The sequence below is a fragment of the Mycoplasmopsis opalescens ATCC 27921 genome (assembly GCF_000712185.1).
Lineage (GTDB): Bacteria > Bacillota_I > Bacilli_A > Mycoplasmatales > Metamycoplasmataceae > Mycoplasmopsis > Mycoplasmopsis opalescens.
This window is the reverse complement of the sequence record NZ_KL544019.1, coordinates 128,298-243,640: the sequence shown is the minus strand read 5'-3', so window position 1 is coordinate 243,640 and position 115,343 is coordinate 128,298. Positions and strand designations below refer to the sequence as shown.

78 protein-coding genes and 10 tRNA genes (2 of these 88 cut by a window edge) are annotated in these 115,343 nt (G+C 29.4%); 47 read left to right on the top strand and 41 right to left on the bottom strand.

The window, feature by feature from the left end; all coding sequences use genetic code 4:
- A protein-coding gene (locus T385_RS0102835; RefSeq protein WP_029906342.1) for a hypothetical protein crosses the window boundary here: on the top strand, window positions 1-823 show its 3' portion. The gene continues 20 nt to the left of window position 1, outside the view; the window shows 823 of its 843 coding nt (coding positions 21-843); its start codon lies beyond the left edge, outside the window; its stop codon occupies window positions 821-823.
- 90 nt (window positions 824-913) lie between these two features.
- Here the strand turns inward: T385_RS0102835 and T385_RS0102830 are convergent, their stop codons facing one another.
- The 4 genes from T385_RS0102830 to rpsP all read right to left on the bottom strand — a co-directional run bounded on the left by T385_RS0102830 (window position 914) and on the right by rpsP (window position 3,697).
- A complete protein-coding gene (locus tag T385_RS0102830; RefSeq protein WP_029906341.1) occupies window positions 914-2,173 on the bottom strand; it encodes an ATP-binding protein in 1,260 nt (419 codons plus the stop codon).
- A gap of 200 nt (window positions 2,174-2,373) precedes the next feature.
- Window positions 2,374-2,730 carry a 50S ribosomal protein L19 gene (rplS, locus tag T385_RS0102825; protein ID WP_029906339.1) on the bottom strand — a complete coding sequence of 119 codons (357 nt, stop codon included), beginning with the start codon at window positions 2,728-2,730 and terminating at the stop codon, window positions 2,374-2,376.
- Window positions 2,723-3,424: a tRNA (guanosine(37)-N1)-methyltransferase TrmD gene (gene trmD / locus T385_RS0102820; RefSeq protein WP_029906337.1), complete on the bottom strand. Its 702-nt coding sequence runs from the start codon at window positions 3,422-3,424 to the stop codon at window positions 2,723-2,725. Before trmD ends, rplS begins: the two co-directional genes overlap by 8 nt.
- Window positions 3,425-3,430: 6 nt before the next feature.
- Window positions 3,431-3,697, bottom strand: a complete 267-nt coding sequence (gene rpsP, locus T385_RS0102815) for a 30S ribosomal protein S16 (RefSeq protein WP_029906335.1) — start codon at window positions 3,695-3,697, stop codon at window positions 3,431-3,433.
- A 301-nt stretch (window positions 3,698-3,998) separates the two neighbouring features.
- On the opposite strand from rpsP, the gene T385_RS0102810 reads away from it, so the two are divergent.
- Entirely contained in the window at window positions 3,999-9,671 is a 5,673-nt protein-coding gene (locus T385_RS0102810) for a lipoprotein 17-related variable surface protein (RefSeq protein ID WP_029906333.1), read from the top strand.
- A 303-nt stretch (window positions 9,672-9,974) separates the two neighbouring features.
- Window positions 9,975-11,300 (top strand): 23S rRNA (uracil(1939)-C(5))-methyltransferase RlmD, encoded by a 1,326-nt coding sequence (rlmD, locus tag T385_RS0102805; RefSeq protein ID WP_029906330.1) that lies wholly within the window; start codon window positions 9,975-9,977, stop codon window positions 11,298-11,300.
- 125 nt (window positions 11,301-11,425) lie between these two features.
- On the opposite strand, the gene T385_RS0102800 is transcribed toward rlmD, so the two are convergent.
- The gene (locus T385_RS0102800; RefSeq protein ID WP_029906325.1) at window positions 11,426-12,319 is read right to left on the bottom strand and encodes a Fic family protein; all 894 of its coding nucleotides are present in this window, start codon (window positions 12,317-12,319) and stop codon (window positions 11,426-11,428) included.
- A gap of 457 nt (window positions 12,320-12,776) precedes the next feature.
- Between T385_RS0102800 and T385_RS0102795 the strand changes: the two genes are divergently transcribed.
- Window positions 12,777-14,807 carry an HsdM family class I SAM-dependent methyltransferase gene (locus T385_RS0102795; RefSeq protein ID WP_029906324.1) on the top strand — a complete coding sequence of 677 codons (2,031 nt, stop codon included), beginning with the start codon at window positions 12,777-12,779 and terminating at the stop codon, window positions 14,805-14,807.
- Window positions 14,808-14,833: 26 nt separating this feature from the next.
- Complete coding sequence (locus T385_RS0102790) at window positions 14,834-15,928, top strand: restriction endonuclease subunit S (RefSeq protein WP_029906323.1); 1,095 nt, start codon at window positions 14,834-14,836, stop codon at window positions 15,926-15,928.
- Between the two features lie 46 nt (window positions 15,929-15,974).
- Here T385_RS0102790 and T385_RS0102785 read toward each other — a convergent pair whose 3' ends face one another.
- The 7 genes from T385_RS0102785 to T385_RS0102755 form a co-directional block, all read right to left on the bottom strand.
- Window positions 15,975-16,250 carry an HU family DNA-binding protein gene (locus T385_RS0102785; protein WP_029906322.1) on the bottom strand — a complete coding sequence of 92 codons (276 nt, stop codon included), beginning with the start codon at window positions 16,248-16,250 and terminating at the stop codon, window positions 15,975-15,977.
- A gap of 104 nt (window positions 16,251-16,354) precedes the next feature.
- On the bottom strand, window positions 16,355-17,662 hold the full coding sequence (der, locus tag T385_RS0102780; RefSeq protein WP_029906321.1) for a ribosome biogenesis GTPase Der: 1,308 nt from the start codon (window positions 17,660-17,662) through the stop codon (window positions 16,355-16,357).
- The gene (gene cmk / locus T385_RS0102775; RefSeq protein ID WP_029906320.1) at window positions 17,655-18,335 is read right to left on the bottom strand and encodes a (d)CMP kinase; all 681 of its coding nucleotides are present in this window, start codon (window positions 18,333-18,335) and stop codon (window positions 17,655-17,657) included. The genes der and cmk overlap by 8 nt, the downstream gene beginning before the upstream one ends.
- A 74-nt stretch (window positions 18,336-18,409) precedes the next feature.
- Window positions 18,410-18,865, bottom strand: a complete 456-nt coding sequence (locus T385_RS0102770; protein WP_029906319.1) for a hypothetical protein — start codon at window positions 18,863-18,865, stop codon at window positions 18,410-18,412.
- 8 nt (window positions 18,866-18,873) lie between these two features.
- Entirely contained in the window at window positions 18,874-19,962 is a 1,089-nt protein-coding gene (locus T385_RS0102765) for a DnaJ C-terminal domain-containing protein (RefSeq protein ID WP_036450785.1), read from the bottom strand.
- Between the two features lie 144 nt (window positions 19,963-20,106).
- On the bottom strand, window positions 20,107-21,120 hold the full coding sequence (locus T385_RS0102760) for an ABC transporter ATP-binding protein (RefSeq protein ID WP_084276671.1): 1,014 nt from the start codon (window positions 21,118-21,120) through the stop codon (window positions 20,107-20,109).
- A gap of 1 nt (window position 21,121) precedes the next feature.
- Window positions 21,122-29,098: an ABC transporter permease gene (locus tag T385_RS0102755; RefSeq protein WP_029906316.1), complete on the bottom strand. Its 7,977-nt coding sequence runs from the start codon at window positions 29,096-29,098 to the stop codon at window positions 21,122-21,124.
- A gap of 89 nt (window positions 29,099-29,187) precedes the next feature.
- Between T385_RS0102755 and T385_RS0102750 the strand changes: the two genes are divergently transcribed.
- Window positions 29,188-29,943 carry a nitroreductase family protein gene (locus T385_RS0102750; RefSeq protein WP_318023886.1) on the top strand — a complete coding sequence of 252 codons (756 nt, stop codon included), beginning with the start codon at window positions 29,188-29,190 and terminating at the stop codon, window positions 29,941-29,943.
- Between the two features lie 35 nt (window positions 29,944-29,978).
- On the opposite strand, the gene T385_RS0102745 is transcribed toward T385_RS0102750, so the two are convergent.
- From T385_RS0102745 to gmk, 6 genes are all read right to left on the bottom strand, one after another.
- Window positions 29,979-30,527 carry a hypothetical protein gene (locus T385_RS0102745; RefSeq protein WP_029906314.1) on the bottom strand — a complete coding sequence of 183 codons (549 nt, stop codon included), beginning with the start codon at window positions 30,525-30,527 and terminating at the stop codon, window positions 29,979-29,981.
- 98 nt (window positions 30,528-30,625) lie between these two features.
- Window positions 30,626-31,285, bottom strand: coding sequence for a ribulose-phosphate 3-epimerase (locus T385_RS0102740; RefSeq protein ID WP_029906313.1), 660 nt, complete (start codon window positions 31,283-31,285; stop codon window positions 30,626-30,628).
- Entirely contained in the window at window positions 31,275-32,114 is an 840-nt protein-coding gene (rsgA, locus tag T385_RS0102735; RefSeq protein ID WP_029906312.1) for a ribosome small subunit-dependent GTPase A, read from the bottom strand. Before rsgA ends, T385_RS0102740 begins: the two co-directional genes overlap by 11 nt.
- A gap of 12 nt (window positions 32,115-32,126) precedes the next feature.
- On the bottom strand, window positions 32,127-33,143 hold the full coding sequence (locus tag T385_RS0102730) for a serine/threonine protein kinase (protein WP_029906311.1): 1,017 nt from the start codon (window positions 33,141-33,143) through the stop codon (window positions 32,127-32,129).
- Window position 33,144: 1 nt separating this feature from the next.
- Window positions 33,145-33,894 (bottom strand): PP2C family protein-serine/threonine phosphatase, encoded by a 750-nt coding sequence (locus T385_RS0102725; protein WP_029906310.1) that lies wholly within the window; start codon window positions 33,892-33,894, stop codon window positions 33,145-33,147.
- 1 nt (window position 33,895) lies between these two features.
- Window positions 33,896-34,477 carry a guanylate kinase gene (gene gmk / locus T385_RS0102720; protein WP_029906309.1) on the bottom strand — a complete coding sequence of 194 codons (582 nt, stop codon included), beginning with the start codon at window positions 34,475-34,477 and terminating at the stop codon, window positions 33,896-33,898.
- A gap of 55 nt (window positions 34,478-34,532) precedes the next feature.
- Between gmk and T385_RS0102715 the strand changes: the two genes are divergently transcribed.
- The 16 genes from T385_RS0102715 to rpoC all read left to right on the top strand — a co-directional run bounded on the left by T385_RS0102715 (window position 34,533) and on the right by rpoC (window position 54,424).
- The gene (locus tag T385_RS0102715) at window positions 34,533-36,377 is read left to right on the top strand and encodes a S41 family peptidase (protein ID WP_029906308.1); all 1,845 of its coding nucleotides are present in this window, start codon (window positions 34,533-34,535) and stop codon (window positions 36,375-36,377) included.
- Window positions 36,378-36,506: 129 nt separating this feature from the next.
- On the top strand, window positions 36,507-36,743 hold the full coding sequence (gene secG, locus T385_RS0102710) for a preprotein translocase subunit SecG (protein ID WP_029906307.1): 237 nt from the start codon (window positions 36,507-36,509) through the stop codon (window positions 36,741-36,743).
- Between the two features lie 6 nt (window positions 36,744-36,749).
- Window positions 36,750-38,933: a ribonuclease R gene (gene rnr / locus T385_RS0102705; protein WP_029906306.1), complete on the top strand. Its 2,184-nt coding sequence runs from the start codon at window positions 36,750-36,752 to the stop codon at window positions 38,931-38,933.
- Window positions 38,917-39,702 (top strand): tRNA1(Val) (adenine(37)-N6)-methyltransferase, encoded by a 786-nt coding sequence (locus T385_RS0102700; RefSeq protein ID WP_029906305.1) that lies wholly within the window; start codon window positions 38,917-38,919, stop codon window positions 39,700-39,702. The genes rnr and T385_RS0102700 overlap by 17 nt, the downstream gene beginning before the upstream one ends.
- A 9-nt stretch (window positions 39,703-39,711) precedes the next feature.
- On the top strand, window positions 39,712-41,250 hold the full coding sequence (metG, locus tag T385_RS0102695; protein WP_029906304.1) for a methionine--tRNA ligase: 1,539 nt from the start codon (window positions 39,712-39,714) through the stop codon (window positions 41,248-41,250).
- 13 nt (window positions 41,251-41,263) lie between these two features.
- Window positions 41,264-41,566: a putative quinol monooxygenase gene (locus T385_RS0102690; RefSeq protein ID WP_029906303.1), complete on the top strand. Its 303-nt coding sequence runs from the start codon at window positions 41,264-41,266 to the stop codon at window positions 41,564-41,566.
- Window positions 41,567-41,623: 57 nt separating this feature from the next.
- Window positions 41,624-42,082, top strand: a complete 459-nt coding sequence (locus T385_RS0102685; RefSeq protein ID WP_029906302.1) for a Sua5/YciO/YrdC/YwlC family protein — start codon at window positions 41,624-41,626, stop codon at window positions 42,080-42,082.
- A 63-nt stretch (window positions 42,083-42,145) separates the two neighbouring features.
- Window positions 42,146-42,221: transfer RNA gene (locus T385_RS0102680), tRNA-Thr, on the top strand.
- A gap of 55 nt (window positions 42,222-42,276) precedes the next feature.
- Window positions 42,277-42,360: transfer RNA gene (locus tag T385_RS0102675), tRNA-Leu, on the top strand.
- Window positions 42,361-42,496: 136 nt separating this feature from the next.
- Complete coding sequence (gene ruvA, locus T385_RS0102670; protein WP_029906301.1) at window positions 42,497-43,105, top strand: Holliday junction branch migration protein RuvA; 609 nt, start codon at window positions 42,497-42,499, stop codon at window positions 43,103-43,105.
- A complete protein-coding gene (gene ruvB, locus T385_RS0102665) occupies window positions 43,077-44,039 on the top strand; it encodes a Holliday junction branch migration DNA helicase RuvB (RefSeq protein ID WP_029906300.1) in 963 nt (320 codons plus the stop codon). The genes ruvA and ruvB overlap by 29 nt, the downstream gene beginning before the upstream one ends.
- A 284-nt stretch (window positions 44,040-44,323) precedes the next feature.
- On the top strand, window positions 44,324-44,830 hold the full coding sequence (gene rplJ, locus T385_RS0102660; protein WP_029906299.1) for a 50S ribosomal protein L10: 507 nt from the start codon (window positions 44,324-44,326) through the stop codon (window positions 44,828-44,830).
- Between the two features lie 29 nt (window positions 44,831-44,859).
- Window positions 44,860-45,234: a 50S ribosomal protein L7/L12 gene (gene rplL, locus T385_RS0102655; protein ID WP_029906298.1), complete on the top strand. Its 375-nt coding sequence runs from the start codon at window positions 44,860-44,862 to the stop codon at window positions 45,232-45,234.
- A 113-nt stretch (window positions 45,235-45,347) separates the two neighbouring features.
- Window positions 45,348-46,142 (top strand): MAG0920 family protein, encoded by a 795-nt coding sequence (locus T385_RS0102650; RefSeq protein WP_029906295.1) that lies wholly within the window; start codon window positions 45,348-45,350, stop codon window positions 46,140-46,142.
- Window positions 46,143-46,341: 199 nt separating this feature from the next.
- Window positions 46,342-49,980 (top strand): DNA-directed RNA polymerase subunit beta, encoded by a 3,639-nt coding sequence (gene rpoB / locus T385_RS0102645; RefSeq protein WP_029906293.1) that lies wholly within the window; start codon window positions 46,342-46,344, stop codon window positions 49,978-49,980.
- The gene (rpoC, locus tag T385_RS0102640) at window positions 49,973-54,424 is read left to right on the top strand and encodes a DNA-directed RNA polymerase subunit beta' (protein ID WP_029906291.1); all 4,452 of its coding nucleotides are present in this window, start codon (window positions 49,973-49,975) and stop codon (window positions 54,422-54,424) included. The genes rpoB and rpoC overlap by 8 nt, the downstream gene beginning before the upstream one ends.
- Before the next feature lie 105 nt (window positions 54,425-54,529).
- Here the strand turns inward: rpoC and T385_RS0102635 are convergent, their stop codons facing one another.
- The 6 genes from T385_RS0102635 to T385_RS03585 form a co-directional block, all read right to left on the bottom strand.
- Window positions 54,530-55,021, bottom strand: coding sequence for a dUTP diphosphatase (locus tag T385_RS0102635; protein ID WP_029906289.1), 492 nt, complete (start codon window positions 55,019-55,021; stop codon window positions 54,530-54,532).
- Window positions 55,022-55,029: 8 nt separating this feature from the next.
- Window positions 55,030-55,821: a Nif3-like dinuclear metal center hexameric protein gene (locus T385_RS0102630; RefSeq protein ID WP_029906287.1), complete on the bottom strand. Its 792-nt coding sequence runs from the start codon at window positions 55,819-55,821 to the stop codon at window positions 55,030-55,032.
- Window positions 55,821-57,380, bottom strand: coding sequence for an RNA polymerase sigma factor (locus T385_RS0102625; protein ID WP_029906285.1), 1,560 nt, complete (start codon window positions 57,378-57,380; stop codon window positions 55,821-55,823). Before T385_RS0102625 ends, T385_RS0102630 begins: the two co-directional genes overlap by 1 nt.
- The gene (gene dnaG / locus T385_RS03590; protein WP_051677975.1) at window positions 57,370-59,322 is read right to left on the bottom strand and encodes a DNA primase; all 1,953 of its coding nucleotides are present in this window, start codon (window positions 59,320-59,322) and stop codon (window positions 57,370-57,372) included. The genes T385_RS0102625 and dnaG overlap by 11 nt, the downstream gene beginning before the upstream one ends.
- Before the next feature lie 18 nt (window positions 59,323-59,340).
- Window positions 59,341-60,681, bottom strand: a complete 1,341-nt coding sequence (locus tag T385_RS0102615; protein ID WP_084276674.1) for a glycine--tRNA ligase — start codon at window positions 60,679-60,681, stop codon at window positions 59,341-59,343.
- A gap of 180 nt (window positions 60,682-60,861) precedes the next feature.
- The gene (locus tag T385_RS03585; protein WP_029906279.1) at window positions 60,862-62,034 is read right to left on the bottom strand and encodes an MAG3090 family protein; all 1,173 of its coding nucleotides are present in this window, start codon (window positions 62,032-62,034) and stop codon (window positions 60,862-60,864) included.
- A 299-nt stretch (window positions 62,035-62,333) separates the two neighbouring features.
- On the opposite strand from T385_RS03585, the gene T385_RS0102605 reads away from it, so the two are divergent.
- The 4 genes from T385_RS0102605 (at window position 62,334) to argS (ending at window position 67,004) form a co-directional block, all read left to right on the top strand.
- Window positions 62,334-62,663 (top strand): S1 RNA-binding domain-containing protein, encoded by a 330-nt coding sequence (locus T385_RS0102605; RefSeq protein WP_029906278.1) that lies wholly within the window; start codon window positions 62,334-62,336, stop codon window positions 62,661-62,663.
- Window positions 62,664-62,671: 8 nt separating this feature from the next.
- Window positions 62,672-63,913 carry a hypothetical protein gene (locus T385_RS0102600; protein ID WP_029906275.1) on the top strand — a complete coding sequence of 414 codons (1,242 nt, stop codon included), beginning with the start codon at window positions 62,672-62,674 and terminating at the stop codon, window positions 63,911-63,913.
- A 12-nt stretch (window positions 63,914-63,925) separates the two neighbouring features.
- The gene (locus T385_RS0102595; protein WP_029906273.1) at window positions 63,926-65,209 is read left to right on the top strand and encodes a glucose-6-phosphate isomerase; all 1,284 of its coding nucleotides are present in this window, start codon (window positions 63,926-63,928) and stop codon (window positions 65,207-65,209) included.
- Between the two features lie 172 nt (window positions 65,210-65,381).
- A complete protein-coding gene (gene argS / locus T385_RS0102590; protein ID WP_029906271.1) occupies window positions 65,382-67,004 on the top strand; it encodes an arginine--tRNA ligase in 1,623 nt (540 codons plus the stop codon).
- Between the two features lie 84 nt (window positions 67,005-67,088).
- Here argS and T385_RS0102585 read toward each other — a convergent pair whose 3' ends face one another.
- The 4 genes from T385_RS0102585 to T385_RS0102570 are packed head-to-tail and all read right to left on the bottom strand — an operon-like array spanning window position 67,089 to window position 71,420.
- Window positions 67,089-67,850 (bottom strand): hypothetical protein, encoded by a 762-nt coding sequence (locus tag T385_RS0102585; protein ID WP_029906269.1) that lies wholly within the window; start codon window positions 67,848-67,850, stop codon window positions 67,089-67,091.
- Entirely contained in the window at window positions 67,851-69,593 is a 1,743-nt protein-coding gene (locus T385_RS0102580) for a GIY-YIG nuclease family protein (protein ID WP_051677974.1), read from the bottom strand.
- On the bottom strand, window positions 69,562-69,900 hold the full coding sequence (locus T385_RS0102575; protein WP_029906265.1) for a hypothetical protein: 339 nt from the start codon (window positions 69,898-69,900) through the stop codon (window positions 69,562-69,564). The genes T385_RS0102580 and T385_RS0102575 overlap by 32 nt, the downstream gene beginning before the upstream one ends.
- Before the next feature lie 5 nt (window positions 69,901-69,905).
- Window positions 69,906-71,420: a hypothetical protein gene (locus tag T385_RS0102570; RefSeq protein WP_051677973.1), complete on the bottom strand. Its 1,515-nt coding sequence runs from the start codon at window positions 71,418-71,420 to the stop codon at window positions 69,906-69,908.
- A 319-nt stretch (window positions 71,421-71,739) separates the two neighbouring features.
- Between T385_RS0102570 and T385_RS0102565 the strand changes: the two genes are divergently transcribed.
- From T385_RS0102565 to T385_RS0102545, 5 genes are all read left to right on the top strand, one after another.
- Complete coding sequence (locus tag T385_RS0102565; RefSeq protein ID WP_029906261.1) at window positions 71,740-72,945, top strand: arginine deiminase; 1,206 nt, start codon at window positions 71,740-71,742, stop codon at window positions 72,943-72,945.
- A 61-nt stretch (window positions 72,946-73,006) separates the two neighbouring features.
- Window positions 73,007-74,050 (top strand): ornithine carbamoyltransferase, encoded by a 1,044-nt coding sequence (gene argF, locus T385_RS0102560; protein WP_029906259.1) that lies wholly within the window; start codon window positions 73,007-73,009, stop codon window positions 74,048-74,050.
- Between the two features lies 1 nt (window position 74,051).
- The gene (arcC, locus tag T385_RS0102555) at window positions 74,052-74,984 is read left to right on the top strand and encodes a carbamate kinase (protein ID WP_029906257.1); all 933 of its coding nucleotides are present in this window, start codon (window positions 74,052-74,054) and stop codon (window positions 74,982-74,984) included.
- A gap of 52 nt (window positions 74,985-75,036) precedes the next feature.
- Window positions 75,037-76,869, top strand: coding sequence for an APC family permease (locus T385_RS0102550; RefSeq protein WP_036450781.1), 1,833 nt, complete (start codon window positions 75,037-75,039; stop codon window positions 76,867-76,869).
- A gap of 12 nt (window positions 76,870-76,881) precedes the next feature.
- Window positions 76,882-77,586 (top strand): hypothetical protein, encoded by a 705-nt coding sequence (locus T385_RS0102545; protein WP_029906253.1) that lies wholly within the window; start codon window positions 76,882-76,884, stop codon window positions 77,584-77,586.
- A gap of 53 nt (window positions 77,587-77,639) precedes the next feature.
- Here T385_RS0102545 and T385_RS0102540 read toward each other — a convergent pair whose 3' ends face one another.
- The 5 genes from T385_RS0102540 to rpsF all read right to left on the bottom strand — a co-directional run bounded on the left by T385_RS0102540 (window position 77,640) and on the right by rpsF (window position 80,656).
- A complete protein-coding gene (locus T385_RS0102540; protein WP_029906251.1) occupies window positions 77,640-78,470 on the bottom strand; it encodes a deoxyribonuclease IV in 831 nt (276 codons plus the stop codon).
- Window positions 78,463-79,359 (bottom strand): Cof-type HAD-IIB family hydrolase, encoded by an 897-nt coding sequence (locus T385_RS0102535; protein ID WP_051677972.1) that lies wholly within the window; start codon window positions 79,357-79,359, stop codon window positions 78,463-78,465. The genes T385_RS0102540 and T385_RS0102535 overlap by 8 nt, the downstream gene beginning before the upstream one ends.
- 78 nt (window positions 79,360-79,437) lie before the next feature.
- The gene (rpsR, locus tag T385_RS0102530) at window positions 79,438-79,719 is read right to left on the bottom strand and encodes a 30S ribosomal protein S18 (protein WP_029906247.1); all 282 of its coding nucleotides are present in this window, start codon (window positions 79,717-79,719) and stop codon (window positions 79,438-79,440) included.
- Window positions 79,720-79,727: 8 nt separating this feature from the next.
- Window positions 79,728-80,228: a single-stranded DNA-binding protein gene (locus T385_RS0102525; protein ID WP_051677971.1), complete on the bottom strand. Its 501-nt coding sequence runs from the start codon at window positions 80,226-80,228 to the stop codon at window positions 79,728-79,730.
- A gap of 17 nt (window positions 80,229-80,245) precedes the next feature.
- Complete coding sequence (gene rpsF / locus T385_RS0102520; RefSeq protein WP_029906243.1) at window positions 80,246-80,656, bottom strand: 30S ribosomal protein S6; 411 nt, start codon at window positions 80,654-80,656, stop codon at window positions 80,246-80,248.
- A 171-nt stretch (window positions 80,657-80,827) separates the two neighbouring features.
- Here rpsF and topA point away from each other — a divergent pair, with 171 nt between their 5' ends.
- On the top strand, window positions 80,828-82,684 hold the full coding sequence (gene topA / locus T385_RS0102510; RefSeq protein ID WP_029906241.1) for a type I DNA topoisomerase: 1,857 nt from the start codon (window positions 80,828-80,830) through the stop codon (window positions 82,682-82,684).
- Between the two features lie 58 nt (window positions 82,685-82,742).
- Window positions 82,743-84,107, top strand: coding sequence for an aldehyde dehydrogenase family protein (locus T385_RS0102505; RefSeq protein WP_029906239.1), 1,365 nt, complete (start codon window positions 82,743-82,745; stop codon window positions 84,105-84,107).
- A 35-nt stretch (window positions 84,108-84,142) separates the two neighbouring features.
- Here T385_RS0102505 and T385_RS0102500 read toward each other — a convergent pair whose 3' ends face one another.
- The 3 genes from T385_RS0102500 to dnaK all read right to left on the bottom strand — a co-directional run bounded on the left by T385_RS0102500 (window position 84,143) and on the right by dnaK (window position 88,508).
- Window positions 84,143-85,705 carry a hypothetical protein gene (locus T385_RS0102500; protein ID WP_029906237.1) on the bottom strand — a complete coding sequence of 521 codons (1,563 nt, stop codon included), beginning with the start codon at window positions 85,703-85,705 and terminating at the stop codon, window positions 84,143-84,145.
- Between the two features lie 408 nt (window positions 85,706-86,113).
- Window positions 86,114-86,389, bottom strand: coding sequence for a hypothetical protein (locus T385_RS0102495; protein ID WP_029906235.1), 276 nt, complete (start codon window positions 86,387-86,389; stop codon window positions 86,114-86,116).
- 307 nt (window positions 86,390-86,696) lie between these two features.
- Window positions 86,697-88,508: a molecular chaperone DnaK gene (gene dnaK, locus T385_RS0102490; RefSeq protein WP_029906233.1), complete on the bottom strand. Its 1,812-nt coding sequence runs from the start codon at window positions 88,506-88,508 to the stop codon at window positions 86,697-86,699.
- Window positions 88,509-88,734: 226 nt separating this feature from the next.
- On the opposite strand from dnaK, the gene T385_RS0102485 reads away from it, so the two are divergent.
- The 12 genes from T385_RS0102485 to T385_RS0102430 all read left to right on the top strand — a co-directional run bounded on the left by T385_RS0102485 (window position 88,735) and on the right by T385_RS0102430 (window position 95,684).
- Window positions 88,735-88,811 (top strand) — tRNA-Pro (locus tag T385_RS0102485).
- Between the two features lie 3 nt (window positions 88,812-88,814).
- Window positions 88,815-88,891, top strand: a tRNA-Ala gene (locus T385_RS0102480).
- A 5-nt stretch (window positions 88,892-88,896) separates the two neighbouring features.
- A tRNA-Met gene (locus T385_RS0102475) sits at window positions 88,897-88,973 on the top strand.
- 26 nt (window positions 88,974-88,999) lie between these two features.
- Window positions 89,000-89,075 (top strand) — tRNA-Ile (locus tag T385_RS0102470).
- 1 nt (window position 89,076) lies between these two features.
- Window positions 89,077-89,169: transfer RNA gene (locus tag T385_RS0102465), tRNA-Ser, on the top strand.
- 30 nt (window positions 89,170-89,199) lie between these two features.
- A tRNA-Met gene (locus tag T385_RS0102460) sits at window positions 89,200-89,275 on the top strand.
- Between the two features lies 1 nt (window position 89,276).
- A tRNA-Asp gene (locus tag T385_RS0102455) sits at window positions 89,277-89,353 on the top strand.
- Between the two features lie 3 nt (window positions 89,354-89,356).
- Window positions 89,357-89,432, top strand: a tRNA-Phe gene (locus T385_RS0102450).
- Window positions 89,433-89,585: 153 nt separating this feature from the next.
- Window positions 89,586-90,911, top strand: coding sequence for a BMP family ABC transporter substrate-binding protein (locus tag T385_RS0102445; RefSeq protein WP_029906231.1), 1,326 nt, complete (start codon window positions 89,586-89,588; stop codon window positions 90,909-90,911).
- On the top strand, window positions 90,911-92,755 hold the full coding sequence (locus T385_RS0102440) for an ABC transporter ATP-binding protein (RefSeq protein ID WP_029906229.1): 1,845 nt from the start codon (window positions 90,911-90,913) through the stop codon (window positions 92,753-92,755). Before T385_RS0102445 ends, T385_RS0102440 begins: the two co-directional genes overlap by 1 nt.
- The gene (locus T385_RS0102435) at window positions 92,755-94,728 is read left to right on the top strand and encodes an ABC transporter permease (RefSeq protein ID WP_051677970.1); all 1,974 of its coding nucleotides are present in this window, start codon (window positions 92,755-92,757) and stop codon (window positions 94,726-94,728) included. Before T385_RS0102440 ends, T385_RS0102435 begins: the two co-directional genes overlap by 1 nt.
- A complete protein-coding gene (locus T385_RS0102430) occupies window positions 94,728-95,684 on the top strand; it encodes an ABC transporter permease (protein ID WP_245601771.1) in 957 nt (318 codons plus the stop codon). Before T385_RS0102435 ends, T385_RS0102430 begins: the two co-directional genes overlap by 1 nt.
- Before the next feature lie 130 nt (window positions 95,685-95,814).
- Here T385_RS0102430 and T385_RS0102425 read toward each other — a convergent pair whose 3' ends face one another.
- The 5 genes from T385_RS0102425 to T385_RS0102405 all read right to left on the bottom strand — a co-directional run bounded on the left by T385_RS0102425 (window position 95,815) and on the right by T385_RS0102405 (window position 103,368).
- On the bottom strand, window positions 95,815-98,124 hold the full coding sequence (locus T385_RS0102425) for a hypothetical protein (protein WP_029906223.1): 2,310 nt from the start codon (window positions 98,122-98,124) through the stop codon (window positions 95,815-95,817).
- Window positions 98,125-98,668: 544 nt separating this feature from the next.
- Window positions 98,669-100,126 (bottom strand): hypothetical protein, encoded by a 1,458-nt coding sequence (locus T385_RS0102420; protein WP_029906221.1) that lies wholly within the window; start codon window positions 100,124-100,126, stop codon window positions 98,669-98,671.
- Window positions 100,127-100,620: 494 nt separating this feature from the next.
- Window positions 100,621-101,619, bottom strand: a complete 999-nt coding sequence (locus T385_RS03505) for a class I SAM-dependent methyltransferase (RefSeq protein WP_051677969.1) — start codon at window positions 101,617-101,619, stop codon at window positions 100,621-100,623.
- Window position 101,620: 1 nt separating this feature from the next.
- Complete coding sequence (locus T385_RS0102410) at window positions 101,621-102,628, bottom strand: hypothetical protein (protein WP_156953955.1); 1,008 nt, start codon at window positions 102,626-102,628, stop codon at window positions 101,621-101,623.
- A gap of 308 nt (window positions 102,629-102,936) precedes the next feature.
- A complete protein-coding gene (locus tag T385_RS0102405; protein WP_029906215.1) occupies window positions 102,937-103,368 on the bottom strand; it encodes a hypothetical protein in 432 nt (143 codons plus the stop codon).
- Window positions 103,369-103,696: 328 nt separating this feature from the next.
- Between T385_RS0102405 and T385_RS0102400 the strand changes: the two genes are divergently transcribed.
- Both T385_RS0102400 and T385_RS0102395 read left to right on the top strand, forming a co-directional pair.
- Window positions 103,697-104,764 (top strand): Fic family protein, encoded by a 1,068-nt coding sequence (locus T385_RS0102400; protein WP_029906213.1) that lies wholly within the window; start codon window positions 103,697-103,699, stop codon window positions 104,762-104,764.
- Window positions 104,765-105,146: 382 nt separating this feature from the next.
- Window positions 105,147-115,343, top strand: partial view of a rhoptry family protein gene (locus T385_RS0102395; protein ID WP_029906211.1) — the 5' portion only. It continues 399 nt past the right edge of the window; only the first 10,197 of its 10,596 coding nucleotides appear in the window; it begins with the start codon at window positions 105,147-105,149; its stop codon lies beyond the right edge, outside the window.

The following is a 115,343-nucleotide window of genomic DNA, read 5'->3' as shown; positions in this document are numbered from 1 at the left end:
TATTATGTATATTGTTTTTTCCCTTACTAGCACAATAGGAATTTTAGCCGGGGGATACTTTATTAAAAAGGATAAATGAAGAAATTGATTTTTATTATTTTTTGGGCTTGGTTCATTATTAATACATTTATCGCAAATGTATTATGACCTTTTCACTAATTATATTGATAAAGAAGGAATAATTGGTTATTATACGCAAATTGTGCCTTATTGGCCTTGTAACTTTTTTAGCTTATTTATAGCTATTTTAGCTTTAATTAAAAATAAAAATACCTTCTTTTGAAGGCATTTTGCAATCTTTACTGCTTGAGGGGGAATATTTGGGACATTAGTCGCAACATTTTACCCAACATTTTATATTTTGGCTTCTGAAGCAAAAAAAGAATCTTATGACACTTACAAATCAATGTTTTCGCATACATTTTTATTAATTGGATGCTTGTATTTATATGTTGGAAAATTTGTAAAATTAAGAGTTTCAAATGTTTTGTCATGGTTAGCCGGATCAGCTTGCTTAATGATTATTGGTTTGATGCTAATAGGATTATTTAAAATTTCTGAATATAAATATAAATTGGTATTTACCACATCAGTTTTATTTATTCTTGAATCACCAGTAGAAGAAGTTCCTTGATTAATTGGACCTATGATGTCCTTATTGGTAGCACCAATAATTTTCTTAGCCGGGTTAATTGCAGAATTATTTTTACCCAAAGAACAAAGATTTTATAAAACTGCACCCATTGTATGAAATTCTTTTAAAACTAAATTAGCTAATAGCAAAGTAAAGAAAGATAAAAAAGAAACAAAAGAAATAAAATAATTCTTTTTAATTAATCATTAATATTTATTTAAAATGCAAATCAAGAACGACTTTTATATTTTCTTGATTTGCATTTTAAAATTGAAATAATTATAAGACTTCTAAAATATTTTCATTAACTAAAAAGCTCTTTAAACCAACTATAATTATGCCATTTTCATCTCTTTTGAGCTCAATATTATCTCTAACAATGATGACTTTTTTAAATGAATCATTGACTTTGTTCAATGGCCTTTTTTCTTGGCTGATTTTTTCTGGATCTCATAAAGAAAAAGCTGATTGGATATAGATCTTATTATTGCCCCTATTAGCCACAAAATCTATTTCTATATTTTTTTTGCTATAGGTGTTATTTTGGTTTTTTTCATTTATTTCTACAACTCCGACATCGATTTGATAACCTCGAACCTTGAGCTCATTATAAATTATGTTTTCCATAATGTGAGTGGGTTCAATTTGTCTAAAATTAATTCTTTCATTTCTTAATCCCATATCACAAAAATAATATTTATAAGGTGAAGCAATATATTTTTTGCCTTTAATATCATATCTAGTACTTTTATATATTAAAAAAGAATCTTCTAAAGCTAATAAATAATTTTCAACTGTGTTTCTAGATATGTCTTCAATACGATTTGATTTAAAATAATTAGCCAACTTTAAAGGACTTGTTAAAGATCCAATATTTGAAGAAATATAATTTAAAATTTCTGTTAAAGCATTTTTATTTTTAATCTGATATCTGGATTCTATGTCTTTCAAATAAACCTCTTTAGAGAGATTTTTTAAATAATCTATTTTACTTTCTGTATCTTCAATTTTAGTTATAAATGGCAAACTACCATAAGTAATAAATCTATCAAATGCAATATCAAAATCCACCCCTTCAAAAGCACTATAAAATTCACTAAAACTAAGCGGGTACAGGTGAATTTGATCACCGCGACCTCTAAATTCCGTTGCGATATCATTTGATAACATTTTTGAATTAGAGCCAGTTACATATAGATCAATATTTTTATATTGCATTAAGCTGTTTAATGTTTTAAAAAAATCCTTAACTTCTTGTATTTCATCTATAAAAATATAATATTGATTTTCATCTTTAATTTGGTTAAGTATATGATGATAAAGAGCTTTTGCATCCAATAAATCCTCATTTTCAAATTTATCCATTGAAAGTTGAATAATATGACTTTTGTCTATTCCTATGGAGATTAGATAGCTGTAAAATATGTTATTTAATAAAAATGATTTTCCACATCTTCTGATACCAGTTATGATTTTAACTAATCCGTTATTCATTTTGCTTATTATTTTTTTTAAATACACATCTCTTTTAATAATCATTTTATCCTCCCGTTGAAAATTATTGCTAGTTTTGGACTTAATTTTCAATTATATTATACTAAAATATTAATTTTATGCAATCCCATTGAAAATTATTGCTAGTTTTGGACTTATTTTTCAATGGTTTTTTATTTTGATTTTATGGCTTAAAAAAATAAAAATAGCCTTGTGTAGGCTATTATTAAGTTAAATAACAAGGATTATTTTGTTCTTTTGATTTCTTTTAAACGAGCTGATTTACCACTTCTTTCACGAATGTAGTTTAATTTTGCACGTCTAACTTTGTTTGAACGAACAACTTCGATTGAAGCAATAACTGGTGAGTGAAGTGGGAAAACACGTTCAACACCAACACCGAATGAAATTTTACGAACTGTAAAAGTTTCACGGGTTCCACTTTCTTTTTTAGAAATAACTAAACCTTCAAAAATCTGAATTCTTTCTTTTCCACCTTCACGAATTCTAACATGCACTTTAACGTTGTCACCAACACGGAATGATGGGTGGTCTTTACGTAATTGGTTATTTTCAACTGCTTGAATTAATTTATTAATCATTTTTAGGCATCCTTTCAAGTAAATCTGGTCGATTTTTCTTTGTTTTTGCTATTTGTGCTTCTTTTTTTCACTTTTCAATCGCTTTATGGTCTCCATTAAATAAGACGTCTGGAACAACCATACCTTTATAATTTCTTGGTCTAGTATATTGAGGATAATCTAATAAACCATTACCTTGAAAACTATCGAGCTCATGACTTAATTGATTTATTACACCTGGAACTAACCGAATTACGCTATCAGCCATTACCATTGATGGTAATTCGCCCCCGGTTAAAACAAAATCACCGATTGATACTTCACAATCTACTAATTCGACAACACGTTCATCGAATCCTTCGTAGCGACCTGAAATAAAAGTAATTTCCTGGTAATTTTTTGCTCATTCATTAGCCATTTGTTGATTAAATACTTTTCCTTGTGGCGAAACTAAAACTTTTAGTTTTGTAGCTTCTTTATTGCTTCTTTTTTCTAAATCAATTAGCGCTAAATCAATTGGTTCAACTTGCAATAATAAGCCATGACCACCACCAAAAATTTCATCATCAACTTTATGGTGCTTATTTAATGAAAAGTTTCGAAAATCGATAACTTCAATTTCGACAAGTTTTTTTTCGATTGCTCTTTTAATAATAGATTCATTACTAAAAGGCTCGTAGTACCGTGGAAAAAGTGTTAAAAAGTTTATTTTCATAGCTAATTATTTTTTAGCTTGTTTGTTTGCTAAAAATTTTGCATTAAGTGAATGTTTTCTAAATAAGTCACTAACAACTTGTGTTAATTGTGCACCGTTTTCGATTCATTTTTGTGTTTTAGCTTCGTCTAAAACGAATGATTTAGTGTGTGGGTTGTATTGTCCTAATGCTTCAATGAAACGGCCGTCACGTGGAGCTCTTGAATCAGCTGCTACAATTTTGTAGCAAGCATTAAATTTACTTCCTTGACGTTTTAATCTAATTTTTACCATTTAAACCTCCTAATTATTTAACTTGCCTGTCAAGTAAAAGTGCTTGACAGCAACTGAATAATTATATAATTCTTTTTATTATAGAAAAATAAATATTTTTTAATTTTCAAGAAATAAAAAGCTAATAATAATTATGAAAAATTAAGTTAAAAAATATTAAAAGTGCTATACACTTTGCCTAATAATTTTTATTAATATTTTACCAAAATAATTGTTTTATATGTATTTTGGTAAATTATTCGCCAAAAATAATTATTAAATTATTAATATTATAAAATTGCTTTATAAAAAAGGAGACAATATGAAAAAAAGTAAATTATTGTTTTTAACTCCGCTTGCAGGTATAGTAGTATTACCTGCTGTGGGATGTTCTAAAACAGATGAAGGACAAATAAAAAATGAAATTGCAGAATATCTTAATGCTGCAAGTGTAACTTTTAACGGAGACAAATCTCAAATTAGTCCTGATCAAGTATCATTAAGCAATATTAAAGTTAGTTTTGGTGCTAATGAACAATCAATTAAAGATAAAAAGTATGAATTGGTGAAAGAATTAATTGACGTAACAAAACCCAATGAACGCAAGGTTAGATACACACTAAAAAAAGATAGTGTTCAAGGCGAATGAAAAGAATTTACTATTAGCGAATTAAAAATTTCTAAAGCATATTTTGATACAGAATTAGCAAAAGTCAAAGGAGCCAAAAAAGACCAAAACGGCTCTATTACAATAGAAAAAGGTAATTTAGCAAGTAATGAATTTGTTGAAGTAACTGAAGATAAAACTATTCAATCGGTTATTAAGGATGGATTTTTAACTGAATATGTAAAAGTTATTGTTACGGACAAAAACTACAAAACAAATAAAGCTGAAAAATTAGTTGAAGTTGCAGATTCTAAAGTTAGTTTAGATACAGTTTTTGATCGTGCTTCACAGCAAATTATGCTTAGCTACAGCGAAATTGAAAATTTAAATTCCTTAAGTGCAACTGATTTAACACCTGAACATCTTAAAAAAGTAACTATTGAATTTCAACCAAATACAGTTAGTGATAAAGTTGAAATTGTAAGTAATTCACTTGAATTCGCTAATCCTGAACCAACTGAAGAAGAATGCATTAAAGGTGAAAGAATCTTAAAATACACCTTAAAATTAGATAATTCTACCAAAACTTATACGAATGTAAAAATAGAAGGACTTAAGAAGACTTCAAAAGATTTTAATGTTTTAGTTGAAAATCTAAAAAAAGCTGCTGCAACAAATGAAGATGACAAAAATGTTAAAAGAGCTATTAACTCCTTGAGTACAGGCGATTATGTCGAATTTGAACCTTCAAAAGGTGAATTTATTGCTGAATTTGCTGGAGCTAAACAAGTTATTGCTAAAATTGATCCTATTAGTGATAAATTTGTTGTTTTAAGCGACGATGCAACTGATTTAACAGATGCAACTAAAGTTAATAAAGCTAAATTCACTTTAGAAAATGATAAAGCCAAATTCAAATTAGAATTTAAAGTTGCATTAAAAGATCCTGTCTTAATCAGTGAAGTTATTGCTTTGGAAGTTAAAGTTCCAACAATTCAAACTAATGAAGAATTAGACAAAGCTTCTAAATTGGTTAAACTTAATACTAGCTTAGTGCCTGATATTACAAGTAAAAAAGCTAGCGACATAACAGAAGAAATTGTAAGCAAAATTAAAGCTGAAATTGATAACCAAAGTGGCGCCGCTACAGGTATTTTGGTAACAGAAAACTCTTTAAAATTAGTTAATAAAGAAGCAACTGAAGAAGAAAATTTAACAGGTACTAGATTATTGCAATATGAGTTAAGCAAAGACGGGGAAAAAGAAATTTATACTATTCGCTTAACAGGCCTAAGCAAATATTCTCCAATTTTAGAGCAAGCTTTAACTTCTTTAAAAGATAAAAATCCAGCTGTTCAAAAAACCGCAGAAGTTAAAAAAGCAATTAAAAAATCAGAAGCAACTGATGTTGTTTATGATAAAAAAACAGGCGAAATTAAATTAACATACAAAGAAGGCGACGAAAACAAAGAAGCAGTAATTGCCAAATATGAAATTATTGATGAAAAACTTGATTTTGTAGCTTCATCACAAGTTGAAAGTGACAAAACTAAATTAAATAAATTAGCATACAGTTTTGATAAATCAAGTAAGCAATTCACATTAGTAGGGTACCTACAACACACAGAAGCAAAAATTATTTCAACAACAGAATTTAAATGAACTTTAGATATGCCTAATGTTGAATCTGAATTTGAAATGGATGATGCATCTAAGTTGGTTAAACCTTTAGTTAATACACTTGAAGGCAAAAATTCTGGTGATTTTAGCGAAGATGACCTTAAAGATTTAACAATTGAGTTTACAGAGCCTGACAAAGTAGATGCAGATGTTGAAATTGTTAAAGATTCATTGAAAATTAAAAATACAGACACCACAGAAGCTGAATTTACTAATGGTGAAAAAGTTTTAGTTTATAAATTAAAAAACAAAGCAACACAAAAAGAAAAAGAATATGAAATCACAGTAACTGGCTTTGCTAAATATTCAAAAACTTTATATGATGCCAAAGTTGAAGCCGATACTCTAGAAGCTACCAATGAAAAAACAATTGAAGTTAAAGAAACTATTCGTTCATTAGCTTCTGGCTCAAGTGTTGCTTACAATTATGAAAGTCAAGAAGTTTTTGTTAACGAAGGCGATAAAAAAGTTGTTATAGCTAAATTCAATAAAAAACTTAATGACAAAATAGTATTTTTATCTCCAGAAGTGAACGATTTAACAAAACCTGAAGTATTTAATTTTGTCCAATTTACCTATACAGAAGGTGAAAAAGTATTTTACTTAAAATTTAATTTAGCAGATATTGATAAATCTATCATTGATAAAGAAGAATTCGTTGTTGAAGTAGCGGTACCTGATTTAGCTACACGTTATGACGACTTATCATCAGAAGAAAAAGCTAAAGTTGATCAAGATAAACAAAATATTGAAATTGACCCAGCGACCAAAGATAATGCATTAAAAGTTAATGGTGAATTAATTTCTGCTGATGATTTAACTGCTGAAAACTTAGCTAATGTGAAGGTAAAAGTCAAAGAAAATCAAAGTTTAAGTGAAAAGGTTCAATTGGTTGATGGTTCATTAAAATTTGCTAGTGAAAAAGCTACAAAAGAAGAAATCGAAGGCGGTTTTAGAAAAGTTATTTATCAATTATCTTATAAAGTTGATGAAGCTAATTCATTTGTAATGGATGTTGAAACAAAAATTGAAGGCTTTGAACCTAGTGATGTTGAAAAAATCATAAATAGACGTGAAACTTTTAAAACACAGTTTGCTAAAGGTTATAACAGTAAAGAAGCTAAAGATTTTTTAGCTAAATTAGCTGATAACTCAAACACCACACTATCATACGAACCAAATACTGGACAACTTTCATATGTTCAACCAGTTTCAACACAAGCTAGCCAAGATGCCGCTCCTATAGTAATTTTAGCAAAATTAGATGCACCAATAAGCGACACTATTTTGGTAGAACCAACAACAACTAAAGCTGATTTATCTAATAGCAATAAACATAACCAAGTTACCTTACAAAAGGCGGCTGGAAAATTAACTCTTAAATTTAAATTAGCAACTAGCGATAAAATTGACACTAAAATTCAAGAAGTTGAACTCCCAATGCCAACAGTGATAAGTCAAGACGAATTAAACGCAAAAGCCAGTGCAATCGAAGAAGCTAAAATAAGCTATGACGGGGATAAATCAAAAACTTCATTTATTGATATTGATAAAGCTAAATTTACTTTAGAAGGACTAGAAGAAAATATTAAATTAGTTGTAGATAAAGTTGAATTAGACGAAAGTGACATGGAACACACCACAACTAAAATAACCATTAAACTTCAAGTTACACAAAGAGAATCTGGTGCTACAAGCGATGAAACTTTAACTAGCACAACTAAAGAAATAATAATTAAAGGTTGAGCTAAACCTGGTCAAGCTTACTTAGATGAATTATCGAATGCAGAATGAACGGTAACAATTAAAAAAGATAGTCAAAGTGAAGCAATTGACTTAGAAAAAATAACTGCAGAAATGCTTACTGCTGAATTAGTTAAAAATGCAACTTGAAGTGTTGAAAACGGCTTAAAACAAGGCTATTCAATTGAAGGTGAAACAACTCTAGTTAATGATCAAGCAACAACAGAAGAAATTAAAAAAGGCCAAAGAACATTAAAATTTGTTGTGAAATTTAAGCATGAAAATAAAGAATACAACCGTAAAGAAATGAATGTTGTTGTTCAAGTTGCTGAATCAGATGAAAATGTAATTGTTAAACAAAGAGAATTATTTAAAAAATATAAATTAATTCAAAATGACGCAGCCGAACAAGCTATTAATAAATTAAAATGAGAATCGGATGTGGCTGATGTAAGATTCAATTTTAAAGATGGTTTTATTTATAACTTTATCAGTAAGAAGAATGTTGGAACTAAATTATTTACTTTAAGCGAAAATGGTGAAGAAGTTACTATAGCAAAAAACACCAATACTTCTGCTAAAAATAAAGAAGGTAAGCCAATACAAAACGCCGTCAAACTCCACAGAAAACAAGAAGCCAATAAAACTGTATACTGATTAGAATTTTCATTAAAAGTACATAACGGAGTAGTTGACCCAATAGTACTAACTAGCGAAAAACAAGAGTTCACCTTTATAAATCAAGCAAGATTAAATGCTCTAATTGACTCAAAATGAGAAAGCGAATACAAAAATAAAGTAGATTATGATAATAAAGCTACCACAACAATTCAAGAAGCGGAAAAAGATAAAATAAAAGTTGATAAAATCACCAATTTACCAGAAAATGTAACTGTAAAAGTGAAAAGCTTTACTAAAAATGAAGTTGAAAGTGCTTTAGAAGTTAAATTAGTATTTGTGTACAAAAAAGATGATTTAGAAGTAATTTCGAAAGAATATGAAGATAAAATCACAGGGTTTAAATCCTCAGATATTCGTGCTGAATTAGACAAAGTTACCTCTGCAGATTACGAAGGCAAAGACGCAATCGAAGCTAAAGATGCAACCGATATAGCTAAAGTTAAATTAACTCCAGAAGTAATTAAAGATAATGGTTTTACTCATAAAATTGAAATTTTAACAGATAAAACCAATAATACTAAAGGTGAGATTACAATTTTATTAACTTTAACTAAAGACAACAAAAGTGAAAGCAAAGAATTTGTAATCACCGGCTTTAAAACAGTTAATGTTGATGTAAATGAAATTGGTAAAAACGTTACTATAGATTTAAAAGAAAATCTTAAAGATCTCAAAACTAAAGTAAGCAGCAAGGCCTTTAGCGAAGAAACGATTAAAGATGCTGTAGAAATTAAAAACTCAGATGATGCAAAACTAGAATATGAATTTAAAAAGCTTGAGCAAAATGACAACAAATCATTAAGAGTAACTTATTTAATTAAGCTTAAAGAAGATCCTTCAAAATCAATAGAAAAAACTTTTGATATTGATGGCTTTAAAGATGAAGAAGTAACAAACGAAAAAATTTATGTTTTAGCTAAAATGGAAAAATTAGTTGTTATTGATAAAGATCTGGCTGCTAAAGATATTGCGAAATTTAAAGAAAACTCTGTTACACCAGATAAATTAGGCGAAAAAATAGTTAAAGAGAAAACCTACAAAATGAAAGATGGAAAAGTTGAACACGAAAGTCACAATCCAGTTCAAGGTGTAACACCTCACAAGGATTTAGTTTCTAAAGGAACTAAGGGCGTAAATGTTATGACTAATAAAAACAAAGGACAAAAACCAAAAGGTTTAGGTGTTGTTTATGATGCTGACTCAAAAGAGCTTTACTTTACTTTCTATGTAGTGGGCTTTAAAGATGAAATGTTTAAAGTAATTATTGCAAACAATGTTAACTAAATCCCTTATTTAGAAAAAAACCGCAAAAAATGCGGTTTTTTCTTTGCTTGGCTAAAAATCTATGTTAATATATATCTGATGCATTCCCAAGGTGAATGATTATGAGATAGAAAGTCTCATTTCTTGAGTATATAGCTCCCTTCTTGTATTAATTAAATAAAGCTATGCGTGGTCTTTATTTACTTTTGTATATTTGCTAATCAATCATAATAAAACTAGACAAAATCTCTCCTAGAAATGAAAAGTCTAGTTTTTATTTATTAATTTGCTAACCAAAAAAAATACAAAAAGTATAATATTTATATGAACTTTGATGAAGGAATGATAATTAATAATCAAAAAGCCATAGATTTATCATATGAAGGGCTAGGCGTAGTTCAAAAAGATAACTACAAGATTTTTGTAGTTAATTTATTACCTGAAGAAGAAGCGGATATTCAAATAATCAAAGCTAATAGTCAATTTGCTCTAGCAAAAGTAATTAAGTATCATAATTATGTTCAAAATAGAGTCAAAGAGAATGACGTTTTATTAAATAATGGTCAGGCTCCGCTAGCTAATTTATCTTATGCTGACCAACTAGCTTTTAAGCAAAAAATAGTTGAAGAATTATTTGCCAGGAACTTATCATATAATACCATTAACCCTATAATTGGCTCAGAAAAGCAAAAATACTACCGTAACAAAGTACAATTATTTTTCACTGTTTCTAACGAATTAATTAAGCTTGGTGTAGTTAGCTTAAATAGCCATGATGTCAAAGAAATTGACGATTATTATTTAGCGCACCCTAATATCAACAATTTATTGAAATTTTTACAAACTAATATCAACAATTATGAATCTTTTGTTTCTAATAAGCATAATTTAATTTCAGTTACAATTAGGCATTCAGATGTAAACAATAACTTATTTTTACATTTTGAAATTAAAAAAATGTTTAAGGTCGAGCAAGATTTTATCGAAGCAATCGAACAAGCTTTTCCGGATTTAGTGATGCTAAAAGTCTCGGTTAAAGGCCAAAAAAATGCATTATATGATCATAACTTTATCTTAAAAAAGTCTTTTTTATGTAGCAAATATCGTAATTTATACTTTAACTATGGGCTCGAATCATTTAATCAAATTAACCACCAACAAGCTAATAAAATTTTAAATTTTATTAATGATAATATTGAATGTGCTACCACAAAAACCTTAGTAGATGCCTATTGTGGTATGGGAGTAATTGGGTTAACATTATCGTCTAAATTTAAAAAAGTCTATGGCATTGAGTTAAGCCAAGAAGCAATTATGTATGCCAAAGAAAATGCAAAAATTAGTTGCTTGCGCAATGCAACTTTTTATGTTGGTGATGTTGACAGAGTTATATTAAAGCATGATATAGATTTTGATTATATCGTGCTTGATCCACCGAGAGCGGGGCTAAGTGATAGATTTTTAAAGTTTGTTTTGAGTAAAAAACCTGAAAAAATCATTTATTTAAGTTGCAATGTCCGTACTTTAGTGAGAGATTTACAAAAGATAACCGAAAATAATTATCGAATCGATTTTGTTCAACCTTTTGATATGTTTCCACAAACTCATCATGTGGAGACTTTGGTTGTATTAAGCAAAATAAAAGAGTAAAAATTACCAGTTAAGATGTTATTATTAAAATAATAAAAGCGATAGTTTTTTTAGTTTAATTAGTTTAATTAAATAAAATAAGTAAAAATGGCATAAAAAAGGGTTTTTTCTTTTTTATGCCATTTTTACTTATCCAAAATAGACAAATACAAATCTAATTTTTGATTCAAATATTTAGCAAACATATTGGACATTGCAGATATATTATGGTTTAAATGATATTCATCAAAAGCTTCGTAATATTTCAATCGATCAGTAAACTTTATATCTATTGGTGGGTAGCCAGCCTTCATTAGTTCCAAGTTAACAAGCAATCTACCAGTTCTCCCGTTTCCATCTATGAATGGATGTATTTTTTCAAATTCAATATGAAAACGAGCAAGCTTTGTTATGATATCCTCCTTGCTCTTTTTATATTCTTCCAGAAGCTCTTCCATTTTGGAAATAATCAAATATGGCTGTACAGGTTCATATGCTGCTCCCATTATTTTAACAGGGACTCTTCTATATATGCCTCTATCCTCTTTCTTATCGGCAAGGACTAAAAAGTGAATATCCTTTATTACTTTTTCAGAGATTTCAGAATTTTCATTTACAAGCTTTTTTACATAATCAAAGGCTTCTTTGTGTCCGATAACCTCCAAATGCTCTTTTAATGTTTTTTGGTTGATAGTAAGGCCTTTTAATACTAAGTCTGTCTCTCGTAATGTTAAGGTATTGCCTTCTATTGCATTTGAGTTATAGGTATATTCTGTCAAAAAATCATTAGTTAATCTTTCTAGTTCGCCTTGTGTTAAAGGTCTTCTACTCTTGAAAATTGCTAATTTATTCTCTATAATCGGGATGAGTGATTCACTAGTTTTGTATCTTCTATCTGTGGGTTTTGTTGCATCGCAAGGTATTTTTCAAGCTTTTCCTTCTTGAAAAGCACCAGGAATTTTGCCTTCTGAACATAATATTCTCACCCTTCTATCAGATATACCCCATTTTTCAGCTGCTTTTTTCACTGTAATATACATAAATTATTTTTTCCTTCTTTCTTATTCTATCATTTTATAGGAATAATATTAATGTAAAGGGAATAATATTTCGTGTTTAGCGGAATAATGATAGGTTAGTACATGATGCTTCATTCGAGTAATAATATAGTTTGGTACTCTGATTGAGAAATTTACTTTAATAGAATTTATCTAATTTTTCAGAAACTTACAAAAAATGGATGAGACAAACAAGTGTGAATTGTTTTTCATCCATTTTAATAAATTTACCAAAATTTTTCTCCATTTATTAATGCTAGAGCAAATAGCTAATCTCTTTTAATCTGCTAAATGATATAAGCAAAAACTCCATTTCATATTAAAAATAAAGAATATTGTCATCAATATTTTATAGACATTTATGTATAATGAATATATTATAGATATAGTATGTGTTCAATAATGATATAATTTTAAATAAGCAAAATTAGGAGTAAAAATGAATAAAAAGTGGACGCTAGAAGATGATGTAAATGACTATGTTAAAGATAGATTAATTCAATTAGGCTTAAGAAAAAATGATGATTTTAATGTGGAATCAGCTATGTCTGACCATATGAAAGAAGCTTTGAAAGGTTCGTCAAAAACAAAAAGTAAAAAGAATTTCGGGAGACCTGATCTTCATATTGAAAAATATAAAATTCCAGTAGTATTTGAAAATAAATTAGGCTTAAAAAAATTAATTGCTAAAAATAATGAATCTATAAAAGAGGATGAAAAATCGATCAGTAATTATGCGTCAAATGGTGCAATATATTATGCAATTCAGTTAATTGCAAGTGGAAAATATAAAGAGGCTGTGGCTATTGGCGTTGCTGGGGATAATAAAGAAAACGCGGCTTTTGATGTTTATTATGTTTTTGGCTCATCATTTCAATCGATAAAAAAAATGGAAAGCTACACAAATGTAAACTTTTTAGAGAATGAAAAAACTTTCGACCATTTTTATAGTGATTGTGTTTTAAACGAAGAAGAAAAACATAATATATTAATTACGAGCAGAAAAGTTTTAAAAAAATATGCAAAAGATTTAAATAAATTGATGCATGATCATAATATTACGGCAAATGAAAGAGTTATTTATGTGTCTGGAATGCTTCTATCAATGCAAGATATTTTAGATGAAAGTGGAGCAGTCATTGCCGGAGGGAGAGGACTCACACCATCTCAACTTGAAGGGTCAGAAACCGATACTAGCAGAGATGGTGTTTTAATCAAAAATCACATCAAGGAATATTTAAAGAAGAAGCAAATAAATGATGAAAAAATGAAGTTAATGCTTGAATCTTTTAATGAAATAGCAAAAGATGAACAAAGAGATGAACCTCTAGAACTCCATAAGTCAGTTGCTAAATTCCTAAAAATGAAATCTAGCGTCAACAAACAAATTTTTACATATATTTTTGAGAAAATTTATAAGTCTATTGATGCCATGGCTGGGCACCTAGACATTGTGGGTGAGATGTATTCTGAATTTTTAGAACATGCATTAGGAGATGGTAAAGATTTAGGAATTGTTCTTACTCCTCCTTACATCACTAAAATTATGACTGAAATTTTAAATGTGAATAAAGATTCAAGAGTAATGGACTTAGCTGCAGGTTCTGCTGGATTTTTGATAAGTTCAATGGAAACAATGATCGATGATGCAGAAAAAACTTTAGGTAGAGATTCAACTGATGCTATTAAAAAAATAAAAGAAATTAAAAAAGATCAGCTTTTAGGCGTTGAACTTAATGCTGTGATGTATACCTTAGCTACCACAAATATGATTTTAAGGGGTGATGGTTCAAGTAGTATCATTAAAAATGATACTTTTAAGACTCTTGACTCATTATATTTAAGCTTTAAGCCTGATAGATTGCTTTTAAATCCACCATTTTCATACTCTGAAAATGGTATGCCCTTTTTAAAATTTGGTCTATCAAAAATGAATAAAGGAGGTCTTGCGGCAATAATTATTCAAGATAGTGCCGGTAGCGGAAAAGCTGAATCGACCAATAAAGAAATTTTAAAAAATAATACTTTACTAGCGAGCATAAAAATGCCTGTGGATTTATTTCTTCCAATGGCAGGTGTTCAAACAAGTATATACGTTTTGGAAGCAGGAACACCCCATGACTATGATAAACCGGTTAAGTTTATCGATTTTAGAAATGATGGATATAAAAGGACAAAAAGAGGATTATATGAAATTGATAGTCCAGCAACAAGATATTCAGATTTAATTAAAATATATAAAGCTGGAAAAAACGCAAAAATTAATAAAAATCTTTGAAATATTGACAAAATTTATATTGAAGATTTTATTAACACCTCTGGCAAGGATTGAAATTTTGAACAACATATGGAAGTTGATACTAATCCAAAATTAGAAGATTTTAAAAAAACAGTTGCTGACTATTTGGCCTGAGAAGTATCAAATATTTTAAAAAACAGTGATAAGGAGAGTGAAAACTTAAAAAAATAGATGCCTCACTGAATGAAAAACTTCAAATGGTTCAGTGAGGTGAGTATAGAATTGCTGATTTGTTTGAAAAAATAAAAACCAATAATGTTATAAAGAATAAAAATGGTGATTTACCAGCAACTACAGCTGTTTGGTCAAATAATCAAATAGGTAAATATATTTCGAGAGAAAATGCAACAATTCTAAAAAATGTTTTTACTGCTACGGCAAATGGATTTGGTAAAGTATTCTATCAACCTTATGAGTTTACAGTTTTACAAGATAGCTATGCTTTCAAATTTAAAGATTCTAGTGTAGCAATTGATAAAGTGCATTCATTTATAATTTCCTTATTAAATAAGGTTTTTTCTAAATATCAATGAAATAATAAATCAGGCTGAAACAAAGTAAAAGAAGAAACAATCCAACTCCCAACTAAAAACAACCAAATCGATTTTGAATTTATGGAGAGCTTCATAAGCGAACTTGAAGAGGAGCGCATAAGCGAACTTGATGCTTACCTGACGGTAAGCAATCTAAATAATTATGAATTAACTAATAAAGAACTAGAGGTCTTAAATAGATTTAATAATCAACAAATAGAATGAGGCGAGTATAGAATTGGTGATTTGTTTGAAGTGAATTCTTCTAAAAAAATATTTCACGCCAATTATATTAACATTTGAGACAATAAAGAGGATAATAATTTCCCATATGTTGTTCGTAAAACTTTGGATAACGGTATAAGAGGCTATATTAAAGAAGATCAAAAATATTTAAATCCTGGCAACACATTATCTTTTGCCCAAGACACATTTATTGTGTTTTATCAAAAAAGCGCATATTTTACGGGAAATAAAGTTAAAGTACTAAATCCAAAATTTGCAATATTTAACGAAAAAATAGGTGAATTTATCGTATCAATGTTGCAAAACGAGTTGTGCAACTTAAGTTGAGGTAATGGTTCAGATGTCAATATGATAAAATCCTTTACAATCCTCCTCCCAACTACAAACAACCAAATCGATTTTGAATTCATGGAAACATTCATAAAAGCTATTCAAAAACTAGTTATCAAAGAAGTAGTGAATTTTAAAGATAAGAAAATTCAAGCCACAAAAGAAGTTACAAGAAATAAATAAAATAGTTGCATTAAAAGCAACTGTTTTTTTGATTACTAAACTCTTATTAGAAATTAACAACTTCTTTTAGTTTCTTAGAAGGGTAGAACTTTACAACTCTTTTTTCTGGAACATGCATAGTTTCACGTGTGAATGGGTTAAGTGTTTCACGTCCTTTTTTAACTGTAGTTTCGAAGATACCTAAAGGTCATACTCTTACCTTTTCTTCGGCGATTAATTGTTCTTTGATGATGAAAGTTAAACGATCCAAAAATTGATCTGCCACTCTAACAGGAACTTGTAAATCTTCAGCTAATGCTGATACTAATTCTTTTTTAGTCATAATACTCCTTATTTCTTTTCTAATTTAATAATACTATATTTTATAGGTTTTTTTACTAAAAAAACTATTTTATAGGCTTTTTAGTAAAAGCATAAAATAGTTTTTTATTCTAGACCAGATCTATTTCTAAAAATTAAGTTTATCGGGCATCCTGTATAGTCTAAAACCATACGAATTTGGTTTTCCAAAAACCTTTGATAAGATCAGTGCAAATATTTTTTATTATTAACAAAAAAGATAAATGTCGGGATTTCATCATCTGTTTTGCGGGCAAAATAAATATTTAATCTACCACCGTTATATGGTGCTGCGGGCTGGATTAATTGCGTTTCATGGATTAAATTAGATAAAACGGATGGCTTAACATCACGAGTAAGATTTTCTTTAACCTGCAGGATTGTTTTAATAAGCTTGTCAATTCTTTGATTGTATTTAATTGAGACGAAGCAAATAGGTACTCAAGGAACAAAGTGGAAGCGATTTCTTAGTATTTTCTCGTAATCACGCATTGTATTGGTTGATTTTTCAACTAAATCTCATTTATTAACAGCAATAATGATTGGCTTATTATTTTCTAAAGCATACCCAATAATTTTGGCATCAAAGTGCGAAAGCTCTTGTGTTGAATCAATCATTACTATAGATAAATTGGAATCATCAAGTGATGAAATAGCGCGCATTAAAGCTAACCTCTCAACATCATCATCGATTTTACTTTTACGGGTAATGCCTGCTGTGTCAATAATTTCAAATTCTTGGTCTTCAATTGTAACTAAAGTTTTAACACTATCGCGAGTTGTTCCAGCAATATCGCTAACAATTGATCGATTTTCTTTAGCTAAAACATTTAAAAGAGAGCTCTTGCCTGCGTTTGGGCGGCCAATAATTGAGAGTTTAAAGTGTTTGCTTTCATCATCTTCGTCCAGTTGTAAATATTTTAAGCATTGATCTAAAACGTCTCCAACACCATTACCATGTTGTGCTGAAATTTGGTAAATATTATCAACGCCAAGTGAATATCATGAATAATTAAATAAAGCGGGGTTATCCATTTTATTGGCTGCTACAATAATTGGTTTTTTGCTTTTTAAAAGCATGCTATAGATCATTTGGTCATCATTAGTAATTTCTTGGGTGCCATCTATTACAAAAATAACTACATTAGCTTCTTCAATTGCAATTGTCGCTTGCGTACGTATTTGTTCTTGAAATTGTTTTTTTTCGATTTCAATTCCGCCGGTATCAATTATTTGAATGGCTTTGCCATTTCAATGACATGTCTCATAAAGTCTATCTCGAGTTACACCGGGTCTATCATATGTAATTGAGCTTCTTTTACCAATCAAACGGTTAAAGAGAGTACTTTTTCCAACGTTTGGCTTACCAATTATGGCGACAACATTTCTACGCATTTAATTCCTTTTCTTTAGTTTTTATTAAATTAATGATGTGTTCAACTACTTCTTCGAAATTAATATTTGTGCAATCTAAAACGATAGCATCTTCGACAATTTTAAGGGCATCATGTTCACGATTTGTATCTTGTTCATCACGAGCTAAAACTGCTTCATAAACGGTATTAAAATCAGTTTCATAGCCCATTTGTTGATTTTGTAAAACTCTACGGCGTGCCCTTTCTTCAGCAACAGCAGTTAAATATATTTTTAATTCGGCATGTGGCATAATACGGTAAGTTGTATCGCGACCATCCATAATAAAGCCTTTATCATTTTTAGTTAGACCATGTAAATAATCATTAACAAATTTACGGACACAAAGGTATTTGGCAATTAAAGAAGCAGCTTTAGAAACGTTATCTTCTCTAATTTCATTTGTGACGTTTTTACCTGTAATATAGACGCTTTCGTCAAATTTGATTTCTAATTTTATTTTTGAATTATCTAAATATTTTTCAACGACTAATTGATTATTGATATCAATATTTTGCTCTAAAAGATAAAGTGCTACAGCACGATAAACATTTCCACTTGATAAAAATGTGTAATTAATTCTTTTTGCAATTTCTTGTGAAACTGTAGATTTTCCTGCACCTGATGGCCCGTCGATAGCTATATTAATTTTCATGATTATTCCTTTAAATTCTATTTATATAAATATACCAAAATATATTTAGTTTAATACTAAATATACTTAATATGCTATAAATTAACTTTTTTTATCACGATTTCTTTAGTTTTTTGAATTTCTGAATCTGTATCTAATTCTAGTTCAGCATTATCAATAAATTTTGTACGGTCATCTTCGTACTTAGATAATTTGGCTGAAAAATTATTATCTGAAAATGAGAAATGACGATAAGGATTTAACTTTAGGCTTTCTTGATGAATTTGTTTATTAATTTGGATTTTTGATTCGTATTCATCCCATTTTTCTTTGCTAAGATTATTTTTATTTTTAATGTATTTTGGCTTTTCTAAGATGATATTTTTTAATTCGTCTTGATCAAATATATCACAATCTGGTAATAGCTGTTGAAAGGTTATTATGTCTGCTTTTAGCTCTTTATCTGCATTGATTAAACTTACATTTAAGCCTATTTCACTATAGTTTTGGTCAACTATTGGGGCTTTGAATTTAGCTTTGTTTTTTTTCATTCTAAATATTAATTTTTAAAATTTTTTGTGAAATCTTCATTCACTGAATCGTGAATGTTCTCAAAAACAGATAACACTTTTTCCTTATCTAGACGGGATAAATTGGGAATATTTACTTTTAATGTAATAACCAAATCACCTTGACGACCTGATTTTTTAACACCTTTATTTGGAATTACTAAGCTCCGGTCATTTTGATATTCTGGTTTTAATTTAAATGATACTTCTCCATAAGGAGTAGGAACTTTTACTACCTTAGAACTCATAATATCAATAAACGATACTGGTAAATCTAAATAAAGATTAAGACCTTTTCTTACATAATATTTATGTTCTTTAACGATGAATTGAACATATAGATCACCTGATGGGCCACCATTTTCGCCTCTTTCACCATAGCCGGGAATTTTTTTTCTTTCTCCTGATTCGACTCCTTCAGGAATTGAAAAAGTCACTTTCTTTTCTTTTTTAAGGTATTGTTTACCCTTGCAGACTGAACATTTTTTAGTAATTTCCTTGCCTTGTCCATAACATTTTGAGCAGACGCTTGATGTTTCCATTTGACCAAAAGGGGTTTTTACAACTTGTCTCACACTTCCCCTGCCATTACATGTTGAACAAGTTTTAATATCATTTAATGATTCTGCACCCGATCCTGAACAATGATCACATAATTCATGCTTGGTTAGTTTTTCAGTTATTTCGCGCCCCATGATTGAATCCATAAAAGATATTTCTTTATTCATCATGTAGTCACGACCTTTTGTTGGTGTATTATTAGTTCTTGATGAACCGCCAAAAAGATCACTGAAGCCTGAAAAACCGCTAAAGAAATTGCTGAAAATGTCACCAGCTCCACCACCAAAATCAAAACCTTGTTGACCGTCTGGATTACCATAGCGGTCATAATTTTCACGCTTAGTTTTATCTCTTAAAACTTCATAAGCTTCATTTAGTTCTTGCATTTTTTTGTCGCTACTTCCATCCTTCAATTTATCAGGGTGGTATTCCATAGCTAATTTTCGGTAGGCGGCTTTAATTTCTGCGTCTGTTGCATCTTTGCTTACACCTAAAATTTCATAAAAATCTTTCTTCATAATATCTTAATTTTAGCACATAAAGGGTTTAGTGCTAAATATAATATTAAAAAAGAAAATTTTTATTTTTTTATTCCCATTTTTTCTGTGCTACAGCATTTTTTGAAAAAAATAAAAACGAGAAATTTGATCGTTTTTATTATTTTATTTTTCATCTAATGGGTATAGGCCCAACTTATCTGGTTCTGTTGGTTTTTCGTTAATTATGATTTTAGCTATTTTTCCCTTTTGAACTAAAACGGTTTTAGAAGCCATAGGTTGCATAGCCGGATTGTGGCTAACCATAACAACAGTTGTGCCTAACTTTTTATTAACATTTCATAATGCATTTAATACAACTCTAGTCGTTCCCTCATCGAGTGCTCCGGTAGGTTCATCGGCAAAAATTATTTTTGCATTTTTAGCTAAAGCACGCATAATTGAGATTCTTTGTTGTTGCCCACCAGATAATTGAGAAGGAAATTTTTGGATTTCTTCTTGCATATCAAATTCATTGAATAATGCATTAACATCAACTTTTCTTTCTGGATCTTTTTGTAAAAAGGCGCCGGTCATAACATTATCAAATGCATTTAAATTTTCAAGTAAGTTATAATTTTGAAAAATAAAGCTAATATCTCTTCTTCTTAAATTAGTAATTTCTCTATCACTCATATATGGAAGCGTATGGTTGTTAATGATTATTTGACCTTTAGATACACGATCTAACCCAGAAATTAAGTTTAGAAGAGTACTTTTGCCACCTCCGCTAACTCCTAAAAGCAAGACAAATTCGCCTTTATTAATGCTTAGATGTATATTATCTAAAACCTTAGTTATAACATTACCAATAACATAATATTTTGAAACATTTTTGACTGAAATTATTTCGCCAAGCTCATTTTGGTCATTTTCATGCCCATCTTTTTTTCTTTTTCAGCGCGCAATTGATTTTAATAATGATGCAACTTTACGCGGTACAGTCATATACTTTAACCGCTTATTTTTTTCATTTTCTAGAATATCAAAAAGTGTTTTACGGTTAATTTTAGTTGATTTATCTACAGCTAATGCATCAGCTAATATTATCGTTTCCTGCTGGTCAATAACAGGAGGTTTTTTTGCTCTAGTAGTTTTTTTCTTGCTTGTACTTTGAGGATTTGTATTTTTAGCAGGCATATTATTTTCCTTTCAATAAATCAATTGGTTTAAGTTTGCTTATAGCTGTAAATGTGGCGCTAACAGTGATGATGAAGATTGCAAATATTGTAACTAATGTTAATATTACGTGTCATCATTTTAATGATAATGGTAATGCAATTAAGGCGCTTGATAATAAGATAGAGTTAAACGCCATAATTTCTATAGCCACTAAAGGCACAGATATTAAAACAGCTGCGATGATAAAAGGTATAAAGATTGAGAAAAACATTCATAATTTTTCGCGGTGTCTATATCCTAAAATGGTTCAAATAGCTATATTACGCTGGTTTTCGTTAATTATTATTGATGATAAAATAATCAAAATAATTAACGAAGTGATTAACATAACCACCATGGCTGAAATACTTAATGTGTTCATTAGTGTTGAGATTTGTTGGGTGAAACCAAGTTCAATGTCTTTTGAAACGATTGTAGTACTTAAAGCAGTATAAAGTTTATTATTATAAATTTGAGTAAATGATTCGATTGAAACACGCGGGTTTTCACGAATGCTATTATAAATATTTTGATCAAATTTAGTTTGTGTTGAATCTAAGAATTGCATAATTTCATCCGCAGTTAAACCACTATGTTTTAGTACACCGTCTTTAGGATTAAATATTTGATCAAAGATTGCTTGCATATCAGCCAATGTGTAATCATCCATATTAACTGATGAGTAACCAGCTCAATAACCGCTTGCTGAGTAAAGCGAAATTGAGTTTGTAACTTGTAACGGTGATGACTTGTTGGTTAAAACTCCATTAAATGCTTCTGCTGAGTTGAAGTTTGGAATCTTATTAAAACCTATTAATTCATTAGCTACTTTAGTCGTAGTAATAAATTCATAATTAATATGTGTAGGGTTAATTCCGACAACTTTAAATGTGTAAAAAGGCTGTTCTACAGGCTTTTTGGTGATTTTTTCCTTAATAACATTTAAGTATCTATCAACTGAATTTTCAACTTTGATTTGGATTTCTGAACCTATAGAAAGGTTGTATTTTTTTGCTACAACATTATTTATTACTAACGGTGAATAAGCTGAGTCTTTAAAATTATATAAAACATCATAAAGGTTTTCACCATTTTCATTTTCAAGCTTAATGAATTTACTATTTTGTTGGTATCCATAAATATTTATACTTTGATTATTTCATTTTGCCTTTAAAGTGGTGTATTTTTCATCTGTTGTTGGGTCAAAATATACACCACCAAAACTTATAAAATAGTCGTTAACAGTTGGGCCTGTTAATTCTCCAAAATCAGCCAACCAATAGCTATTTTTAAAAATGTTATTCGCTGAACTGCTTTGGTTATTAGTTTTAGCTAATTCAGATTCTTGCCGAATTTTTTCATCAATTAGCTTATATCCATTAACTAAGAATTCGCGATACTTAGTTCTCAATGGTTCATCGGTTGTAATTGCTACTTTTTGGTATTCTTTTCCATCTCATTTAGCTAGGTAGAAGTTCCCTTCTTTTTCATCTTTTAAATGAACATATTTAAAGAAATCAACATTATTTCCGTTTTTATCCTGAAGCGATAATGCCCTGTTTACAGGGTTTATAGTAAATTTATAATTTAGCCCGTCGCTTTGTGTTTTTTCTAATTCAACACCTACTCGGTCTCTGATTTGATCGATTTTTGCTTTTTGAGAATCTGGCATAGCGTTATAAGCAACTAATCAAGGGTTAACGGAAACGCCGGCACTAACTTTTATTGCTTGTGAGAATTGGGTTAAGATATGAGAATCTCCATATTTAGGTGAGCCATTCTTACCATCTATATTTATAACGCTTGAATAACCAGGGCGGAAGAAGTCTAATTTTTCTCTATTTGCTTCTACGATAGAACCATTAGGTGTGTAAATATGATTATTTAAGTCATTAGGATTGAATAATTTATATCCGCCACCTTCAATTGTTGGTGATTCTAAGTCAACTTTAAAAGTGTAATTTCTGTTTCTGTATGTTTCGTTAATTGTTTTGTCAAATGTTTTGCTTGAAGCTATACCAAATAATGTAGCTGAAGCAGTTAATGTAACCGAAGCAGCAAAAGCAGACAATTTACCAAAACTACTGTAGGCAAGTATTTTTGAGAAACGTCTCTTAACATTATTTTTACGTGAATGTTTATAAACTTGTTCGTATATTTTGCCATGTGGAATTGAAACAGAACCAGTTATTAACTCAGTTGGTTTATGTCTTAATGAAATAACAGTTGTGATCATAATTAAGGCTGAAATACTTAAAAACGGTACGAATACTGTCATAAACATAGTTAAGAAGGTGAAGGCTTGGAAGGTTTTAGGAAGTGATCAATAATCATTGAACAAATCAAAGAAAATTAATTGAAGCCTATTTCCCAATGCATAACCAATTGCACCACCAATTATTGAAGTAACTAATGCAAACATAGTATTAGATAAAGCTATTTGTGTTGGTGTATACCCTTGTGATAATAAAATACCTAAAACTTTATTTTTATTAGCTATATAACGTTGTATTGCAAAAATAACAGTAACAGCGGTTAAAATCGAGAAAAGTATAACTAGCAAAATAGCAGAAACTGAAATTGTTGAAATAACATTTTCGACTGTCGCCACACGAAGTGATCGTTCAGGGTTGATTGGGTCTATTTCATCACGTAAAAAGACTCTTTGTAATTTTGCACTGTCGCTAATTGAATTATCAACAATATTTGAGATTTTTTCTTTTAGTTCTTTATCACTTAGTTTTGTCTCGTTTTTCACTAGTAAAGATGATTTAATAACATTTCCGGAGTATGCTAATTTTATTCTATCAAAGCCCAATTTATTCACATAAACTAAAGCTTGCGATTCGGTATTAACTTGTAAATTATTTTCATCTACAACTGGATAAAGATAATCAGCTGTTAAATCTTCTCCAATAATTACAAATTTAATTCCATTAATATTTATTAAATATTTATCTGGAATTCTGTCTATGAACTCTTTAATTAAAAGCGGATTTGTTGGAATTTTTCCTTCATAAATAGCTTTATTATTTTTCTTAAGTCATGCATAATTTGCCTTAGCTACGTAGCTTTGAGTATTATTAAAAACAATATCCTTAATTTCTTTTTGTTCATTTATTTTGAGGTTAATTGATTTAATTAAATCTATGAAATTTAAACCAAAGAATTTAAGATCATCAGGATTTTCAAAGGCATCATAGTAATCTTTATCAACTGAAGGACTTGTAAAATTATCTAAATTTAGTGGTTCATAAGAAGAATTACTATAGTTGAATTTCTTATCTAAATATTCACTTAATTTAACACTTTCTTTTGAAGCTTTTTTTGTATCACTATTATTGATTAATAATTCAAAATCAATTAATTTATTTCAAATTATATGAGCAAGATTTCCTTTAATATCTGTTTCTGCATTGGTTTGATTAATTAGTAATGATAAAGTTATTTCAGGGTAAACAAATCTTAGAATTGGGTTTGTGAATATTGGATCAATCCCTAAAACTGATGTAATTCCGAATTTATTTAAACTATTAGAAAGCCCAATAATTTCAAATCTATTTTGAAAGAATTCATCAGTAAATAAGTAATTTTGGGCAAATTGTTGCAGTGTTTTATGATAAATCCCATTAATAGCATCAGAGTCTGAGCTATACATTTTACTAATTCCGATTAAACCAAAGAGTCTAATAATTGCTGCTTGATTTTTATCGATATATTTTTTAAATTTTGGATGTTGATTTACGAATTGATTAATTATTTGATTCTTATATGAACCATTTTCATTAGTTTTAAATAATGTTACTGTGTCAGTATCAAAAATAAATTTTGTTAAATAGTAGTCTTTAATACCAAAAATTGGTATTTGGTTAGATGAGCTTTTTTCTTGTGACAATTTTAAGATTTCTGGGTTAACCGATAATTCTAAAATGCCCTTCACAAAGGAGTTTGCTTCATTTTGAGAAACATTTTTAACGGTATAAAAATCAAATAATTGTTCATAAATATCTCAAGCTTGTGCACCTAATGAGTACTCATTTTCAACCGAAATATAAGCATTATTTTGAATTAAAGTTTTTAATATATATCAAATAGAATTTTTTTGACTATTAAAATTAGCTAGATTATTTAAAAGATCTGCACCGGTTTTTAGTGTATCACTAGGATAAAATTTATTTTTGGTCTTAGTTTGATTAATAAAATTTAACAGTGCATCAATTTTTACTAAAAGTTCATCTCTACTGATGTTTTCGTCAATATTAGCTATATTAAGAAGAATGTACCTAATATCGCTAAATTCGATAAACATTTCGTTAAAAGTTTTATTATCATCCGCATTTATTAATATTTCTTTTGCTTGTTTTAATATTCTTTCATAACTAAAGTTAGTGTAAATATTATTTTCTCTTGATTTTAATATTGAAGAGAAGATTTTTATAAAATCAAAGAAGCCAAGTTTATCATTGTCATTTTTTGGTAATGTAATAGAGAATGTTTCATTACCTATTTTTTGTTCTAAAACAGTAACAGCTGAAGACAGATTAAACATTTTAATTATGTTTTCTTTAAATGCTCTATTAGATCCAGGATTTGTAAAAAGAGAGGATAAAAATGCCTTAATTCCATCTTGCGGAGAAATAACTTTTAAAGCTATGGCATAGTGTTTTTCTTCAATTTTGCCTGTATCTCTATTTTTAATTAAAACACGTTTTGTTGTTAAATGTTGTTTTTCATATTCATTAAGTTTTGCGCCTAAAATATGTCAATCAATCAAATCAATAATATTTATAAAACTGCTTTTAAAGTTTTTAAATGGATCAGCTTCACCTTTTAATTTAATTTTTTCAATTACTGGTTTTATTCCTTCAATGATTGAGGGGCTAATCTTATATAAAATTTTCGTTAATAATGCATTAGGGTTTTTAAGATCTAATGCTTTTTCAAATTCGAAATTATTAATTAAGGTAGCCAACGCTTCATTTAATTTTAGATTATCAACTGATGTGAATAATCAGGAAATAGGCTGCGAGATTGATAATTTCGTTATATATTCTTTGTTATCTTTTGTTACTATTTTATTGTTGTTTTGTTCGAATCAATTGTGGGCTTTAGCGCTAAATTCCTTTAAGTTAATTGATGAAATTATTTTTTCAAAAGATTGAATTACTAATAATGGATCTTTTGAACTTTCAGCTAGAGATCTAGGGTCAATGTATACTGAAAGATCGAGTTTTGTAAATGTTTTTATTATATTGAAAAGATTTTTTAACTCTTTAGTTAGATATTCTTTTTGGTCATCTATATCACTAAGTGAAGAGATTTTAGTTTTTATTTTAGTAAATAATGAGAAAAATATTTCATCAACTAGGTTGCCGTTTTCTTCATTTGTTAGTTCATATAGTAAATCAAAAATTAATTCAGGTAGAATGCCTTTATTTAGCTTAGCTTGTGTAAATACATTTGCAAATTGGTGCTTATCTAAAACTTTTGTAAGTATTGGCGCAACACGTACAACTTGATTGATGGTTAAAAATTTATCTTTTACTAAATCGCTAGTAATTAGCCAGTTTTCAATAATTTCAACTAGTTTTTTTACTGATCCGGTTTGGATTATATCATTAACTAAGTCTGTCTTAGGGGATAAGAAATATATTGGAATATAGTAAATATTTTCGAAATTATTGTCTTTCTTTACTCATCCTAAATCATCAACTTTTATATTTTTTGTAGCAATGGTTAATTTGTTTTTTTGCATCCAGTTCGCTAAAGAAATTAGATCAAAACCACCATTATTAAAATCACTCGGAACAGATATTCATGTTGGGTGTCCATCAATATTTTCTTTAATAGCTAATTGGAATTTATTATCTTCAAAGTAAATACCGTATTTTTCAAATTTAGCTTGTTCTTTTGTCTCTGGATCATATTTTCCTAAAAGAACTATTTTATAGGTATTTTGAATAACTAAGGTTTTATCGCTTCTAATTTTTTTAACGATTGAATAATCGTATTTAGGGTCCACATATCTAGGATCAGGGAAAAGATTTTTGCTAATCGAAGAAATTAATTGAGAAGCAATATATGGTGGTAATTGAGAACTTTTAAAAAAGTCTTGATTAGTTTCGCCAGTGTTATTTAATTGACTCCTATTTTTTTCTTCATTGAATAATTTACCAACATTAAGTTTTATGCCTTCAACTTTAAAATCATTATCTCCAGTATTGATAAAATGAAAAACGCTTTTTTTACCAGTATTTTCATCAACAGCATCAACTGTTATAGATTGACGTAAACCGATATTGTTTTTTGTTGTTAGCTTACTTATATTATCAACTATTGATTGCCTGGTAATTTCATAAGCTTTATTAGAAATATAGAAAGATCTTTCATTTCTAATATTTGCGTTTGTTAAGTTATCGAAATTTAATATTTGTAATGTATCAGGATTATTTAAAGTTTTAATTTCTATTTCTTCAATAGTTAATGGATTTTCTTCTTTAGTTTCAAGAGATATATTGTTAGGCAGAATTCTTTTTTCGTTTTCAGTGTATAACTTAATTTGTTTGAATTCCAAATTGTCATAATCTCTTGTTAAAGGTATAAAGATATTTCTCTCAATTGGTTTTGCATTAATAGTTGAATCGATTGGCTCAAGTTTTTCATTTTTTACTTTTCATCAGTATGAAAATGTTTCTAAATTATTTCACTCGCGTGAACGATTTTTTTTATCGTTAACGTTGCCTAAAGTTTTCATAAATGTTTTAAATGCACCTGTTCATTTATCTTTATAGTTATTTTGATCAATAAATGAAGTGTAGTAGTTATTACGATGAAACTCAACTGAACTTGTTTTCTTGGCTATTCATGAATTTTGTATATTATAGGCTTGACCAATATTTCAATTATATTTTTGGTTTATTGTATATGTTAAATCATCTTTATTAAAATCAGATAATTTAAAAATATTTTTTATTTTTGATTCGCTGTTTAAGTCTGTAGCACTGCTGATTGGGTTAGCTAGAAATTTATTTAATTTATTGATATCCACTAACATATAGCGGTTTGTTGTTGCGTCATATTCAAAACCTAGAATAGCGAATAATTCACTAGCTTTTATTTCCACACCTTTTCCAAACTTTTCAATTAATTTATGTCCTGCATTATAGTCGTGTGTGATTTTTTTATTTTCAAGATCAAAATATAATGACCCAGGCTGACCACCATAGACCTTATTATTTTGTTTATATAAGTTAATGATATCTTTAAATTTAATGGGATTAGTGAAGGTAAAATTTGTGTTTTTTGTAATCGTAATATTTGTATTGTCTGGTATAAATGTTCCGTTTTCTAATTTATATAACTTTGATGGTAGGCTATTAGAAATAATTTTAAAGTTTGGATTTTCTCCATAAAAATTAAATTCAATAGTGCGCTCTCTTTTTAATTTTTCAGCATCATAAATTTTATAAAATTTTACCAAATCATCTTTTTTAATGTACTTTTGGTTGAATTGAACATCATTAATTCCAAGATCTTTTAAGCTAATAAATTCATTTGAATTATCTCAAAAATGTAGTGTTAAACTATTTTCATCTAGATAATCTTTTTTAATTTCTTCGGAAATAGAAGTATCAGCGAAAGATTTTTCATAGTTAATTTTGTAAACAACTGGCTTATATTCTTTTAAGCCATATTTGTTTAAATCGTCAATACTCTGCCCATTGATTAAATAACCTTGGTTATAGGCGCTACCTTGCGAAGGGAAGTTTAAATCAACAGATATATCGTGTAAACGACTAACTTTTTTATAATCATTAATTGTTCCAACTGTCGAAGTTCTGACACTCATAAGCAGTGTAAAAATCGTTGAAGTAAAGAAAATCAAAATACTTAAACCAATAACTAAGATTTTATTTTTTCATAAAGACCTTAAAACTTCTTTAAATAATCTTCACATAATTCTCCAATCGAGCAAAATTTTAAATAATTATATTATATTAAATATTAATATCAAAAGGTAAAGGCCTATAAAACTAAAAACCTAATATAATTTATTCAAGGAGAATTATTGACTTTTACAATAAAATTAAAAATCGTACTTCAGTACGTGAATATGATCAAAATAAACAAATTGGTGAGCAAGAATTACAAAAGATTTTAGAAGTAGTCAACTCTGCTCCAACGTCATCAAATTGACACTCATCAAGCGTGATTGTGGTTAGAGATAAAGAATTATTACATAAGCTTGGACAAAGTAATAAATATACTGGCGCGATTACAAGTTGTGATACATTTTTAGTGTTTTTAGCAGATTATAACCGTATGAATTTAGCTAAAGAAATGTTCCCAGAATTACTGTACAACAGTCATTCTAGCGAATCTTATACCGTAGGTGTTGGTGATGCTTTTATCCAAGCTACAATGGCACAGGATATAGCTAAAGATTTAGGAATTTCTTCATGCTTTTTAGGTTTAGTGAGAATGATGGAAAGTGATTTAATTGAAACTTTAAATATTAAAGGACAAGCTTTTCCAGTAATTGGTTTAACTTTAGGGTACGCTAAAGAAGAAAACAATTTAGTGAAGCCAAAAATGAATAGAATTTTTATGAACCAATACAATATTGAAAGATTAAAAACAGATACGGAGGAATATAATAAGCCGTTAGAAGAATATTTTGCAACGGTTGCCCTAGGCAAAAAATTTTATACGTATAAAGAAGCTACTATCCGCTCAGCTTCAGGCTATAGAATGGAAACTAAACTAATAGAGGATATTTGAAAATTAGTTTTAGAAAAATAAAAATAGCACCAAAGCTATTTTTATTTTAATTAAATTTATTTTGTTAAATCAATTACAAAAGTTAATGTAACATCTGAAATTTGTTTATTTTTGAAACTGAATAATTTAACTTTAATTGTTACTGTTTTTTTAACATCATCAAATACTGTAGGTATGAAAGAATTTGCTTGGTGTTGGCCCTTGCTTTTGCTGTATCTAACTGGTTTATCTCCATCGACAAATTGTCATTCGCCTAATGATTCATTGGTGATTTTAAATACTGGGACATAAGTTGATTCTTGTTTAATAGTAAATTGTTTACCCACACGGTCAAATGAAACTTGTGTTTGTCCATTGTAGGCATTTGATTTTAAAAGGTTAAGTAATTCTTCGCCTTTTTTCTCATGAACAATTTCAATTTTGTAGTTTTCAACTTTAGTTAATTTTTGATCTGTGATATTGACTTCCTTAAAGCCGCCTTCATATTTATCTTTTGGTGTTTCTGGTTGTGGTGTAGGTTTTTCTTTTTCTTTGTTGCAAGCAACGACAGCTAAAGGCATAGCTGAAAATGCTAATAGCGATGAGTTTAATAATAATTTTTTCATTTGTTCTCCTTATTACGCATAGAATTATACTAAAATATTTTTTATATAAAAGTAGGTAATTTATCCAAAAAAGCCTAAATGCAGGCATTTTAGATAGATTAATTTCCGTTAATTATTGAATTTATTTGTTTTTTAGACGGATCTTTAATTAAGAATGTACCGGCTACGCATGCATCAACGCCTGCTTTGAAAGCCTTTGGACCGGTTTCGTTATTTATTCCACCATCGACTTGGATCAAGTATTGGTAGGCATTTTTATTTCTGATTTTATATAGCTCATTAATTTTTTCTAATGATTTTTCCATAAATTTTTGACCACCAGCTCCAGGCTCAACTGACATAACTAAAACTAATGATAAATAAGGTAAAAACTTTACTATTTTAGACACATCTGTTTCAGGCTTAATAGCTAAACCAAAACGATATTCATGATGTTTTTCTTTTAATAACGCTAATAAACTGGTTGGTTTAATCGCTTCATAGTGGAAAGTAAAAATATCAACAACGTCTTTGAAATCATCTAAGTAAGCTAATGGGTTAACAACCATCATGTGAGCATCCATCATATGTTTTGGTGCTTGTTTTTTAATTTCTTTAATTTCTGCCAAAGTAATTGCTGTATTAGGAACAAATTGTCCGTCCATAACATCATAATGTATTCATTTAATACCTTCAGCTATTAATGTTTTAGCCATATTAGCACGTTCTGTGGGTTCAACATTTAACAAAGATGGGGTAACATATTTTTTATTTTTCATTTTCTAGTTCCTTTTGTAATTTTAAATAATTTTCATAACGCAATTTTGGTATTTGTCCTCTTTCAACGTTTAAAATGATATTGCAATAATTTTTTGGTTCATTTATATGCAAACATGATTTAAATTTACACATTTTAGCCAATTCCCTAAAAGAATAATAAGCATTAGCTAAGGCATATTTATCCATATTTAATTCAATATTCGAAAAGCCAGGAGTATCGATTAGTTCACCATCAAATGCTTCCAGTATTTGTACAATTCTTGTAGTATGTTTGCCACGGTTAGCAAATTTTGATATTTCTTGAGTTTCCAAATTAAGACCTGTGATTGAATTAGTTAAAGTTGTTTTGCCGACACCGCTTTGTCCCATTAGTGCAACAGTTTTATTTTTAAAAATAGGCTTGATTAATTCAATTCAGTCGGTATTTTGATTGGTTAATTTGAAGCATTCATAACCAAGCTTAGTATAATAATTAAATCAATTGTCTTCTCCTAAATCAGATTTAGTTATGAAAAGATAAGGATGGATATTTTTATTTTCAATAATAGCTAAATATTTATCCACTAAAAGAGGTTGAAAATTGGGTTCTTTTAGCGACATAACCACTATTAAATTATCAATGTTAGCTACTTTAGGACGAATAAATTCATTTTTTCTTTCTTCAATTGAAGCAACGAAACCTTGTTCATTAATTTGCACATAATCACCAACCACAGGGACAATGCCTTTATGACGGAAAACACCGGCTGCAGGTATTGTAATTTTTTCTCCTGATTTAAGCCGTATACAGTATTTTCCGCTATTTACAGAATAAATTTTACCTTGCAAAAAAACTCCTTATTAACCACGTATATATATGAAAATTGCGATGATACCAGCTATCATTATTAAAGCTAAAATAACAATTGAAGAAATTAAAAATCATTTTGAATCAATCCAAGAAAATCTGGTTTTTTTGGGCTTGATTTTTTGTTCATCCAAAGGAACTTCAAAAGCTCTTTTAGGATCTAATGCTGAACTTAAGTCTCGGTGCATTTCATAAACTGATAAATATCTTTTTTCAGGATCTTTAGCACAAGCTTTATACATGATATTAGCAACAGCATAATTAATATCAACAATTTTTGTGATGTCTGGAAACTTATCTTTTCTTTGCATTTGCATTGTTTGTAATGGTGTTTCGCCTCGAAAAGGGTATTTACCTGTTAGCATTTCATAAAATAAAATTCCTAATGCATAAATATCGGTTTTTTTAGAAGGCACACCATTTTTTACGGTTAACTCAGGCGCTAAATATAAGACTGTGCCGATGACTGAATTTTCGCGTGTATAACGTTGTGAATCGGGTTCTAAAGATAAACCGAAATCAATAATTTTTATCTGTTTTGCGCCATTTACAGCATTATCGGTCACAAGAATATTTGAACTTTTTAAATCGCGGTGAATAATATCAAGGCTATGTAATTCATGAATTGCTTCGCAAATTTGTTTCATAAACATTATTGCTTTATAAGGAGCAAGTCTGCCGCTGGAAGTTATTACATCACGAAGTGAATCACCTGAAACATATTCCATAATTAAATACATTTCATCATGCCTTTCATAATCATCAATATACTGAACTACACCACGAGATTTAATTTTTTTGAGAACTTGAATTTCTTGTCTAAAACGGTTGCGAGTCACTTCTTCATTTTCTTTGTTTTCTACCCTTAGGTATTTTAATGCGAATTGAATAGGCTTTTTAGTATTAACATCTTTAGGTTCGATTAAATAAACAGATGAAAAACCACCCTTACCAATTAGCTTAATTACTCTATATTTTTTATAAATATTACTATTGTTTATGATGTCCATATTAAGCCTCCAAATCGATTATACCGATACTTGCATTATCAGTTGAGTTGTTGTCTAAAGCCATAGTGATTATTTTTTCACAAAGCTTATTTGGTTCTTCATCTAAAATTAATAAATTTTCTAAAGCAAGTTCACTTAAAAACGAATGAACACCGTCGCTAGTAACTATTATTTTTCTAATTTTATGAAAATTATCACTTAAATCAGAAGCCTCGATTTTAGTTCTTTTATTTGGGCCAAGAGCAGACGTTAATGAATGAGCCTGATGAACTTTAGCTGCATCTTTTGGTTTTAATCCCTGTTCTATTAGCATATTCATGTAATTATGATCAGTTGAAATCTGGCGTAGTACAGAGCTTTTAGTTAAAACATATGTACGGCTATCGCCGATATTGTAAACAAACAATCTTTGATTTTTTAAATCAACATATGCAGCTGTAACGGTGGTGCCCATATCTAATTTAGCTTCATCGTTTGAGGCAATTTTTAGCATTTCATTGCGTGCCTTATCTGTTGAATGCTTAAACCATGCTGTAAAAGCTTCGACGCTTTCATTTTCATTAGGCAATTCGAGCATAAAAGATTGCCCAATAACATTAATTGCAATATTGGATGCTAAAGAGCCACCATAATGACCACCCATTCCATCGCATAAAATAAGTAACATTCTATAATTATTCTTAAAAACTTTAACGGCATCTTGGTTTTCAAGTCTCCGTCTTCCTATATCACTTTTATAACCGAAAACCATTTTAATCCTTTAATTCATTGAGAATAATATCTCTAATTTCCTTTGCGGCATGAACGGGATCTTCATTAATTATGTGATATTTAAATAAATCTTTTTCACTAATTTCTTCTTGTGCTTTTTGCAAACGTTTTTTAATTGAATTAACATCCTCAGTTTTACGTCCAACGATCCTCTTTTCAAGTTCCTCTAACGAAGGCGGCAAAATGAAAAAGGTAATTATTTGATATTTTTTGTTTTGTTCATTAGCTAATATTAATTTAGCTCCATTTGTTTCAATTTCTAAAAATGGAACACCATTATTGGCATGTATTCTATCGATTTCACTATAAAGTGTGCCGTAATAATTATCAAAATGATAGCTATATTCAATTAATTTATTATTTTTAATTTTGTCTAAAAAGTCTTCTTTACTGGTGAAAAAGTAATGTGAGCCATTAATTTCACCTTCACGAGGCTTACGAGTAGTCATTGAAACAGAAAATTGCAGATTTAATTCTTTGAATCCAAATAATGTTTTTTCAATTGTACCTTTTCCGACGCCTGAAGGACCTACAAAAATAATTATTGGTTTTGTGTTTTTCATAGTTTCATATTATATATTTATTTATAATATAATTAAGAAAAAGGAATAATTGTCTATGAAAAAAAGTTCAAAATGCTTATATATTAGCTCAACTTTTTTTGGCGGAATGCTACCATTTTTTGCATTATCTTGCTCGAGTTGAAAAACTAATGATAATGAAAAAGTAAAGATTATTAAAGAGCTACCATTTACAAATTATCATCAAGGTTTTTCAACATCAAATTCATTTATCACGAGCTATTATACTGAAGATGAAGGCGTGCCTTATGTTGATGTGCATGAATTAATAACTAATTTAACTGGGAGAAACTCTCTTAAATATTTTTACATCGAGTCTGCTTTTTCAGATCAATTAACAATCAAAAATCTTGTTAATGGAACCAAAATAGTTATTAATTGAAAAGATAATACTATTTCAATGGGCCCTTATTCTAATTTTGTTGAATTAGGTGATGATGAATATAATTCTGCTTATAGTGAAGGTGTAAAGAGATTAAGCATTGATATAACTGAAAATCCAATAGATTTATTTTTTGATCTATCAAAATATGATTTAGATATACTTAAATATAAAAATAAAATCTTGCTACCATATCCAATTTTTAATACATTATTTTGTTCCCAAAACTACTATAACATAATATATAATGGGAACAAATATGCCGGAATTGAACTTGTTTACAACGATAGTGATAATAAAGAGTTTCGTAAGAAACTAGAAAAGGACTCTCCTTTCTTAAATCATTTAACAGAATCTTTTAAAAAAGATAATTATAATTCGCTTTTATTTACTTTAGATTATTACTATAGCTTGATGCCTGAATTTAAAATTTATCCAGATTTTAAAAAATTTATCGAAACAAATCCTGAACTTAAAAGTAAACTAACTGATGCATTATTGGGCAATGATAATGCAAAACGCCGAGAAGCTTATTATTATTTATTTGAAGATCTTTTAGCCGATTTGCATACTTCATTACAAGCTATGCCTATTAACCAAGATTTTATATTAGATTCTGAGGAAAACATTAAAAGAGCTGTAACTGTTTCTGATTTTCATGAACTTAAAGCTAATGAAAACAATAATCGTAATCAATATCGCAAAATTCGCAATGAACTAATAGTTCAGCGTAAACACAAAAATTGATCTAACTACGAGTTTTTGGACGATCAGGATATAAACGAAAAAAATTATGAAAAGAATCAATGGCAGTATGGTCCAATGTTGTTTCATAATTATAAAAAGAATTTTGCAGTAATTAAATTCGATAAATTTGAAGTTAAAAGACCTGAAATTGGACAAAATAAGTCAACTTTTGATTTTGTTTATGAAGCAGTAAAAAATGTAAGATCATATAATTCATCAGTTAAAAAATATGCTTCACATTTAAATAAAAACTATAAAAAAGTTGAAAATATTGTGATTGACTTATCGACTAATGGTGGAGGTGCAATTGCTTCAATGATTAGGGTTCTTGGAATATTGACTGATAAAAATATCCCTATTAATAATTTCAATACATTGAATAAAATCGGTTATTTTGAGCAATGAGAAGTTGATGTTGATCTAGACAAAAATTATAAAAATGATGCGGCTACTGAATTTAATTATTATGTATTAATTGGTCCAAACACCTATAGTGCAGCTAATTTATTTGCATCTATTGTGAAAGATCTTAAGCTAGGCACATTAATTGGTAAACGAAGTTCTGGAGGCGGAAGTGCCATTTTGCCTTTAGTTTTACCTGACGGAACAAACTTTATAATTTCAGGCCCTCAAACCCTTAGAAATGTACAAAACCAAAGTATTGAGTACGGTATAGATCCTGATATCAAAATCGAACTAAAAGACTTTTATGATTTTGATTACTTAGATAATATTATAAATCTAACAAAGTAGTCAAAGCTGATGTTGCGTTTTTTTATTTTGTTTCCAAAAACACTGTGCTACTGTATTTTTGGGAACAAAAGTATTATGCTATTTAAATCTTAATTTAATATATAATTACTAAAGTATTTAGGAGGCACCATGGCTGTATTAGTTATCACAATAATTATGGTTGTTATTGCTCTTTGCGTGATTATCGCTTCTCTTTTAATGTCGCCAGATTCAAACGCTTTTTCTGGGGCTTTAGTAGGTTCTGGTGACTTAGAATTATTTAAGTATTCGAAAGAAAGGGGCTTTAAAAAATTCTTAAAATGATTTATGTTTACTATCGGTATTTTACTTATGATAGGCGCATTAATCATTAGGATTTTAATGTAACAATCTATGATAAATCAGGAGAAATTATTAGAATTTATAATTAAAAATCCACGTTCAACTTTCATCCAAATTGCTCGCGGAGTAAGAATTCCAATTGCTTTAAATCGTGAATTAACTAAAATTTTAGGCAGCTTACAGCTAGACGGAAAAATTATTCAAAATAATAATGATAAAAGTTATACAGCCATTCGTAAAATAGGCACAGTTAAAGGTAAACTGAATTATGGCAACGAAGGGCGCTTTGGCTTTATTTTGAGCGAAGAAGGTGAAGAAAAAGAAAAGTTTTTTGTACCTGGAATTAATTTCAACGGTGCTCTTGACGGTGATGTAGTTGAAGCCGATGTTTTCGATTATACAGATCCTAAAGAAGATAAAAAATTTAGCATCATTACCAAAATTATTGAACGAAGTATGAGCAAGGTTTTTGGTGTATTAGAATTAAAAAATAGTGCGCTTAGTTTTAGACCAATTCACAAGAAATACAAGGGTTTTAGTTTCAAAATTGACCAATTTTTAGTTGATGCACGCATCGACGATTTAGTGCAAGCCGAAATAGTTGAATATAATGAACACTTTTTAAAAATTAATATCATCAAAAAAATTACTCAGATCACAGATCCGCTTTGTTATTTGAAAGTAATGTTAGTAACAGCTAATGCACCTGAAGGTTTTGAAAATAATGTGATAAATGAGGCTAATAAAATTCCCGATACAATTGATGAAGTCGGAATGAGAAATAGAATCGATTATCGTCATGAGCTAATTGTTACAATTGATGGCGACGACACTAAAGATTTTGATGATGCTATTAGCGTAAAAAGAATTGATCAAAACACCTATGAATTAGGGGTTTTTATCGCAGATGTTTCTTACTATGTTAAAGAAAATTCGGCCATTGATAATGAAGCTTATAAACGTGGAACTAGCACTTACTTAGCTAATACCGTTATTCCTATGCTTCCTGAAAAACTTTCTAATGGTATTTGTTCGCTAAACCCAAATGAAGACAGATTTGTGATTGCGGCTATAATGACAATAAATCGTTTTGGTCAAACTATTAAAACCGAAATTAAGCCTGGAATAATTACTTCAAAATATCGCTTAACATACAATAGAGTAAATGAATTTTTAAGCGCAGGCAAACGTTTCGATGATAAAGAATTAAACAAAATGTTAAATGCCGCTTTTGAGCTTTCAGTAATTATTAGAAAAGTAAAAAATGATGAAGGATATCTTGATTTTGAAATCGAGGAACCTAAAGCCATACTTGACGAAAATGGCCGTGTTATAGATGTTATAACCAAAAAACCTGGTCCTTCAGAAAATATGATTGAAGATTTTATGGTGAGAGCTAATGAAGCAGTTGCGACATTTTTAACCAGACAAAAACTACCCGTTCTTTATAGAATTCACGAGAAACCAAACGATGAAAAAATAACATACTTCAAGGATGTGTTGAAAACACTAGGAATTAAAATTCCTGATTTATCAAGCGATAATGTAGATCCAAAATCTTTTAGCAAAGTTGTTTATGCAATTAAAGAGCAAAGATTTGATAGCTTTTTAAAAGCATTATTATTAAGAACAATGTCTAAGGCGGTTTACTCTCCGGATAATATTGGCCACTTCGGATTAGCTAGTGTTGATTATTGCCATTTTACTTCGCCAATTAGAAGATATCCAGATTTAATTATTCATAGGATAATTAGAGATATTATTTTCTATAATGACCGAACAAAAATCGATTACTTTGCTAAACAATTACCGATTTATGGTGCTGATAACTCAGAGTGTGAGCAAAGGGCTATGCAACTTGAAAGAGATACAAACGATTTAATGTTTGCTGAATATTATCGTGATAAAATTGGGCAAAGTTTCAATGCACAAATATTATCTATTACAGCCTTTGGTATGTTTGTTGAATTTGAAAATAAAACTGATGCCTTAGTTCACATTTCAACCTTAACTGATGATAAATATGTTCCAAATGATAACTTAACTGAATTAAGGGGCGAATTAAACAAAAACCGCTATAGACTAGGCGAAAAAGTTTCAGTAGTAATCACTCAAACTGATCCAATTAATGGAAAAGTTGATGCAGTTTTAACTAAAAATTACGATCAATACTATCAAAATCTTAAAAGAAAAATGAGCAACAGGCCTAAAGGAAAGTATGATAAACAACACTAAAAAGGGGCTTTTAGTTAGAAATAGTTTAGGCTTTGATTCCAATCTTTTTATTACGCAAGATAAAACAATGTTTAATTATTCTGTAGATACGATTATGCTTGGTAACTTTGTATTTTTAAATCGCAGAATAAAAAATATGCTTGAAATTGGAACAAATAATGGCGCATTATCGATTTTTATAGCTGACAGACACAAAAATTTGCATATTGATGCTATTGAAATTCAAAAAAGAGCAGCTAATCTTGCAAAACAAAATGTTTTAGATAATAATAAGCAAGACCAAATTACAGTTTTTCACGAGGACTTCAATAAATTTTATAAGCGCTGAAATAAAGAAAATCAGCCCAGATATCATTCTATTGTATGCAACCCTCCTTTTTATCCGGTTGAAAAAAGCAAAATTAGTCAAAAGATTTCTAAAGAAATGCTCATTGCGACCCATGAATATAAGTTAAATTTAAAACAAATTATTAAAGGTTGTGCAACGATTATTGAACAAAAAGGTTATTTAAACTTTGTTTTACCTGTAGAAAGAATGGTTGACTGTTTTGAATTATTAAGGAAGTATAAATTTGAACCAAAAAGAGTGCAATTTATTACTCCAAGAATTCATGATAAGCCTAAATTAGTTTTAATTGAAAGTCGCTACCAAACCGGCTGAGGTTTACACATGATGCCAACACTATTTTTGCATGATCCTAATGATTTAAAAAATCATGATTATCTGCCACAAATTAAAGAACTATATAAGCCTAAAAAAGTGAAATAGAGGTGAAAAATGAAAAAAACATTTTACATTACAACACCAATTTATTATGTTTCAGGTCCTCTTCATATTGGACATATTTATTCTACAATTATGGCCTGGGTAATTAGAAATTACAAAAAATCACGAGGATATGACACCTTATTTTTAACTGGCAGCGATGAGCATGGCCAGAAAATAGCTAATAAAGCGGCAGAAGAAGGCATCAGCGAACAAGAATATGTTGATAAATTTGTGAAAATTTACAAGGAAACTTGGACAAAATGAAATATCGATTATGATTATTTTTCGAGAACAACTAATAAGCACCATGTAAAAATGGTTCAAGAAATCTTTAGTGAGTTTTTAAGAAGAGGCTGAATTTATAAAGGTTTTTATGAAGGTTTGTATTCTACAAATGATGAAGAATATTTAACTAAAGCACAGGCAAAAGAAGAAAATGGTGAATATTTTCACCCTGTTTCAGGTCATAAGTTAACATTAACTAAAGAAGAAGCTTATTTTTTTAAAACCAGTAAGCTTGCTTCTTGATGATTAGACTTACAAGCAAGTAATAAAGATATGTTCTGACCTGAAAAAGTTGTAAATGAAATGAAAAATAACTTTTTCAGCGACGGTTTAGAAGACCTTTGCGTTACCAGAAATACCGTTAAATGAGGCATTCCATCAAAAGAAGAACCAGAACACACTATGTATGTTTGACTTGATGCATTGTTTAATTATGTAACTAATATTGGTTTTGATTTTAATAATCCATCACAAGATTATCAAAAATTTTTCGCTAATGGCGATGAAATCGTTCACCTTCTAGGTAAAGAAATTTCAAGATTTCACTTTATTTATTGACCAATGTTTTTACATGCTCTTGACTTAAAATTACCCAATAAAATATTAAGCCATGGATTAATCAGAGATAAAGACGGACGTAAAATGTCTAAATCATTAGGAAATGCAATTGATCCGCAATATCTACTTGATAAATACGGTGATGAGCTAATTAAAACATTTTTTGCCGCACAAACTTCATTAGGCGAAGATGGTAATTTCAGTGAAGAAAAACTTATTGAATTTACTAATACTGAGCTGGTTAACAACTATGGTAATTTAGTTTCTAGAACTGTTAAAATGATTAGCAATTCGTTCCCAAAAGGGCTACACTACAGTAATAATGGTGAAAAAATCGATTTGGATATTATTGCTAAAATTAATTCTTTTAAAGATGATTTTTTCAAAGAAATGGATCAATTTAAATTAGATAAAGGTTTTAAACTAGTTTTTGAATTATCATCTCATTTAAATAAATATATTGATGAAACTACACCATGAAAATTAACTGATAATTTAGAAAGACTACAACAAGTTTTAAGCATCTTATTAAATGGAATTTATGCAGTAAGCTGTGCATTAAAAATTACTTTACCAAGAAAAATCAATGATGTTGCGCAAGCTTTAGGTATCAAAGAGTTTAATTTTGAAGATATTGACAATTTTTCTAAATTTGATAATAAAGAAATAGCGCAAAAGTTCATGTTTCTAGCGCGTATTAAATAATAAGGGGGGTGATATGGTTTATTTAGTTATAAAAGAATTTAATGTACATAAAGAAATGGTTAATAATTTTGAAAAATTTGTGCTAGAGTGAGTCTATAAGAGTGAAAGAGAACCGTTAAATTTATCTATAGATACTTATCTTAAGGGACATATTTTTACTATCATTGAGAGATGAACAACTGAAAAAGCTTATGTTCAATTTACAAATAAAAATGAATATAAAGATTTTTATGAGCAAGTAAAACAATACATTATTTCTGATCCAAAGGTTTTTAAAACATATACAAATAAAAGTAGATTAAAACCAAATAATTAATTTTGCAAATTATTAAAAGCACTGTAGTATAGTGCTTTTGGAAACAAAACAATAAAAATGGATAATTTATTTTTATGCTCAACAGATACCGTAGCAGGTATTGGTGGGCCAATAAATAACACTACTTTAGATTTAATCTATGCTTTAAAAAACAGACCAAAGCACAAAAAAATTATTATATTAGTCGGCTCCATAGAACAAGCTAAAAAATATTTTACTTCTTATTTTGATGAAGGAATAATTGCACTATGCAATATATTGTGACCAGGTTCGTTTTCAATAATAATTAAAGATCAGGGTTTTAGAATGCCAAACTGCGTAAAATTATGTGATTTTTTACTAAAAAATGGACCAATGTATGTAACCAGCGCTAATATTTCTGGTGAACCAACACAAGATCTAGCAACAGCCCAAAAAGACTTTCCTACTATTAAACATATTTATGATTTTTGTGATAATCCCTCTAAAAAGGCTAGTTATATTTATGACTCTAATACAAAAAGTTGATTGAGATAAAAATATGGTTTAAGAATCATATTTTTATTTTGTAATTTATTTTTTGTAATATAATAACCATACGCCGGCTTAGCTCAGTTGGTAGAGCAACTGACTTGTAATCAGTAGGTCGTAGGTTTGAGTCCTATAGCCGGCACCATATGGTATCCAAGTTGGATAAAATAAGGTGCAATTCCTTATGTACCTTTTCACAAGCGCAAGTGGTGAAATGGCAGACACGCTAGATTTAGGCTCTAGTGCTTCACGGCGTGAGGGTTCAAGTCCCTCCTTGCGCACCATTTCACCTCAAAGGTGATTTTTTTTATTTCTTTTATTAACTTTTAAACGGAAAAATTAGGAAAAATATAGAATTTTTGGCATTTTGTTTTAATTAAAATTTTTTTAGGCATATTAATAGGTGCCTGAAAGGATATAATGATACTGTATAGAGTTGGTGAAATCACCTATAAAAACAATTCTAATATTATTTTTGAAGCGCAAAATGTTGGATATTCATTAATTTTGCCAGATCCAGATAGGGTTAATTTAAAAGAAAAATTAAGATTATATTTATATGAAATTAAAAATGATTATTATCGAGCTACATATGCATTTTTAGATTTTAAAGAACGATTATTATTCATAGATCTTATTAGCATTAATGGTATTGGACCAAGGGTTGCTTTTAATTTAGTTAATTCAGGCTGGATGAAAACAGCACAGAACATTGCAACAGGAAACACAGAGGGATTAATAGAAATTCCATATTTTAATCCAAAATTAGCACGCACTGTGATTGTCGAATTACAAGATAAATGAGCAAAAATGATCAGTGATAAAATAAGCAAAACAGATTTGTCTAAAGGAAAAAGCTATAAACTTAATCAAGTTAGAGAAACTTTAAAAGTTTTAGGTTTTAAAAAAATGTCGATTGAAAATGCATTAGATAATATCGAACCTAATGATGATATTGACCTTATGATAGAGCAAGCGATTAAATTGATGTCTCAACCAAATGAACCTACAACAGTTACGACCCAATAATTTTTCCGAATTTGTCGGTCAAGAGCGACTTATTACAACCCTAAAAACAATGATTTTAGGAGCAAGACACAGAAGTGAAACTTTAGATCATATACTTTTTTATGGACAACCAGGGCTTGGAAAAACCTCTCTAGCAACAATTATAGCTAATGAATTAGGCAGTAAAATTCACTATTTACAAGGTGTATTATTAGACAAAAAAAGTGATATTTTATCTGTTTTTTCAAACATAAGTGAGGGTGATATTGTCTTTATTGACGAAATTCACTCAATTAATAAAAGTGTTGAAGAGTTGCTTTACTCTGCATTAGAGGAGTACAAAATAGATATAATCATTGGCCCTGAAGGTAATTCAAGAGTAATGAGAATGCAACTCAAACCCTTTACATTAATTGGCGCTACTACTAAATTTAATTTATTATCTCAACCACTTAAAGATCGCTTTGGTTTTCATGCTAGAGTAAACAATTATGAAGAGTATGATATTGTTAAAATTCTAGAAAATTCTGAAGAAAAATTAAACATAAATGTTGAAGCAGGAGTTACAAATCTGATTGCACGCTACTCAAAAGCAACACCTCGTGTTGCTAATCATTTGCTAAAAAGAGTTTGCGATTTTGCTATAGAAAAAAAAGAGGAGATTGTTACTAAAAATACTGTAAAACAGACGTTTTTGCATTTGGAATTATATGATTTAGGTCTGAATAGAGACCATTTAGAATATCTAAAAATATTAAATGATACTTTTATTGAAAAATTTGCCAGTTTAGATAGCATTGCCGGAGTTTTAAATATAGATAGAGAAAATATTTTGTATGAAATAGAGCCATTATTACTGCATTTAAAACTAATTACCAAGAATAGTAGAGGAAGAAAAATAACTACAGCAGGTGTTGAATATTTATCGAAAAATAAATGTTTTTTGTATAGCTAATTTAGCTATACTTTTTTTATTAAAAATATTTATATTTCACTTAAATACGTGTACTGTAGATGAATTGGTAAAATTTAAAAGATAAAAATTAAATCTTAAAACAATTCAAAAATAAAATTATTTAATTATAGAAAAAATAAATATTCATTTATAATACATACGCAATACATTAAGACAGTAACTGCATTTGCTTAATTTGTTACCGAGTGTATATCCGCTCATTTTTTTGTGTATTGCATTCCGAAACGGAATGTTTTTCGTTTCAATAAGAGAAAGGAGTACATATGCACAAAGCTAAAGAATCATCATTCAAATTGGCTAAAAAACAACAAGCTCTTGAGCTTGCTAATATGCTTGAAAATGCACAAGGCTTAGTTGTTGCTGAATATCGTGGTTTAACTGTGGCTGAACTTAACAAGCTTCGTCGTGAAGCTGAACACGCTGGTGTTTCAGTTAAAGTTCTTAAAAATCGTATTTTCAAATATGCATTAAAAGAAGCTAATATTAGTGACTTAGCAGAAAAATTAGTTGGTCCTAACATTTATCTTTACAGTACAACTGATGGATTAGCCTCAGCTAAATTAGCTAAAAAATTCGCTGATAACAACAAATTATTAGTTATTAAGGCCGGAATTTTTGAAAATCGTGTGCTTGATGCGAACGGTGTACTTGAAGTAGCGTCATTACCAAACTATGAAGAAGCACTTGCTATTTTGGGTCGTGCACTTATCGCACCAGTTCAACAACTTTCTATTGCTCTTAAACTTTACAGTGAGCAATTAAGTGAATAATTAATTATAATCTCGAAAGGAAATTAATCATGGCTAAATTAGATAAAGCAAGCTTTATTGAATCATTAAAAGAAATGTCAATTAAAGAAGTTATGGAACTTGTAGAAGCAATGAAAGAAGAATTCGGCGTTGATCCAATGGCTGTTGCTGTTGCAGCTGGTCCAGCTGCTGGTCCAGCTGCTGCTGAAGAAAAATCAAGCTTCACAGTTGTTATTACATCAGACAATGGTAAAAAATTACCAATCGTTAAAGTAGTTAAAGAAGTTTTAGGTCTTCCATTAATGGACGCTAACAAATTAGTTTCAACTCTTCCTGCTGTTGTTAAAGAAAACGTTTCATCAGCTGAAGCAGAAGATCTCAAAGCTAAATTAACTGAAGCTGGCGCAAGCGTTGAATTAAAATAATTGGCATAATAAACACCATAAGGTGTTTTTTTTGTTAAAATTTAATTAGATAAAAATAAATGTTTCCAAAAATACTGTAGCACAGTGTTTTTGGAAACAAAAAAGAGGTTAATATGTTTCTAGTTATTATAATTATGTCTTCAGCTTTAGTCGGTTTAGGATTAATTTTATTTTCACAACTAAGACCAATGTACCAACAAATTCAATATAAGGCCACAATGGTAAATAAATATCATGAACAGCATCAAATAGTCGTCAATAATGATGTATTCACATTAATGAAAAATAAGATTATCACGCTTTTAAACTTCTTTATTATTATGATTGTTTTTGCTTTGGTGCCTGCGATTATAATCACTGTGGCTTATTATAAAATTGATGGTGCCTTGGCTAGAAAAATATCTTTTTTAGAAAAGATTGATGCTCGGAAGACTCTTTTTAGAATCGGAATGTGATTCGGTTATATTTTTGCATCTTATTGATTTACTCAAATTTTATTAATGATTTTTTATGCTGCAAATATATCAAAATGGTCAAAAAGAAATAATATATTAAGATTAGAAAATGCCTCTGAAACTATAGACTATAAATATGAATTAACACACAACGACAGGGAATATAAGCCTGAAGACTTTTTAAGTTTTACTGATTTATATGAAGCTAAATATTCAATTGCTTTAGCAAGTAAAAAAGGCGGTTATTTAAATAGATCTTTTACAAATAAAGGACTTCTTAAAACTATAGAAAAAGAAAAAAATAATTTAAATGAATTAAGGCTAGAGGTATATTTTTGATATTTAAATGATGTTGAAAATATAGTGATTAATGGTTATAAATTTAAACAAGAAGATTTCGATCAGGCTTATATTAATTTTTTGTTCGAATTAAAAAGAATGAACCAAAAATAAATAAAAAAACTTTATTGTTCCCAAAAAGACTATAGTACTGTTATTTTGGTAACAAAATTTTTATTATTTTTTTCTAATGTAAATAAACAATTACAGCAACTAAAATATTTTTTATTTAGAATTCTTATGATAAAATTTAATAGTTTTATATTAAATAAGATTAATATAATTTTTTATTTAAATTAAATTGGGGGAAAACATGAGTTCAGCAGCAACAGAAAAAAATAAAAACTACAAGCTTCGTAGTTTTGGAGTCAACACACTTAGACGTGATTATTCAGTAACTCATCATACTTTTGAAATTCCAGATTTACTAGCAATTAGTAAGGAATCTTTCGCTTGATTTAAGAAATTTGGGATTGAAGAAGTTTTAAGAGAGCACTATCCAATTTCGTCATCTAACAAGCAAGTTATTTTGGAGTATATGCCAAACTCGGTGCGTTTGGATTATTCACCATCTAAAGAATATGACAATGTTTCAAAAGCTAAAGTTAAAGGTACAAACTATGCGGCTAAATTATTTGCTCGCTTTCGTGCTATAACTGCAAACGAAGGTGAAGTTAAAGAAGACGAAGTGCTTTTAGGCGAAATTCCACTTATGACTAGTGGTGGAAGTTTCATTATTAACGGTAGTGAAAAAGTTATTGCCAGCCAGTTAATCCGTTCACCTGGTGCATACTTTGGTCTTTCAGTTCGTAATAAACAATCTGATGATCTTTTCAACAAGCTTGAAATTATTCCAAGAATTGGTTCTTGATTAGAAATTTCACATAAAACTACAGCTAAAATGCCTGATAGCGTCAAAATTAAAATTGACAAAAACAAGAATTTAAGCTTGTTAACTTTTTTAGGAGCTTTTGGTCTTACAATCAATGAAATTACTACTTTATTTGGCAATTCAGTAATTTTACAAGAAACAATTAAGAAAAATAAACAATTCGCTACATTAAGCGACCGTGAAGAAATTTTACGTGCTTGTCAAGAAGAGGTTTTCAGAACTATTCGCCGTGGAGATAGATTAACTGATGAAGCAGTAGCTAACTTAATTTCAAGTCTTTTATTCAACAAACGTAGATATATGCTAGGCCAAACAGGTCGTTACATGTTAAATAGAAAACTTAATTTAGTTGATCGTATTTCTGAAACAATTTTGGCTCAAGAACTTACTATCATAAATAAGAATGGTGAAAAAGAAACTTTAGAACCTGGCACACAAATTAACCACAAATTAGCTGTTTTAATTCAAAAAAACTTTGACAACGGCACAATTCCATCAGAAAAAATTCCTGGAATTGATACAAAAATAGTTTATGGACGCTTAATTAAAGACGCTGATACTAAAGAAAAATCATTAGCTAAAAGAGATAAAATTATCACTTTAAAAATTTGACCAAACAGAAAATGAATGGATCGTCAAGCTCAGCCTGTTTTAGTTATTGGTACAGATCCAAAAGCTAATGAAACTCACTTAATTATTTCAGACATTATCGCTGCTATTAACTACTACTTCAACCTTTTAGATGGTGTTGGTCAGGATGATGACCCAGATGCAATGACTAATAAACGTATTGTTTCTGTTGGTGAATTAGTTCAAAACCAGCTAACTTTAGGTTTAGGAAGATTAGAAAAAACTACTCGTGAACGTATGTCTGCTAAAAACTCTGATAAAGTTACTCCAAAAAACGTCACAAACAATAAGCTTATAACTAATCAATTAAAAACATTCTTCAATACTTCAAAATTATCACAATTCATGGATCAAATTAATCCGCTTGCTGAAATTGCTAACAAGAGAAGAATTACATCGCTTGGACCTGGTGGACTTAACCGTGAAACTGCACAATTCGAAGTTCGGGATGTCCATGCAACCCACTATGGACGTATTTGCCCTATTGAAACACCTGAAGGACCTAACATCGGTCTTATTCTTAACTATGCAACTTACGCCAAAGTTAATGATCACGGATTTTTACAAACTCCATATTATCGTGTTGAAAATGGCATAGTTGACTATTCAGAAGTTGTTTATTTAACTGCAGCAGATGAAATTGGTTATAGAATTGCCCAATCAATTGCTCATATTGACGAAAATAATAAGATTGTTGATGAAAGATTAACAATTAGATATAACTATAACTATGTTGTAGGTACTCCAGCGGAAATTGATTTTATTGAAGTTGCTTCAAACCAAATGGTTTCAGTTGCTGCTGGTTGCATTCCATTCTTAGAAAATGATGATGCGAACCGTGCACTTATGGGATCAAACATGCAACGTCAAGCTGTACCACTTATCGAAACTCAAGCTCCATATGTTGCAACAGGTCTTGAATCAGCTATTGCACGCTATTCTTCAGCTAATTTAACAGCTAAAAATGACGGTGTTGTTGAATATGTTGACGGTAAAAAAATTAAGGTACGTAATCAAAAAGGTAATTTAGACACATACCATTTACGCAATTATGAAAGATCAAACCAAGACACAGTTGTACATCAAAGACCATTAGTTAAAGAAGGCCAAGAAATTAGTAAAGGCGATATTTTAGTTGATGGTTCAAGCTTTAAAAATGGTGAATTAGCTTTAGGTAAAAACGTTTTAGTTGCCTTTACAACTTATAAAGGATACAACTATGAGGATGCTATTATCCTAAATGAACGTCTAGTTAAAGATGATGTGTTTACCTCGATTCACATTGAAGAGCAAACAATCCAATTTAGAACTTCAAAAGCTGGTGATGATGAGCTTAGTTCAGATATTCCTAGTGTATCAAAATATTCATTAAGAAATTTAGATGAAAATGGCATCGTACGTATTGGTTCAGAAGTTGTAGCTGGAGATATTTTAGTTGGTCGTCTTTCACCTAAAGGTGATGATAATCCAACTCAAGAAGAAAAACTCCTTTCAGCTGTTTTACAACAACGCCAAGGAAATATGCGTGATACTTCTTTAAAAGTTAAAAACGGTCATAATGGTACAGTTATCGGTGTAGAAGTTTTAAGCCGTGCTTTTGGTGACCAACTTGAAGATGGTATCGATAAAATCGTTAAAGTTTCAATCGCTGTAAAACGTAAAATTAAAGTTGGTGACAAGATGTCAGGTCGCCACGGAAACAAGGGTGTTGTTTCGATCGTTTTACCTGAAGAAGATATGCCACACTTAGAAGATGGTACACCTGTAGATGTTATGCTAAACCCTCAAGGTGTTCCTTCACGTATGAATATTGGTCAAGTTTTCGAGGTTCACTTGGGTATGGCTGCTCGTACTTTAGGTTGCCACTTTGTTACTCCAACATTTGATGGGGTTAAAAAGAACCATATTTATGAAGCAATGGATGAAGCTAACTTACCTTTAAGCGGCAAACAAATGCTTATTGATCCAATTACTGGTCGCCACTTTGACAATCCTGTTACAGTTGGTGTTATGTATATGCTTAAACTTAACCATATGGTTGATGACAAGATGCATGCGCGTAGTGTTGGGCCATACTCATTGATTACACAGCAACCACTAGGTGGTAAATCTCAAAACGGTGGTCAAAGATTTGGTGAAATGGAAACTTGAGCTATCGAAAGTTATGGTGCTACAAATGTTTTACAAGAAATCTTGACATACAAGTCAGACGATATCGATGGTAGAAACAAACTTTATGCTGCTTTAGCAACCGGAAGAGAATTACCTACAGCAGGAACTCCAGAATCATTTAATGTTTTAAGCTATGAACTTAAAGGTTTAGGCATGAAACTCGAATTACACCAAAACGAAGCATCAGAAGATGATGAATCGAACAGAAATTATTATGAAGATCAATTCTTCGATATTGCAGGGGGAACTAATGAGTAATCTAAATCGTAAATTTAAAAATATTACAAATGGTATAGGTAAAATAACACTCTCATTAGCTACCAAAGAAGATGTGAGAAGTTGATCTTTTGGGGAAGTTACTAAACCAGAAACCATTAACTATAAAAGTTATAAACCTGAACGAGACGGGCTTTTTGATGAATTAATTTTTGGACCAATGACTGATTATCGTTGTCCAATTTGCGGAACTAAATACAAGAAAAGTGATGAAAACATCACCTGTGCCCGTACTCCAATGTGTGAAAAATATGAACCAAAAATTCTTCCAAAAATCACACGTAGAAGCAGAATGGGACATATTCATTTAGAAAACCCTGTTGTTCACTTTTGATTCTTTAAAATTGACCACTCTATTATTTCTAAATTATTAGGCTTAAGAGTTCAAGGAAGTAATAAAGCAGTTTCTAAATCAGATTTAGAAAAATTAATCTACTACAAAAGTCATATTATTTTGGAAGATGGCGGACTTAAAAGCTTCCAAAAAAATACAATTTTAGACATTTCAGATGCGGCTGTTGTCTACTATAATGGTCTTCATGAATTAAGAGAAAGATTCAAAGACCGTGCTGATGAAGAACAACAAGAAGCTTATGAAGTTATTACTGAAGCTATCCAAGAACTCGAAACTTTTGCTCGTTCAAAAGTCGGAAAAGACTATGGTATAGACTTTTACGAATATAATGAAATTTTTCATGAATATTCAGATGCTAAAATTTCAACTGGTTCACAAGCTATTGAATACTTACTAAAAAACCTTGATTTATATGCTGAAGTTGAAAAATTAGAACAACAAATTAAAAATATTACTGCAACTATTGATGCTGCTGGTTTTAATAGTTCAGCCGCTAAAGTACAAGAAAGATCTAAGCTTTACAAACGTTTAGCTGTTGTTAAATCATTTATTAAATCCGGCCAAGACCCTTTAAGCATGCTTATTTATGATCTACCAGTTATTCCGGCAGATTTAAGACCTTTAGTTCAGCTTGATGGTGGACGCCATTCAACTAGCGACGTCAACGAATTATATCGTCGTATCATTATTAGAAATAATCGTCTTAAAAAATGATATGAAACCGATGCACCGATGCTTATTAAACAAAACGAATATCGGATGATTCAAGAAGCGGTCGACAGTTTAATTGACAACGCAAGAAAAAAACCAAACCCAGTTACATCTAAGGATTTGCGTCAACTAAAAAGTATTTCAGACGCTTTAACAGGTAAAAAAGGACGTTTCCGTCAAAACCTTTTAGGTAAACGTGTCGACTATTCAGGTCGTTCTGTTATTGTTGTTGGTCCTGAATTAAAAATGCACCAATGTGGTATTCCACGCGAAATGGCTGCTAAATTATTCGAACCATGAATTATTAAAGAATTAATTAAAGGCAATAACCACATTAATAGTATTAAAGCTGGTAAAAAAGTTGTTGAAAACTTAGATCCAATTATTTGACCTTATGTTGAAAAAGCAATTGAAGGTAGACCAGTTTTACTTAACCGTGCCCCTACACTTCACCGTTTATCGATTCAAGCATATGAACCTGTTTTAATTCGTGGTAAAGCAATTAAGTTGCACCCATTAGCCTGCACCCCATTCAACGCCGACTTCGATGGTGACCAAATTGCTGTACACGTGCCAATTTCAGATCAAGCAGTTCGTGAAGCCAGAGAATTAATGCTTGGTTCAAAAAACATTTTAGGTCCTAAAGATGGTGAACCTATTATTAACCCTGGCCAAGACATTATTTTAGGTCTATACTACTTAACAATGGAAGAAAAAAGCGTCAAAGGTGAAGGCAATGTTTATGCTTCATTTGACGATATGATGTTAGCTTATGAAAATAAACATGTTCATTTACATGCTCGTGTAGCTTTACCTATAAGTGCTGTAAACAAACGTTGAATGTCATATTCATCAGACATGAAATATATTGTAAGCTCAGTTGGTAAATTTATTTTCAACCGAGCATTCCCTGAAAGCTTCGAATTTATTTTTGGTAAATTTGTAAACGAAGACGGTAAAGAAGAAATTCACCTTTCTTCACAATATGAAAACCTACCTTATTATCTTGCACCTTATGGCACAAACCTAAGAGAAAAAATTCAATCAATGCCTCTTAACTTACCATTAGGTAAAAAAGATATCGCAAAATTAATGCGTTCAGTTTATGACCGCTATGTTGCAGTTGTTAATATTGAAGATTTAGCAGATATCATTGATAGAGTAGGTGAAATTAATGAAGAAGAATTATTCGAATACTGCGCAGTGTTAAAAGATTATAATAATCAAGCTATTGCTGCTAGTCATGCTGAAATTCTTGAAACATTTATCCGCGAAGAAAAAAGATTAATTAATTCTGAAATTAAAGCTTATTCGCCTAACCAGGACATTTTCTGAAACGTTAACCACTACACAAGATTACTTGAAAAAGTATGATTTAGATACACAAACGTAGTGGCCAGTGTGCTTGATAATGTTAAAGAATTAGGATACCACTATTCGACCTTTTCTGGTACTACTATAGCAGTTTCAGACGTTTTAACCTTACCAACAACTAAGGATAAAATTGCTGAAGGTGATAAATATATTGAGCAACTAAAAGGTTTCTTCGACGAAGGTATGTTAACTGATGATGAACGATATGCCTTAACTATTGCTAAGTGAGCTGAAATTAAAGATAGTATCGAAAAAGAACTAAAACAAGTTACTAAAGAGTATCCAACCAACCCATTATTTATGATGTTTACTTCTGGAGCTCGTGGTAATACTTCTAACTTCGTACAGTTAGCAGGTATGCGTGGATTGATGAACAACAACACCAAAACATTGAAGGCCGATGCCGAAAACGAGCGTGTTGTTCGTTCAACAGTTGAAATTCCAGTTAAATCATCATTCCTTGACGGACTTACAGCTTATGAATTCTACTCATCAACCCACGGTGCCCGTAAAGGGCTTACTGATACCGCGCTTAACACTGCTAAATCTGGTTATTTAACTCGTCGTTTAGTCGATGTTGCTCAAGGTATCGTTGTCCGTGAAGAAGATTGTGGAACTGACTTTGGATTTATTGTTAGTGATATCAAAGATACAAAAACAGATACAATTATTGAAAGCTTAGCTGAAAGAATTGAAGGTCGCTTTACTAATAAGGATATTTACAATGCTAAAGGTAAGTTAGTTGTTCGTGCTAATACACTTATTACTCCTGAAATAGCGCGCGCTATTACAGTTGAACATGACATTAAAGAAGTTGAAATTCGTTCTGTATTAAGTTGCTACACACGTAATGGTGTCTGCAAGCATTGCTATGGTAAAGATTTAGCACTTAACAGATTAGTTAATATTGGTGAAGCTGTTGGTGTTATCGCAGCGCAATCAATTGGTGAACCTGGTACTCAGCTTACTATGCGTACATTCCACACCGGTGGTGTTGCTGGGGTTGAAGATATTACTGGTGGTTTTGGTCGTTTAATGGAATTAATCGACGCGTATGACTCACCTTGAGGTAAACCAGCTATTATTGCTCATGAATATGGAATTATTACTGCTATTAGAAATGGTAAAGATGGCAATAATAACATTAAAATCATTGATTTAGAATTCAAAAATAATAAAAATGAGGCTGAAGTAAAATCATTTGAAACTCGTGCAAACAGAAGATTAAGAGTTAAAGAAGGCGATTATGTAGTTCCTGGTCAAAAACTTGTTGAAGGTCCAATCGTACTTGGTGAATTATTAAAAGTTGCCGATTCAAGGGCTGTTCAAAACTACATTCTTAAAGAAGTTCAAAGACTTTATCGTTTACAAGGTATTACAATTAGCGATAAATATATCGAAATTATTATTCGCCAAATGTTAACTATGATTATGATTACTGATCCAGGAGATAGTCACTTCTTCTCAGGAAACTTAGTCGATATTAGAACTTATCAATATGAAGCTGCAAGATTAATCAAAGCGGGTAAAAAACCTCCTTTTGGTGAAGTAAAAATTAAAGGTGCTAAACAAATTCCTTTATTAAGTGAAAGCTTTTTAGCTGCCGCATCATATCAAGAAACACCTAAGATCTTAGTTAATGCTTCGATTGCATCAAGAACTGATTATCTTGAAGGCTTAAAAGAAAACATTATTTTAGGTCACAAAATTCCTGCAGGTACAAACTGCAACTATGAACTAAAAGGTAAATACGATATTCGTGATCCTAAATCATATTTCCCAAATAAATATGATCCAGATGCAAATATTCATGGTGTTTTTGCTGATCCTCTTCAAGCTGCGAATGAAGAATTTAATACAAATATTGAAGCTGAATACGAAAGTGAAGACATCTTTAAAGATGTAGAAGATCTTTTTGACGATATTAAAGACAGCGAAGAAATTCAAGCAAATGATGATTATGAATCTGATGATGATTGATCATAATAAATACTAAAAAACATCTTATTAAGTGAGATGTTTTTTTTACTAATTTTGCTGTGCTATAGTTATTTTGGCATCAAAAAGCAATAAAAAAAAGACGGTTACGTCTTAATATTTATTTCGAACTCTTTCGAAGTTTTTAGCATTTTTAATTTCATAGCTAGCCATTATTTCTTCTTCTGTATAACCAATTAATTTTGCAGCACCCAACAATAAAGCTAACATTTGGGCTAAATTATATTTGTTAATACTATCAACAGAAGATGAGATTGTCGCATACAACTTTATAATTTGTAAGTTAACATCATTGGTTAAAATTAATGGTTCAATTTCTGGATTAACATCATATTTATATGCATACGAACCTAAAAAATGCAAAACATCAGCAAATTCTTCTAAAGCTTTTTGCTTATCGACATTTTTATGAGCTTTCCAATATTTAAAACTTTGGACTTCATTAGCAAATTCGCCAGTTTCTACTAATAATGCTAATGCCCACATTCTTTGGTATTGTTCTTTAGTGAAGCTTTCTAAATCATTTCGACTAATTATGGCGTCATCAAGCTCTTTTTGCATTTTAAAAACTCTTGCTAAATTCATTTTTTCTCCTATTTTATATTTCGATAAGGTTCGCTAATTTTAACAATTTCGATTGCGAGATCTGGGAATTTATTTTTAATAATGCTACTTAAATGAGGGGCAAAAACTTCTTCGTCTAAATGTGGCAACTCAATAATTTTAATATTTTGTTCCTTATAAATTAATCAGCTCATTCAAGGTATATCGCTAGTTAAGAATAAATCAATTCCAAGCTTAGAAAATTTTAAGATGTCACCTATGAAACCACTACCTGATAAGACTGCAACTTTTTTAATTTTTTGATTCATTTCAGTTTCATTTAAGTTAGTTCTTAATGCATAATATCCTAGCTTGTTTTTTACTAATTCGACTATAGAGCTAGCTTTTTGGTCGAAATTAAAAACTGCAGGATAATGTGATTCTAGATAATAGTTTCTTGAATAATCTTTTTCAAACCCAAGTTTTTTAATAATTTGGTAGCTTGTTCCTTCCTTATATGAGTCATAATTTGTATGTAAACATAAAACATTAATTTTATGCAATCTTAATTGATTTAGAATTTTAACTTTGTATGGTGCTAACTCAAATTCTTTTTCTCATGTGCTATAAAACTTAAAAGGATGGTGAGTAATAATTAAATTTGAATCGTTTTTAATTGCTTCTTGAATAACTTCAGGTGTCAAATCTATAGACATAGTTATATTTTTTTTAAGCTGATTTCTTAAATTATGTTTATAGCTAAAACCTGAGGGATCCCAATTTTCGGCCTTCGAAAGAGGAAATAAAGATAATAAATAATTGGTTAAACGGTAAATTTGCATTATGAACGCAAGAAATCTTTAAGTATTTTTCCTCTACGTGAACCATTTTTAAGAGTTCTTAAGATTTTGTTTTCGATCTGTCTAATTCTTTCTTTAGAAACACCACGTTCAGCGGCCAATTCATCAAGTGAGTGAACTCTAAAACGTTTACCGTTAGCATCTTTTCCAACTCCAAAACGTTTGCAAATTAAATTATAATCGTCAGTATTAAGGGTTTCTTCAAGCAATTTGTTTAATACTTCAACCAATTCACCTTGTGATGCAAAATTTGTAGGATTGATTACTGATTCATCCTTCACGAAATCACTAAAAGATGAATCATTTTCTTTTCCGACTCTTTTATCCAATGAGATTGGTTCGATATTGATTTTCCTAATATATCTAACTTTTTCTGCAGTATAGCCATTACCATATCTCTTGGCAATTTCTTCATCAGTAGGATCTACGCCGTTTTCTTGTTGTAATTCCCGCTCGATTTTTGAAATTTTATTGATAGTTTCCACCATATGGACAGGGACGCGGATTGTACGCGCTTGATCAGCTACTGCTCTAGTTATGGCTTGTCTAATTCATCATGTTGCATAGGTAGAAAATTTAAAACCTTTAGAAACATTATATTTTTGTACAGCTTTCACTATACCTGAGTTTCCTTCTGAAATAAGGTCAATAAAGCTTAAACCGCGGTTTTTATATTTTTTAGCATTATTAATAACTAAACGTAAGTTTCTTTTAATTAGTTTATCTCTTGCACGCTTACCAATGAAACCTCCACGTTCCATTTTACGAGCCAATTCTCTTTCCTCATCAATAGTAAGCAACTGTCCATATTTACCGATTCAGCGCATATACCATTTAACAATATCATTTGTTTCAGTTAGTTTATTACGGAGCTCTTTGACAGTAATGTTTTGAGAAGCTTCATTAGCTAAATCGATTTCTTCGCCTTCAAAATCATCTAATTCTAGGTCATCAAGACTTTTTTTCTCTTTTTTACCTTTAGCTTTCTTTTGTTTTTCTTCGGCTTCTTTTTCAGCTTCAATGTTTTCATCTTCGTCATCTTCAGCATATGAACTTTCGTCTGAATAGTCATCATCGATGAAGTAGTCACGATTTTCTTCGTCATAATCGCTGTCTAAATAATCCCCATCATCATATTCTTCATCATATATTGAGTTAGATTTTTTTGATGATTTTTCTCTTTTAGCTGAAAAATCATCTTCGTCAGTTTCCGAATCTTCGTTAAAGGAATCAAAATCGATTCCGTCCATATCTTCAAGATCTTCTTCATCAAGATCAATTCCTGTTTCATCTGCTAATTCATCTAAATCAACATCTGCTAAATCTTCTTCTGATGTTTCATCCTTAATTAAGTTACTTTGATATAAGATATCCATTAAGTCGTCCATATCATCGTCAGACGCGGTTAAATTATTTTTTTCGATAAGTTGAAAAATCTCGTTTTGGCTCACGGTTTCAACGTTATTTTTTTTGGCATAGTCTTTGACTAATTCAACTAGCTTATTTGTATCTATTGCCTGCTTTTCAATTTTAGTTGCCATCTTTTTCTCCTTTATTAGAATTTTCTAATCGAAACATATGTCTATATCTTTCACTTATTTTGTGATATACATCGTTATTTTTTTGAATTCTTGTACGTGTATTGTTATTATAATTTTGTTTTTTGAATCTATCAACATAATCTAAAAGTGCTATTTCATAGGCATTTTGGAACTCTGCATCTGCCTGAGAAAAGTCGAAGATATTATTTTCAATTTCTTTTTTAATTTTTTCCGAACCTTCAATTAAATTAAAATTGTTTTCTAGTTCTAATAAATCATTTGCATTTAAATTTTTATTCATTAATTTGCTCGTAAAATTATCAATAAATTTATAAAGTAGATCTAATTCAATTTTTAAAGCTTCGTCTCTATAATATGCTGCATCAAATAATTCTATATCTATATTTTTTTGGTTTTCTTGATTTTTATTTTTAAAAATATCTATTAGATTCGGATGCTTCAATAATAAGTAGTACATTCTTAATAAGTGTAAATTTTTGTTGCCTTTGCTTATTGAAGTTTTTTTGTCTTTTTTTACTGTGTATGGCACATAAAAGTCAATATTTGTTGTATTAATTATATTGTTTTCATAGCCTACATTTGGATTAAAATCATAGTTTTGAGACAATTCATGTTCGCCAATATAATGACTTTGATTTTTTTTCTCGTATTTGGCAGCACTTTTTACAGTAAGTTTGTATTGATATTTTTGGTAGAAAGTATCTATGATAAAGTTCTTTTCTGATTCACTTATTGCATTAAGGAATGGATTTATTTCATCATTGAATTTACTAAAATTAGCTATTTCACTATTGTTTAAGTCAATTTTATTAGCTCTGATTAAGTGTTTATAAATAAAATCTATAGCTGGAGATGCATTATTAATTAACTCATCAATGCGACTCTTGCCAGATATATTTAAAATTTCATCAGGGTCATGAGTGCTTGCATTATGAACAATTTTTACTTTTTTATTAGCTTTTAATAATGTTAATGATGATTTTAAAGTGGCATTTATACCTGCTTCATCACCGTCTAAAAATAAAATAATTTCATAATCCTTTAATAAATGGAGATGTTTATCAGTTAAGGCTGTTCCCATTAAAGCAACAACATTTTCATATCCGGCTTTATATAAAGCTATAACATCAAAAAATCCTTCAACTATTATTAATTTGTCTATATGTTTTTGGGTTGCTTCATATATATTATATAGTAGAGAGCTTTTATGAAAGATTGAGCTCTCGGGACTATTAATATATTTAGGTTTTGTTTCAGGGTTTAATGTTCTTGAGCTAAATCCAACTATATTATTTTTTTCATCTCGAATAGCAAAAGTTACTCTGTCTCGATAGATAAGTGATAAATTGTTTTTAGAAACTAGAGAAGAATTAACAATTAAATGAGGCGAATTGGTTAATTCATCATTAAAAATATGTTTAAATTCTGGCTCAGAGGCATATCCAATATCGAATCTATTTATAAGTTTAGAATTTAATTTTCTAGTTTTAATGAAATCATTAAGCAAGCTAATTTTATTAGCATTTTGCATTAACGTTACATGAAATAAGCTATTGGCCTTTTCTAAAATTTTTAATAGATTTAATTCTTCTTCACTGTAAGTTTTAATATTAGAATGGCTCTTTAAACTCGCTAAGTCTATATCTATTTTATTGTTTTCATATAGATATTCTAAGGCTTCATAAAATGTTATTTTTTTATATTTTGTGATAAATGAAATTGCATTACCGCCAACCCCACAAACAAAGCACTTAAATATTTGTTTTCGTGGATCAACAGACATTGAGGGGTTAGAGTCATTATGAAATGGACAAAGAGCAACATAAGATTGACCTTTTTTGGTCAAACTTATGAAAGCACTTATGATATCGACGATATCGAGTTTAGATAATATTTCTTGATAATTATCATTATTGCTCATAAAACCCCTTATTTGAATTTATAAATATTTATGCAAATCTTCTATTTTTACGCGAATTTGCTCCATAGTATCACGGTCGCGAATTGTGATGTTATTATCATTTTCTGTATCGTAATCAATTGTAATGCATTTTAATGTTCCAATCGCATCTTGGCGACGATATCTTTTACCAATTGATCCAGCTTCATCATATGTTGCTGAAATGCCTGTACGAATAAGGTTTTGGTAAATTTTATTAGCTAGTTCACTTTGCTTTTTAACTAACGGTAGAACAGCAACTTGGTATGGCGCAATTTTTTTGTCAAAATGCATAACAATTCTTGTGTCATTTTCGCCAATAATTTCTTCATCATAAGCGTCTACTATTAGCGCTAACATAAGACGATCAAGACCCATTGACGGTTCTATAACATAAGGAATATATTTTTGATTCGTGATTGGATCTTGATATTCAAGATTTTCACCGGTTGCTTCCATATGTGATTTTAAGTCAAAGTTAGTTCTATTAGCTACACCTAATAATTCACCTCAACCAAATGGGAAGAGATATTCAATGTCGCTAGTGCCTGATGAATAATGAGATAATTCAGTTTCATCGTGAACACGTAAACGATAGTTAGCTTTTTTCATCCCTAAAAATTCAACAAAGTTTTGAGCTTTAAGCAAATATTCTTGGTAAGTTTTATCAGCTTCTTCAGGTGAACAAAATACTTCAAGCTCCATTTGTTCAAATTCACGAGTTCTAAAAATAAAGTTGCCTGGTGTTACTTCATTTCTAAAGCTTTTACCAATTTGGCCAATACCCATCGGTAATTTAGAGCGCATTGTACGTTGAATGTTTTTAAAATTAAGCATAATTCCTTGTGTAGTTTCAGGTCTAAGGTAAATTTTGCTTTTTTGATCTTCAATAACTCCTTGTTGTGTTTCAAACATTAGGTTAAATTTTCTTATTGGTGATCAATCAGTTTTGGCTCCATCATATTCTTTTAAGTGTGCACATAAATATTCATACATTTGTTCGAATGTGTATTGTTCTGGAATAATGTTGGGATCCACTTCGTTCATTAGTTTGTCAGCACGATATCTTTTTTTGTTAACTTTATTTTCAATTAATGGATCATTAAAATTAACAACATGACCTGATGTCACTCAAACATTAGGGTGCATTAAGATTTTGCTATCTAAAAGATAGTTATTTTTTTCGCTGAAAATGAAAAAGTTTTTTCATTGTTTAACAATATTATCTTTTAATAAACATCCTAAAGGACCATAATCCCAAGTATTAGCTAAACCTCCATATATCTCGCTACCTTGAAAAACAAATCCTTGAGCTTTTAAGTGGTTAACAATAACTTGCATACTTTTTTTATTATTTTCTAGCATATTTTACCCTCTTATTAATTCATAAATATAATGATAAAAACCGACAAATAAGCTTATATACGGTTCTTTTAGTAAAAAGTATAAGCTTTTTTGTCAATTTATTTTTAGTTATATTTTCAAAAAAGAACCCACTTAAATTGAGCAGGTTATTTTTTATTATTTAAAGTATGTTCCAATTCCACCTAATTGAAGTGCAGCTAAAATGATAATTACAATTAATCCAATTAAGATTAAGAATAAAATCACATTAATTACGGTTAGTCAAGCTTCGCTTGGTTTTTTAGCAATAACGTTTGAATCAGTTTCAGTTTCGTCCGCTGCTAAAGCAGATTCTTTTGCATTTTCATTAACACTGATTTGCATTAATGATTCAAGATCGTCTTTTTGCATTACTTCTGCTTTGCTTTCTTGTTCAGAAATATTTTGACTACCATCATATAAACATTTATCAGCATTCACACAGTTGGCGTGGTTGTATACATATGGTTTAGTTGCTTTTTGATCAGAGCTTTCTAACGGAGCAACTACTGGTTCTTCGGCTTTTACAACTTCAATAACATCGACTTTTTCAACAACAGGAACCTCTATTTTTTCAGTAATAATTTTTCCACCTTGGAATAAACATTTGTCTGCGTAAACGCAGTTCGCGTGGTTAAATGCATATGGTTTAGCACAAGGTACAACAAATCCTTCTAAAGGTGCAGGTTCAGTAACCATTTTTTGATCAATTTCTTGCATTTTTTCAACGATAGTATCGATGTTGTCGTCTTTAATACCTTCTTTAGTAATTGCATCAATTAATTCATTAACTTGAGCAAGTAAGTTTTTGTCTTTGATGTCTTCTCTATTGAAGCTCGCTACACGTTCGTTAATTGATTTTTTAATTTCTTCAATATCAACTAAATCTACCTTAGATACTTCTTTTTTAACAACTTCTAATTCTGCTGGGAAATAAGTTTGCGGATCATGTAATTCTACATAATCAAAACCTTCAGTTTTTGAAGCTCCTTTTTTACGAAGAGCTGTTGCAGGATCAATGAATCATTGTTCACAAGTTTCTGTATATGTATCTCCGCCATCAAAACCTTTAGTTTTTACATAGTAACGTCAAACATTTTTTTCATCTTTATCTGTTGTTAATTGACCACCGAAAATTTTATTTGGAGCTTGGAATCATATAGCTGTTTCAAAATCAAGGGTTAAGTATCAGTTAATCGCATCTTCACGTGTTTTGAATTTAGCTAGTCCTGACTTAATTTTAGGATGCTTAAGTAATCAAGGATATTTTTTATCTTTTGCTTTTTCATATGTTAAATTTAATCTTTTCATAATACCTCTTTTTTTAGTTCTTGTATTATATTATAATTTATAAAAATAAATATTTTATATTAAGTAAATTTTATATTAAGTAAATCTAAAAATAATTAAAAATTATTTTATGAACCATATCTAAATCTAAAAAAACAACATTTTAAAATGTTTATCAAATACCTGTAGACAGGCATTTTTAGTAAAATTTATATTAAAATTTATTTTTACATTTCTAATTTTGTCTTTTGCAACTATAAATATTTCTTGCAATTGCTAAAAAAAATATATAAAAATATAAAATAATAATAAGGAGCAAAATGAATAAAAAAGGTGATGTATTATTTGGAAAAATAACTAAAGTAGGCTGGAATGGGTTATTTATTTCCACTACAAAAGGATTTACATTTTTTATCCCTAAAACAAATGTAACGGACAAAAGCAAAACAGTGTTAGAATCAATTTTTAAAAAAGGAGATTTTATTAATTTTATCGTTGATGAAATCGATAACGAAACCAAAAGTGGTGTGGGAAATTTTAAAGCTAATCATCCATTGTTTGCTAAAGCTCCATTCAATGAAGAATTAAAAGAAACTAAGTATGGATTTAAAACTTTAAAAAGTAAAATAGATAAAGAGCTTATGGAATAGAGAAAATAATGAAAAGAATTAAATTTAAGTCATACAATTATTATCCTGATTTTTCAAATGAAATTATTATCAATAATTGTTTAGAACTAGTTAATAATATAAACCGTAAAGCAGTCAATGGTTTTGAACATTTTAGCTTTCATGAATTAGCTTTAAATTTCAGTAATGAGAACGTAAAAGAAATAAATGAGTTTGCACAAAAGATAGTTAGTGATAACACCACAGATTTACTAATTTTGGCCTCAGACAGACTTATTAGTAATTACTTAGCTGCAGAAAAGATACTTTTTAGTGATGATGTTCTAGCTGAAAATAAGATTCAATTTCACTTTATTAATTGTGATTTATCACCTGAGTATATTTTAAAAAAACATGAAAAAATAATAGATCTTTTGCTCTATAAAAATACTAAAATTTTGATTGCTTCATTAACTGAATTTTCAGATTGGATAATGAATTATTTCAAAAATATTTTGAATATTATGCAGCGAAAATTAGGCTACTACAATGCTTTGAATAAAATTTTCTTAGTTTCTAATGTTGCTGTAGAAAATCAATTTGAATTTGCTTCTTTAACCCTGGAAAATTGCATGATAATTCCAAGTATTTTGCATGAAAGATTTTCATTTTTTGCTGAAAATAATATGCTTCTTTTATTATTAAAAGGAGCAGATATATCCCAAATTCATGATGGATATTTTTCAGCATCACAAGAATGGTTATTAAACAAAGTTGATAAAAATATTATTTACCAAATTGCCTATATATCTTCATTTTTAAGAAAAAAAACAGATAAATGTTTTGTTGTTTCATTAGCTAATTCTCTTGAAGGGATTTCATTTATGCATGCGCAATTGCAAAATGAATTATTCATGCAAAAATTTAAGAATTTTTCTATTGATATTAATTTCACACGCGAAATCGAAACATATGGACAGACGCTTTTACAAGATTCTAAAAAATATTTTGCTTGAACCTTTGATAGTCATGATGAACACTTCGATTACCGTATTTCACCTGATGTTTATAATGATGATGGTGTCCCAACAAGTGACCAAGGCAGATTATCAAATATTAAAAGAAAAATGAATCAAGGAATTTTAAATACTCTTGTTAATGTGGCTGGGGCAACAATTTTACACTTAGAAGTTAATGTTCCAAATGAGTTATCACTAGGAGCTCTAATTTGTGTTTTATATTGGTCGACCATTTATGAATGTTATATTAATGGTATTAATCCTTATGATTAAGAAAGGAATAATGTGTCTAAAATTAACGTAGATTTAAGCAAATCAAAAATTGATTTAACTCGAATAGCTAAATTTAATGAGCCAGTAAAAAGAATTCATCAAAGATTAAAAACTAGAACAGTTGATGAATCCGATTGATTAGCCTGATTAGATTTACCAAATTTATCTACAGAAACATTTGGCCAAATTAAAGCAACTTATGCAAAATGATTAGCGCAAAAAGTTGACTTATTAGTAGTTATTGGTGCTGATGGATCATATTTAGGTGCAAAAGCTGGTTATGAGTTTATTTTTAATAATAAAAAAGATGCAAAAATTGAATTAATGTTCACAGGCGATGTAGTAAGCTCAGAAGCCTTGGCTACAGCCCTAAAGTATGCGGAAGACAGAAAATTTGCAATTAATGTAATTTCAAAATCTGGTTCTTCATTAGAAACGGCCATCACTTTTCGTGAATTTAGGCACTTGATTGAAAAAAAATATGGGACAGTTGAAGCAAAAGAATTTATTGCAGTAACAACACAAAAGGATCAGGGAGCTTTATTCAAATTAACTAAGGATAAAGGCTATCAAATTTTCTTGATTCCCGATGATGTAATAACTAGATTTAGTATTTTTTCACCTGCAGGATTATTACCTTTATTATGTTCTGGCATCAATATTAAAGATATGATCGAAGGCGCAAAAGAGGCTAATTTAGATGCTGATAATGAAGATTTAATGACAAATTATTGCTATCAGTATGCAGTTGCTAGATATATCCACAGTATTAATTATCAATTTGAAATGATGAATAGTTGTGATGTAAGATTAAAAGATTTTATTGAATGGTGAAAGCAACTTTTTTCAGAAAGCGAAGCTAAAACAGAACATGCTTTAATACCAATTTCTGCCATGTTCTCTAGTGATTTACACATAAGTAAAAAAGCATTAAATAGTGCAAGTACGATTGTATTTAAAACTTTAATTTGTTGCCAAAACAGTGATGCTACAGGTGTTTTGGCAACAAATAATAATAACTTACCACAATATAGATACTTAGATGGAAAGTACAGTCACCCAACTAATGATTTATCATTTGATCTTGAAAAAGAATCTAAAACGGTTGTTTCAAATATTCCTAACATAATTATAAATATTGATGATTTTACTCCGCATACTCTAGGTTATTTATTTCAATTTTTCATGAGATCAGTTGTCATTAGCGCATACTTACTTGAAGTTAATCCTTTTAATCAACCAGGTGTTGAAGTTTATAAAGATAGTATGCAAAAACTTCTTAATGAAAGAAAATAATTTAAATATCAGTAACAATTACTGATTTTTAAATTCTACTGTGACACAGCGAAAAAAGTCGAAACAATGTTTATAAAGTTAGCTTTCTTATTACTCCAAAAATAACAACATAACCGCTTATATTCTCTTATATGTTTATCAAAAAATAAATTTAATATATAATTAAGATATTATGAATATAAGTGATATCAAAACAAAAATACTTACTCAATTAAAATTAATAGCAACAGAATTAGAGTTGAGTAGAGAGGCGACTTTAATTGAACCAAAAAACAATGCTGATTTAGTAACTAACTTGGCGATGGGAAATAAGGGCAAAGATCCAATAGCAACAGCCGAACAAATCGTTGAAAAATTAACACCTCATTTTGCGGACTTAAAAATTAACAAAATAGAAATTGCAAAACCAGGATTTCTTAATATTTTTCTATCAAACGATTCTTTAAACTTAGAAGTTAATGAAATTCTTAAAAAAGGCTCTGACTACGGAAGATTACCAAAAACTAAAAACTTACACATAGAGTGAGTTAGTGCAAACCCAACAGGTTTCTTACATGTCGGACATGCTCGTAATGCTGTTATTGGTTCAGCTGTTAATAATATTTGCGAATTCGCGGGTTTTAATGTTAAACGTGAATACTATGTAAATGATGCTGGTAATCAAATTAATATTTTAGCCGAAAGTTTATTTGCACGTTACCAACAAAAATTCGATAAATCATTCCCAATGCCTGAAGATTCATATCGTGGAGAAGATATTTTATGAGCTGCTGGAGTTATTTATGACGAAGTTGGTGATAAATATAAAAATTTAACATTAGAGGGTGAAGTTCTAGAATACTTCAAAATAAGAGGAGTTAAATTATTCTTAGACCAAGTTAAAGTAGATCTAAAAAAACTAGGAATTGAAATTGAAACATATTACAGTGAAAAATCACTTTATGAAAACGATAGAAAAATTATCTATGATACTTTAGACAAACTAGAAAATACATACAAAAAAGATGGTGCTGTTTGACTTAAAACCACAGTTCATGGTGATGATAAGGATAGAGTTTTAATTAAAAGTGATAATTCCTTAACTTACTTTGCGCCTGACGTTGCTTACCACAATATTAAATTCTTAACTAATCCAAAAGACACCATTATTCTAAATGTTTGAGGAGCTGATCACTTAAGTTACATCAAGAGAATGAAATGTGCAATGGAAGACCTAGGACATAATCCCGACAATTTAGTTGTGCTTTGCATGCAATTAGTAAGATTAGTTAAAGGCGGCCAAGAATACAAAATGTCTAAGAGAAAGGGAACAAGCTTCTTCTTAAGAGAATTTATCGACTTAGTAGGTGTAGATAGCGTCCGTTTCTTCCTTTTAGATAGAAATTACAACTCAAAAATTGATTTTGATATTGATTTAGCTAATAATAAATCAAATGATAACCCAGTTATTTTAATTCAATATGCTAATGCACGTGCATATTCATTACTTGAAAAAGCTGGTGTTTTAAATAAAGATTTAGTTGCTACTGAATTAGATGAAAAACATTCATCATTAGTTGCAACCTTAAGTGAATTCCCACAAATTATTAAAAAATCTTCAGAAAAATTTGTTACATCCTTATTAACTCAATATGCAATTAAATTAGCAAAAGAATTTAACTCATGATATACAAATAGTGAAAAAATTATTGGTTCAGCCAAAGAAAATTCTTCATTGGCTTTAGTTAAAGCATCTAATATTATTTTAGAAAACTGCTTAAGATTATTAGGAATTTCAATTCCACATAAAATGTAATTCTAAACAAAAAAACAACCTTTTTAACAAGGTTGTTTTTTTACCAAAAGTACTGTAGCTGGAGCAAAATCAAAACAAAAAAAGCTAGTAAAAATGTTTTTTAAAATATGATAATGCATCAAAGAAATTATCAAAAAGTTTATCCTCGACCATTTGGTTCAATACTAAGGATGCAACCGCACTAATTTTATTTTCTTGTGAATACTCATAAGGAAATGAGAAACGGTCAGTATTACATAAAATTAAATTAATAATAAAAAAGTTTTTATTTTTGCTTGCACCGAACCAGAATGTTTTGCTATCTTTAGATTTTTTTCAATATTCAATTGGATTCCTATCTTCTTGTTCAACTTCGCCAGTTCATGCGTTTCTAACTCATAAATTGAGCCCCCCGGTAGAGAATGTGAAATGATGCTTATTATAATATTCTTCAATTTTTGCATAGTCATATGTATGAGTTATTTTCGTTTTTGAAAATTGGATAACCATAGCAATTAACCCTATAACATAGAAAGCGCAGAAAATATCAAAACCAATTACAGAGCTAAAAAAGTATACTTGATAAAATTGTGTGTTATCAAAGGCAAAATGTCAAATCAATAAGAATGCAATATACAAAAGACTGGTGATTGCACCAATTCCCATAAAAGCATAAACTAGCTTTGCTCTGTTTTTTTGGACTGTTTCATTAACTAAATCATTATGTAGAAAGTAGCGATATTTCTTAGTTGAGAAAACTAAAACGCAAATCATTGCAATAAATGGTGAAAAGGGTATTAATGTTATAAAAATAGTTGGTAAATTATTTATAAAGGATAAATCTTGTACTTCATTAGTAGCTTCCATCTATTCCTCCTTTAAAAACTCTTTGTTAAAAATTTTTAGAGCTATTTTTTCAGGAACGACTCCCATTAGCTCTTCAAGCGAAGCATTATATATATTATTATAACTAATAAATTTGTTTAGCAGTTTAAGTTCCATCTTTTTACCAAGACCCTTAATGCTTAATAGTTTACCTTCTAATGAGGAAATTTTATTGCGTTTGCGGTGGTAAACCTTAGCAAAACGGTCAACCTCCACTTGCATAAAAGTTAAAAAATTTCATATATTTTTTGGAATATTGAATACTTCCTTTTCATTTAAATCTAATAAGGTTCTTGTTTTGTGATTAAAATCTTTAACTAAGCCGACAACAGGTATTTTTATATTTAATCTTGCTAAAACATCCTTGATTGCATGAATTTGGATAATGCTTCCGTCTGCAATAATTAAATCAAGATTTTTATCAGTATGTTCACTTGTAAAATATTTATGAGCTGTGAGTTTCATTGAAGCATAATCACCCATTATTAATTGATCATTATGGTTGTATTTTCGATATTTATTTTTTGAAGGTAAGCCATTTTCAAAAATACATGCAACGCCAACAACATTAGTATTATTTTGATTAGAATTATCTAAAATAGCTATTCTATAGGCTTTTTCGATAGAAATTAATTTAGCTAAATTTTCACAGTTCTCATAACCTATTTGAAGTTTGTTATTACTTTGTGTTTTTGACGCATTAATAAAATAATCTAAATTTTGATTGGCTAAGTCCAAGATTTTTTTGTATTTACCCTTGGCTGCATCTATTATTTTTGTTTCAGCATTGAAAATATTAAACTCTAACGATATGTCATTCATGATGAAATTATCCGGTTGAGGTCTATTTACATAAAATTGAGTGAGAAATAATTCTAAACTTTGCCTTTCATCCAAAATTAATTCTACATGCTCATTAATTCTATTAATTAGATGCCCGTTACGGTAAAAAAGCATAGTTATATAAATGATATTATCAATAGTTTTATATGCTAAAACATCTGTGTTACTGTAGTTTTGGAGTTCCACAACTTGGCTCTCTTGCATTTTTTTTACAAAAGCTAACACGTTTTTATACTCTAATGCAATTTCAAAATTTAAGTTTTCACTAGCAAGAAACATTTTTTTCTCAAAATTAGCTAATAACGCATCGTCGAAACGCAATATTTTTTTGATTTTTTCATATTGTTTTAGCCAAAAAGCAGAACTATTATTAACAATTTTAAATCCATTTTCATAATAAGCTTCTCTTTCTAATAATTTTAAAATTGTTTTGGCTCCAAAGCCATGTGCAAAAGGTCCATAATATGTAATTTTATCGCCGTTGCTTTTTGATACCTTACGAGTTAAAGTTATTGACAGCTTATTATTGAATAATTCAATTTTGATATATGGGTATTTTTTATCATCAAGCAATAAAATATTGTATTCTGGGTTAAATTTTTCTATTAGTTGTTTTTCTAAGAGATATGCTTCTTTATCGTTACGACATAAATAAATATCGAAATCATAAATGTTTTCGACTAATTTGCCTGTTTTATAGCTATTTGAGCGCCCTTGGAAGTATTGTCTCATTCTGTTAAAAAGGTTTTTAGCCTTTCCGATATAAATAACTTCATTAGCTTTATTCTTTCATAGATAAACACCCGGTGTATGTGGCAAATTATCTAATTTTTCCTTGAAGTTTATATTGTTAGTTAGTGTATTGTTCAATTCAGTTTTCATAGATTTCATCTGGATAATATTCGATTATTTTTTTAATAGGGGTACCATATTTAATGAAAAATATTGTAGGAAACAAAAATGTGCTGAATTTTGGGTGCTCATAAACTGTATTTTTTTCATGCTCTTCAATAAAAACTTTAAAAAAAAGAAGTTGGCTATTGCTTTCATGCTTTTTCATCATGTTACTATACATTTGCGAAACAGAAGCCCCTTTATAAGTTGAAAATAATGCAATAATTAATATATTGTGGTCATAGTTTTTTTCTATTATGGAACTAAATTCATCAAAATTAATATAATCCTGCATTTATCCTACTTTCTATCCCCTAAAATAGGCGAGATTCAATCATCATCACCTAAATCATTTTCAATTGTATTTTCTTCATTTTTTAAATCATATTCTTGGGAATGAATAAATTCTTTTGTTTCCAAATCTTCTATAGAGAAGTCATTTTCGTCATTTTTAATATTTTGTATTTTCTCTTTTTCTGATTCAGTTGTATTTTCTTCTTTCATTGATTCTTTAATAACTTCTACGCCTTTATTTGGCATTTCGTTATTGCTTGTAGAAATTTTATCATTCACTTCCGGGTTTTGAACTGGTGTCGGGATTACTGCTTCGTTTTCAACAATTTTTATTGGTTCTTGTAAATTTTCTATTTCTTTAGTTTGAGCTAAATCTACATGAGGTTGGTCTGTTTGAGATTTTTGATTATCGCTTTCATTAGTGATTGATACTTCTGAAGTGGGGTCGTAATTAACATCATGATATTGCGTTTCGCTCTGAGTACTTAAATCAATTTCATTTAATTCTTTTGTTTCCAAAACATCTGTAGAAGCACGTTTTTGGGTAATTTCATTTTTATTATATTTCTTACTTAAAAAGAATTTTGCAGTTTGTTCATTTTGCACTAAAGCATCTAAACTGCCATTAATTTCTTTAACCAATGTTTTGTAACTCACTTTTGTGATATCAATTTTTAAAACTCTTGCAGCTAATTTATAAAATTCAAATAATCTTTTGGATTCTTCCGTGTAGTAAAAAATACTGCTTGTCTTTTTAAGATAATGTTCAACTTGTAAAATATTCATTTTTCTTAGTTTTAAATTTTTAAAAAAAGCAAATGGATTAATAGTGAAAAAGTATATGGAAATAATTAAAAAGCTGATAAGCACAAAGATTAACGAAACATATGGACTAAAAGTTATGGCGTAGGGCAAATTAAACAAAGTATCAAAGAAAACGCCAATATTATTAGTAGTATTTGGATATCAATTTTTGGGATCATTAACTTCATAATTTTTTGTAAATGAAGCATATCAGCCTTTAACAAAGATATTTTTTACATCTTCCTGCGTATAATATCAATAGTTATTAACGCGAGCCGAAAGCAAAATATGGTGATAAACCAACGCAGCTCACAATAAAATAAACCACAATGTAGTTAATATTCTTTTTCTAACAAGTCAAAAATCAACCTTCGCGAAGCGATAAAACCATCTAAAAAAATATTTGCGATAAGAATATAAAATTCAGCTAATAAAAAGCGAAATATAAGAGCCAATAATGATAAAAATAATCGTATCACCAAATGATAAACCAATTGAATAGTAATAAATTTTTCTAATTATTTCGCTTGATTTTCCTTCTTGATTTTTAACGAAATGAAAAATTACAAAAATTGCAGTAGCAATAATTAATGCTAAGGTTTTCAAAATCTCTAACCCTATATTCATATTCATATGTGGTATTAAATCATTTTCTTTTTTGACTTCGATATTCTTAATATTGAGTTTGTATTTTGGCTTATATGGTTGATTTTTCATAATAATATTATAAAACAATTTTATTTAAAAAATTTAGATATAAAAGATCAAAACAAAAAATGATTCTGAATGTTTAAAAATCAAAATGAAAAACAATTTTTTATTTCACAAATTCATAACTTATGTCCATCCTGCGAAAAAAAATAAAAAAAGTTTCTGTTTCGAGTGTTTTTGAGCTTGAAAAACAATTTTTTTTCTTATTTTTAAAATAAATAATATTTATGAAAAATATTTCTTATTTTTTAAAGTTATATAATTAAAAAGGCACAAACCGTCTATCGATTGTGTCAAATTAATATCTTGTGAAGAAGGAAAGAAAATGAGCAAAATTAATGTATATAGTGAAATTGGAACTCTTAAAGAAGTTCTAGTTCACACCCCAGGAGACGAAATTAGGCGGGTAGCACCTGCGCGTCTTGACGAGTTATTATTCTCAGCAATTTTAGAACCAAACCACGCTATTGCTGAACACAAAGCTTTTATCAAAATCTTAGAAGATAATGGTATTAAAGTTATTCAATTAGACGAACTAGTTGTTCAAACATGAAACCAAGTTGATGAAGCAACTAGAAAAGCATTCGTAACCAAATGATTAGATGAATGTGAACCAAAATTAGAAAGCAATGTAAGAGTAGAAGTTGAAAAATACATATACTCACTTGCTAAAGAACCTAAAAAAATGGTTAGAACAATGATGGCCGGTATTTCAAAAGAAGAATTACCTCTTAATGTAAACCGTCCATTAGTTGTTGACCCTATGCCTAACTTGTACTTTACACGTGACCCATTCGCATCTGTAGGAACCGGTATTTCATTACACCACATGAAATATGTTACAAGACAAAGGGAAACAATTTTCGCACAATTTGTTTTCGACAACCACAAAGACTACAACACAGTACCAAGATGATTCGATAACAAGGATCAAGGACGTATCGAAGGTGGAGACGTATTCATTTACAACACAAAAACTTTAGTTATTGGAGTTAGTGAAAGAACTGACAAAGATGCTATTAAAATTATGGCTAAGAAAATTCAAGCCGACAAAAACTGTAAATTTGAAAAAATCTTTGCAATCAACGTTCCTCCAATGCCAAACTTAATGCACTTAGATACATGATTGACAATGGTTGATAGAAATAAATTCTTATACTCACCAAACATGTTATCAGTTCTTAAGGTTTGAGAAATTGACCTTAAAGATGCTTCATTAGCATGAAAAGAAATTGAAGGATCGTTATCACAAATCCTTGAAAAAATTATCGGTGAAAAACCAATCTTAATTCCAATTGCTGGTGAAAACGCATCACAATTAGATATTGATATTGAAACTCACTTTGATGGTACTAACTATCTTACAATTGCGCCTGGCGTTGTTGTTGGATACTCAAGAAATGTTAAAACTGAACAAGCTCTTAAAGCAGCTGGTGTTAAAGTATTATCATTTGAAGGTAACCAATTATCATTAGGTATGGGTAGTGCAAGATGCATGTCAATGCCATTAATTAGAGAAGATCTAAAATAATTTATTCACATTTATCGACTAAAAACCCTATAGTACAAGGTTTTTAGTCAAAGGAGGAAATATGCCAATTAATCTCAAAGGAAGAAGTTTAGATTCAGCTTTAAATCTTACAACTGACCAAGTTAACTATGTGTTAGATTTATCAATTGATTTAAAGAAATCAAAACTTCAAGGACTTCACACAAATAATAGACCACTTGTTGGTAAAAACATTGTAATTCTATTCCAAAAAGATTCAACTAGAACACGTTGCGCTTTTGAAGTAGCAGCTGCTGATTTAGGTGCAAGTTGCACATACATCGGACCTGCAGGATCAAACTTCGGTAAAAAAGAATCAATCGAAGATACAGCGATGGTTTTAGGTGAAATGTATGATGGTATTGAATTTAGAGGTTTCAAACAAAGCGATGTTGATGCTTTAGTTAAATATTCAGGAGTACCAGTTTGAAATGGTTTAACTGACGCTGAACACCCAACACAAATGTTTGCTGACTACATGACAATGAAAGAATTTAAAGGCGACTTAAAAGGTAAAAAACTAGTTTTTGCTGGCGATATTAAAAATAACGTTGCCCGTTCATTGTTGATTGGAGCTGCATTCTTTGGTGTTCACATTGTTTTATGCGGACCAAAAGCTCAATGAGATATTGTTAAAAATGGTGAAAACCACAAAGCTGTTTATGAAGCTTGCCAAAAATTATTTGCACTTAATGGTGGATCAGTTTCATTCTCAGACAACAAAATTGAAGCCGCTAAAGGTGCTGATGCTATTTACACCGACGTATGAGTATCATTAGGGGAAGACTTTTCATTATTTGAATCAAGAATTCAAGAATTAGGAGCATTCCAAGTAGACATGGCGATGATTAAAGCCGCTAAAGAAGATGTTATTTTCTTACACTGCTTACCAGCATTCCATGATGACCACACTTTATTTTCTGCTGAAATTAAAGAAAAACTTGGAAAAAAATACCCAGTTGTTGCAACAGGTGCTATGGAAGTTACTGATGAAGTATTCCAATCAAAATACAACAAATCAATTCAACAAGCTGGAAACCGTATGCACACAATTAAAGCTGTTATTTTAGCTACATTAGGATACTAAAATGAAAAAAATTGTTATTGCATTAGGCGGAAATGCTCTTGGAAATAATCCAACAGAGCAAAAGGAACTTGTTAAAGTTCCTGCACAAAAAATTGCTGCATTAGTTAAAGAAGGCCACTCAGTGCTTGTGGGCCACGGAAATGGACCACAAGTTGGTATGATTTTCAATGCTTTTGCTGATGCAAAGAAAGTTAATGAAAAAACTCCTTTAATTCCATTTGCTGAAGCTGGCGGAATGTCACAAGGTTACATTGGTTACCATATGTTAACTTCAATCACAAATGAATTAAAGAAAGTTAATGTTAAAAAAGATGTTACATACTTTTTAACACAAACCATTGTTGACGTTAAAGATAAAGCTTTTGCTAATCCAACTAAACCTGTTGGACCATTCTACCCATCAAGAGCTGAAGCAGAAGCTGCTAATCCAAACTCTACCATTGTTGAAGATGCAGGAAGAGGATTTAGAAAAGTTGTGCCTTCTCCATTGCCAATTGACTTTATTGGTATGAACACAATTAAGAAAACTTACGATGATGGTGGTATTGTAATTGTTGGTGGCGGCGGCGGAATTCCAACCATTATTAATGAAGAAGGATTCTTTGAAGGTGTTGATGGAGTTATCGATAAAGACTTTGCATTAAGCAAATTAGCTTCAAAAGTTAATGCTAACACCTTTGTTATTTTAACCGCTGTTGACTATGTAAGTATCAACTACAACAAACCAGATCAAAAAGATCTTAAAACAGTTACAATCGCTGAATTGGAAAAATATATTGAAGAAAACCAATTCGCCCCAGGAAGCATGTTACCTAAGGTTAAGGCAGCAATTGCTTTCGTAAAAGAAAATAAAGATAATGTGGCTATTATTGCTTCACTTGAAAAAGTTGATGAAGCAATTCAAGGCACAAGTGGTACAAAAATTATTAACTAATTTTTATATCTAACCAAAAATAATTTAAACTTTAATTAATTAAGGAAATATTATGAACGAAGTAGAAACCAAAGATAATAAGAAGATTTCCTTTTTTAGCGCCCTATTAATCGTTATCGGTGGATCAATTGGTGCTGGTATCTTCTTTAAATCAGGTGGTGTTTTATCGAACTCGCATTCATCAATTATTCTTGCAGCATTTTGCTGAATAATTGCTTCGCTTGCAGTTATCGCTATGGCGCTTGCCTTGATTGAAATTTCATCTGTAAGAAATGACAACTTGTCTTTACTAGGATGAACAAAAGTCTTTTGTGGTAGAAAATTATACCTATCATCAAAAAACTTCATGACGTACATTTATTTACCATTTACTTACTTCTTTATGCCTTTATATGTAATTCTTTCATTACAAGATGGATTTACAGGTTTATTAGGCAGAGATGCTAATTTTGGTACTTCACACGACTGAATTATTTGATTAGTTATTGCATTAATCATGTCAGTTTACTTCTTAACAGTTCCTGCTATTTGATCAAAAGTCGGGGACGCACAAAACAAAATCGTTCTTGCTGTTAAATTCTTACCTTTAATTTTCGTTCCAGTTATCGGTATTGTTTTAGCTATTACTGGACACGGTGGAACAGACAATGTTTCAGTTGCTTTAAAACCAGCAGAAGGATCATTCTCACACTTAGTTAAAACTGGTACTGGTATTACCTCATTTGCAGGTGTTGGTGCAGGTTTAGGTGTGTTCTTAGCTGTTTCAGCTATCTTCTTCGCTTATGATGGATTCTATGTTGCTGCTGGAATCCAATCAGAAATGAAGGAACCTAGAAAAACTCCATTAGCAATTTTCTTAGGATTAGCAATCACTACAGTAATTTACTTAATCATTGCTATTGCAATGTCAATTAACGGTGGTTCATTCTTCGCAATGCAAGACTACATGGCAAGCTTATTCCACAGTAAAAGAGCTGCACAAATTATGTTCGGTTTAATGAACTTATGCATCGCAATTGGTGTTTTAGGTATTATTAACGGTTTCTCAATGTGAGCTCCTCGTTATGTTGAAGATTTATTAGCATTAGGTGACTTACCTTACTGAAACAAATACAAAAACAAATTAAATCCTAATCGTCCAATAGTTGGTATTGTATACTCATTAGTATTAACAATTCCTCTTGTTATTATTTTCATGGTTATCGGTGCATTAGCATACTTACCACTTAACGCTGACTATGCATTCTATGACTCACCTACAGACTGAAAAGCTCTTTCTACAGGTGCCGGTGGATCAATGCAACGTCTTTACTCATTCGCTGACTTAATGGCAAACTGAACTGCATTATTTACTTTTGCTTACATTGCATTTGCTATTTTAGGTGGCATTATTAACAGAAAAACTGGCAAAATTCAAATCGCTGACAAGAAGTCATACTTCGTTCCAGCTGCTTGAATCTCAGTTATCATTGTTATGATTGCTTTAGTTGTAACAGTATTACAACCAATCATCGACTTATTCTTATTATTCGGTTTTGACTCACACTACACAGCAGTTGATGCTGCACAAGGTAGCGTGGATGTATTATTATCAGATGTTTATGATTTAAAAGCTGGTACAGCACAAACATTACTAAACCAAGCTAACACTGAAACAGTAAAACAAATAGCTTTAACATTTGGCGGTAAAGATGTTTCTCTTGTATTAAGAGACATAATTGTTGGTAGAGTTGCTTTAGTTGTTACTTTAGTAATCTTCATCTTATTATCATTCTTACCTACAGCTATCGAAGACAGAAAAAATAAAAAAGCATTTGGTTCATTAGAAAAATATGAAGAATGAAAGGCACAACAATTAGCTGGCATCTCATCACTTGCTAACTAAGAGGTATTAATTATGAAAAAAATATTAAAATCAACATTATTAGTTTCAACATTTGCATTGCCATTAACTGCATTCTCATGTGCTAAAAAAGCTGAAGAAGAAGCTAAACCAGAAGATTTATTAAACAAAGTTGCTACTGAACAAGAGAAAACTAAACTCGAAGCTGAATTAAAAGCAGCTGGCAAAGATGAAACAAAAATCAACAAAGCAGTTGAAAATATTAATGCTCAACTTGAAGCCGAAAATGCTCAAGTTGCAAAAGCTGAACGTTTAATTCAAAGATTATCTTTAGAATATGACAAATTAACTTACACAAAAAGACTTGAAGCTCTTAAAAATGATGCTGGTCAAGCTGATCTTGGCAAAGTTAAAGCATTAATTGATGAATTAATGAAATTAGCTGAAATTAAAGTCTCAATTTTAACCGACTTAGTAGCATTAATCAATGTAGATGAATCTAAAAACAAAGATTTAGCTGATTTACATAAAAAAGTTTCTGCTGAAATCGCTGAACAAGACGGAAAAATTAATGAAGCTAAAGAAGCATTAGAAGCACTAGAAAAAGATAAATCAACCAACCAAGCTGAAATTGAAAAATGAAACAAACAAATAGATGAAGCAACTAATGCTAAAGCTGGAATTTACGACAAATATTCTGCACAAATTAAAGCTGAATTAGAAAAATTACAACCAAAAGAAGAAAAAAACGACAAATAAGAATAATAATAACAAAATAAAATATCGAGCTCCGGGTCGATATTTTATTTATCTTAATTTTCTTTAAGCAATAAGGCAATTTCTTCTTTATATGGTGCCTTATTATCAATATAAGGCGTTTCTAGAACTTTAATGACTTTAGCAAAATCAGGATCAAGAATAACTTTGCGTAGTGATTCAACGCTAATTGTGCCTTTACCAATATTTTCATGCCGGTCCTTATGCGAACCACAAGCGTTTTTTGAATCATTAACGTGAATTACTTTTATAGCTGTAGTTAGCTTGTTTGCATCAAAAATGCGTTTGAATTCTTCATAATTATTAAAGTCAATTCCGCTATCGTGGAGATGGCAAGTATCGAGGCAAATTTGAATTCTTTCGTGGTTAGTTTTAGCTAAAACATATTTCATTTCTTCGATATTCACAAACATCTCATTACCTTTACCAGCCATGGTTTCAAGGCAAATAACAACATCCTTTGTATTATTAATTACCATTAAAAGATTATTAACTAAGTTATCCAAAGCTTGTTTTCTATTGCAATCGGTAGCTGAACCGGGATGCAACACTAAATATTTAAACCCTACAAAATTCATTCTTTCAATTTCGCTTATTAAAAATTCAACCGCTTTTTCACCTTTTGAGCTTGAGCACATATTAATAATATAAGGTGCATGCACCACTATATCTTCTGGATTTATAATGTGACTATATTTTTTCATGTATTCATCTTTATGGTATTTTTCTGTGCTAACCCTTAAAGCCCTTTGTGGTGGACCTAAAAAAATCATACAAGTATTTGCATTATAAGATAATGATTCTTCAATTGAGCCAATTAAATAATTTGGAGCTTTAAAAGCAACATGTGAACCTAATTTAATCATTTTTTTCCTCTTGTATTTCTATTGTTTCATAATTTATTAATTTATCTTCATTATTGCCGAAAGTAAAACCATTTTGCAAAAAGTATTTAAAAATACCACCTTTACGATAATGCGGAGCTATCTCGTCTGCCACTTCTTTAAAGTTTTGTGAGCTGTTGCCCATCGCAATTAGCTTGCCAACATAGCCTTTTAATACCGCATCACTCATGGAATCGCCAAAATGCATTGAATTTTGTTTTTTAATACCTTTGAACTCTAAATATTTTTTGGTTGCTAAAGCCTTTGAAGTGCTTCCTGAGGTGATTTCGATCACATAATCATTAGCTGCAAGAGTAAAATTTAAACTTGCCTTATAAAGTTCATTTAGCTTTTTAAACATATGAAGTGATCTAATTGGTGAAGTAAAAATCAAGCTAATTTTAATTATATTTTTATGGTGCGTAATATCAAAATGATTACGTAAGCCAATTTTAATAAAACGTTTTGACATAATCATTTTAGCTAATCAAGATTGAAACTTATTATGCGAATAATATGATTCACCATTGACATCATTAATAGTAAAGGAGATTTTGTTTTCATTGGCGAACTTAACTATTTCCAAAACATCTATTTTACTGATGTTTTCGCTATAAAATAGTTGATTATTAATGTAAATTTCTCCGCCTCCACTAGCTATAATATCTGTAATTCCTAATTCATGCATTGACTTTAAAACTTTAGGGTTAGAATGCATTCTCCCGGTTGAAAAAACAACATTAGCATGATTTTTAGCTAGCATTATGGCCATTTTGTTTTTTTCTGAGATTGGATTTTTATTATATGGCTGATCAAAAAGTGTGCCATCCAAATCGAAAAATATACATGCTTCTTCTTTATGTTCACTCATAACGTTATTATAAAAAATATTTAATAATATTTTCTTAAATTGATTACTTATTATAAAAAACAAGCCATAAGGCTTATTTTAGTTTGATTGTGATTTTGCAGTTGGTGCAACAATAACTCTTACACGGTCTTTGGTGTAAGGCATAAGAGCCATGAAACGAGCTCTTTTAATAGCTAAAGCAATTTTTCTTTGGTCTTTTGCACATGTACCTGTGTTAGCACGAGGTTTAATTTGACCTGCTGAAGCAATAAATCTTGTTAAGTATTCTGTGTTTTTGTAATCTACATAGTGAATTTTGTTTTCACAAAGGTCGCATCTACGACGTTTTTGCATTGGTTTTTTACGATTAATTAAAGCCATTTTAACTCCTAATTTAAGTCTGTATCATCTTCTAGATCATCGAAACTAAAAATTTTAGTTGTTTTATTTACATTAGTACTATTTAAATTTTGCTCATTAGAATTAGCAAATGAAACGCCATTTGTTGATTTAAGCGATTCTTTTTCGCCATTACCATCAAAAGTTGGTGTGGTGTTTGATTTATTTGCTCTTTGCTCTCTAGCTGAACGAGATTCAAGTAATTGGATATTGTCAATATTAACTTCTAAAGTTGAAACGATGCCATTTTTACCTTCATATCTTCCACTAACTAGTGAACCTTCAACTGAAATTAAAGTGCCTTTTGGTGCATAATTATTTATAAAGTCAGCTGTTTGTCTTCAAGCAACAAAAGGGATAAAATCCGCATTATCTCCTTGAGTTGTTCTTCTTGAAACTGCAATAGTTCCACGAGTATATTTAATACCGCTATTGGTTGTAAAAGTTCTTACATCGTTAGCGATTCTACCAATTAATAGTACTTTATTCATGATGATCTCCTAAATGATTATTTTGAAGTTTCTTCTGCTTCTTTTTTAACTACTCTTTTACGAGGTTTTACTTCACTATTTGTAGATTCTTCAACTTTTTTAGTAAAAGATTTTCTTTCGTATTTTTTAGATTTCTTTTCACTTAACATCTTTTTTTCGTTATCTAAATTGATAACTATTTGTCTTCAAACAGTTTTTAAAATGTTGCAACGACGTGTGAATTCAGCAATTAATTCGCTTGCTGATTCAACTTCGAAAAGCATGTAAATACCTTTTTTTGATCCATTAATTGCATAAGCTAAATCTGTTCTTTCAAGTTGCTCTGATTTTTTGATATTTTCTTTTCCGAAGATGCCTGAAACTAATTCTGTAGCAACTGATGCTTCAGCTTTAGGGTCAAGAATCATCAAAATTTCATATTTTTGCATTTTCTCTCCTTCTGGACTCAGGGTCTTGCGACCAAGGAGTAATTTATTACTCGTGGGTATTATAATATATTTAAAATTTTATGAAGCAAAATATAGATTTAATATTACATATGTCTTTAATGAAAAAATAAAAAAAATTTTAAAGATTTTAGAATAATGTATATTTTTATTATGATGCAAAAATTAGTTATTGTTGAGTCGCCAAATAAAGTTAGTACTATTCAAAAATATTTAGGAGATGAATTTAAAGTTGTTGCTAGTGTTGGACATATTACAAAATTATCTAATACTGGTGTTTTAGGTTTAGGGATTGATTTGGAAAATTGAGAGCCAAAATATATATTAGATCAATCAAAGAAAAAAATCATTTCGGAACTTAAAAAAGCTTCAAAAGAATCATCTTTTGTTTATATTGCAACTGACCCAGACCGTGAGGGTGAAGCAATTGGAGATCATTTAGTTACATTTTTAAAATTAGAAAATAAATATGCACGTGTTAAATATAATGAAATTACTAAAGACGCTATAATACAGGCATTTGAGAAGCCCACAATGCTTGATAAACCTTTAATTGAAGCACAAAAAGCTCGAAGAATGCTTGATAGAATTATTGGCTATAGATTGTCTAAGTTAATGCACCAAAAAATTTCTAATTCACCAACTAATCCATCTGCTGGTAGAGTGCAATCAATAGCTTTAAAGTTAATTGTGGACCGCGAAAGAGAGATAGAAGCATTTATTCCTAGACAATATCATAAGCTCTTAGCTAAAATTGACGAAAACATTTGTGCTACAAGCTTTTTGGCAACACATCCAGCAGCTGAAAGAGAGTGGATCTATCCTGATGAGTTAGCTAAAGTTAAAGAAAAAGTTCTTAAAACTAATAATCGGCTAACTGTTAGTGATATTAAAATTACACAGAAAAAGGTGCCCGCTATAACACCATTTAAACAAGCAATTTTATATCGAAAATCACCATATACATCAAAAGTTACTCAAGTAGTATTACAAAAGCTTTATGAAGGTTATGGGGATGGCGGTTTGATTTCATACCCACGTACAGATAGTACAAGATTAAGCCAAACTTTTGTTAAAAATGCTCATGAATATATTGCAAATAAATTTGGTAAAGATTATGTAGCTACTGATGTTAAGGGTTTTAGTGGTGCACAAGATGCCCATGAAGCTATTCGTCCAACCGATATCACTTTAACTCCAGAACAAGCTAAGATTAAGTTCAATATGCAAGAAAATGAATTTAAGGTTTATGAACTTATTTACAATCATACATTGCAAGCCTTAATAAAATCACCTATTCGTGAAAGCAAATCTTATACATTATCTGGAGGTAAACTTAATTTTAAATTTAATTGTAGTAAGGTTATTTTTGACGGATACTACTGTGTTGCAGGTGAAAAGGAAAATTTAATTGATCCAGATTATAGCTTAGATCAAATACTTGATGTTCAAGAATTTATCTTTAGTGATCATGAAACCAATCCACCATCTAGATATAGTGAAGGTTCATTGATTGAAGCTTTAGATGAAATTAAAGTTGGTAGACCTTCCACATTTGCATCAACTGTTAAGATTGTTTTAGACCGCGAATATGCTGAAAATGTTAATGGCGCTTTAATTCCAACTGATTTTGGCAAAATTGTAATTGATAAACTAATTTCTGCTTTTCCAAACATTATTAATGAAGATTATACAGCTAAGGTTGAAGGCGAATTAGATATGATTGCTAATAATCAGCTTTCTTTGCAACCTGTTATGTCTAGTTTTTATGAGAGATTTAATTCAGCTTATGATCAGGCACAAACATCTATTACTAGATCAGTTATTGAGCCTGTTTTGCTAGAAGAACCATGCCCTGAAGATAGTGGCCAATTAATCGAGAGACGATCAAGAGTTGGTGCTAAGTTTATTGGTTGCAAAAACTTTCCAAACTGTCGCTACACTAGAAGTGTTGAGGGCGCCAATAACAAAAACGGGTATAGATTTTTTCGCAAAAAGAGAAAAGACTAATAATTCTATAAAAGCATAAAAATAACTTTTTAGAATAATCTAATCAGGAATAATAACAATGAATAAAATAAATACACTTGAAAATATTTATCGTAATCAGCGCAATCAAATTGAAAAGCATAATTTTATTGATATAGATAGGCGTATTCTGATTTTAAAAAAACTTAAAAAACTGCTTCAAGAGCAAGAAAAACATGTTAGTGAAGCACTTTTTAAAGATTTAAATAAACATGAAAATGAAGTTTATATTAGCGAAATTTCTTTAGTTTATAGCGAAATCAACCTCTATATCAAGAAACTAAAACAATGAACTAAATTAAAAAGAGTTAAGACACCTTTTTACCTTTGACCAGCAAAAAGTAGAATTATGTATGAGCCACTAGGCGGAGCTTTAATAATCAGTCCTTGAAATTATCCGCTTATGCTCTCATTAGTTCCAATAGTTAATGCAATTGGCGCAGGAAACAGAGTAATTATTAAGCCGTCAGAATATTGTGTTAATTTTTCAAATTGACTTTTTGACTTTATTAATAAGAATTTTGAAAACGATTTAATTTATTGTGCTAACTTTGATTTAGAAAATGCAAAATGATTATTAGACAAAGAATTTGATGTTATTCATTTTACAGGATCAACAAATATTGGTAAAATCGTAGCTGAAAAAGCAGCAAAAAAATTAACTCCTGTAATACTAGAATTAGGTGGAAAATCTCCAACTGTAGTATGTGATGATACTAATCTAGATAATGCTGTTGAAAATATTTTTTATGGCAAAGTTATTAATTCTGGGCAAACATGTACGGCGCATGATTATGCATTAGTTCAAGAAAACATAGTTGAAAAATTTATTCAGAAATTTAACTTAATTTTGCATGAGCAATTAGGCAACGAACCGCTTAAAAATTCTTCATTGCCTAAAATCATTAGCCAAAAACATTTTGATAGATTAATTAATATGAAACCTGATTTAGTTTATGATGCTGAGCAATTAAAAATATACCCATTAGCCTATACAACAGATGAAAAAGATAAAATGATGCAAGAAGAAATTTTCGGTCCTATTTTACCGATTATACCCTTCAAAGATATTAATGAGGCGATAGATTTTATTAATGTTCGTGATAATCCCTTAGCTTCTTATCTTTTTAGCTCAAGTAAAATGAAACAAAAACTGTTTAAAAGTAAAGTTCAATCTGGCTCATTAATTATTAATACAACCACAATGCATTTAGCTAATTCTTATTTACCTTTAGGTGGAGTTAAAAATTCTGGCTTAGGTAAATATCGCGGCTTTGAAGGCTTTAAAGCTTTTAGTCATGCTAAATCAATATTTTATAAACGCAACACGTCAAGAATATTATTTCTCTTAAAACGGCCATTCACAGGCAAAAAAGTAAAAATCATAAAATCAATAATTAAATAAAACCCTTTTTAGTTTTCTAAAAGGGTTTTATGTTTTTATGAACTAATCATTAAGTTTCATTCAGTATAAATTTCATTTGTTTTTTGCATATTTATTGGTGCTGCTTCTGTATGTTTGACGTTATATTTGATTAAACTAGTGTTATTTTTAAAGTTAAATATTGTGCTTTCATTGGTAATTTTATAAAGATTTTGATAGTAGATGCTTTCATTTTCGATTAGTTGATTTTTTGAGTCATAAACTTTAAAATTTGAATTAATCATATAATAATATGCGTTTTTATATGCTGATGTATATCCTACTTTTTTGGCGTTTTCATAGTAAGAATATTCATTTAAATCTATATTATTTTTATTAGATAAATTAAGGATATTATAGGGTATATTTTGATTTTGTAAGCCACCAAAAAAATATTTTTTTGCTGCTGAAATTACTTGTTTATAGGTATTTTCGTCAGTTTTTAGAGGAATGATTAAGCCATCAACTAACATTATGTTTCCACTTGGTCTTAAATATCTAATTGTACCTTTTTGAACACGAATATCGTTGTCCAAAGAGTCAAAAGCATCAATAGCATCGCCATTATAAATTAGGGCAACTTGAACATTAGAATTAGGATCAATTAATTTATTGACTAATTCTAAACCAACACCAGAAAGGTAAATATTTTTACTATTGATTTTTTCGCCTGTGCCATCTTCAATTAACTGAGCAAAATTATTTAATAAAGTTTTATATAAAGTTGGTTGATAAGTTGTTGATGCTTCACCTGTAGGGTGAGATTCGACCTTATAAGAATTTTGTTTAGGTGAATCGACGATTTTATAATAGGAAGACCCATAAATCATTAAATCACGTACAGCATCAGTAATTGCTCAATATTTAAAATTGTTGTGTTTGAGAGATTGCAAAATGTCAATCATTTCTAAAGAGTTATTATTACTATTTTGTTTATTAAACCTTAAAGCATCATTTATTATTTTATTATCAAAGTCATATAAATCACTAGTAAGAGGTTGATTTTTTTTATCTATTTTACTAGGGTTATAGGCAATTACAGCATCTTGATTAAAGTAAGGAACCATGTAGTCAATTAAATGTTTATTTGGCTGATTATCTTTATTATTTTCTGCTATTAAATATTTATCATAACTTTCAAGATGATCAAAAACTTCTTTAGTTAATAAGTTTTTTTGGTAATTTCTATATTGTTTTAAGCTTTCATGATCATTTAGGATTTCATCAATAGTTTTATTTATGGCTCATGAAGGTTTTACTACGTTTTCAGGTCAAAAAATATCTAAATAATTAATTGGCTGTAAATAATTTTGTCTAATGAGTTGGACTGCTTGTTGGTCACTACCTATTCCCGCATTAACTTTATTAAGTTTAATTGCATTAGTGAACTCGTTAATGGTATCAAAAACTTTGTAATCTAGATCACTGTAAATTTCATTTGCTATTTCAGGTGACAAATAAGCTTTATAATTGTAGAAAACAATTGTATTATTAATTGAACAAGATAAAGATAACCCTGTAAAAATAGTAGTGCAAGTTAGACAAGATGTCATCTGATAAATTAGCTTTTTCGGTTTCATTATGACTTTCTTAATTTATAAAATAATTATTATTTTATAAAAAATATGATTTTTATTACATTAAAAATTATATTTTTTTAGTATTAAATATTAATTATTTTTTGTATAAAAAATTATTATTTTGTTTTTAAAATTAGCTATCTACAGGCTAAAAGGTTAATAAAAAAATACAATTTCTTATCGGTTATATTTACAAAAATATTTTCTAATAAAAAAAGTCAAAAATTATTAATTTACTCAAAAATTGCAAGATTTTTAAAAGAATTTTCCAAACTATCGAAGTGCGATTATTTTGTTGGTTCTTTTTGCAGCCTTTGGCTAATGGAAAAAGGTTGCTTCCTTTTGAAGTTGATAATAAGCTTAATGCTTGCTTTCCGTCACCATTTTCAAAAATATTTGGATATAAAGTTAATATTTCATTATCAGTTCATAATGCGTTTGAAGATTGTGCAATGATTTGAATAACAAGATTTTTTTAAGATCTGTACATTCATTAGCTAGAACTTTAATTTTCTTCTTAGCTTCTTCACTTTCAACTCCGATTTCTTCGATTTTAGTTTCTTTTTCATTAATTGTGTTTGTTTTTTTTGCAAGTGTTATTTTACTTTTTTTAGCCTCATATAGACATTTTAGTTTATCTAGTTCTTTATCTTCATCTGAATTATTTCCTACAAATTTTTCCACATTGTTTTGATTGTTTACGGTTGTAGCATTTTTTATTTAACGCTATTGCACTATAAATGATTATTGCAGTTCCTATACCTAATGATAGAGTTAGCAATTAGTCCATGTATAAATATTTTCTTTTTTGCTCATGACTATCTCTTAAATAAAATAGTAATTTTACCAAAAATACTGTACTATTGTTGTTTTGGTAAAATTCATTGTTGTTTAAATAAAACAATGTTTACCCATATTTATTAACTAAAAAAAACACTAAAAATACTGTACTATTGTATTTTTAGCAACAAAAAAGTTGGCTTAGCCAACATTATTTTGTATCTTCTTCGACTATATCATCGTCTTTTGATTGTTGAGCAGCTTTAGCAGCTTCAGCCATAGCTTCAGGATTGTTTTTCATCATTTCAGCCATTTGAGCCATTAATTGTTCATATTGAGTAACAACTTCTTTTAATTTGTCATAATCTTTATTTTTTAGAAGATCATTGATTTCATTTATTTTTTCTTGAGCTTGTTTCTTTTGTTCCTCATTCATTTTATCGCCATTAGTTGATAAACTTTCACTTAATGTATTCACTAGATTTTCAGCACGAATAGATAATTCAATTTCTGAACGACGTTTTTCATCAGCTTCACGATTTTCCTCTGCGTCTTTAATCATTTTGTTGATTTCTTCATCACTTAGTTTTGTTGAATTTTTAATAACTAATGATTCTTCTTTATTATTAGCCTTATCTTTGGCACTTACTGTCGTGATACCGTTGGCATCGATTGAGAATGAAACTTCAATTTGAGGTACACCAGCAGGTGCAGGTGAAATTCCTTCTAAATTAAATTGTCCAAGTACTTTATTTTCTGAAGCTAAACTTCTTTCTCCTTGTAATACTTTAATAGTAACGGCTGTTTGGTTATTAGCATAAGTTGTAAAAGTTTTTGCCTTTGTAATAGGAATACGTGTATTTCTTGTGATTAATGGTTCACAAATTCCACCAGCAACTTCGATACCTAAAGTTAAAGGAGTAACGTCAACTAATAAAATATCATTAATTTCTCCAGCTAAAACAGCACCTTGAATAGCAGCCCCGAGTGCCACAACTTCATCAGGGTTAACTGATTTATTAGGTTTTTTGCCTAATGTTTTTTCAACTAATTCATACACAGCAGGCATACGTGTTGAACCACCAACAAAAAGAATATCTTCTAAGTCAGCAGGTTGTAATTTAGCGTCTTCTAAAGCTTTTAAAATTGGTTGTTTACATCTAGCTAACAGCGAAGCTGTCATTTTTTCAAACTCATTACGTTTTAATTCTGTTTCAACATTAATAGGCGCTGAACCAGGTAATAAAATTAAAAATGGTAATGAAATATTGGCAACTAAAGAAGATGAAAGGTCAATTTTTGCTTTTTCAGCAGCAGCTTTTAATCTTGCCATTGCCATTTTATCTTCGCGAACATCAATATTGTGTTCTTTTTTGATTTTGTCAACTAATCAATTTACAATTGCATTATCTCAGTCATCACCACCTAAGTGGTTATCACCGGCAGTAGCTAAAACTTCAAAAGTTCCGCCTGCTAATTCTAAAATTGAAACGTCAAAAGTACCTCCACCTAAGTCAAATACTAAGACTTTCTTTTCTTTATCCATTTTATCTAAACCAAATGATAAAGCAGCCGCAGTAGGTTCGTTAATAATTCTTAAAACTTCTAATCCGGCTATTTTACCAGCGATTTTTGTTGATTCACGTTGAGAGTTATTAAAGTAAGCTGGTACAGTAATAACTGCTTTACTAATTTTATGTCCAACTTTTTCTTCGGCATATTTTTTAAGATATTCTAAAATAATTGCACTAATTTCTTCAGGTTTATATTTTTTATTATTAATTTCTATAGTTTCGCTTGTACCCATTAATCTTTTAATACTTGCGACTGTGTTTGGGTTAGTTTCGATTTGGTTTTTAGCATTGTCGCCAACAATAATTTCATCACCTTTAAAACTAACAACTGAAGGTGTTGTACGCTTTCCGTTTAAATTTTCTAAAACAATAGGTTTTCCATTTTCTACGATCGAAACAACAGAGTTAGTTGTTCCTAGGTCAATACCTAAAATAATTTCTTTAGCCATATTTTCTCCTTACTAGCTTTTAAATTTTCTATAGCATTATTTTAGCACTCTTCGGGGTAGTTTGCTAAAAAAATAAAAAATTTTTTTGTTTTAAAAATAATTTAATGATGGATTTTTTTGTAGTAAACTTGTCGTGCTGAGCTTAAAAAATAGAAAAATAATTATTTTGTAAAAATGTTTTGATATTTTTTCACTGTGCTATAATATTTTAGCAATTTAGCACGTTGGAGAAGTAGCTCAGCTTGGTAGAGCGCTTGGTTTGGGACCAAGTGGTCGCAGGTTCAAATCCTGTCTTCTTCACCATGTGGGGGATTAGCTCATTTGGCTAGAGCACTTGCCTTGCACGCAAGGGGTGGTGGGTTCGAATCCCATATCCTCCACCATTTATGGCGTTGTAGCTCAGTTGGTTAGAGCACTCGGTTCATACCCGAAAGGTCAAGAGTTCGACTCTCTTCGACGCCACCATTATTTGGAATAAATCTAACTGTTATGGACCTATAGCTCAACGGTTAGAGCAACCGGCTCATAACCGGTCGGTTACCGGTTCGAATCCAGTTAGGTCCACCATGGGCAATTACCCAAGTCCGGCTGAAGGGAGCAGTCTTGAAAACTGCCAGGGGATTCACGTCCCGCGGGGGTTCAAATCCCTCATTGCCCGCCATTCGCCTAAATAAGGCACCAAAATACATATCGCGGAGTGGAGAAGTCGGAATCTCGCAAGGCTCATAACCTTGAGGTCGTTGGTTCAAGTCCAACCTCCGCCACCACGGTCCAGTGGTAAAGTGGTTTAATACGTCTCCCTGTCACGGAGAAGATCGCGGGTTCAATTCCCGTCTGGACCGCCATTTGGCTCTGTAGCTCAGTAGGTAGAGCAACGGATTGAAGCTCCGTGTGTCGCTGGTTCGATTCCTGCCGGAGCCACCATATCAAATATTTGTACTCCATTCTGGAGTTTTTTTTATTTTATTAATTTTTATCTTATAAAAATTTCTATTTAATGATTTATATTAAAAATATATAATATATATGATACAAACGTATCGCGAGTTTTACTATACAATTATTGGAGATTAAAATATGAATAAGAAAATTTTACTTTCATTAGGGGCTATGTCATCATTAGTGATGGCACCAGCTTTAACAATTGCATGTGGAAGAAATAAAGCAGGATATTTACACGCACATGCTCCTAAAGAATCAGTTGTTAAGGTTAACCTTAAAAATGAATATAAACTAGAAAAAGACAAAATTAAAGATGCTCCATCAATTATTATGATTAATGATGGGGGGGATATTAATGATAAATCATTCAACCAATCAGCTTGAGAAGGTGTTTTAAAATTTGCTGACGTACAAAATGAATACCCATCATCAAAAATTGGTGTTTTAGACGTTAAAGATGAAAAATATCAACAAGCATACCAATATGCTCTTGCAAAAGGATACCGTATTTGGGTAGCTCCAGGTTTCTTGCACGCAGAACACTTAACTAAGTTTTTCGAAAATGCTGATAATGTTAGAAAATTTAAAGAAAACAAAGCTAAAATCATTGGTGCTGACTATGATATTCCTTTAAAATTAGAATCACACTGACAAAGTTTTAAAACCAAAGAAGCGGCTTTCATCGCTGGATATGCTGCAGCTAAATTCTTATCAGAAGAAGATAATAAAGAAAACCGTACATTTACATCGTTTGGTGGTGGTGTATTTCGAGGAGTAACAGACTTTATCGAAGGATTTTATAAAGGTGTACACTACTGAAATACTCTTCAAAAAGAAGAAAAAACAAAAGTTTATTCAACACAAGAAAGCGTTAACTTAACTACAGGTTTTGATGCTACTAAAGATGCTATGAAAACAGTTGTGTCAGCAGCAACAGCTACAAAAGCAAAAATTATTTTACCAGTGGCTGGACCAGCTACATTCCTTGTTACAAAAGATGAAAATTTCAAAGGAAAAGGTAAATATGTAATTGGTGTTGATACTGACCAAGCTTTAGCAACCAAAGTTGGTGTTGAAACATTCTTTACCTCAATTCTTAAAAACTTAGGTCAATCAACATATGACGCTGTTGGATTATTAGGCTCAACAGCAGATTGATCAACAATTCAAGATAAATTAGGCACACCATATCCTGATGCAAACGACAGAATTTTATCAGGTGGTATTAAAGAAAACTGAGTAGACGTTTCAGAAACTCACATTACAGGCGACAAAAAAGCTAAAGCTGAAGCAGCCTTAAAAGAAGCTAAAGAAGTTTTCTTAAAATTAGTTCAAGACAATTCCGATGTTATTACACTATTAAACAGTAATAAAGCTACAAAAGAAGGAACAGAATACACAGATAAAGAGCCTGGAGAAAAAATTATCAACGAGCTTGCTAAATTATTAATCTTAAAATAATGAATGCCGTTGAATTTAAAAATGTAACTAAAGTATTTCCCGGGATCGTTGCTAATAGCGACGTTTCATTTCAAGTAAAAAAGGGAACAATTCACGCCCTAATTGGCGAAAATGGAGCAGGTAAAAGCACTTTGATGTCAATATTGTTCGGTTTATACGAACAAACTAGTGGTGAAATACTAGTAAATGGCAAAAAAGTGCTTTTTACAGGACCTAATGATGCTAATGAGGCTGGAATTGGTATGGTGCACCAGCACTTTAAATTAGTTGATGTTTACACTAACCTTGACAATATTATTTTAGGTGATGAATGAGTTCAAAAATTTGATGTAATTAATCGAAATATTGCAATCAAAAAAATTAAAGCTCTGCAAAATATCTATAATTTACACTTCGATTTATTCCAAAAATCAGGTGAAGCTACCGTTTCAACTCAACAAAAAGTTGAAATTATGAAAATGCTTTACCGTGGTAATGAAATATTAGTTTTTGACGAACCTACTGCGGTTTTAACTGACGAAGAAATTCAAGGTTTATTACAATCTTTCGAAATTTTTAAAAAAGCAGGCAAAACAATTATTTTTATCTCGCACAAACTTAAAGAAATTGAGCAAGTTGCTGATTCAGCCACTGTTTTACGCTTAGGTAAAGTTGCGGGCAACTTTGATATTAAAAATGTATCGATGGACACCATTATTAAAGCAATGGTTGGTTCAGATGTTGTAGAAATTAAAAACAATACTCCAGCTAAAAGAGATGAAGTTGTGTTTTCGATGAAAAATGTTTCTACAACAAACTTAAATAAAAACTTAAAAAGCATCAATTTTGATGTTCATGCGGGCGAAATTTTTGCCATCGCCGGTATTTCTGGTAATGGACAAGAAGAACTTGAACAAGTCGCTGGTGGATTAATTTTTCCTTCAAAAGGTTCAATCCACCTACGGGTTCAAGATAAAGCAACTGGTCAATATCATCTAAAAGATATTACAAGCAGTTCAGCTTATGAGCGATCAAAAGATCATATGGCTTATATTCCTGCAGATAGACACCACCACGGAGTTATTCTTGATTATACTATTGAGGAAAACTCAATTATTCGGCGTTTATGAGATAAAGAATTCCAAAATGCCGGAATTTTAAAAAGTAAAAATATTGCTAACTTTACTAATGAAATTATTGAAAAATATGACGTTCGTAGCTCACGCGGAGGTAAGAGTATAGCTCGTTCCCTTTCTGGTGGTAACCAACAAAAATTCATTGTTGGACGTGAAATGCTTTTTGAACACGACTTTATAATTATTGTTCAACCAACTAGAGGTATGGATATCGGTGCCATTACTAATATCCATAGTGAAATTCTCAAAGAAAAGCAAAATGGTAAAGCAATCTTATTAATTTCATATGAGCTTGATGAAGTTTTAGCCTTAGCTGATACTATTGCTGTTATTAATGAAGGCAAAATCTTATCAATTCAAGATGCTAAAAATGTGTCTAGACATGAAATTGGTAAATTTATGTCTTCATCTTCAAGTGACAATAAAGATATTTGATTTGATCCAAACAATATGGAAGAATCAAAAGAAGGCTATATTAATTTAGTTAATAAAAAGTATGCTTCTTTTATGGAAAAAGAACAATTGAATATCGCTTCATTAAATTCAGCTATCTATTTAGCTAAAAAAGCCAAAGCCTCAGTAAACGAAATTAAAGAATTGCAAGATAATTACAAAAATTCTAATCTTGAGTTAAGAAGAATTAAACAAGAACATAAACAAGAAATTAAAAAAGTAAAAGCTAATTTTGAAGAAATTTTTAACAATAAACTAAAGGAAGGGGGTAAATAATGGGAGAACAAACAAGAAACAAAACAAATTTTAAAGATGCATTTAACTCATTTACACAAAAAATGTCTGAATTCGTTCGTCGAGATAAATCTAAAAGCGCCGGACGTAAAATTGCATCATCATTATGATCTCTAACCTTTGGTATTATAATTTCACTAATTTATGTGATGATTAAAGTTCCTGTTACTGGTGGAGTAGCGGTTAATCCCCTTGAAGTATTTACTGTTATTTTTAAAGGTTTTAATGCAGGCAACCAACGTTTTATAATTAATTTCTTTCTGGTGTTTGGATTTAGTTCCTTAGCCTGTGCAATTAGTTTTAAGGCGGGAATCTTCAATATAGGTATTCCAGGCCAAATGATGGCCACAGGATTTACCTCATTTGGTTTATTCATTTATTGAGGCTATGATAAGCATTTTAGCGTAACCGTTCCACACATTTTATTAGCCTTACTTCTTTCAGTATTATTTGCAGCCCTATTAGGCGCTATTGCTGGAATATTGAAAACAGTGCTGAATGTACATGAAGTTATTACCACAATTATGCTTAACTGAATTATAGTTGGTATTTCAATGGCTATTTTCCAAAGAAGTTCAGCCAATGTATTTTGAAGCCAATTGTCAGATACGCAACTTGATCATTACTTCAGTAAAGAATTACAAGGTGTTAATGCAGGTGCTGTTTTAATTTCAGAATCTGTAAAAGAATTATTCAATATTTTAGGCATCATTTTTCTATTATTAGCTGTTTTTGCCGGATTCTTTATCTTTAACTTCACCGCTTTGGGATACAAAATTAATATGCTTGGTATCTCAAAAACTAATGGTAAATATATGGGGGTTGACGACAAATTCTTAACGATAATGATTTTAGCTGTTTCGGGAGCAATTTCCGGTATAGCAGGATTCTATCAATATGTTATTGCTCCTTCGCCTAGCTATAGTTCGATAACCGGACCTTTAAATATTGGTTTTGAAAGTATAGCAATAAGTTTATTGGCATTAAATTCACCAATTGGAATTCTATTTTCAAGTTTATTCTATACAGCAATTTACAATAGTCAATTTGGATTACAAGGTCTTTTCATAAAATATGAAGATACTCAAGTTGCTACTTCATTAATTTTATATTTAGCAGCTACTTCATTAATGTTTTTAAACTTTAAACCAATCTATTTTATTAGACAAAAGATTTATCTGAATCGCGATCCGCGCACTGATGCAAATAAAAAACTACTCAAATATGAACTTAAAGCTCACCGCTTAACACGTGCTTATGAGCTTAAAATGCACAATCTTAAATACAATGCGAATAGTAAAAATCAAGAATCATTCATACAAAAAATGAATATACTTGAAACAAAACACCAAAAAGCAATCTATTTAAATAATTTAAGAATTGAATGAGCTAAAAAATTAGTTCTAGAAGCAGAAAAAACTCATAAATTATGCTTAAAATTACATCAAGCAAACTTAAAAAATGATCTTGAGGCTAAAGCAACAATCAAACAGGCAATTAAAGAAGCTAATAAAAATTATGTTCAATTAAATAAATTTGAATATGATCAAACTTTATTAAACCAGCTTCCAGTAATTGAACACAAGCTCTTAGTTGAAGAATTATCAAATAAAGCTAAAGTTAAAAACTTAAAAGTTCAGTTAAAGAAAATGACTGATCAATATCTTTCTAAAGCTATGAACTTTAAAAACACAGATTTAGAAACTATTCAGCTTTTTGAAAAAATTAACAATGAAAAACTTAAGCTTCTTAATGAAATGAAAGCTTTAGGAAGTGCTAATAAATTCAATATTATGCAACAATATATAGCTTCAGTAAAAAATACTCAAAATCATTTTAATACACTATTTATTGCATCAATTGAAGAACAAAAACAAATGCATAAAGAGTTAATTTTGGCTAAAAAAGAAATGAAAGCAATTAATAAACAAGCAAAAATGAAGGAGGCTAATTAATGTCATTAGATTTAACAGTTTATGTTTATAACTCTTTAATTACTTTCTTCTGCATCTTTTCTTTAGCTGCCATTAGTGGTCTATTCTGCGAAAAAGCTGGTATTGTTAATATTGGTATTAATGGGATGATGGTTGTTGGTACAGCTGCTTACTTATCATTTGCTGATGTTATCTCTAAAGTTGTTCCTGGCGGAGAACAAAGTGCATCAGCTTGATTCACTATTCCAGGTACAATTGTTGCCATGGTTAGTGCTGCTTTATTTGCTCTTTTACACGGCTATGCAACAATTAAACTAAAAAGTGAGCACACTATTAGCGGTTTTGCGATTAACTTATTAGCCTTTGGTGTTGCTATTATTCTTTTAGAAATCTTTGGTAACAACAACAAAAAACCAGCTAACACCATTGAACACTTACAATGAAGTGTTAATGTCGGCTCTAATATACTATTAGATTTAATTTCATTCAAGCTTGTTATTACAATTTTAGTTATAGTTTTTGGCTCATTTGCCTTATACAAAACTAAATGAGGTCTTCGTTTTAGATCTATAGGAGAAAACCCTCAAGCTGCAGACGTTGCAGGTATTAATGTTTATAAAATCAAATGACAAGGAATTATAATCTCAGGTGCCATTGCTGGCCTTTCTGGTTCAATTTTCGGTGCTAAATTAGGCGAAACATTTAATGGTGATGTTAGAGGATATGGATATCTAGCTTTAGCAATTATGATTATGGGGCATTGAAATATCTTTATTGTTTCAGCTATTGCCTTAGCATTCTCTTTCTTATATGCTCTTTCATCTTCATCAGTTGGTTTCATTCCAGCTTTAAGAGCTTATAGGGGATTATTAGACACCACACCATATATCTTGTCATTAATTGTTATTATGGTTACAGCTCGCAGATCTCATGCCCCCGCTGCAGCCGGAAAAGTTTATGACAAATCAGTTCGCTAATGACTATAATAAAAACTAGGCTTTATGCTTAGTTTTTATTATTTTTATCTAAAATTAAATTTAACAAAAATGCTGTACACAGCCAATATTAGCAACAAAAATTCAGAAAAAATAAGCCTGTTAATGAGGCTTATTTGTTGTTTTTATTGCGATGTCTTTTTACTAGTATTCAACTTAATACTCCACCAACAATTGCTAAAGGAACTATAACTAAAGGTGCGACGATAGCTGCTATATTAGTTTTCTTTTTAGCTTTTTCCATTGTCTTTGCGGAAGAATCTTGTTTTTCTTGTGCTTGTGCGTCTTGGGCTTGTTGTTTTAACATTCTCAATGAAGCTACATTTTTTGCATCTTTAAGCAATAGAGCAATTTTTTGTTTTTGATTATTATTATCATTTAACTTATCTAATTCTTTTTGAACTTCATTAGCTTCTTTTTCAAATTCTTCTTTTGCTTGCTTTGTAATCTCTTTTAATTGATCAAGGTCATCTGGATTATTATTTAACTGTTGTTTAAGCTTGTCATATTTCTCAGATCCTTTTAGTTTTTCTACTGAGTCTTTAGCTTCTTGTTTAATATGAGCATTTTGTTGCTCATTGTTTTCTTTAATAATAATAGGGATTAATTGCTCAAGCATTTCAATATTTGATGCATTATCTATTTTTGCTCTAAAGTCCTTTTTGTCAAAAAGTTGTTCATAAATATCTTCAACTTCTTTTCTTTTATTATTATATTCAGCACTTGCTAAAGCAGTTAACTCTTTGAGTTTGTTAATATCATCATTAGCATCATTAAGCATTTGTTTATATTCATCATGTTTTTGTGAACCAACCGTACGATCCACTGCTTTTTGAGCATCTTCTTTAGCTTTGGCTAAGTCTTCTGCATCTTTTATTTTTTTAGCTTCTTGTGCAATATTTTTAAGTGCTTCGATGTCTTTAGCAGTCTTAAGTTCCTCAAGTTTTTTAGTTTTTTCAGATTCTGAATTAATTGCTTCAATTGCTTGTTTAGCTAATTTACTTTCTTCATCATAAAGATTTTCTGCTTCTTCTTTAATAGTTGTGAGTTGTAAAAGTGTTGTTTTTTGTGCAATAAGTTGAGCTTCTAATTTTGCACGCTGCTCATCTTTTTCTTTTTTGATATCAACTTTATTAGCTGTGGGATTAGCACCAAAATCTCTTCATTTTTTTGCAAAAGCAGCCTTATCATCTTCTTTTTGTTTTATCATCTCTTTATGTATATCAACTGCTGAATCAAAGTTTCTTTTAAAGTCATTATACATATCTGCACCATTTGTTTTATTGACATAAGTTCAAACCTCAGTTTTGAATTCATTAATCTTAACAGATGTTATGTCTGCATAAATATCTCTTAAAAGTCCGACGTTTCTTGCATTATCAATTCTTTCTTTAAGATTTTTTTCCTTATCTTTATCTTTTAACTCATCAAAAGCTGCATCAACTTTTTGCTTTTCTTTTAAGTAAATAGAATCAGCAACATCCTTTAGATTTTGTAATAGTTCACTTGATTTATTTTCGTATATTTGTTTAACTAATGGAATAATTTTTTCTTTATATTCAGGAGAACCAAATGTTCTTCGAGCTGACAATAAAGCATCATGCTGCAATTTCTCTGATTTATGCTCTTCTTCAACTTCCATCGCTAATTTCTCAACAAAAGACTCTTTAGCTGCACTTTTTAATTCCTCAAATACAGGTAAAGTAGTTTTTAGCGTGTTATTATATTCTGTTGAACCAGAATTTATACCAGCATCAATCTTAAATATGCTAATTAACAAGTTTTTAATGTTTTCGTTATCATTATGTTTAGCAAACAATTTTATTGCCTCAAAATGTGAAACAAATGTTCGAATTGCGTAAATGTCACTATTTTTTGTATCAAATTCTTTAAATGTTTCTTTTTTTCTAAGATCATCAGCAACTTTAAAAGAATCACTTACATTTAAACCTTTTAAACGACCTAATAAATAGTCACCATAATTAAATTTAACTTGATCTCACAATTGAATAAAAGTAGATCAAAAAGAATTATGCACTGCAAATGTATACTGTGAACTAATATTATCAAACTCTGATTCAGGAAATATGTTAAATTGTTTAAGTTTATCTTTATAAGGCAATTTTTCGAGTTTTTGATCCTCAAAACCTATTAATTTTTTCAAAATTTTATATGCAAATGTCATATCATAATGAGTTTTAAAAGCTTCTGTATATCAGTAAAGCTCATAGCTATCTACGTCATCATAATCATCATATGAAGGCTCAGGTGATACTTTTGTACTATAAACATCACTATCATGAGCCAATATCTCCTGAGTAGTTTTTGAATTTTTGGTTTCAGTTTTACCTTGAGCACTTACAACTAATGGTGTACTAGCAATAATAGATGCATTTAATAATAGACTTAGTTTAAGCTTCATATTTTCTCCTAATTAATATATGTATTCATATATGTATAAACTGTGTAAGTTTGCACATTATATATCCGATGCAAATGTACATATATTGTTTAATATTTAAGTAAACTAATAATACACAAAAAAAGTAAAAAATGCAAATTTATTTCATATTTTGGGTTATTTTGCATTTTTTATGATTAATATAATAATTAGTGTTATAACAAATATAACTAAAACAAAAACAACATAATTAAATTAATGAATCCAATCACACAAAATTATCTACGGTACCTGAGAGAAATTTGTTCCTAACTGAGGGGTTATTCACAACCAAATGCAAATAATTTTCGAAGAAGAATAAGAAAAATTTAAAATAACCAAATAACATTTAGGAGATTAAATTCTCCGCTTTTGCATTGTTATTTGGTTATTTTTGTATAGTAAATTTGGATTTGTGTTTTTGCTATTCTCAAATATCTTACTTAAAAGTAAGACAGAGATAAATTTACACAAAATTTGCTACATTATAGAAATATTAACTGTGATTTGATTTTTTAGACATTAATTAATATTTTTTTAGTTTTTCCAATAATTGATTAGCTAATGCGTCTTGTTGCTCTTCGTTTAAGCCAACACTTTTTGTTTTGTATTCTTTTTCTAATATAAGAGATTCATTAATAAATGCTTTAAGGTTTATAACTTTTTCTTTGTATTTTTCGAACGAATCAATATAAGTAGCCAAGCTTAATTGATATGTTTGTAGATAAAAGTCAATAGCTGATTTAACATCAATTTTACCAAGTTTTATTTCTGAGTGATTTTTAAGCATATTTGTAATATCGGCATGAATTAAATTAGAGATTTCTAAGCTATATTTATATAATTCAAAGTTGCTCTTACCACTGATTTTAGTTTTTCATGTTTCTACATTTTTATTTGGCAATAATTTTACAAGCTCTAAAATTTGTTCACCATGATTTCAACTATTAGCATTACCAACATTACCTCAAGTAAAAAATAACAAAATTTGTCAAAATAAATCTTTTAATTTTGCTTTTTCAAATACTTTATCAGCGATATCTAATAATTTAACAATGGAATCAGTTACGATTTTAAAGTTGGCATCATTAGCGGCTAACATTTTAGCTGCGGTAAGACCATAAAGAATACTTTTATCTAAAATGTCTTTGTGATTTTCAAGCTTAAAGCCAGCGTTTTCGTGCATATCGATTTTTTTAGTTATTTGAATTATTTTTTCTGAAATTTGATTTAGTTGTTTGTCTAGCTTTTCGTCTTTAGCAACTTTATAAACGCCATTTTTTTCTTTTATTTTTTCGGTCATTTTTTGAAATTTATCACTAATTTGTTCAATGGTTTCTTTTTTGATATCAATATTAGCTGCAACTGTGGTTATTTTTTCTAGATTAGCAACAATTTCATTGTATTTTTTAAAACCTTCTTCATTTTCAACCACTAATCTAAGAACAAATTCGAAGATACCATCACCAAAATAATTTTCAATTAGACCATTAAATGATTCAATAGATCGTTCAATTAAATTTTTATTATTTGTAACATTTGCCAAATTTTTAATTTTTGTTACAACAGTTTGTAAATTTTTAGAAATAGTTTTTATTCTTTCGTCTTTATCTAATCATCTATTGTTTAAATATTCACCTCTTTTTTGATTAATTTCAGCGATATTTGTAGAAAAAGCTACATATTGCTCTTGATGTTTTTGAATAGCCTCATTAACTTTTCGCTTATTTTCTTCAGTGTATTGGTTTGATAAAATGTTATTTTTTAGTGTTTGATAATCTGTATTACTTACCGTTAATCCAGCTTGTGCGATATTACCTTCATATACTCAATATAATTGAGCAATTTTCTCTGTAATAGCTTTATCTTTTTCAATATCCGCTTGTGAAACATTGAAATTCTTTTTATTTGTGCAACTTACAACTATAGCAGCAGGTGCTACTGCTATTAAAGAAGTTGTTGTTAATATTAGTTTCTTTTTCATAATTATCCTTTCTTTGGTGTTTTGTGATTATATGTTACCAGTAAAATATTTTTAATATTTAAGATTTTTTAGCTTCATTTTTTTTTTTTTTTCAAAAAAACATAACTTTGAGCCAAATTTATTTTCTTTTTTTTATTTATCAACCTATACAGCAGTTACGATAACAAAAGAATACTTTATATATTTCCTGAGCTTCGGAGTTTAAACTAAAAAAGCGAAATTTGCGCTATTTTATACGCAAAAATCGCTTTTTTTAATTTATTACATAACATTTTTAATATTTAAAGATTTGGTTGTACACATATTTATTGCTTTATTAAGAAATGGAAAAATAATTGAAGAAAGATTTATTGCCCCCACTATTAATAAAGCAACAAAGAAACGTATAAAGAATTTTCAGAAATTGTAAAAAATTGTATATAGCAAAAAACCCATTACACAGATATTTGTGTAATACGTTCAAAAAATAAACATGAGGTTAAAATGCACACAATTTACTTAGCAACAGTTTTAGAAACACCAACAAAACTTTGAGAAAGTGGTGTATTTGTCTTGTTGTATTCATCAAGAAATGCTTGCAATATCGCATAAATTAATTTATGGGGAATAGCACTTGCGGGACCAGCTTCTGAAAGTTGTTCATTAACCATTTTATTCTTTAGAGTGTATGCAGCTTGACTCCGCATAACAAAGTCCATAGCACCCATCCCAGATTTAGCATTTCGTGCTTTTATCATTTTTTTAATTGATGCTAAACCAAGCATTCTACTATCTAGTGAATAATCAACTCGAGTTTGAGGATTATCCTTTAAGACATAATATTTCTTGTTATCGATCACATCAACATAATATGGAGGCTCAATTTTACCCTTTTCAAGTTTGATATTAATATTTGAAAGAAAAATTGTTGGTTTAGTTGTTAAAAATCCATATTTGCCTAGTGATGCTTCATTAAGAAATAACGAAGCATTATAGAAATCATTTCGATTATATTTAATATACTTTCACATTAAAGAGTGCTTAGGGTTTTCAATATATCAATATTTAGGTTGGTAATTATTAATTAACTCAATAGTGTTATCAATACATCTTTGACCTAAACGTTTAATAAATAGTTGCACATCTGCTTTTAAATTCTTTGTAAAACCACCTTTTAGACTTTCAAACTCTTCAACTGAACGCTCTATTAATTTACTACGAGTTTCATCAGCATACTTCCAAAAACATGTACCACCGCCTTTCATATTTAAAACACATGAAAAGGATTGACATAGTGGCGAGGCTAAAATAATATCAGGTTTAGGATACTTTGACATTAATTGAGTGATGTTTGCTTGCGAAAGGTCTATTTTAATGTGTTTTTCTCTAGTTGGTTCAGTGACATCAAAGGTATAAACATCAAAAAACTCTTCTAAATTGTATTCAGTTATTGTGTTGTAAACACTATTTTGTCCTCCGCCAAATAAGTCTCAAACTACTAATTTTTTACACATTTTAGTCCTTTCTAACATAATAATTTTTTAGGTCTTCGATTGTTTTGAATATATTTGTATTTGATAAATAAAGCATAAATTCATTTAATATATGTTCATTATTCAATGCGTTAATAATATTATTAAATGTTTCTAATACAAGGGTTTTATCTTTGTTGTGAATGCTCTGATGACAAATTTGGCATAGAGGGATAATGTTTTGAATTGAATGAACACTATCTCAATTGAGTTCATCTTCATTCTCGTTTTTAATAAAATTCTGTTTAAATACACTTCGGGGAATGAAATGATGAAAATCTAATGGAACATTCAAATTAGTACCAATTAATGCCTTCTTTGTTGCTTGTCAATCAATTTTCGTTCTACAAGCCAACTGATTTTGTTTGTGAATAATGCAAGAATAATTGCTTAATTCATATAGCTGTTTTTTAATTATATTTGGGATTTGAGGGTCATTTGAATGATTAGACATTATTGACCAACTAGGATTTTTATTAGAATTTAAAGAAAGTTCATAATATTCATTAAATTTAGAAATCTCAAAGTCATTATCCTTAACTATTAAAAAAATATATTTTGTTCTGTCGTTCTTTAATCTTTTATAGTGATAACCAACACTTCGTGAGTATGTTACTAAATCATTGTACTTAAAATTTATAAAACTATTTGAAACATCAATTTTCTTGTCATATTTCTCAAATCATTTTGACGAGATTATGAAGTGGTATATATTTTTATCTTCTAGGTCCTTAAAAGAAACAAATAAAAATGCATCAAGATGTAAATAAGCTTTCTTTAAAAAAGCATCTTTTCTAATCCTAATCTGTTCAGGAACACTTTCAAGACACATAGAAGTAATGTTGGCGCGAAAAACGTTGTCGTTCAATTTAAAATTAGGATAATGTTGTTTGATTTGAGTTCAAAATTTGGAATTATAAAACTCTTCATTGGACACTAGTCTATCATTTAAAAGTGACATATACACTTCATAGTTCTTTGTTTGTTTCATATTAATTATTATATTATATCGAGACTGAATATATCAAAAATTTCAATTAGTTTTGGAATGTTTGAATACCGAACAAAATGAACCTCTTGAGATTAGGTTAAATTAATTGTAGTGTTATATCATGTTTGTTAAAAGTAAGCAACAAAATTTTGTTTTTTAATACCAATATTTGATAGTTTTTTTGTCCCAACCAACGTTTCGATGCAAACAAGAACATTAAACAGGTTTCAATGTTCTTGTTTTGTTTTTCTTTTGCAAACAAAAGAAGCAAAATTTCTTCTTCTGAAAAAGAAGAAGCAAGAAAACTTTTAAAAATTAAGAATGTTTGATAAGTATTTTTGTGTTTCTTGCAATGTTTCAAAAATTTCTTTAATTAGGATTTTTTCTTCGTCGCTTACTATTTCTTTATTGCTGATTTTATAGATTAATTCAATTTTTTTGCTTAGATATGTGTTGAACGTGTAACCTGTTGCGTTAAGTTTGGCTAACTTGATTGCTTCAGGAATTGGGATTAGATGTTTGCGTTTGAGATAATCATTCACAAAAAGTTCATTCTTGTCTTCAATTTTTAAAGCTTTAAACCTTTGAGTATCGTTTCTAAAGTAAAACTTTTTATCTGTTCCGATGAAAAATTTCAAATCTCGTTCTTTGTTATTTGCTATGGGTTGATTGTTTTTGTCGAAAGGGGCAAATCAAGAGCCTTCATAAAAGACAGAATTATTATTTACATTTCTATACACTGGTAAATCGAAAAATTGTTCATTATATTGTTGATTTACTGAACGAAAAACACTTATTTTTTCTTTTGTTTTGCACGAAGAATTGATGAATTTGATAATAATTTCTTTGTTTTTGTTTATTTGTTCAATTGCTATGCCTTGTAATTTGTCTGTAAATTAAATCATTTTTTTGTTGCATATCTCTGATTTTCCATACCAAAATTGTATTCCTTAGTTGAATTCTAACTAAGGGGTTCATTTTGTTTGGTATTCGAAACAAAAGAACACTTTATATTTGAATAATGAATTAGGCTCCAAAATATAGTATAATAGGTATAAAGGGATAATAATGAGGAAGTTTAACTATTTGAAAAAAATAAAAAGCTTAAAATTACCTGAAAGTATTACCGCTTTAATTAGTGAAATTTATGAATCTAAAGGCCGAATTGATTTATGAGGTGAAGGCCAAGAAGCAGAATTAGAAAAAATGTGTGAACAAGGCAAGATATTATTAACTAAAAGTTCAAATGGAATTGAAGGTGTTTACACAAATGATTCGCGTTTACAAGAATTAACTAATGATAATGCATTACCTAAAAATAAACAAGAACAGCTAATACAAGGTTATAAATATGCTCTTGAAAAAATTTATGAACAATATCAAAAAGACGAATTAACTAAGGATTTTGTTTTTGACTTATATGACCAAGTTTATTTATATACTAAAAATGAAAATAATTCTCCTGGCCACAGAAATGCTAATTGACGTATCAAATGTAATATTGAGCCTAAAAATAAAAGCTTATTAAGTGAAAGAATTAGTGCTGCTGATGCTGAAAAATATTTAGATAGGCTAATTGAAGGATATAACCGAGCTTATCAAGCTAATGTCATGCCTCTATTATTAATTCCTATGGTTACTGCTGATCTTTATTGTTTTAATCCTTTTGGCGAAATTAATCCACAAGTTACACGCTTAATAATGCAATATATGTTTTTAAAAGCAGACTTTAATGCTACTAGATATGTCCCAGTTGAAAGAATTATTGAGCAGGAAAAATCAAAAATTTTCTTTTATACATCTTTAGAAATGACCGCTAAAGATTGACAAGATAACAAAAATAATTATTTGCCTTTTATCAAGTATATGCTAATGGTAATAAATCAAGCTTACAAGGAATGTGAAAATAGATTTAAGCATTTAGCCAAACAAAAATATTCTGTCACCGAAAAAATTTTATTGGCAATTAAACAATCAATAAAACCAGTAGCTAAAAAAGACTTACAAATGTTTTTTGCAGATATTTCACAGAGGACAATTGAAAGAGCTTTGCATGAATTATTATCAAATAAAAAAATTGCAATTTCTGGCAATGGGCGCGCCACTAAGTATGTTTTAGCAGAGCAAGAAAAATAATTTACTCATAATGTTATTTAAGACATTATGAGTTTTTATTAAAATATTTTGTTTTGTTTCTAAAAGCCCTGTAGCATGGCTATTTAAGCAAAAAAATAAATAATTTTTTTAGAAAATAAAAATGTTAAAAAAATGCAACTCGATCAATGAAATATTTAATAAATCTAAATAAATTTGTTTTATTTTGTCTTGAATTAGCTTTATTTTTAATCATAAATTATTAAATATTTTTACCTTAATACATTTAATAATTTATTTGTATGATTTTATATTTTAATTAATAAATATTAAAATAATATGTTATCACGACATCAATATAGTAAAAAAATAAGATTATTTTGTTAAAATGAAGGTTATATAAAGAAAATTGAAAGGTGATATCATGGCTGTAGATCCAAGTAAAAAAAGATTTGCCGCACTTGCAACAGGAGTAGCTTTATCGTCTGTTGCTGCTGCAACACTAATTTATTTATTAAGAAATAAAAATGCTGAAGCTGATCAGGACTTAAAAAATAAAATTAAAGAATATGAAGCTTTAAGAGAAAAATTAAAAGAAGAATCAAAGTTTTTAGACAGCGACAATGAGACAAAAAAACAAATAGATAGCTTTTTAAATGATAAAAAAACTGAACAATATTCTATTGATAACAAAAAGGCTATAGATAAATTGTTAAATGATTTAGCTAATAAAATAAAATCAGAAAAAGATAAAATCAACTTAGCTATAGATAAAATAGGTTCAAACTCATTAAAAGAAGCCCTAAAAAACGAATCTCAAAATTTAAAGGATGCTGATTCTAAAAACAAATTAATTAAAGATGTTGAAAAAAGTATTGCTTTAGAAAAAGAAGTTAAAGATAACATAGCTTTAGTTAAGGATAGCGATAAAAAATCAGAATTTGAAAATAGATTAAATGATAAGATTAAAAATCTTGATGATTTAAATAGTTTAAATCAAGATATTTTAATTCAGCTTGCCAAAGAACAAGATCAAAATGCATTTGAATTATTAAAGGCTTCATTAATTCAAAGAATCAATGAATCGAGCTTAACTCAAAATATTAAAGACGAATTAATTGCAAGGGTAAAAAATGCCCAAACTAAAGAAGAATTAGAATTAATTAAAAATCAACTAGACACTTTAATATTAGCTCAATGATTTAAAGATGAGAATGTAAAAAGAGATTTTGAGGCAGAAATTTTAGATTCAACAAGCGAAAACATTAACCAAATTAAAGCTAAAATTTCAAATTCAATTAATGAAATTAAAAATATTGTTGCAACCGAAATAGGTCGTTTAATTATTGCTGAAACTAAAAAATCATTGACCAATAAACTAGAAAATATACCTAGTGAATTAGAAAATGAAAAGCTTTTAATCGAAACCAAAAACGAAGTAGCTTATGAAAATATAGCTCGATATTCAGAGCAGTTAAGAGATTTATTAAACTATGAAATTTCTCTTTATATTGTAGAAATTAAAGATCTTCAACAAAAAGATGAACTAAAGGCAAAACTACGTGAAGCTAAAACTTTTAAAGATTTAATTGGCTTAAAGCAGCAAGTTATAGAGCTTTTAGCAAAACAAGATAAAGATAAATTAGTGTCTATTATTCAAAGTGTTTTATCAAACAAGCTAAATCACAATGTGCAACTAGTAAACAAAAGCGAGATTGAAGCAAAATTAAAAGATTTAAATGAAGAAAATAAAGATGCATTAATCAAATTGGTTAATGATTCATTCTCATTACACTTTTTGGTTGAAGAAGCTCTAAAACTTGTTAATGGCTTAAATGAATCTGATGAAAAAACAAAGTATTTAGATACATTAGCTAAAGCTGATATTCAGGCTTATGAATTATGAGATATTATCACTAATATTCAAGCTTACTATTCGCCTAAAAAAGAAAAAGTTGCCAATAGAATTAATAATGAAGTTAAGAGTAAAAATAAACAATCTGAATTAAAAAGAAAATTAGAAGATGCAAAATCTGAAAATGAGCTTAACAACATAGAAAAAGAAATTGACCAGCATGTAAAAGAAGCTAATGATGTTAAGGATGACATCTTAAAACTTTTAGATAAATTAGATAATGGCAAGGTAAAAGAACAATTTAAAGAAAAGATTAATGATCCAAATACTTATTTAGATGACTTAGAAAGAATAAAAGAAGATATTAATAAAATTCTTTTAGAAGCTTGAAATAAAGCAAAGAAAGCTGTAAGCAAATTAGATGATGACAAAGAATTTACACGCTTAAATAAAATTTTAGATGACAATAAAAATACCTTAAAACAAAGCGAATTAAAAGAAATTGAGGAAAAAGCAAATTCAATCTTTAATAACCAAAAAGACAGTGCTACAGCATTAATCAACGAATCTGTTTTAAGCGAAAATGTTAAAAATGACTTAAAAGAAGATTTAAATTCTGCTGAAAATATTAAACAAATAAAGGTTGTATTAAAGAAAATTGAAGCATATAAAAATAACCATAGAATAATTAATGATAATAATAAGGATAAACAAGATAACGCTATTAAAAATATCGATATCAAGCAGGGTGAGGACGCTTTAAATAAAATAGATGAAATTAATGCTGAAACAGAGCAAATTATAAAAGCCGAAGCCAATGATGCTTTTAATGACTTAAAAGATAAAATTAGTAATTTACGCTACCCATCGGGTAAAAATTCTAAAGCAGTAAAAGAAATGCTTAAAGTTATTGAAGATCTTGAAAATAATACTGTTTTAACTCATGAACAAAAAACTGATAAAGTTAGAGAAATTAACCAAAAAATTAATACTTTAAGTCCTAGCATTGATAAATTGAAAGATGAAATCCATGAAGTTAGTGAAGGCAACCACCAAAATTTAAGTGATCTATTAGATAAAAGCAATTTATTAGCTGAAGTAGACAATGCATTTAAAGATGTTGAAGATGCGATTAAGGCAGCAAAATTAAAAGATAAAAGCGATGCTAAAAATACTGTAAATAGCTTAAATAATTTAAATACTGATGAAAAAAATAAATTTAATACCGAAATTGATAAAGACAGCACAAAGACATATGATCAAATTCAAAAAATCGTAGAAGAAGCTAAACTGCAAGATATAAAAAATCAATTAATTAACCAAGCTGAACAATTAGAATATCCAGATAAAAATAATGCTAAAGCAGTCAAAGAAATTAAAGATGAAATTAATAGCCTAGCAAATTCAAATGACATTGTTAATTACGGCAACAAATTGTCTACAATTAAAAATAATATTACTCAAGCCAATTCCGAGCTAGCTAAACTTAAATATGTAAGTGATGAAATAAAAACAACCTTTAATTCCGCTAAGGAACAACAAGATTTTGACAATTTAATGCAGCTAATTAACAATAAGCTAGATATTCAAAATCAAAAAGAAGCTTTGGATAATGAAATTGAAGCATTACCTTACCCAAACAAAGATGGTGGAGCCGTTATTGTAATAGATAACGATGCACCAGCTATTGGAGAAATTAAAAAACAATATGTTGATGCAAATGGTGAAGGTATAAAAGAAAAAATAGAGGAATATAAAAATAAATTAGATGATATCAAAGCTAAAATTACGCAAGCAAAAGCTAACATAGAAAAAATTTCACAAGCTAAACAAAAAGATTTATTTGAAGAGTTAAGAAAATCTTACACGGAAGAACATTTTACAGAGTTAAATAAAAAAATAAAAGATGCATTCGACCAAGATAAAAATGAAGCTAAAAACACTATAGACAGCCTAAATAATTTAAATTCTGAAATTAAAAAACAAGAATATAAAGATAAAATCGATCATGCTAATAACATAAATGAAATTAATAATATCATTCGCGAAGCAACCTTAGAAAATTATAAAGATGAGCTAAAAGGAATGCTTAATATTAGCGATTATGTTTCAGGTGAATCTGATGAAGAAATAAAAGCTAATTATGAAAAAACTAAAAAGGAGTTTGACTATAAAATAGATCAAACTGTAATTAATGAAGAAACTTATAAAGAAAAGAAAAAAACTGTAGAAGAATTTAAAGTTGAACTTAAGAAAGCCAAAGACGCTATCGATTCCTTAACAAGCGATGATGTAAATAATTTAGGCGAAGCAAAAAAAGACTTAAATAAGCTAATTACAGCCATTTTAGAAACCAACGAATTAGAAAAAGTACATCTAGAAATTGAAAAATACAAACTTAAAAAAACAGTTAATCAACTTGATTATGACAAAACTAATAGTCAAATTCCTGACGCTATAGTTAAATTAGAAGAAGAGATAAATAAAGCTGATAAAAATGAGCTAAAAAATATTGAAAATAACGTTAAAGCAATCCCGGACGAAATCAAAAAAGCCAAAGACGCTATTAATGCACTTACTAGCACATCAACAGAAGAAGCTGAAAAACGTAAAAAAGATTTATTAGTTGAATTAAATAAAGCCTATAAACCTGAACATTTTGATGCTTTAATGGCTAATATTGAAAAAGCTAAACAACAAAGTGATGAAGAGTATCGCGAAAGTGTTAAACAACAATTAATTGAAAGAGTTAAAAACTTACAATACCCTAAAAATAATGGTCAGCAATCACAAGGTGTTACTTCATTAATAAATAACATAACAACTGATTTTGAGGATCAAAATAACGACACTACTGAACTAAAAAATAAATGGGATAGTGAAATTAGTAAATTAGATACTGAAATCAATAAGGCAGTTAACAACATCAATAAGCTTAATCCAACTAAAATAAGTAACTTTAATAATGAGCTTAACACAAAAATAAATTCATCAGAATTTACAGCCTTTCATAGCAAAATCAATGAGAGTATGGAAGCTGATAAAAAAGAAATAGCTGATAAAATAAAAGCATTACCTAATTTAAAAAATAGTAATAATGGACAAGCTGATAATTTAGTTAACAAATTAAATGGTAAATCTTGAAATGAAATGAACTTAATTCTAAACGAAGCTTATAAAGCTGATTTAGATGAAAGAATTGAAAAATTGGCTTACCCATCAAAGGATATTTCACTAAAAACTGCCTCTATATCTAAGCTAAAACAAGAATATTCAAATATCGTTGGAGAACAAGATTACAAAGATAAATTGGATGAGATAGAAAAATTAGATAATGCAATCAAAGAAACCACGCAAAAAATTGATAACTTACCTTACAAAACAAATGATGCATTGGCTAGACAAACTTGAAAAGATAACTTAACTAAGTTAACAACCGAGGAAGATGTTAAGGCTTTAATTCCTGATATTTTTGCCGAAAAGTTAAATAAACATTATAGCTATATTGTAAGAACTCCTTATCCAATTACGAACACTGAACCATTATTGGCTGAATTTGAAAAAGTAGTTACTGATGAAGACTTTAATAGATTGAATTTAGATATTTATAATTCAAAACGTGCTGTGGCCCATAATCTCATTGATGAATTAGATAACTTATCAAATGACCAAAAGGATGCCAAAAAAGCATTAATTAAAGAAAAACAAATCAGCGAAGTTAATATTGAAAATGATTTAGCTGAAATTGATAAAATAATTTTAGATTCTTTAAAATCCGATTCTAAGGCTTTAGTCGCTAAAATTGCTTATCCACAGCCAGATCAAGCACAAGAAGCAATTAATAAATTAAATTCCGAGGTTGATCAAAAAACAACTGAAGAAGAAGTTAAGCATTTCAATGAAAAAATACAAAAGATTTTGAAAAGAATGCTTAAAACTATTAATAAGTTATCTACAGCAAATCCAAAAATTGATGATGAATATCTAACTAAAATCGATGGTTTAAGAAATAAAGCCACAGAAGAATCAGACTTTGATAATATTGATTTACAAATTGAAATTGCTATTGCAGCAAAACAATTAGAGATAAGATATAAAAATTTAAGTTCTGAACAAATCAAAGCATTTAAAGATGAATTGAACCAACAACAAAACAACGAAGGCATACAACAAGTTCTAGAAAAAGCTAAATTACAAAATGAAAGAGAAGAATTAATTAAGCTAATCAATAATCTTCCTTACACGAATAAACATTTAGAAAAGGCTCAAAATTCAATTAAAAAACTTACTGATGAAGTAAATAGCTTAAATTCTGAAGCTGATATAGAAAATAAAAAGAAAGAAATTCAAGAGTTTAGCAATTTACTAACATCAACAATTAAATTAGTAAAGGAACTACCTTACCCAGATGAAAACTCACATGCCATAACTCAATTGTTTAATGCTATAGATGGTATAACTAAAAGTGAAGACTTGCAAAAGTTATTGGATGAAAATTGAAAAAATAAAGTTTCTAAATATAAAGATACAATTAATACTTATTTTGGACATGATACAGAAGCATTAGGTGCTTTAAATAGAACTTATCCAGTCAAAAATAGTGACGACACTAAAGGATTAAATGAAGCGGAATTGAAACAGTTCCTTATTGAAAGAATGATTGCATTATCAACAGCCAGAATTGATTTATTAATGGATGATGCAATCAAAAATAATGCTAAAAAAGAAATTAATGAATTAAAAGATCAAGCAATCAGTGAATTTGACACCCAAGATACTTTAAAATTATTCTATGATGTTGTAAATAATGCAACTATCGAAGATGCTAAAAAAGCAATAAATGCTTTAGCTTACCCAAATAGTGAACAAGCTAAAAATACAAAAGCCAATATCATATCAGCATTAGTACAAAAACATCATGTTGACAAAAATGCTAATATCAACACCGGAATTAATGGTTTAGTTGATGAAATTAAAAGTCTTCAAGAAGCAGTAAATAATGTTAAAAATGCTGTAGCACAGATTAAATCGACACAAAAACAAGCTGAATTTAACAATGAATTTGCTAATAAAGCAACAAAAGTAGATTTAGATGATTTGGTTACAAAAATTAATAAATATAAAGAATTAGAAGACATAATTAATTCAATGTCAGACATTGATAGAAGTATGGTTGACATCACAAATTATGATAACAGTGAAGAAGATATCAATGCAGTAAATGAAAAATTAGCTAAATTAAGAAATAAACTAACTACCAAATTAGCACTAGTTAATTTTAATGACCTTGAAAATGAAAGACCTTTACTTGATGAATACAAAAAAGCTTATGAATTAATAAAAACTAATTTTGTTAATCGAGATACATTAATGATGGCTACATTAATTGAAAAATTGATTAACACTAATACTGTATCAGAAATTCAAAATGTAATTTCAGATGCTAATAATGCTAAAAGCTTATTAGATATGTTCTGAAAAGATAATGAAGGCGAAAATAAATATGGCAAATTTATTAAGGCAAATTCAGATGTTTTAGAAAAAAATAGTAAAGAAGATTCGTCTAAAAGACTAGTAAATGGCTCAAATTACAAAACTTATGCACAAATATTAAAAGAAATAAGAACGACAAATATAGAAAATTTAAGAGATATAGTAGTTAACAAATTGCCTTTATATAGCGCTGTTATTGAGTACTTAAATATTGATAAAACTCATGTTACAGAAAATGCCTTAAAATGAGTAACAACAGAAATATTAAAGCAAACAACTAAACGTGATATTGAAAGATATACAACTGAAATTTATAATTTTAATGACCTCGGTAAGCAAATTAAAACTGCATTATTAGACTTTGGTAAACCATCGAACAAAACAGAAGTTGAATCCACTTATAAAAATGCTACACGAGCTAATGATTTAAGATCCTTATTAACGGTAGTTAAAGAATTTAAACAAGCATTTAGAGAAGTTGAACAATTAATTAAACAGTATGAAGCCAAACCAAATCAAGATGTTAATAAGCTTAATGTTTATAACGCCGAATTAGATAAAGTAACTAACAAAGTTATGGCAGAGGCTTTAAGGGATAAAATTATACTTAAAGAAAATGCATTAGCTAAAATAGAAGGACTAACTAATTTAAATAATGAGCAAAAAGCCTATTATAAAGACTTATTAAACAAAGAAAATAATTTGGCAAACATTCAAGATATCATCGAGAAGTTTTCAGCTTTAGATAGCAAAATAAAAGAAATTAGAGACATTTTGAAGACTATAGGTGTTGAATCTAACCAAAGTGAATTTAAAGATATTTTAGATAAAGCTAAAACAGTTGAAGATTTAAACGGCGTTAAAGAAAACGTAAATAGTTTTAAAGAATCATATGCAGGAGCTAAGAAATTAGTTGATGCTTTCCAAAATTATTCAGGCAAAACTGAAGATAAAGTTAATGATTTTAATAATTTGATTCTAACCGTAACAAATGCTGAAAAATCAAAAGAATTAGCTAACAAAGTTAAAGCAGAATTTGAAAATAATTTGAAAGCAATTATTGATCAAATTGATTATCCAAATAAAGAATCTGAATTAACAAAAAGTACTGTAGTAGGCTTAAAAAATTCGATTTCTAACTTGCAAAGCCATGAATATGAGCAAAAATACAAAGATTTAAATGCTTTAAAAGAAGCAATGAATAGTCGAGCTAATAAGGTTGATTCATTAGAATATATTGATAATAATGCTGAGGCTAAATCTAAAATTAAGACAGGTTTACAAAGAGCAACCACAGCTGAAGAAGTTATAAATGTTTTTCCTGATGATTGGGATCAAAAAGTAAAAATTTATAATAAGCTTATTACTACTTATTTTACAAATACCAGAGCACGTGGTTTAATTGATAGATTTAATAAAACAACCAATTCAGATCCATCACTCACCCCTGCTGAATTAGAAAAACAAATTCTTTTAACTGGACAAGCTGTAGCAAAAGAAAACGTAAACAGATTTAACCATTTAGATAGTAAACAAGCTATTTTAGACGCAATAGATAATGTTGATAAATCAAAATTATTATCAGAAAATGATGATAATGCTATGAAACAAATCGCAGATAAATATCTTGAAGCATTAAAGACTAATTACACTAAATTTATTAATAATTTAGCTTATCCAAGCGGAGTAAATGAACAAACTTCAAAAGCTTCTAAAGCAAAATTAATTGAGGATCTAATTACAAAATTCAATAAAAACAAATCACAATTAGATGATTTAAGTGAAGTTGAAACCTTAGAAACAAAATTAAATGAAATTAATCAATTAATAACTAATATTAATAGTGCCTTGCAAGCTATAGATAATACTATTCAAGCCAAAGTGCTTGCTAATTTTCAAAGTAAATATGCAAGTGCGGACAGTAAAGAGAAATTAGAAAGCACTTTAAAATCAATTATGATTTTCAATGAAGCTATTAAAAATATCAAAGATAATGTCAAATTTGAAGACAAAGATATTGATAATAACAGACATGCTAACAGTGAAGAAGATAAGCGAAAAGTAAAAGAAACTTATGCAAAATTAAAAAACCATTTAGAACAAAAAGCCATTTCAGATTCAATTAATAATGCTAATGAAGTTAAAAAATATGTTGATAATGTTATTGAATCGGTTAAATATTTAAAAGAAAACTTTAAACAAGATATTATTGTTGAAAGTACACTATTAGATATTGATGAAAAAATAACAAAATATAATACTGAAGCAGATAAAATGAAACAAGAAATTAAAGATTTCAAAGCTGAATTAGAACGCTTTTGAAATGGTCCAGGAAATTTAAGCGGCTGAATTGAAACATATAAAGATATATTGGCTCGGAATACAACAGACAAATTTAAAAATTATGAAGAGGTTGTGCGTGAAGCAAGAAATAAAAAATCTGCACAAGAATTGGAAGATTTTAATGATAACGTTATTCCTCTTTATCATGGCTACATTGATTTATTAAATGTGATAGTTGATAAGGATATGCCTGACTCTGCATTAGCTAACTTTAAAAACAGAGCATCTAATGCCCCTGACAAAGATACAATTACTGATATAATCATTCCTGATGCAAATGAATATTTAACTTTTTTACCTGAAGCTATACAATGAATTGATAATATTGATCTTGATACTTCTGATGATCAAATTGTATGAGGAGAATATCAGACTAAACTAAGTGAAGCAGATACGACAGACAAAATTAAAGCTTTAGTTGAAAAAATGAGGGCAATTGATGAATTTTATAATCGTGCTGAAACAAGATTAAAGAATTTAAAAGCTCAAGATAAGGATCCGCAAAAGGAACAAAAACGCAAATTAAATGCTCCAGAAAAAGCTTATTTACAGGAGTATAGGAAAAATCTTATTAAAAATCCTGATAATGCCCAAGCATTAGAAAGAGAATTTATCCTAACAAGATATTATCAATCTAAAAAATTATTTGCCGTAATTCAAACTATAGAATTTATTGAAGGAATTGTGGCTAGAAATCACAAAAATATTCACGGCAATCCCGATAATCTTAGATTAGATCGTAGATATTGAGAATTAATTGAAAAATTTAGATATGAAGAAGGGTTTATCAAAGAATACAGAAATAGAGGTAGCAACATTGGCGATACATATGTATATACTGAAAATGGTAAAAATGATAGAACAGCCGATCAGTTGGCACATATGTGATTACAAATTGAGCCAAGTGGCAGTGTCTGAAATAGAGATGAT